Origin of the sequence: Salinisphaera sp., from assembly GCF_002729955.1 — a bacterium.
Classification (GTDB): domain Bacteria; phylum Pseudomonadota; class Gammaproteobacteria; order Nevskiales; family Salinisphaeraceae; genus Salinisphaera.
This window is the reverse complement of sequence record NZ_PBYA01000054.1, coordinates 1-115,343: the sequence shown is the minus strand read 5'-3', so window position 1 is coordinate 115,343 and position 115,343 is coordinate 1. Positions and strand designations below refer to the sequence as shown.

The window sequence follows — 115,343 nt, the reverse complement described above, 5'->3', positions numbered from 1 at the left end:
ATGCAGGCGCAGGCTCAGCCCGCCCTCGAACAGGATGACCGCAACCGCCAGCCCGACCATGGGCGAGAGCACCTCGCCGATATCCTCGGTGGGGTTGACCACGCCGAACACCGGCCCGGCCAGTACGCCGCTGACCAGAAACAGCACGATCGCCGGCATGCGCAGCCACCAGGCAATCCACTGCGAGAATACGCCCAGCGCGACGATCGAAATCAGAATCAGAGAAAGATGATGTTCCATTAGCCTTCGCTAGGCGACACGGGCTCGCTCACAAATCGAGTGGAATAACCATAGCCGGCAACCCGGGCTGATGGTTAGTGGATACGATTGCAGGTCGCGATCGCGATGCTCAGAGCGAATCCCAGCTGCTGCCTTTTTTCCGACGCCGGAACAGCGGCAGCACCAGGCCGATGATCACGCCGCCAATGAGAATGAGCGCGCCGATCTTCATGCCGTCCCGGCGACTCTGCAGCGCGGCGTTCTCATGCCGCAGGCGCTCGTTGTCGCTGCGCATGGACAGCAGCTCTTCGCGATACTTCTCGTTTTCGTTGCTGATACGCACGGCGTCGGCCGAGGTTTCACGCAGCTGTTGAAGGCGTTGCGAGAGCTCCTGGTTTTCGTTTTCCAGCGTGCTCTTGGTTTCGGTCAACTCCTCGGAACCGCTGCGCACTTCCGCGAGCTGCTCCTTGAGCTGTTCATTCTCCTGCTTGAACTTCTCGGTCTGTGCCTGCATCGCAGCGATACGCGTGCGTGCGGCCGGCTCGTCGGAAAGGAAGCGGGTCAGTACATAGCCGGTGGTCCCGTCGCTGGTGCGTACCTGGGTCCAGCCATTGGCCTCAGACAGGGTGGTCAAGCGATCACCGGCCTTGACCAGTTCGCTGATGCGATAGCCCGTGCCCGGGCCACGACGCATGTTGATCGACAATTCATCGCTGACATAGCGCGTCGCGGCCGTTGCAACACTGCTGAACAGCATGATGCCGACGAGGCCGGCGAGCAGCCCGGATTGATAACGCATGAGAGGCCTTTCTTCGATTCTGGTGACAGTCGTTCAAGCTCCGGCACGCAATTACCGCGCACCGCTTGTCTTGCCGTGGCGGGCGGCCAGCGCCCGAGTGTAGCAAACCCGCCGCCGGCTTCTACGCTCTTTTTAAAATGGGCGTTTTCGCTTTCTCTCGCCGTGTCCGACGAACTGCATTGTGCGCGAGCGATCGCTAGGAAGCTGTGCATAAGCTCTCGCGGTTCGCGTTCGCCCTGAAAAGACTTTCAAGGTCACAGACGGTGCGACAAGGCGTCCGAGCGCAGCGCTTGCCTTATTGGCAGGTCAAGCTCGGCAACGCCGTCGCGGCGTCTGTGAGGCCGAACCCCGCAGGGGCCGCCGGCGCGACCGTGACAGGTTATGCAGCGCTTCCCTAGACTACGCGCCATTGATTTCACGCCTCAACCCCATGGAACTGACCGATATCGGCGCGAATCTCGCGCATGAAAGCTTCGCCGAAGATCTCGATGCGGTCCTCACACGCGCATACGATGCAGGCGTGACCCGACTGGTGGTCACCGGCAGCGATCTGTTCAGCAATCGGCATGCCATGTCCCTGGCCGAACGCTATTCCGGCCAGTGCTTCGCCACCGCCGGCCTGCACCCCCACCACGCCGAAGACTGGAACGACGAACTCGACGAGCTCATACGCGCAGGCGCCGCAGCGGGCCGTCTGGCCGCGGTCGGCGAAACCGGGCTCGACTTCTTTCGCGATATCGCGCCCCGCGCCGCCCAGGAAAAAACCTTTGCCGCCCAGCTCGCCATCGCCTGCGAGCACGATATGCCGGTCTTCCTGCATCAGCGCGAGGCGCATGCGCGCTTCCTGCCGATACTGCGTGAATACCTGCCCAACCTGCCGCGGGCCGTGGTGCACTGCTTCACCGACAGCCGCGAGGCGCTCGACGCCTATCTCGATGCCGGCTGTCATATCGGCATTACCGGCTGGGTTTGCGATGAACGCCGCGGGCGCGATCTGTATGAAAACGTCGCCCGTATCCCCGACGACCGCCTGATGATCGAAACCGACTGTCCTTATCTGATGCCGCGCACGATCCGGCCCAGGCCCAAGACCCGTCGCAACGAGCCGGCGAACCTGCCCTGGGTGGCAGAAACGATCGCGGCCGCACGTGGGCAGTCGGTGGCCGAGGTGGCAGCATTGACGCACGCCAATGCAGGCCGGTTTTTCGGCCTGGACGCCGTGCGATGATCAAGCAGTAGTACGGATGGTCGCAGCCCCATGAAAGCCGTTATGCTGTCGAATCCATTCCGAATCCAGAGATTCTCATGAGCCAGACCGCCGAAACCGAAACCCTCAAGAAAGACATCGAACAGCTGCGTAACGATCTGGCCGCCCTGGCCAAAAGCTACAAGGCCACCGGCGAGAACCAGGCCCAGGCCGGGCTCGACGCCGCCCGTGGCAAATACGACGAGCTTCGCCGCGAAGCCGGCCGCCATGCTCAGGACGTCGGCAGCGAGATCGAGGCCCGCCCCTTTACCAGCGTACTCGCGGCCTTCGGTATCGGCCTCGTTCTGGGCAAGCTGATCGGCCGCTAGGCCATGGGAAGCATCAAGGAAAAGATCATTCGGGTGCTGAGCCTGAATGTCGTGCTCTGGCTGCTCATGCTGCTGGTATTCAGTGGTCTGCTGATGTGTACCGCGGGTACCTATCTGTGGCTCGCCCAGCATTACACCCAGGTCGAGGCGTTGCTGCTCTCCGGCGGGGGCTTGATCGGCGTGGTCGCGGTGCTGTTGATCTGCGTGCTGCTGTCATCGCGGCGCAAGCCGGCACCCGCGCCGGCCCGAGCGAGCGAGAACAAACCCGTGAACTCGGCGCCGGACAACGCGATCGAGCATCAGCTGCGTCCGATTCTGGGCAACCAGGCGACCGACTGGGCCAAGCGCAACAGCGGCCTCGCCATCGCCGGTGCGCTCACTGCAGGCGTCGTCATCGCGGCCAGCCCGCGTACGCGGGCGTTGATCGCCGGTGCCGCCGGCCCGATCTTCACCCGCAAGGCCATGCAGATGTTCGAGCGCATGACCGACAACTAGACCGTGCAAACGGGCATGCCGCGGCGCGGCGTGCCCGTTCTCGATACCGCCAGAATTACTGGCAGGCCCCGGCCCGTCGGGGTACCCCGCGAATTCCGCGTCTTGGCGAACTGCGCGCTTGGAATAGGAATGATTATCAGTTAGTTTCTATGCCAGCATTCAAACCCGCCAACACCCGTCATGAAGTCGTCCCTGTCCTTCACCAAGTCACTGCTCTTGGGAGCGGTATTGCTCTGCGGGCAAGCCGCCTCGGCCCACAGCGGCGACGCGCCCAGCGTTGCGGAAGTCAAGGAACATCTTGGCGACTATGAAAGCGAAATCGCGGATATGCGCGACACCGCGGCCAAGATCGTTGCCGACTACGACAAGGGCGAGAAGGTAGGCAAGCGAGTCGACGCCCTGGTCGAAACCTGGGAAGAAGTCGAGTTCCACGAAGCGGTGGAAACCCATGCCATGGTTCTCTACCCGCCGATCTGGACCGCGCTTGGTGGCCTGCGCGAGGCGGTGGACGAAGACAACGCCGGTGAGGCCGTCGCCGAATGGCAGATGCGCCTCAATAACGCCCTGCACGAAGGCGTGGGCGCACTCAAGCTGGTCGCCTCCCAACCCGCGCCCGCGACGCATGGCAAAGACGAGGCCACGACCTCGGCCGCCGGCGACGAGCCGACCATCCAGATCATCAAGGACAATCTCGCCCAGGTGGTGGAACGCTACCGCTCGGGCGACAGCGAAGGCGCCAGCGCGCTGATTCATCAGACCTACATGCAGCGTTTCGAAGGCATCGAAGGCACGCTGATCGAAAGCGACGCCGATCTGGTCACCGACCTGGAAAAAGACTTCAACGCAACGCTGCCCCTGCTGATCGAGCGCTCTGCATCCGCCGACAAGCTCGCCGCCGCGGTGAAATCGATGAACGCCAAACTCGACCGTGCCCAGAAGATTCTGGATGAAGCGGCCGCGAACAAGCCGTCGGTATTCTGATGCTCGATCGTCGCAGCCTGCTCAAGAGCGCGCTGGCGCTCGGACTCATCGGCCCGGGCGCGTTGTGGGCCGCTGACGATACCCCGACGGCCGCCGCCGAGTCTGCAGACGATCTGCCGCCGCTCGCCGGCACGCTGACGGTCTATCTCGGTCGTGGCGAAGGCGGGCTCTACGACGATATCGTTGCTGCCATACGTAAACGCAATCCCGATCTGGACCTCCAGATTCGGCGCGGACCATCGGCGGCGCTTGCAAACACGCTCATCGCCGAATCCCGGGCCGGCGTGAAGCGCGCCGATCTGTTCTGGTCGATCGACGCGAGCTCGCTGGGCGTCGTCGCCGACCAGGGCAAGAGCCAGCCGATCCCGGCCTCGATACAGCGCCATATCAAACCGGCCTTTCGCTATAGCCAATGGGCGGCCATCTCCGGGCGCCTGCGGACCGTGCCCTACAACCCCACCCGCATCGAACCGGCTCAACTACCCTCGCGGATCATAGACTTCGCCGATACCGACCTCAGAATCGGCTGGGCACCGGCGTACGGCGCATTTCAGTCGTTCGTGACTGCCATGCGCGTGCTCGAAGGCGAAGACCGCACGCGCCAGTGGCTGCAAGGCGTCAAGCGCCAGGCCAAGAGCTATGCCGGCGAGCTGGGCGTGGTCATGGCGGTCGCCCGCGGTGAAGTGGACGTCGGCTTTGCCAACCACTACTACACCCTGCGCCTCAAGAAAGGCCAGCCGGATGCCAACGTCGCACTCGCATTGACCGAAAACGACGCGGGTAGCCTGGTGAATTCCTCCGGCGTGCTGCTGCTCGACGATAATCCCCTGGCCCGCAACTTCGTGCGTTATCTGCTCAGTCAGGAAGTGCAGTCTTTCCTCGCCAGCCAGGCCTACGAAATACCCATGGCCGCAGGCGTTGCCTTGCCCGACGGGCTGCCCGGCAAGATTCACCCGCCGAAGATCGATCTGACCCAGCTCAGCGATCTGCAACCCACCCTTGAGTTGCTGCGCGAAACGCGCGTGCTATGAAGCGCCTGCCGTTGCTGTGGCTGCCGGCCGCTGCGATTGCGGTGGCCGCGCTGGCCCCGGTCGGGGTGCTGATCGTCATGAGCCTGGGCGCGGAGGCGGCTTTCGACGCCCGCAGCGCCGAAATACTGTTCAACACCGTGCTGCTGACGCTGCTCACGGTTGCCGGTGCGATCATCGTCGGCGTGCCGCTGGCCGTCGTCACCACCTATACCGCGTTGCCCTTTCGTCGGCTCTGGATCGCTCTGCTCGCCGCCCCGCTGGCCATCCCGAGCTATCTGGGCGCGTTCGCCTTCTTCGCAGCCTTTGGGCCGGGCGGCGAAATCGAGGCGCTGACCGGCATTGTGACCCCACGCGCCGAAGGCCTTCTCGGCGCCTGTGCGGTGATGACGCTCTATACCTATCCTTTCGTATTTATCGCCACCCGCGCGGCATTGCAGACGCTGGATGCGAACGTGGTGGATGCCGCGCGCACCCTCGGACTGCCCCTCTCGGCGGCGCTGCTGCGCATCGTGCTGCCCCGCGCGGCCAATGGCATCGCCGCCGGCGCTCTGCTCGTGGCGCTGTACACGCTCTCGGACTTCGCCACGCCGGAGATCATGCATCTGGATACCTTCACCCGCATGATCTATGTGGAATACAACGCCTTCGGCCTGGATCGCGCAGCGCTGATGTCGCTGCAGTTGCTCGCGCTCGTGATTGTGGTACTCGTGCTCGAAGCCCGTATTCGCGTACGGCGGGAGCGCCCCGGGCGGATACTCAGCCTGTCGCTGGGCTGGCCGCTGCGCCTGCTTGCCATCGCCCTGGCCGTGCTCGTGCTCGCCGCCGCACTCGTGCTGCCCATCGGGGTGTTCACGGCCTGGCTGCTGCGCGAAGGCGGGGCCGGCTTCGAACTGCGCTATGCGCTCAATTCGGCCTATGCCGCGGCGCTGGTTGCAGCGGCCGCGGTCGCGGTCGCGCTACCACTGGCCTATGCCGCGAGCACCGGCTGGTTCGGCAAGATATGCGAACGGGCGAGTTATCTGGGTTTCGGTATCCCGGGCATCGTCATGGGCACGGCCCTGGTTTACCTCGGCCTGCGGTTGCCGTTGCTCTATCAAACGCTCGCGCTGATGGTCGCCGGCCTGACGCTGCGCTTTCTGCCGTTGGCGGTGGGCAGCGTGCGCTCGAGTACCGAGCGGGTGGAGTCCAGCCTGATCGGGGCCGCGCGCAGCCTCGGGGCGAGCCCGGCCGAGGCGTTTCGGCGCGTGAGCCTGCCGCTTATCCTGCCGGGCATCATCGCCGCCGCCGCACTGGTGTTTCTGGAAGCCATGCGGGAACTGCCGGCCACCCTGCTGCTGCGGCCGAACGAATTCGATACCCTTGCGACCTACTTATGGCGGGTATACGAAGCCGGTTACCTCGGTCGCGGCGCCCTGCCCGCACTGGCGCTGATCGGCGTATCCGCGATCGCGCTGGTGCTCATGCTATCGGGCGAAGCACGCCGTCGGCGTACGCTCGGGGTATAGACAGGAACAGGCCATGCTAGAAATCGACAAGCTGTCGATCCGTTATGAAAACACCGCCGCAGTCGAAGACTTCAGCCTGACGCTGGGCGCCGACGAGATCGTGACCCTGGTCGGGCCCACCGGCTGCGGCAAGACCAGCGTGCTGCGCGCGGTGGCCGGTCTGGTCGCGCCCTCGGCCGGCGAAATTCGTATCGGCGAGCATCGCATCAATGCCAGGCGCCAGGTCGCGCCGGAAAAACGCGGGGTCGGGCTCGTGTTTCAGGACTTTGCGCTGTTTCCGCACCTCAACGTGGAAGACAACGTCGCCTTTCGCTTAAAGGATCGCGCGCCGGCCGAGCGCTGGCTGCATACGCTGGGTATGGAAAAGCATCGTCATGCCATGCCCGACACCCTCTCCGGCGGGCAGAAGCAGCGGGTCGCACTCGCCCGTGCCCTGGCCCATGCGCCCTCGGTGCTGCTGCTCGACGAACCGCTGGCCAGCCTCGATGCCGCTCTCAAGGCCGAGCTGCGCTGGCAGATCCGCCAGGCGCTCAAAGCCGCGCGCGTACCCGCGATCTGGGTCACCCACGACCAGACGGAGGCGCTGTCCGTGGGCGATCGCATGGGGGTGATGCGCGCCGGCAGGCTCGAACAGCTCGGCAGCGCCGATATCTGTTTTCGCAAACCCCGCACCCGCTTCGTTGCCGGCTTTCTGGGCGACGCAGCCTTCCTGCCTGGGCGCGTCGGCGTGCGGGAAGTGCATACCGAACTGGGCGATGCACCGCTCGAAGACGCCGCACAGCGCGAGGGCGATCAGGTGGATGTACTGGTACGCCCCGACGATCTGTCGCTACGACGGGCCGCCGATGGCAACAGCCGTATCGAATGGAGTCGCTACGAGGGCGAAACGCGCCTGCACGGCGTACGCCTGAACCAGGGCGCCCAGCTTTTGGTACGCACCAATCACGAAGACCGCTTCGAAGAAGGCGAAACCGTCGATACCCGCATCTGTGCCGGCCACGCCCTGGCCGTGTTCGAAAGCGCGCACGCTCGATAACCGCCAAGTGGAACAGGCGCACCCGGGATGAGCTCAACCCGTTTTCGAGATGCGCGTGAGCTGCATACTCAGCAGCACGCCGATCAGTAGCAGGGCGGTACTCACCCCGAAGGTCAGGCGAAACGCCTCGGTATCACCGATCAGCCAACCGGCCACGGCCGGCCCCACGAGCTGGCCCGTGGCGAAGAACAGAGTCACATAACTGACCGCCAGCGGGGCCTGGTCGATGTTCACCCACTCGGTGGAGGCCGCCAGCGACGAAGTGAACATGCCGGTCACCGCCACGCCCAGAATCACGTAGTGGGCGGCGAAGCCGAACAGCGTGGGCGAGAGTACCGGCAACAGGGTGCTGACGAACGCCATGGCCATCGACAGCGTCAAACTCTGGCCACGCCCGAGCCGATCCGACAGGCCGCCCCACAGCGGACCGAACACGATGCCGAGCATGCCCATGAACGCTGCCAGGGCGCCAGCGACCTGGGCGTCGATATCCGCGGCGAGCGCATAGCTGTACATGAAGATCGCCTGCACGATATAGGTCAGACCGACGATGCCGTAGACCAGTCCCACGAGCACCACACGGGGGTTGCAGAATACGGCCCAGCGCGCCGCACGGCGTTCGGCCGCGCCGGGCGCCCGGCCGCCCTCTGCGGGCCGCGGCGGGTTGTGCACGAACGCCAGCGTAGCCATAAGCGCAACGACGGCCACCGCCGCGAACAACGCCCACACCCAGCGCCAGCCGATATCCGTATCGAGCTGCGTGATGTAGGGCACGATCCAGCCGGCCGACATCATGCCGGTGCCCACCCCGCTGTTGAGCAGGCCGATTACCAGCCCGCGCCGGGCCGGAAACCAGGTGCCGATCAGCGATATCAGCGGCGTATAGGCAAAGGCGGTGCCGATACCCAGCAGGGTCATGAGCCCGAGCAGCGGTACATAGTCGCTGGCCATGCTCAGACCGGCGAAGCCCAGGATCACGCATACCAGCCCCAGCAGGATCGACACCCGCGCGCCGCGACGCGCCGCGAGTGCACCGGCCACCATCACCAGCGCCAGATAACCCAGCGCCGTAGCCGTGCCCAGATGCCCGGCCTCTGCATAGCTCAAGGCCAGCGAGTCGCGCATGGCGGGCAGGATCAGCCCGAACGACAGTCGTGCCAGCGCAACGGTCACCAGCGTGATCAGTGCGCCGCTGGCGATCATGCGTAGCGAGCGCGCGGTCATCGGGGCGTAAGCGCGGCGGCGGGCACGCTCGCCGCCGTCGAATCGAGTAATGAATGCATGTGCTGTCCGTCTGTAAACTCGGCCAAGAATACGCAGCCTCGGCTGCGCCGCCCACTTTGATACCGTGCCACCATCGTCGGCGATGACATTCGAATGGCAAGCGTCGATACTCAAGCTCAGCCTTTTCCAAACCATCACGGGATATATTCGATGAAGAAAACGACCCTGGCGCTGGCCCTGCTGGCTTCGACCGTCACCCTGGCTGCCTGCGGCGGTTCCGATCATCCTCATCACGGCGGCAAGGCCGATGTGATCATGCCGCCGGCTTCGCCCTCCATTCACTTCAAGGTCAACGACGCCAACGGCAATACGCTCGATCTGATGATTGAATGCGGCGAGAAGGCCTCGCTCAAGCAGTGCGCCGACGTGAACAAGGACGTACTGGACAAGGTCGCCAAGATGCGTGAAAACGCCGGCCGCTGATTCATGCGCGCACCGGCCACCTGCCTGGGTGGCCGGCTGCCGGCGCTGCCTGCTTGCGCCGCGTCGCCCCCCCCCGACCCGGCGTCGCGCGACAGACGCTCCTGCATGCCTGCCTGCTTGAACAGCCAGCACCGCGCGGTCTGTGCCGCGACGCCCCACCCGGCATACCGCAAGTTCGCCAGCAGCTCGGAAACTTTTGATCGACCAAGTGCTCGGCCGGGTCTGTTCCGTACTGTTATCGACAGCCTTACTTAAGCCGGGCATCGCCCAGGTGCCGACAGGCAGCCTGTTCTTTCTGCCTCGCGCCCGGCGAGGTACCGTGCCCGTCGACCACCGCAATAGGCCCGCACGGCTTTTGGCACTCTGACCGAAGCATGGCCCGATAGCTATCGCGATGGCCCCTCATGCGGGCTGCCGCTTCCAGGAGCCCAAAAAAGCATTACCCCGCGTCATCCACCTGGTCAACTTCAGATCGCCTACGCACGCCGGCTTTCAGGGTTGGCAAAAGTGTGTCGTCTGGCAGTCGCCGCCTCACTGACGCACGACGGCAGCCTGTACAACACACTAAACCACCCGTAGTTTCGGCCGATAACGGAAGCGACACCGATCGATCGACGGCAAACGCTATCGCCTTGCTCTAGCGGGGACGGCCCTTGAGCCCGATTACTTACAACTCGCCTCTAATCGCGCTCGCCGTTCTGATCTGCAGCGTTACCTGCTACGCCGCGATGGACATGCTCGGCCGTGTGCGGCGTAGCCGTACGCGGGCGAAATCCTCCTGGCTGCTCGCCGGTGCATGCGTATTGGCAACGGGCATCTGGGCGACCCATTTCGTGAGCATGATGGCGCTCGAACTGCCGTTCGTGCTGGGCCACGAGATCGATCTCACCCTTGCGTCCTGGCTGGCAGGCCTGGTTGCAACCCTTATCGTCTTCTACGTCTCCAGCCGGTCTGCGCTATCCGCATGGGCCATTCTTGCGGCCGCCATACCCGTAGCGACCAGCACCTGCGCGTTGTTCTACCTGGGGAACCTGTCGCTGCAACTCACCCCGGCGATCGTGTATTTGCCGCTGCCGACAGCGACAACCGCGCTGGCGTTCTACCTGGTGGTAGCAGCCAGCATGTGGATTGCCCACCGCTTGACCACGGTTGATCGTCCGATGTCGCCAGCGGCCACCGCGTTGGTTTCTGTGTGCATCGGGGCCGGTCTCGCCCTATGCCACCACTTCGCGGTGTTGTCGCTGGTTATTTCGGATCGTGCGACAAGCACAGCCAGCGTATCGGTCGACCCGTTCTGGCTTTCGTTGCTGGTGTCTTCCTGCACGCTTTTTATTATCAGCCTCGGGGTATTCGCGGCGCTACTCGACCGCCAACTCGACAAGCAGACGGCCGATCTGGTCGAGTCCCTGCGTAGCGCCAACGCCCAGCTGCGTTACCGCAGCCGCTACGATGCGCTCACGGAATTACCCAACCGTACGACCGTCTACGAGCGTATCCGTGCTGCGACCGCCGAAGTGAAACCGGGCGAAGGCTGTGCCCTGCTCTATATCGACCTCGACGGTTTCAAACTCATCAACGACAGCCTCGGCCACGGCCTGGGCGATCGCCTGCTGCAACGCACGAGCGCAGTACTGCGCGAACTCGCCGACGAGCAGCACACGCTCGGCCGTATCGGCGGCGACGAGTTTCTGTTGCTCATGGAGCATGCCACCGACGCCGACCTTGTCGAAGCATTCGCCGAACACGCGATCGCGGAACTGGCACGTATTCGCGAACATGGTGCCACGCTGTCGGCGAGCATCGGTATCGCGCTGTACCCGAACGACGCGAGTGACGCCGCCACGCTGGTCACGGCGGCGGACCTGGCGATGTATACGGCCAAACGCGCGGGCAAGAATCGCGTGCAGCGCTACCTGCCCAGCATGGGCATCAAGCAGGCCGACGCCTTCCAAATTCAGGACGAACTGCGCGCCGGTATCGATAACGACGAACTGGTCGTCTATTACCAGCCCAAATATCGCGCTCGCGACGGCGGGCTGGCCGGGGCCGAAGCGCTGGTTCGCTGGCAACACCCACGGCGCGGACTGGTCAGCCCCGGCCTGTTCATCGAGGTCGCTGAACGCAGCGGGCTGATAAACGATCTCGAACTGAACGTCATTGACCAGGTTTGCCGCCATATCCGCGACTGGCGGGCAGCCGGCTTACGCGTGCCCGCCGTTTCCATCAACCTATCGGTCGCCCGCCTGCTCGATGACCGCCTGATCGCGCAAATCGCGGGCGCGCTGGCACGGCACTCGCTCACGGCCGACAGCCTGATCCTCGAGATCACCGAAACCCTGGCCATGGAAGAGTTCGAAACCGCCACCCGTGTGCTCGGTCAGCTCAGCGAGCTCGGTATCCGTATTGCTCTGGACGATTTCGGGACGGGCTATTCGAGTCTGTCCTATCTCCAGAAGCTGCCGATCCATCAGCTAAAGGTCGACCGTTCGTTTACCGCCAACCTCGATGAAGGCGCCGCCAGCGCGCACAGTGAGATCGTGAAGCTGATCATCGATCTCTCCCACGTGCTGGGTATCACCGTGGTGGCAGAAGGCGTCGAAACCGCCGCACAACAACGCTATCTCACCCAGGCCGGCTGCGACGAGCTGCAGGGCTATCTGCTCGATAAACCGATGCCGGCCAGCGATTACGAACTGCGTCTGGTTCGCGAAACCGAGTCCATCGAACACGCCTTTTCCGCCTAGAACGAGGACGTATCGACCACGCCGACCGTGTATACGTCTGCCCCCTGCAGATATCAGAACGGCTTCGGGCGGTGCATCTGTCCGGCCCAGTACTTCACGCACCGAAACCGATTTGCACACATAAAAAAACGGCTGATCGCCCCCGCGATCAACCGTTCTTTCGTTCGCTGCATTTCTGCCCGGCTACATCACGCCGAGGAAAGACAGAATAGCCACGACGATGACCACGAGGCCAACGAGATAAATAATATTGCGCATGGGTTCTCCGAAAAATGCGTTCAACGATCACGGTGTCTGCGATCGCCTTGGATGGTATCAGTTCGGAGCACTGAACCGCAGATATTCGGCCATGGCGACTAATTGCGCGTTACAGGTGTCGCGCCGCAACACGGCGCCCGCCAGGCCCGGCTCATTCGGACGACGTTACTCCCAGGGGTAAGCCGCGACAGGCAGGTCGCGCGCTTTCAACTCGTGGACCACACGCCGGCGCGCCTTGACGACATCCGGAACCGATCGCTTTCTCAATTGCGCCACCTCCGCCGCAGTGAACAACGGAACCGGATCACTCGCCGGCGCGTCGGCCCAGCGCTCGAATATATAGTTCATGACCGCAGCAATATCGGCGTTATCAAGCCCCGAGCCGACCACGCCCGGCACATGCATCAGATACGTTCGGCCATTGTCCACGCGCCCGAAGGAGCCCACATAGCCGCGCAGGTCGGGTATGCCGCCACGCAGGCTGCCCGAGCCGTCCGCGCGGTGGCAGCCGCTGCAGTGGATCAGGTACTGCGTTGCCGGTGGCACACCCGCCTGGATGGCCGTAGAAAACGTTACGGCCATCCCGACAATGCAGGCTGCCACGCAACGTAACGCTATCGTCGCGTTGCCGGATAGTACCGGTATCGCCGCACCGGCCTCAGCCGGCCGGCGCATCGTCCACCTGGCCCACCAGTACGGCCACCGTGCAGTGGTAGCCCATCGACTTGTTGGCCATGCACCAGTTGATGTCGTTGTGCAGGCTCATCTGGTATCCGGGGCGTTCACGCGCGCTGTTCACACATTCCGTGCCGGTACAGGCGGCCTTGCCACAGCAGTCGTTATACGACACCACGTAGTCGCGGCCGTCGGTCGGGTTGCGACAGGTCCCCACCCACGACACCTTCGACGCCTCGGCGCCCGGCGGGCAGCTGGTGAGCGTGCCGCCGCAATCGTTGCAGAGGTTGCCGTCGATCGCGCAATAGCGCCAGTAATCGCAGGCCAGTGGATCGTCGTCCTGCAGCTTGCCGCCGTTCGGGGTCGCCGCGATCGCGCGCCCGCCCTGGTCGAACGGCAACACCGGCAGCAAGGCCGTGCCGGCCATGAACAGCGCCGCACGGCCAATAAAGCTGCGCCGACTGTAGCGCTGGGCGGTGCGCCGCATCATGCGTTCGGCGCCGGCATCCGTGCGGGCCGTCAATGCATCGAGTAGTCGTTTCATGATCTGTCCTTGTGGAGGGTCATTACCCGGTTAGGAACGGGCCGGCTCGCCGTCTTGTGCCTCGCCGATATAGTTCTGGATGGAGGCCACGCCCATGTCGTGGGCGTTGAACAGGCTTTCGAGCTGCTCGCGCGTATTCACCAGCCCTTTCGCGCGTACCGCCCCGCTGCGGTCGAGCACCACGGCATAGGGCAGGCGTGCTACCCGAAAGCCAAGACCCAGCTCGGTGGAGAGCACATAGTCGAAGTCGTCGAGCCGCGCGTTGTCGATGAAGCGACGCTGCTTGTCTTCATCACCGTCGCTGGCCAGCACCACCGTCAGCCAGTCACCTTCGCTCGAGCGGATCGAGCGCAGAATGGGTATGAGCTTCTTGCAGATCGGACAGGTCGGCGACACGAAGAAAACCAGCGTGGCTGTTTCCTTGACCGTGCCGATCGAAACCACGCCGCCGTTGAGGCTTTCCAGCGTGAACTTCGGCGACTGCTCACCGACTTGCGGGCCGGAGTCGTTCATGAGCGCGCCCATCGGCGCGATGCGTTCGTAGAGCACGCCGATCTGGCGCGCGAGCACCAGAAAACCGAAGCACAGAGCCAGAAAGGCCAGGCCGAGGAACACCACGGCAAAAGTCAGAGCGGTCATAGCGATCCTCGTTTTTTCAGGTACATGCGGTTGGCGTTGAGCTGTTCGAACAGTAGATAGAGCGCGAGCGCGAACACGCCGGCGCCGATCACGGCGAGGCTCTCGGGCAAGGCCAGCGCGCCGGGCACGGTCCAGGCAGCAAAAACCGCCAGAAGCGCGAGCACGCCGTTACGCACCAGCAGGGATGTACTCAGCATCTGCGGCGCCCCACCACATCCGCATTCGATACGGGTATGCCCTCGCGACAGGTTGATGGCGATGGCGATGGCATAGCCTGCGAACAGTACGGCACAGCCCACCAGGCCAGCGCCGCGGGTGACGGGCAGCGCGACCAGCGCGGCGAGCACGAATTCGAGACCCATCAATACGCCGGCGGCGGGGGCGACCCAGGCCTGTGGTAACAGACGGTAGTCGGCGACAAAGCCCTGAAGCTCAACGAAGTCCATGGCCTTGTGCAGCGCGGCGCGCAGCACCACGAGCAGAATGAATACGCCGGCTGCAGCGCTTGCGAGTGCGAGCATGGCGATCATTGCGCGCCTGCACTCACGCGATCCGGGGCCGTCATCAGCGATGTGCTCCAGCCGACCCGGTCGTCCGTGGCACTTTTTTTGAACTCGAAGCCACCCTGCGCAGTCGGCGTATAGACGTCAACGCTCGACTCTTCCTCGTTGGCGCCGTAGAGCGTCGGGCGCTCACCCTGACTGGTGGCCAGCGACACCAGATGCGGCGCCTTGGACCGGGCCACGAGCTTCTCGTCGGCCAGGCTGTAGGCCCAGATCTGCTCGGACATATCCTTGTGGCTGCCTTCATAGGCATTCGAGTGCACGATCATGAACAGCATGTCGTTGGCCTCGTTGTAAGCGGTAATGCCGTAACCACCGGGCGCCCAGTCGCCGTCGACGCCTTCTGCGACCGCCAGTTTCTTGACCAATCGGGCCTTGGCGGCGCTGTCGTCCACGACATAGAGATTGCCGTTGAAGGAGGTGAACACGAGCTGGCCCGCCTGCGTACGGACCGAATGCAGATATAGGGCGTCCGCTTCGACGTCGAAGATCACCTCCGAGGGGGTGGCACCGGGGTCGTCCTCGTCCACGTCGTAGCTGTTGAGCGTGCCCGGGCCGCACAGCGTCGAAAAGCGATGGCCTTCGACGCTCGGGTAGATGCCATAACAACCCGGCGTAGGCACTTCCTTGACCACACGCATGTCGTCGAGGGCGACCACCGTAACCGAGGTGCCGGGGGTGGCGTTCTGTACGTACAGATATTTGTCGTCGGCACTGAGTTCGATCAGGTGCTCCATACCGATGGCCTTTGCCGCCTTGTTGGGAACCTCGACCTCGGCGACCGGCTTCAGACTGTTCAGGTCGAAAGCCTGCACCACGCTATGAATCGGCCCGTAGGTATAGCGCTCCATGTAATCCGAGAGCGTATAGACCTTGCTGTGGTCGTGGCTGACGATGAACTGCGACGTCAGGCCCATCGACAACAGGCCCTGATAGGCGAGCCCGTCCTGTGAATAGACGTGAATCCGGCTGGCACCGTCCCAGCTGGCCTGATTCACCAGTACCAACGGGCCATCGGCGATGGCCTCCTTCACCGTGAACGCTTCCGGGTGAAAGCCGGGATCGTCCTGCTTGGCCGCCTCCTCGGCGCCGATCGCCGCGCCGGCAAACGCCAACACGCAGAGCGCCGCGCTGATCGCCGTATGGCGTGCAAGTCTTTGAAATTTCGTCGCTGTCATCGCGGGGCCCTTTTAGAACGGCAGTCATGCAGTCGTTGCAAGAGCCGGGCCAGGTTTCGCGGGCGCCAAAAGGCCCGCGGATACGCCTGATCCAGAGGGAAGCTCTGCACAACCTCTAGCGGATCGCGTTCGAGTCCTCGCAGACGGTGCGACAAGGGGTCCGAGCGCAGCGCCTGCCTCATTGGCAGGTCAAGCTCGGCAACGCCGTCGCGGCGTCTGTGAGGCCGAACCGCTGAGCGGCCGGGGCTTTGCGCGCGCTTGATCGGCGTCAGTGTTCGCTTCCGTGCGGCAGGCACGCTACGCTCTCACTTCCTTGTCAATCGCGCGCAAAGCACGCCGGCGCGACCGCGACAGGTTGTGCAGAGCTTCCCTAGACAACGCACAGATGTCGCACAGCATTGCCTCGCTCTGGAGCAGACGCCCGCACAGTAGCTGTGCAGTGCACATGCCCACGACCGCGTACGAGCCTGCCCGTGGAGAGTCGCACGCGCAGGCGCCGACGAGGCGGGTCGTGTTGTCACCGCGTGCCCGGTCGAACACCGCACCGCCACGCGCTCCCAGGTTCGGGCTACAGGTCGGCTGTCGCGTACTTGCGAGCAGCCTGTACCATGCAATCAATAACGCCCTGCCCGGGGCGCCGTTCATCCCAAGGAGCCCTCATGGCCAGCAACGTCGCCGAAATCATCGTCGAGACACTCACCCAGGCCGGCGCAAAGCGCTGCTACGGCGTGGTGGGCGATACCATCAACCACTTCACCGACGCCATTCGGCGTTCGGAAATGGACTGGGTGCATGTGCGCCACGAAGAGGTCGGCGGCTTCGCGGCCGGCGGCGAAGCATTCATTACCGACGAACTGGCCTGCTGTGCGGGCACCTGCGGGCCCGGCAGCACCCATTTCGTGAACGGCTTGATCGAGTCCCATCGCAACGGCGCGCCGGTGGTGTTCATTGCCTCGCAGGTCGCCACCGCGGAAATGGGCGTGGGCTTTCCGCAGGACGTCGACCAGCGTCCGATCTACGCCCAGTACAGCGTGTTCTGCGAATACGTATCCAGCCCGGAGAACGCGCGTCGGTTGACGGCGATCGCAGCCCAGAAGGCGCTCAACGAAGGCGGCGTGGCCGTGCTCATCGTGCCCGGCGATCTGTTCACCCAGAAGCCGAACGACAGCCTGCCCTACCGCACCCAGCGCTTCGACCCCGTGCTGCGTCCGAACGACGCCGACCTCGACGCCATCGCGACCAAGCTCAACGCCGGCAAGAAGGTTTCCATCTATGCCGGCTACGGCTGTCGCCACGCCCACGACGAGCTGATCGCGCTGGCCGACAAGCTCGGCGCGCCCATCGCCTGGACCTCCCGTGCCAAGGACTTCGTCGAATACGGCAACGAACTGGAAGTGGGCATGACCGGCGTTTTCGGTCTGGAAGGCGGCTATCGGGCGGTGTCCGAATGCGACACGCTGCTGCTGCTCGGCTGCAACTTTGCCTGGGCCCAGTTCTATCCGGACAGCGCCACGATCATTCAGGTGGATACCAACCCCGGCCAGATCGGCCTGCGCCACCCGGTGGATATCGGCGTGGTCGGCAGCACGCGTGATACCTGCGCGGCGCTGCTCGACCGGGTCGAAAAGAACACCGATCGCGAGTGGGTCAACGATTGTCGGAAAACCTATCTCGAATCGCTCGACAACGCCGCTGCCCAGTCCGACTACGACGACCTGATCCACCCGCAGGAACTCACCCTGCTACTCGATGCCCACGCCGACGAGGATGCCGTGTTCACCGCGGACGGCGGCAGCCCCATGGTGTGGTGCCTGCGTCATATCAAGGCCAACGGCAAGCGCCGCACCCTGCCCAGTCTCGTGCACGGCACCATGGCCAACGCCTACCCGCAGGCGCTGGGGATCGCCAAGGCGTTTCCCGAGCGCCAGGTCATCGCCATGTGTGGCGACGGCGGCCTGAGCATGCTCATGGGTGACCTGCTCACGCTCGTGCAGGAACAGATTCCGGTCAAGCTGGTGGTGTTCAACAACAGCTCGCTCGGCTTCGTGGAGATCGAACAGAAAGTGGAAGGCCTGCTCGATTCGTTCACCGAACTCAAGAACCCGGATTTCGGCCGTCTGGCCGAGGCGATCGGCCTGTGGGGCCGCAAGATCGAGAAGAAGCACGACCTCGAGGATGGTGTACGCGATCTGCTGGCCCACAATGGCCCCGGCATTCTCGACGTGAAGGTCAATCGTATGGAACTGGTGATGCCGCCGACCGTCGAACCCGGCCAGGTGGCCTCGACCGCTCTCTACTCGACCAAGGCCATCTTCTCCGGCCGCATGGATGAAGTGGTCGATCTGGTACGCAACAACTTCGGTCGCCGTTAGCAAACCCGTAAGCCGCGGTGGATTGATCGGCGGGCGCCACGCCCGTGGCGCTTTTCCGGCGCCCGTCGAAACAGGCAAGCGCAAAAAACGTAACGCGCCGGTCGGCGCGTTACGTCGTGTCATCGAAGCGCTGGCCTAGAAGGTCGCCCAGTCGCCGTCATCTTCCTCGGCAATCACCGGTGCAGCCGTGGGCCGCTTGTCCGCTTTCGGCGCGCTCGGCTGGGGCTTTGCGGGCGCCGTTTTCCGCGCACTTTCGGGTTCGGCCCGGGCAACCGGCCGGGCGGGCGCTGCCGCCTCGGTCGTATCGTGCGCTGACAGACCGGCGACCTTGAAGTACGCCATCTGCTGTCTGAGCTGACTGGCCTGCTCCTCGAGCGACATACTCGCGGCCGAGGACTGCTCCACCAGCGCGGCGTTCTGTTGTGTGACGCTGTCGATTTCATTGATGGCGGTATTGACCTGGTCGATACCCGTGGCCTGTTCCTTGCTCGCCGACGCCACTTCGGACACCAGATCGCTGACCTTGGTCACGGAATTGACGATTTCCTTGAGCACTTCACCGGCCGCGGTGACTTCGCTCGAACCGTAAGCGACCTTCTTTTCGCTGTCCTCGACCAGTTCCTTGATGTCCTTGGCCGCCGCTGCACTGCGGCTGGCGAGGTTACGCACTTCGGTGGCGACCACGGCAAAGCCCCGGCCCTGCTCACCCGCACGCGCGGCTTCTACCGAGGCGTTCAAGGCCAGCAGATTGGTCTGGAAAGCAATCTCGTCGATCATGCCGATGATGTTGCTGATCTTGTCGCTGGCCGCAGTAATTTCGCCCATGGCCGCCGTGGCACGATCGACCACTTGGCCGCCTTCGTCGGCCCGGTTGCGCACCTGATGGACCAGCTGGTCCGCCTGGGCGGCGTTATCCGCGTTCTGGCGCACCGTCGACGTCATTTCCTCCATGGAGGCCGCGGTTTCCTCCAGGCTCGACGCCTGCTGCTCGGTCCGGCCACTGAGTTCCTGATTGCCGCTGGCGATCTCGCGCGCACCGACGCTCACCGCCTCCGAGCTGCTGCGCACACTCACCACCAGTTCCGCGAGACGGGCCTGCATTTTCTCCAGCCCGCCGAGCATGGTTCCGAATTCGTCGCGGTACGGATTGTCGATGCGATTGTCCAACCGGCCCTGGCCGATCGCCTCGACCAGGGAACCGGCCTGGCTGAGCGGCCGGGTGATCATGCGAACCAGCCAATAGGTGATCGCGCACACCAGGGCCAGAGCGATCGCGATCAGCGCGAAGATGCCGACTTTCGCCTGCAGATTCGCTGCCTGCGACGCTTCAAATGCGGTGCGCCCCTGCGCCATCTGAAGATCCACGAGATCGCGCAGCTGCGAACGCAGCGCTTCGAACGGCGCCGAAATTTCGGTTTCATACAGACGCTCGGCAGCGGCGATATCGCCCGCCTGGGCGAGCTGCAGATAATTCGCGAGTTTTGTCGAAATCAGCTCGTAGTTCGACAACATCGCCTGTGCGGCCGTCTTTTCGGCAGCATCGGTCACCTTGCCCGGATAGTAGCGAGCCAGACGATCGTCGACTTCGGGTTTTGCCCGGGCAAAGAAAGACGCAAATTCCTCGACGGCCGTGGGCGAGCGTTGTGCATGAATCTGCAGCAAACGGGCATAGCCACGCCCCAGCGTGATGTTGACCTGCGACAGGTGACGCAGACCACGCATGTTCTTGTTGTAAATATCTTCCTTGCTCTCGTCTGCCTGGTTCAACGCCAGCACGGCCGTCGTACCCAGAACACAGATCAGTACGAAGACCAATCCGAACGCAAGCCCGAGCTTGCTTTTTACGCTTTGAAGACCGCGCAGCATTCCTACTCTCCTGTAATCGCCTAATACCGACTGGTTTGACGCGTTATGTGCTCGTACCAACGTGATTTTTTATCGGGCTGCCTTGTTCAATGTTTAAGGCAACCTATCGGCGCGCTCGCTTAGATCGCTCGCCCGGTGTCATATCGGCGGTATATACACACGCTTTAGCGCACCCAGGCCGAAAAATGCGGTTATCAGGAAGAGTATTCACGAGGCGGGAAACGGCGCCTGCACCCTGGTGGCAGGCGCCACATTTAACGAGACGAAGCGCCATCGAGAACGAGCGTCACGCGCATTCGTCCAAACCAGCGATTGGCCGCCGCGATACTTCAACCACGCAGAGCGCCGGATCGTTGCCGCTCCGGCGCTGCCCCTGCCAAACGCATCGGCTGTGCGAAGTCGTTACGCGCGTACGACCTCGAATCGCGACGCCGCCGCCTGGAGTCGTCCCGCGTCGGACTCCAGCACACGCGAGGAGGCCGCGGCCTCTTCGACCAGGGCAGCATTCTGCTGGGTGACCTGGTCGATCTGGCTCACCGCCTCGCTGATCTGGCTGATGCCGTCGCTCTGCTCGCTCGACGCCGAGGCAATTTCGGCGATCAGCGTATTCACGCGACGTGCGTCTTCCTCGATGGACTGCATGGTTTCGTTGGCCTTGCCGACGAGCGTGGTGCCCTCGCCCACCTGCGAAACCGAGTTTTCCACCAGCTTGGCGATATCCTGCGAGGCATCCGCCGAGCGCTTGGCCAGCTGGCGCACCTCGCTGGCCACCACGGCGAAGCCGCGGCCGTGCTCACCCGCCCGTGCGGCCTCCACCGCGGCGTTCAATGCCAGCAGATTGGTCTGGAATGCGATGCCGTCGATCATTTCGATGATTTCGGCCATGCGGTCCGAACTCTCGCGTACGCCGTTCATGGCGGTCACGACCTCGCCCATCACCCGACGCCCTTCGGTGAGCGAGCTATCGGTACGTTCGGACAGGGTCTTCACTTCGCGGGCGTTGTCGGCGTTCTGTTTGATGGTGGCCGAGAGCTGCTCCATGCTGGCCGCGGTCTGCTCGAGCGAGGCCGCCTGCTGCTCGGTGCGCGACGACAGCTGGGCATTGCCCGCCGCGATCTCGCGCGAACCGCTGTCCACCGAGGCCGCCGCTTCGCGGATGGTGGTGATCGTGGCCGCGATATCGACACGCATGCGCTCGATCGCCTGCAACAGACTGTTCTCCGCTGCCGATTCGCAGCCATCGACCGGGGTAAAGTCGCCCGACGCCATGGCCCGTACCTGACGTTTCGCCTGTTCAGGATCGCCGCCGATATCGCGGTAGATGCCGCGACCCACGCGCCAGAACACGACGGTCACGATGGCCCCGATCACGGTCAGCAGGAGAAAATTGATCAGCAGTGATCGACGCAGCACGGCCGCCAGATCCTCGACGTAGACACCGGCACCAACGACCACATCCCACGGCGCGAACGCCGAGACGTAGCTCATTTTCGTGAGCGTCGGGGCCTCGTCGCTGGCCTGCCAGTCATAGTTCACGAAGCCGCCGCCGTCACGGCCGATCTCGATGAGCTTCTGGAAAATCTTTTCACCGTCGGCGGCCTGGGTGTCGATAACCGACACGGTCGGCGGCACCGTCGGATGGCTGGCGAGAAAACCATCCGGCGTCAGCACGAAGGCGTAGTTGTCGCCATCGAAACGCAGATTGCTCAGTTGCGCGAAAGCGGCTTTACGGGCCTCCTCACGGGACATTTCGCCGCGCGAAACCCGTGCCTCATAGCCGGCCAGCAGGCTGGTGGCGTAGTCGACCAGCTGTTTGAGCCCAGCCTGGCGTTCGTGGGTGAGCGTGGAACGCTCGAACGCGGTAATGACCACCACACTGGTCATCATGCCAACCCACATGATCACCAGGATCATGCCCAGCTTCTGGCGCAGCGACCATCGCGGCCCGGATCGCTTCGGTTTCGAGGCCGTCCGGCCTGCGGTTTCTGAATGGGCCGAAGCCGCCGGTAGATCGAGCTGTTCTGCAGTGACGGCCATGGGCGATACCGTTGTGGGAATGGATTGCCCTGATATTTTCGGCCGAGCTCGGCAAATCTTGATTGCTTAACGCGGGCCTGTCCTTCAGACCGATCGCGCGACTGCGGCGAACGGATGTATTCGCCATGACAAAGACCGTGAAAGACAGCCCGAACCGCCCCGCGCCACATAAAAAAGGCCGGCAAATGCCGGCCTTCTGTGCTTGCCAAGAGCAAGGCGACCGGCTTTCGCCGGCCGCCTGCGGTGCGCGGCCTAGAGGGCCGCGCTGTTTCGGTCGGCCACGTCGAAACGGTCGTGCATCATCACCTTGTTCCAGGCAGCAACGAAGTCGCGAACCAGTTTCTCGTGCCCCCCGGTCTGGGCATAGAACTCGGCCAGCTGACGCAGCTGCGAGTTGGAACCGAAGATCAGGTCACAGCGGGTGGCCTTGAACTTCGTCTGGCCACTGCTGCGATCGTCCAGCGTGAATTCCATGCCCGCCTCGTCGACCTTCTTCCACTCGAACTCGGGTGAGGTGAGATTCACGAAGAAGTCGTTGCTGAGCACGCCCGGCTTGTCGGTGAACACGCCGTGCTGCTTGTAGACACCGTCGGTGTTGATATCCAGCACACGCAGACCACCGGTCAACGCCGTCCACTCGGGCGCGGTCAGCCCCAATAGCGCGGCCCGGTCCAGAAAGATCTGCTCGGGCGAGACGTTGTAGTTGATATCGTCGCGGTGGAAGTTGCGGAAACCGTCGGACACCGGCTCGAGCCAGCGAAAGCTCTGCTCGTCGGTCTGTTCTTCGGTGGCGTCGTTACGGCCCGGCGTGAACGGCACCTTGATATCGATGCCGGCATCCTTGGCCGATTTTTCAACGGCCGCACAGCCGCCGAGCACGATCAGATCGGCCAGCGAGATCTTCTTGTTGCCCGACTGGGCCGAATCGAAGTCGCGCTTGATGCCTTCGAGGGTGGATACGACCTTGCCGACCTCGGCCGGGTTGTTCACCGGCCAGTCCTTCTGCGGTGCCAGACGAATACGCGCGCCGTCCGCGCCGCCGCGCTTGTCCGAGGTACGGAACGTCGACGCCGCACCCCAGGCCACGCCGGCGAGCTCGGCCACCGTCAGGCCCGAATCCAGAATGCGGCTCTTGAGATCGGCCACATCGGCCGCGTCCACGAGCTCGAAGTCCACCGCCGGGATCGGGTCCTGCCAGATCAGATCCTCAGCCGGCACTTCCGGGCCGAGATAGCGGGCCTTGGGGCCCATATCGCGATGGGTGAGCTTGTACCAGGCCTTCGAGAAGGCTTCGGTGAAGTAGTCGAAGTCCTCGAGGAACTTCTCGCAGATCTTGCGATAGGACGGATCCACCTTCAGCGCGATATCCGAGGTCATCATCATGAGCGGATGATCGACGCCTTCAAGATGGGCATCCGGCGTGCGCGGGGCGTCCTTGTCTACCGGCGTCCACTGCAGGGCACCCGCCGGGCTGCGGGTCTGCTCCCATTCGAACTTGAACAGGTTTTCCAGATAGCTGTTGTCCCAGGCGATCGGGTTCTGGGTCCAGGAGCCTTCGATACCGTTGGTCATCGTATCTTCGGCGTTGCCCTTGCCGCGCGGATTGTTCCAACCCAGGCCGGCGGCTTCCATGGGCGCGCCTTCCGGCGCATAGCCAATCTGATCCGGCGGGGTCATGCCATGCGACTTGCCGAAGGCGTGGCCGCCAGCGATCAGGGCCACGGTTTCCTCGTCGTTCATGGCCATACGGCCGAAGGTGATACGGATATCGACTGCCGAATCCTCGGGGATACCCTTTTTGGCCGAGCCTTCCGGATCCACGTAAATGAGGTTCGAGTTGGACGCCGCCAGCGGCGCTTCCAGATCGTAGTCGGGGTCGCCGGCTTCGCCGGTCCAGCGCAGGCCGCGGTTGACCATCTGGTCGGGCTGACCTTCCATCGGCCCGTGCGGCGCGTCCTCCGGCTTCTTGCCGGTCCAGCCTTCCGGGCCCCAATAGGTGAGGTTGTCCGGCTCCCAGGCATCGATACGACCGCCGGCGAAACCGTAGGTCGGAAAGCCCATGATCTCCAGCGAGCAGTTGCCGGTGAGCACGATCAGATCGGCCCAGGAAATCGACGCGCCATACTTCTGCTTGATGGGCCAGAGCAGACGCCGCGACTTGTCGATGTTGCCGTTGTCCCACCAGCTGTTGATCGGCGCGAAGCGCTGCATGGCCTCTCCGGCCCCGCCGCGGCCGTCGGCAATACGATAGGTGCCGGCCGAATGCCAGGCCATGCGGATCATCTGCGGGCCGTAGTTGCCATAGTCGGACGGCCACCAGTCCACCGAAGATTTCAGCAACGCCTTGATATCGTTCTTGAGCGCTTCGAGATCCAGCTGCTTGAACGCTTCGGCATAGTTGAATTCCGGATCTTCCGGATTGGCCTCACGCGGGTTCTGATGCAGCAGCTCGACCTGGAGCCGATTAGGCCACCAGTGCTGCAACGTAGGCTCGGAGCCGGCCGCACCGCCCACCGTATTGCCGGCGAACGGGCATTTGCCGCCAATCTTGACTTCTTCACTCATAATCACGGTTCCTGTTGACGATTGCTTTGAACCTTTCGGTGGTTGAATCCGGCGCCGCGGACGCCGGGAAAGCCGCTATCGCTATCCCTTGTCATGGTGACTTTCGGTTTGCGAACGACAGTGGCTACACACACCCCAGAACATGATCTCGGCTTCATGGATCACGAAGCCCTGCGGATCGGCCGGGGCGAGGCACGGCGCATGGCCGTGCTTGCAGTCCGTGTCGGCGACACGGCCGCAATGCGTGCAAACGAGGTGATGATGGTTGTCGCCGATGCGCCTCTCGAAGCGGGCGGGATGGCCGATCGGCTTGATCTGGCGCACGAGTTCAGCCTCGACGCTTGCCGAGAGCACGTCGTACACCGCCTGTCTCGAAAGCGTACCCAGCTGTTCGAGCACCCCCTGATGCACTTCGTCGGCGCTGGCATGGGGGTGGCTGGATAACCACTTCAGAATGGCGTGCCTTGCCGCGGTGACCCGCAGACCCCGGCTTCGCAGCGCCTCGCTGATCGACGTATCGCTATCCAACGCAGTGTCGTAATCCGTAACCATTCAGTACCTACCTTCGCGGCGCACCTGTGGTTGAGCGCGCCGCACTTGTCGCGCGGATCACGGTTACCTGTCGTTCCGCCGATGCCGACTTGCTCCGGCAAGCCAGGTATCGAAAAAAAGACAACGCCCGCAACACGGCGCTCGAAAAGTTTTCTTTCCGGTTTTGTACGCAGTATTACTGATTACGGTTTCAGTGTTTTTACGGATGCGTTCGAACGATCAATTCAATTGAGGCGGCCGGCTCGTCCACCGCATTACACCGTGGCTCACGGCCCCTCGTTTGGCCCGTCGTCACGAATTTGAGGAGGGGGCTCTACCGGCGTTCACGCGAAAGACGTCATGTGCCGGCAAGTCCCGGGGCGATCATGTCCAGCGCGCAGCGCGATGGCCGGCCGGCCTCGCCATGCATCACTTCACGCGGTTTATAAAAACGAACGTTCGATCTCCGTCTATAATTCAACGACATACGGTATACTTCCTAGATTCGAAGTTAACTAAGCCTGTGTTCCGGCACGTTGTATACGTGCTCGGGCCGGTGGCCAATATCGCGTGGAGAGATCAAATTGGGGGATGGAATGAGTAACAACTGGCGCCTGACCACGGTCGTCGTTCTGGGTAGCACGGCTTCCCTGGCCAGCGCGGGCGGGCTTGAGCGCGGCTCGCAGTCGGTCGACGTGATATTCGAACAGGGCAACTACGTCGAAGTATCCGCCGGCTTCATCGCGCCGGATATCGACGGCCGCAATAGTGCGACCGGTGCCGCGGTCAACGATGTCGTGGACGACCAGTGGGTTCTCGCCGGCGCGTTCAAGTTCGATATCTCGCCCAACATGGCGGCCGCGCTCATCGTCAACGAACCCTATGGGGCGGATCTGGCCTATCCGGCCAGCGATCCCGCGCTGGGCGGCACCGAAGTCGAGGCCGATTCGCTTGGCCTGACCGGCGTACTGAAATACCAGCTACCCCGCGGCGTAAGCGTCTACGGCGGTTTACGGCGTACGCGGATCGGCGGCGATGTCGCGCTGGCCGGCGCGGGTTATGGCCCGGCCAACGGCTATGAACTGCATCTGTCCGACGAATGGGGCACGGGCTATCTGGCGGGCGTAGCCTACGAAAAACCCGAGATCGCCCTGCGCGTGGCGCTGACCTACCACTCGTCAATCGATTTCACCGCGAACGCTCAGGAAAGCGGCCCGCTCGTCCCGGTCGCACCCGGTGTGGCGCTGCCGGTATTCGACGGCAGCTCGCGTGAGAGTTTCGAGGTGCCCGAACGCATCGAGCTTCAGGCACAGACCGGGATCGCAAAAGACACCCTGTTGTCTGCCGAAGTACGCTACGTTCCGCATTCCGATCTGGATATCAGCCCCGAGCGGTTTTCGGCCGCGACCGGCCGTTCGCTGACCGACTTTGGCGACGCCATCTACTACGAACTTGGTATCGGCCGGCAGTTGACCGACCGCTTTGCCGCGTCGTTCGACGTGTTTCACGAAAACACCGACGACAGCAGCTTCACCCCGCTTCAGCCGACCGGCGACTACACCGGCATCGGCATCGGCGGCGCCTACGACGTGACCGACAACGTGACCGTGAGCGCCGGCCTGCGTCATATCTGGTTCGACGACGTCGACGTATCCCTTCAGGGCAATGATCTGGTGGGCTTCGACAATGCGACCGCCCTGGCCGGCGGCGTGAAACTCGGGGTCCACTTCTAGAAGTCCCACTCGAGTCCGCCCGCGACATGGCGCGTGGGGTGGCCGAACCCGGCCACCGCACCGCGCCCGGCCTATCCTGCGTCCGGGGGCGGCTGCCCGCCCTCGGGCGCCTGTGCCGAGGAAGCGCAGCGGGCTTTTTGATCCTACATGGCCACTACTTGGCCCTGCATGCCGGCGATAGGCAGCATGACCGCCGGCATGCAAATCGATCGCCAGGCTAGAACGTTGCGCGCAAACCGACCGTCGCAGTTCGCGGCGTGCCCGGCTGCACCCAGAGCTGCGAATAGCTGCTGGCATACCAGTGCGTGTTGAACACGTTGTCGATGTTCGCGAACACGGCCAGATTGTCGGTGAGCTGTACGTCGCCGAACAAACGGAACAACGTGTAGTCGGGCAGCGTGAAGTCCGTCCCGGTGGCGCCCAGTCTTTCGCTGACGTAGCGCAGGCCGGCGCCGGCCATGGTTTGCTTGTCGGCGACGGTGAACCGCTTCTGGGCCTGGGCGTTGAACTGGTGATCCGGGATATTGGCCAACGGATCGCCCGGCTTGATTTCGAAAGAGAAGTTCGGGTCGAGCACGCTCGATCGCGCTTCGGCATCGGTGTACGCATAGCTCAGTCGGAATTCCACCTCCGCGGGCAGTTCGCCGCTCACGTCGAGCTCCACCCCGCGGCTGCGCGCCTTGCCGATCGCGGCCGAAAAGCCGGGGTTATTGATATCGCTGGCGAGTACGTTTTTCTTTTCCTGGCTGAATACGGCCACCGTCGCATCGATCGCGCCATCGAACAGCGCCAGTTTCGCCCCGGCTTCGACGGCACGCGTTTCCTCGGGATCGAAGATGTTGCCGTTCACATCGGTGCCGATATTGGCGCGAAAGCCTTCGCCGTAGTTGGCGTAGAGCACCACCGGCTCGCTGAGTTCGTAAACCACGCCGAGCTGCGGGCTCAGGCGCCCTTCCTGTCGTTCGCTGTCGATATCGGTGATGTAGTTTTCCGTACGCAGCTCGTAGTCGTCATAACGAGCGCCCAGGCGCAGCTGCAGGCGCTCGGTGAGTTCCACCTGATCCTGTAGGAACACGCCGATCGACTCTTGTATGTCCAACCGGTCGTTGTTCGGCAGTGGCGTGGGTAGCGGGAAACGACCGTAGACCGGATTATCGATATCGACGGCGTACGACTGTTCGTCGCTGGGGTTGCTGGCCAGCCCGGCCGGGCGCACACGCCGAAAGTCCTGATAATTCTTGAAGCGATCGTAATCCGCGCCGATCAACAGCCGATGCCAGAACGAGCCGAGCTGGAACTCGCCGTCGAGCTCGCCGCGAAATGCCAGCTGTTCGGAGTCGTACACGCGGGAACGACGCTGGCGGGCCAGCGTCTGGCCGTCCTCGAACACCGGCTGGCGCGATACCGCCAGTTCCGGGTCGGAAGACGTGCCGGTCAGAAGCGTATCCCGCTTGATCGCCCCGAGCAGCATGCGCCAGGCGGGGCTGAAATCATGTGACAGGCGCAGCTGATGTCCTTCGGCTTCGGCGACATGATCGCCATCGCCGGGCTCGCCCAGAAAGCGGTCGCGGGGCACCGTCTTGAAGTTATCGTCGAGTACGACGATGCCGCGATCGAACGGTACCGACACGCGGGTCTTCTCCAGGTCGTAGGTCAGGCGCGTGGCGTCGTTGATCGCCCAGCCCAGCGACGGCAGAAAGCCCCAGCGATCCTCGGCCACGAAGTCACGAAACCCATCCGACTGTTCGCCGTAGCCGATCAGCCGCACAGCAAGCGCTTCCCCCAGCGGGAGGTTGATGTCGGCCTCGGCGCGCTGGGTATCGAAACTGCCGGTCTGTGCCTGCACGGTGCCGAATGTTTCACCCAGGCGGGCCTGCTTCGTCACCAGATTGACCGTGCCGCCCGGTTCGCCCCGGCCGTAGAGCGCCGCCGCCGGGCCCTTCAGGATCTCGACGCGTTCGATGCCGGCCAGATCACGCTGACCGCCGAAGCCGCGGCCGGCGTTGAAGCCGTTCACGAGATAACCGCTGGGCAGGTTCTCGTCGCCGGCAAAACCGCGTATCGCGAACGAATCCCACAGCCCGCCGAGCGTGTTCTGTCGCGCGACCGACGCATCCAGATCGAGCGCTTCGGTCAGCCCGGTAATGGCATTTTCTTCAAGCGTTTCGGCATCGACGGTATTGATGGAACGCGGTATTTCGCGCAGCTCGAAATTGCCGCGATAGGCCTGGCGTACGCCGCCGACCACGATATCGTCGAGGGCGATACTCTCCGCCTGGACGAGTTCCACGCTCGCGCCCTGCGTGGCATTCGCCCTGTGCTCCGGTTCGTTCGCTCGGCTTGCCGCCTCAACGATCGGCGCGAACAAGGCCACGACAAGCGACACCACACCGGCGCGCACACAGAATTTCATCATTGTTTGTCTTTGCCGTCGTCGAAGCAGGAAGGATGGGGTGTACGAAGCGGACGACGTGCCTTGCAGTAGCAAGGCCTGTGTAAGCGCATCGAACCCGCGCTTTCCAGGCGCTGGCGGCTCACGCGCCGCCGCTGGCCGGCGTGGTCGAAACCGTTTCTGCGACGTATTTTATGTTGTTCCGTAACGCATTCCGCCGCTTTTCGCTGCGGCAAATTGCCGCAGGCCGCACGGCACGAGCCCTTTTCGAATCAGCCGCGAGCGGCTTATGCCTATTTCACTGCGCCCGACGGCCCGGTTGGCGTTCGGGTTGCCGCCAACCCGCGGGCCCACCGGCCGGTGGGCCGGTATCGAAACGCACATCCATGCGCGCTGGCGGAACACCGCTTAAGGGACAATCCCGCGTCGGCGACCACGCGACGCCGTCGCCAAAAGCCATCGCCAAGAACCGAATCAGCCCGTTCTCCCGCGCGGCAACCGGGAGGCTGCCGGTCCCGCCAGACCGACTTCGCTATGCGCGGTCGAGCACCGAACGCACCTTCGTGGCCAGTTCCTGTCGGGTATAGGGTTTGCCCAGCAGCTCTACACCCGGGTCCAGCCGTCCCTGGTGCACGATCGCGTTCTCGGTATAGCCGGAGGTGAACAGGATCTTCAGCGCCGGGTAGCGCGCGGCCGCCTGGTCGGCCAGCTGGCGGCCATTCATGCCGCCCGGCATGATGATATCGGTGAGCAGCAGGTCGATATCCGGGTGTTTTTCCAAAGCGCTCAGCGCCGCCGGGCCCGAGATGGTGGACGTGACCCGGTAGCCCAGTGAGCGTAGCTGTCCTTCCAGATGCGCCAGCACCAGATCGTCGTCTTCGGCAATCAGGATATGCTCGCTTCCGCCCTGTGCCGGCGGCTTGGCCGCTGGCTGTCGATCCAGGCGCTGCGTATCCAGCGAACGGGGGAAATAGAGTTTTACGCAGGTGCCTTCGCCCGGCTCGGAGTAGATCTTTATATGCCCGCCGGATTGCTTGGTGAAGCCGAACACCATACTCAGCCCCAGGCCGCTGCCCTTGCCCACCGCCTTGGTTGTAAAAAAGGGCTCGAAGACACGGCGCAGGGTCTCGGTGTCCATGCCGCTGCCCGTGTCGGTGACGCCAATCATCACGTAGTCGCCGGCTTCGACCTCCGGATGCCGCTCCGCGTAGTGATCGTCGAGCATGCTGTTGGCGGTCTCGATGGTGAGCTTGCCCCCTTCCGGTATGGCGTCGCGGGCATTGACCGCGAGGTTCAGTAGCGCGGTGTCCAGTTCGCTGGCATCGATTTCGGTCAAACCCAGCTGCGGATCGAGCACGGTTTCGAGCTCGATATCCGCCGGCAGCGTACGCTCCACGAGCGGCTGGATCGCCTGTATCAGCCCATTCACATTCGTGAGCTCGGGATTCAGAGGCTGGCGACGGGCAAACGCGAGCAGTCGGCTCGTCAACTCGGCCCCGCGCTGGGCGGCGGCGACCGTCATCTGCGCCATCTGGCTCAACATGGCGTTGTCAGCCTGTTCGGCCATGACTTCCGCATTACCCAGGATCACGGTCAGCAGGTTGTTGAAATCGTGGGCCACGCCGCCGGTGAGATGGCCGACCGCCTCAAGCTTCTGTGCCTCGCGCAGACGGCTTTCCATATCGATACGCTCGCTGACGTCGAGCATGCTGCCGACCATGCGAATCGCCCGGCCAGCCTCGTCCCGGATCACAAAGCCCCGATCCACGACGCTGGCCACCTGGCCGTCCTTTTTAATGAAGCGATACTCACCGCGCCAGAGCACCGACTCGCTGGCAATGACTTCGGCCACGCTTTGGGCCACCTGCGCACGATCCTCGGGGTGAAGACATTGCTGCCAGGACTGACGGCCGCCATCCAGCTCCTGCCTGGCATAGCCGAATACCGCGGTGACCGCGTCGTTCCACCAGACGTTCCCGGTGGCGAGATCCCAGTCCCAGATCACGTCATTGACTGCGCGGGAAATGAGTTCGAAGCGCTCTCGGGCCTGGCGAAGCTCGGCCTCCTGCGCTTTGCGACGCGATATATCGCGTTGGACGGCCACGTAATGCGTGCACTCGCCGTCGGCATCGAACAGCGGCGTAACCTCCAGTTCCAGCCAGTAGGCCGCGCCGGATTGCTTTTGATCGCGCAGCTCGCATCGAATGGGGGCGTGTCGATACAACGCGGCGCGAATACGCGCCAGCTGTTTCGGGTCGGCGCCGGTACGCTGTAAAAACCATGGCCGTTGCCCCAGTGCCTCGTCTTTAGGCCGGCCCGTTAAACGCTCGTAGGCATCGTTTACATAGACCACTCGCGGGTCGGCCGACACGTTGGCGCCCGCTGCTTCGGTGATGATCACCGTATCATTCTGGCGCGCCAGCGCGGCCTCGATCATGCGCAGCTGTTGCTGATATTCGCGCTGTTGCGTCACGTCGCGCAGATAGACGGCCAAGCCTTCGGGTATCGGGTAAGCACTGATTTCCAGCCATTTCCCCCGGGGCGCGTAGTAGCTCTGGAAACGTTTTGTCCGCTGCCCGGCGACCGCGCCGCGGTATTGGCGTTCAATGGCCTTGCCGAGCGTCTCGGGAAACTCCGCCCACAGGTTATGGCCGAGCAGCTCCCCGGCCGAGCGCCCCAGCAGCGCACAGGCCTTGCGGTTGAGGTAGGTGAAGTTCCATTCGTGGTCGAGCGCATAGAAGGCATCGCCAATGCTCTCGAGAATATCGATGCGTGCCCTGTCGGCCTTGGCGGCCCGCTCTCGGGCCTCCTGCAGGCTGGTTATATCCTGGAACGCCCCCTGTACCGCGATCACCCGACCGTAATCGTTGTACTGGGCCACGCCGAGGCTGCGTACCCAGGGCCGTCTTCCGTCGGCGGTATGCAGTCGACAGACCACATCGAAGCTCTTGCCTTCCTCGACACAGCGCTTGAAAACGCCTTGAATCACGTCCTGGTCGGCCGGGGCATAGAAACCGATTGCTTCTTCGACGCTGCCCGGCGAGTACTCCGGCGGCATGCCGTGAATGGCGGCCGTCTCCGAGGTCCAGACCACGATCTGGCTATCCACCGTAACCCGCCAGCCGCCCAGCTTCGCCTTTTCGCCTGCCAGGCGCAGCAGCTGTTCGGCCTGGGTGAGTTTCTCGCGGGTGCGCACCAGCGATGTTACGTCCTGCACATAGCCGACCACGATCTCGTCATCGCCACGACGATGGCGTTCGCCCACCGCCTTGATATAGCGTACTTCGCCTGTGTCCGTGCGAATCCGATGATCGAGTTCGATCTGAGGCGTCTCGCGGTTGAGAAACTGCTGATACGCCGCCCGTGCCTGTGCCTGATCGCCCGGGTGTACCAGAGCAAAATAGCCATTGAGGTCCGGCGCACCCTGGCTGGCCGGCAAGTCGTGGATATCGAACACCTGGCTCGACCAGTTCAAGTCACCGGTTTGTGGGTGGTATTCCCAAGTGCCCAGATTGAGCATGCGCTCGGCGGCGCGCATGCGCGCCTCGTACTCCTGAAGCTTGGACAGCGCCTGGCGAAGTTCCTGCGACCGCAGAACGATATCTTGTACGGCGGCTGCGTCCTGGCCGGCCATTTCATCAGCGCGTTCCACCTTCCCGCGTTCGCGCACGATCCCGGTGATATCTTCCGTGCGGTGAAGGATGAACTCGATTTCGCCGCGATCATCGAGCACGGGCGTATTCATCGAGCTCCAGAAGCGCTCTTCGAAGCGTCCGTCCGGTGACCGCAGCGGGTAGCGCTGGATGCCCATCGTGTCCGGTGCCTTGAGCGACTCGACCCGCGCCAGCGACGTGCGCAGGTTGCGCTCGCCGTCGGCCGCGGGTTCCGCGGGATCATCCGGGAAAACTTCGAATACGCTCTTGCCGACGATATCCTCTTCTCGTTTTGCCGTGGCGGCGAGGTATTCGTCGGTGGCGGTCACGATCTCGAAGCTGCCCGGCAACAGCACCAGAATCTTGCCCGGCGTGGCCTTGAACAGCCGTTTGTAGGTCTCGTCGGCCGGACCGCTCATCCGTCCTGCCACCCACAGGAGGCCTGCCAGAGGGCCGCAGCCCGGTGGCTCATTGGCTTGGCGATGAAGTAGCCCTGGGCCTGGTTGCAGCCCGCTCGGGCCAACAGCTCCAGAGCTGTTCTGTCTTCGACCCCTTCAGCGACCACGTTCAGGCCAAGCGAATGGCCGAGGCCGATGACCGCAGTCACGATCTTCATCGATTCCTCCGAGGTCGCCAGGCCCTTGACGAACATGCGGTCGATCTTGAGCTCGGAAAACGGCAGCCGTGCGAGCTGCACCATCGAGGAATAACCCACGCCGAAATCATCGATCGACAATTCGAACCCGCGAATACGAAACTGCGTCAGGTTTTCCAGCAGCACCAGCGGGTTGTTCAGGCTGGCGGTTTCCGTGATTTCCAGGATCACCTGCGACGGCGCGATGCCTTGAGCCTCGCATTCGTCGACCAGCCAGCGTGGAAAGCTTTCGTCGGCCAGATTGAGCGGCGAAAGATTCAGCGCGTATTTCAAGGGCTTGCCCCTGGCACACGGCGGGCGCCAGGCCAGCGCCGAGCGATAAACCTGACGCGTCAGCTCATGAATCTGGCCGGTCTGCTCGGCGCAGCGGATGAATACATCCGGCGCTACCGCGCCAGGTTCGTCTGCCGGCCAGCGGGCCAGACATTCGAAGCCGACCAACTCGCCCGTGGCAAGCGATATCTTGGGCTGATAGTGGGCAACGAATGCCTCGGCGGCGAGCGCCTCGCCAAGCTCGGCCTCGGACACGCTTCGAACGGAACGATCGGCAGGCAAACCGCTGTTCTCGGGGGCTTGCGACTCCGCCGCGATCAGCAGGGATTTCAGCTCGGCATACGAGAACGGCTTCGCGAGCGTCCCGGTGAGACGCAGCCCATTCTCGACCGCCGCCCGGGCCGCGGATTCCAGAATACGCCCGCCCAGCCGGGACACGATGATCAAACCGGCACGGCAGCCCAACCCGGCCAAGCGGTGGATAACGTCGATGCCGTCGCCGTCTCCCAGCTGCAGGTCGATGGCCACATGGGTCGGTGGGACGGTCTCCAACCGCTCCATGAACACGTCAATGCGATCGGTATAGTCCGTCTCATAGCCTGCGTTACGGGCCATCATGCAGATGGTGGCCCCTACGTCACGCTCGTCGTCCAGTACCAATAGACGTCTCGATGTCCCCCGTTGTTCAACCATGACACTCCGCGTACTCGCACATACCGGCACGTGACTGCTGGGCAGCACACTCGCCAGGGGCCGGCGCCCCTTCGCTTATATTTATAGTTGCTCTTATGAGCTTACTTGTATCCGAAGTTTCACGTAAAGAGCAGTGTTCTTTGGTCTAAATGGGCAATATTGAATATCACGCCGGGTAATATTGATATTTGTTGTAAAACATATAATCGACAATGCCCCCGTTCGACTCCTTATGCAGCTCTCAAGGCCCGGCAACGCGCGTTCGACGAACCCACTGCCAGGAACCTGGCCTATTCGGCAGAGCGTTTCCACGCGTAACCAAAAAGCACATCTCGAACATATCACGCCCGCTTCGTTTGGCCGTCGCGCCAGTCGGGCGAGGCAGTCAGCCACTCGCGCCATACCGGACGCGTAGTCTTCCTGTCACCTGCCGCGGCTAATGTGTAGTGCACCAATCTCGGTTCGCGCTTGGGGGCTGCCATGGATCGTCGTCGTTTTCTTTCGACCCTATCGGCCGCGGGCGCGGTCGGCTGGAGTCTGACCGCGACCCAGGGCTGGGCCCGCGCTCTGGGCGGCGTATTCGAAAGCCCGGTGCCGTTCATCGATTCGGCCGATGTCGGCCCGCAGGCACAGGCCTTCGCCGTCGACGACGCCGCTACCGCACAGCACCAGGCGGCATGGTTCCCCCAGAGCGTCGCCTCAGGCGACCCGAAGGAACAGGGCATCGTGCTGTGGACCCGGCTCGCCCCGGAGAGCGAGCCCGCAGCCGGCGGTGCGGTCGTGAACTGGCAGATCGCAACGGACGACGCATTCAGCAATGTCGTACTCGCCGGCGCCGCCCGGGCGGAGGCGGCGGGCGACTTCACCGTGAAGCTTGCCATCGCCCATTCGGCGCTCACCGGCTTTAGAACCTATTACTACCGTTTCATCGCGCAGGGCGTGGCCAGCCGCACCGGGCGCTTCAAGACGCTGCCGGCCGCCGAAGCCAACCCCGAGCGGCTGCGCCTGGGCTATATCACCTGCCAGGACTACGGCTTCGGCTTCTACAATGCGCTTGCCCGGCTGGCAGAAGAAGACGTGGACTACGTCATTCACCTGGGTGACTACATCTACGAAACCGTGGATGCCAGCTTCCAGGAAGGCAGCGCGCGCCAGCTCGAGCCCCTGCCCTCCGGCCAGACCGTGCCGGCCGGGCTCGACGACTATCGCTATCTGTATCGCAGCTATCGGAGCGATACCGATCTACAGCGCCTGCACGAACGCTTCGCCATGATCGCCATCTGGGACGATCACGAGTTCGGCAACGACTGCCACGGCAATATCCACCCGGACAACAATACCGGCGCCACGACGGCCACTACGCCGCAGCCCGATCTGCGCCAGGCCGCCAATCGGGCCTGGAGCGAATACATCCCGGCGGATACCGCCTTCGACCCGGCCCGCCCCTGGGACGAGTCGATCCAGATCTATCGCAGCTTTCGCTTCGGCCAGCTCGCCGAACTCATCGCCACGGACGAGCGCCTGTACCGCGACGGCCCGCCCTGCGGCACCGATACCGTGGGCGAGCGCTATGCCACCCTCGGCTGTGCCGCTCGCGAAGATGCCGACCGCACCATGCTCGGCCGTGCCCAGCGCGACTGGTTCATCGATGCCGTGACCGGCTCCCCGGCACGCTGGAAGCTCTGGGCCAACGAAGTCATGCTCATGCAGCTCAAGGTAGGCGAGCTGTTCGTCAACCTCGACCAGTGGGACGGCTACCCCGCCGAGCGCCGACATATCCTGTCCACCCTGCGCGATGCCGGCACCACCAACCTCGTCGCCCTCACCGGCGATCTGCACACGTTTACCGCCGGCTATCTCAAGACCGACTTCGACAACTTCTTCGAATACCCGGTGGGCGTAGAGCTGATGGTGGGCTCGGTCACCTCCGCCAATCTGGAAGACCAGATTCGCGCCGGCCTTAACCTGCCCAGCGCACCCATGCCCGCCGACCGCCTCGGCCTGCGCGCCAACAAACTCGAACCCGCCGTGCGCCTGGCCAACCCGCATATCCGCTACTGGAACTCTGCCGCCCACGGCTACGCCGTGCTCGAGCTAACCGAAGCTGCCCTCACCTGTCGCTATATGGCCGTGGATACGATTTCCACCCCCGACCCCGGCGTACGCGAGCTGACGACTTTCCGCGTCTACAACAACCTCCCCTGGCTCAGGGAAATCTGAAGCGAGGCCGCTTTACGCCGGCACCTACGATGATGGCGGAAGAGCAATCGATAACGTGCCCGTCCAAAACATCGCCAGCCGTTGCGGGCCAAAGGCCTTGCCAAGCATCGGCACCATATCGAAACAACAGCGCCCGGCCACGACCGCCCCCGCATTTGCTCGCTACAGGTCGTAGTGCGCAAACGCCCTCGCGACCTTGCCCGATGGCGAGAAATGAAACACCTCGGCAGATAACCCAAGCACGCCCTCATAGATAAGCGTCACGCTGTCGGCGCCCCACAGCACGTGCAGCAGCTCGAAGTGAAGATCCGGAAACTTCTCGAGCGCGCCCGCCCAGTATTCGCCGACCGCGGCCTTGCCCTTCAGCCGGCCCGAGGCTTCGCCGGTCAACCGGCTGATCGCGGGCGACGACATTTCGAAATCGTCTTCGTAATGGGCAAGAATCCCGTCCAGGTCATGGGCATTCCATGCCGCCAACCACGCCTGCGCGAATGCCTGTGCCTTGTCCTTATCCACGTCTCTACTCCAGAACTCTTACGACGAATACGGGCGACATCCTATAGCCAGCGGCAGATTATCGGTTGCGATATATCATCGCCCCGGGCTCGCACCACGCGCGGCAAACGGGCGAGCAAACACACAACAAAGCACGCGGCCGACTCAGCGGCCGTATCGGCAGGCCCGGTGCACGCCGACATACGAGCGTTATCCGGCTCGTTTCGCCCGCTGGCTGCCGACCAGTTCCGAACGCAACGCGGGCTGGAGTACGATCGCCCCATGCAAAACCCTGCCGCTCTTCGCCCGCACCCAAGCGCTGCCCATGTGCATGTCCTGCATCGCTCGACACGCGACAGGCACGAGCCGCCGCACCGCAGGCGCTTCACGGCTGCAATACGCGCCGTTCTTGTGCTCCTTCTGCTATCGCTCACCCTCATGTCGAGCGCTGGCGCCACCGAGCCGAACGGCTGCCATCGCGAATCGTTCGAGCACAACGCGTATATCGTCTGCGATTTCGATCCCGCGACCGGCGATCTACGCCTGTTCTGGCGCGACGCGCACGGCGAACCGTACCGCCAATTCGACCGCCTCGCCGACGAAATACAGGCCCGCGGCGATACGCTGCAATTCGCCCTGAATGCCGGGATGTACACCACCGACTTCGTGCCCGTCGGGCTGTATATCGAGAACGGCGAAACCCTGCGCCGGTTGAACACCCGCACCATCGATGCCGCGCCGGCCCGCGTGCCCAATTTCTACAAGCAACCCAACGGCGTGTTCTATCTCGAACACGACCATGCGGGCATCCTCACGACCGCCGCCTATGCCGAGGCCGGTCGATCGCCGCGTTTCGCCACCCAGTCCGGGCCGATGCTCGTCATCGACAACACGCTACACCCGGCGCTCATCGAGGGCTCGACCTCGGTCACCCGCCGTAGCGGCGTCGGCGTGTGCAGAAACGGCGAAGTCCAATTCGCCATCAGCGAAAGCCTCGTCAACTTCCACGACTTCGCCCGCCTGTTCCGGGATCAGCTCAAATGCCCCAACGCCCTGTTCCTCGACGGCGGCCGCGGTGCCGGCATATACAGCCCCGCCCTCAACCGATACGACGCCTCCTGGCACGGGGGCTACGGGCCGATGTTTGGTGTTGTCGCCTCAGGCAGCGCGGAACCATCTTTGACGGAAAAACCGTAAATGATTTCGATGTCAAAGGAGAGTGGTGATAGACTCGCCTGGCTACTCGTTCACACTCACCTTTCGGGATCAAAGCGCGCTTGACGAATGCCCCGGCCGAGAAGCCCGCTGAGGCACGTGAAACTCGCACGATCGATTGAGGGTTTTGCCGCGAAGCCATAGGCCAAACGCGCGGTCAGATCTCGTAGCGCATGAAAAAGCGATGACGATCTTCAGAGACTACCTCAAACCCTAGCCGCCGGTAAAAGGCGGCGGCCGGGTTGGATTTGATCACACGAAGCTGGATCGACTTCGACTCTGCCCCCGCCTGCGCGATGAGGTCATTGACCAGCCGCCTACCAATGCCTCGATATTGAAACCGCGGCTCCAGAAAAAGCTGCGCGAGCTCAATATACGTTTCATGTATCGAAACGCTAATAGCGCCCGCCCGAGCGTCACGGACGTTGATGATAGAAAAATCGCCCGATGCAGACGCGGAATTTGCGAAACCACGGGCTCCATCGGCATTCCAGTGCCCATAGGTCGCTTCAATGTACGGGCGCATCGTCTCCTCGATGAGCGCATACAGATAGTCCGCGTCCGAGTCTGTCGAGACTCTGAACTTCAGTTCCGGCGAGTTCGCATCCATCTTGCGTTAAAGCCTATGACCAGCTCCAGGCGTGCTATCCGCGTCTAATACCGAATCGCGTTGCTTGGCTCGACCAGCGCTAGAACGCGCTCGGGGTCGCGGTACGTCACCATTTCATCATCGGCACTGGATTGAAGGGGTGTTTAACAAACCACTTCCCGGCAGCCTTGACGAGCATCCGGTGAAATCCTGCGTTCGGGTAAGTCTGCATGACGTCTCGGACCACCTGTCTCGGAAGGCCAAACCGCACCAGCCCTTTCGAGAAATCCACGAGATCGCCTTTCCTGAACACTTCAACCAGCGGCGTTAACCCGTCCGTGATCTCGCGAACGCGATGGTGCTCGAGAATCATTTCGGTGATCTCCGGCCCCCAATCAGATAGCCCTTGCGCATCGAGGTAGCTCAGCGCCGGCGGTACGGACGGCTGCAGGTAGTCGAGCGTGTCGGCGGTCCAAATGCCGATATCGTGAAAACAAGCCGCTATCTCGATCCGCCATTGCTCCTGCGGGCTGCACGGCTTGAGCATGAGGCAGAACGTGGCCATCCGAACCACGTGATTCCGATAGCCGTCGTAGTCTCGCCCGATAGTCGCCTGCCAGGGTTCGAGAATGCTGTCGATGTGCTGCGTATCAGCCTGTGCTTTCATGAGCACGATCCCACGGTGATGACCGACGTCCAAACCGCGTTTGGTGGTCGGGCTACGGACATGCTTCGGGTAGTCTACTACGGTGTTTGGTGAGTCTACCTTTTCATCGGCGTGACGACCGCAGGCGGCGATTAAATCATTTCGCCCTCGGCGCCAGTCTTTTATCAGCCGAGCGCCTTGACCTTCTTCCGCCTTTGCCCCGCGCCGACCTCGGGATCATAGAAAACGACGCGGTTTCGACCGGATCGCTTGGCATCGTAGAGTGCGGCGTCGGCCTCCTTGAGCAGGTCGTTAAGTTCTTCGAGTTGGGCATATCGTTGAGAGGCGACACCGAAGCTTGCGGTATAGCGGATGGGGCGGTCGCCGTAATGGACCTCCGATGCTTCGATCGCATGCCGCAATCGCTCGGCGATGGCGCGCGCCTTTGCCGGGCCGGTGGCCGGCAACATTACCGAAAACTCCTCACCGCCGTAGCGGCCTACCTCGTCGTAGTCGCGAACGTTGTTCTTCAGGATCCGGGATACGTCGACGAGCGTGGCATCGCCGGCCGCATGACCGAGGGTGTCGTTGATCTCTTTGAAATGATCCAGGTCGATCATCACGCAGCTTATCCACGGGCGGGACTCGTCTACAAAACGCTTGCCGCGGGCGAGCTCCTTGCTTGCCTGATCGATGAACGTGCTGCGGTTGGTCAACTGGGTCAGCCCATCCGTCTTGGACATGTTCTTGAATAATTCCTCACGGACCACCCAACGCTTGATCGCCGAAGTGACCAGGTAGACCAGTGCGCCGACGATGGTGGCGAGAAGAGTTTCGGCGAAGAACCAGCCCATGAATGGCACGCCAGCCGGGCTGTATACGGACTGGCTGAAAAGCGGGGCATACGCCGTCCAGCCGAGCAGGTTCACGCCGGTCATGAAAATTAGCACCGCACCGACTTGCCAGTACGCAACGCGGATTTTGTCGACGTCGGAAAGCGCGCTGGTGATATTAACCCCGAGAAGCAGCAGTAGCAGTGCGTGCGATAGATAGGTCCCGGTTAGATAACCGGTGACCAGCACGACCACGATAAAGCCGTAGATGACGACGTATTCAAAGCTGCGCCATTCGTCGACCTGGCGGCGCAGAAAGAACGCGCTGGTGATAAGGCTGCCAAACACCACGCTGAACACGGCATAGAAAGCCAGGAGCGCGATCGCCACATCGATGTGCAGGAATTCCGGCGCTATCGCAAGTGTTCCCAGCAGATAGCCCCCCAAGCATAGCGGGGCGAGCATCACGAGCATCGCCAGCAATATGTGCCGATCGATCGCACGCCAGTCCATCGGGTTGGTCAGCGTCAACCCGTACCGATCGAGATTACGCCAGGGCCACTCCTGATGACGCGCCATACTTGTCCTTTGTCTTGTTTCCCGTTGCAGCGCGAGTTGTTGGCGGGCTCTAAGCGCCGCCTATGTATCGCAGCCGCGCCTTGATACACGCCACATCCCACGGGCCGGGCTGTAACGCACGCCGCCAAAGTCGGCAACCGCAGTGAAGTTATCGGCAGCGCAAACGCATTTATTAGAGGAGATAGCCCGCGCAGACCGCGTGTCTACCCCGCCCGTTCGTCAGTGCAGGCTATGGAACGAAGCGGCGCTCTTGATAGCTAATCAACAATCAGCGCGTGGGCACGCAAACGGGCACAGACCAGGGTTTCGATCAAGGCCCTAGCTTTGATTCCGCCTTCTTGGTAAGGCCTGGCTTTCAAGCCATGACGCCGCAGCTCCGCTGCCGCTCGACCTGCGCCTAGAATCGCTCGGCCCGAGTAAGTAACTGTCGGTCGCCGCGCGATCTAATCTCATCGACCCACCGGGCGCGAGTCCGCCACGGCTCGGTTCTGATTCGGCGATCCCCTTTGCCGGCCTAGCTATTACCGAGTTCCGTATACTGTCCCCGGATACCCAAAGGGTACCGCTCCGCTGGTATGTACGGTTAATGTACTGCACGTAGCGCTGACCCAGACGCTTCATGAGCCGACCCGGCCCGACGACGCTTTCCGAAGTAAGTAACAGATGCACGTGGCTGGGCATCAGAACGAAAGCGTATATCCGGCACGCTTCCTTCGACGCATACTCGTGCAGCCATTCCAGACAAAATCGGTGGTCGTCGTCCGCGAAAAAGCAGGCCTGGCGGTTATTGCCACGCTGAATTACATGAATAGGCGCACCCGGTAACAAAACGCGCGCTCGACGCGGGCCTCGCCTCTCCTAACCAATTGCCTTGCTAGAGGCTAACGAGAAAACGGGGTCTGTCCCCTATTACGCTACTGCCGGCCTAACCATTACTGAGTTCGGTGTACTGCCCCCGGATTCCCGGAGTGCCGCCCGAATCGGGCATTGCGTTGGAAATACCGCTTAAGACCAAGAGGCTGGCAATAACAGCAGGTCGTAGAAAATTCATGCTCTCCCCCGATAGGTGCACATCGAACCCGGCAAAACCAAGTCAGATGTTTATTATGACCATCCGACGTGTCAGACGCATTAATCGGCGTAGTACTCAAGTCGCGGCGATGCGGTCGATTGTGGCGAAATAACCTATACAAGCTCGGAAATCCACACCGCCGGCCTAGTCATTACTGAGTTCGGTATACTCTCCCCAGATACACGAAATAGCCGAAATATCTCAGCCTGCCCCCTTTTATGCAACGGTCTATCATTCATGCGACGTTTTCCAGTTAAACAACCGAACACCTCAGGCTTACCAAGCTCACGCGGGCTTATCTTAGAATATCGAGAAGATGAAGCTGATGATAGCAGCGAGCCGAAAACCCTTCTCCTCTCGGATATTTTTTTTAAACCGCTCTCATACGAGTGTTTGAGAACGCTCCCCAAAAAGCCTCCAGTGGAGATAGACCTAGAGATAACGCAAGCAAAGCGCTTAGATTCGAGTTTCGAAATGCCTGAAGGAAATATTCGGAGTAAATTTACGCTCAAGAATCAGGCAACCACTGGTTATTTCGGACTTGTCCAGGGCGGGTGGCTGCCAATGCTTTACGGTTGCGCAACGCCAAATATGATATGCCTTCTCGACACCAACGTATTCGACGGCCTAACTGGCGCCTTCCGAAATAAGAAAAATGGCAATAAGAAAGCTATTCGCAACGACTTGGTCGAGCACCTGTATGGTTCGCACATAATTATTAACCCAATGCTTTACGCGATGGAATCGCCGTACGATGGCCCTCCACCTCTTGAAGATTTCGCAAGCAGGTTTCGAGAAGGCGTTCAAAAACTGAAAGCGAGCCTCCCAAAAGCGACAGTCCTCGATGACCTGCCTCGGCTTCTTGGGGCATATGGTCTAACCAACGATGCAAGTGAAAATTTTTCCCGTACAACGCGCTTTCTTAAAGCTATTTCTGGCTTTCTAAAATCGCCAGTTCCGCACAGCAACAAAGCAGCCTGTTGGGACGAGATACTTGACGTAGCGAACGAACACAACATAAGCGCAAGCTCGATAACACTCACTGCTTCGCTCATTGCGGTAGCAAGCGCGAATCAAAAAAACGCAGCAAGGAACGTGCTAAAATTTCGCGGAGGATATAACGATAAGAACGCGTATAACGCCGCGTTCGACCTATTCGCACTCGAGATACTACTGCTGATGATCGCAACGGATGAGTCGCGTCCCATTCAGCTTTGCACGCGGGATAGAAACTTGGCGTTGTTATGGGCAGGACTTCAACCGAACAATATCCATTTCAGCGACGATAATAGCTTGCAATACAACTTCACACCGGCAGAAGACTTTCTTCCCAGTGAATTTCGCGCAAAATGGAAATCACTTGTCGAATCCACTTAGGGGCGACGAAACTACACGAATGACGGGGACGCGTCATACGTCCTCCGGATTACCCTACCCTTTTTATGTGTTTACAATAGCTGGCAAAGCACTGTCGCGACTTGTGAGATAAGCAACCAGCTCCTCTACCGAACCTTCCTTTACGACGTCCGTACTCCCCGCCATCTTTTGGCTGGCAACGAGAAATGCAAGCACAAACATCTTTCGCGCGGGCTCGTAGTTTAGCTGACTTTCGGCAAACTGAGCCGTGGGGAGAAGATGTTCAGAAATGTATGGAACGTCTTTTAGCCACGATTGATTGATAAAAATAAACTCGTTTGGCTCCAAACCATAATCGACCTCGTCATTTCCGACGGAGCGTAAGTAGAACTTCGCGATGCCGGAAAAGCTGCCAACGAATGTCTTGGCTGGACTGGTTTTCTTTGAGTGGGTCTGATAAGCTTCCATTACCTCTTGTGGATGAATGCTCTCAATCATTGTCTTCCACTCTGGCCCCGGCATCATGGCCGAAAAAAAGTGCTCGGGCCTGGTTACTTCCCCACCGCTCTCGGACAGACGAGACAACGCATCACGAAGCATAGACCGCACTTGGTCAAGTGCCGAGTAGCGTGACATCCTTTCTAGCTCTTGAACTTGAGACTCCAACGCCCGTCTCTGCAGTTTGAGTTCGTCACGTTGCATCGCTAGTTCGTCCTTCTGCATCACAATTGTGATGATCAGCCCTACAAACGCCAAACCCGAAAACAAAGAGCTCAGAAACCCGAAGCTATCGCCGAATACGGCAAAATTTGCGATCGAAAGTTCTTTTAACGGCCAAGCCAGAACGACGATAGTAGCCGCGTAGAGGAAAACTACCAGTATTACCCCGCCGATAAGCAAGAAGCTCAACTTTTTCACTGACATTCCTATTATCCCCTCCGAGATAACGCCTAGCCTTCGTTGCCGCCCGAAGCGCGGCAGCGGGTAGCGCGCTTTGGGCGGTCAACTGCGAGCGGCGGTCTTGCATTGTGCGCACAACGGAAGACGTGACGCTATGCCGCATCCTGCCAACGGATCATCCACCGCGTATTATTTCTCAGGGCGCCAACCAAGACGATCGACCTCGGTGACAAACTGGTTTTTTGATCTGAACTTTGCAGTGTTGCGTAGTGCACTATGAAGGACGCAATGGGTGTAAGCAGAAAACTCTGCAATCAGCTCCTGGTGTCGGCGTCTTTGAATCAGGGACTCAGGCTGGTCTTTGAGCCAGTAAATCGCACGAACAACTCGAGCTGCATTTCCTTCAACAGAACTATCCCTCACCAGTAAAACGCTAATGCGATTGGAGATATTATGAACCCTAGGCTCCATCTCGTGTTTTAATAATATCGACTCTAGCGCCGAAATATAATTTCGTAACTTATCTATCGGTTTCCCGAGCGTCGATCCTTCGCTGTATATCAAGAGACTCGCGCGAACCGATAAGGCGAACTCACTCAACCCCTCCGGTGATACGAGCGAACCAGCCAAACTAAAGTCATCTGAACGAATATTTGACACTTCATTATTAGAACAACGCCAGAATCCGATATTTTTAGGCAGAAGCCCTTCGATCAAACGAAAAAAGCCCTCTCCCCGGACAATAAGTTTCGATCTTGGAATATTTTCTGTTCCCATAAGCGCTACAGGATTGAATACGAACGGCGTAGAGGCACCTGGAGAGAAAAAACGCAGTAATCCGAGAGCGTCTTGAGCAATTTGCAAGCCCCGCTCCTGCGCATACCCTGGCTCAGCATCTACCGATAGGAACACGGCAGCCAAGCCTTGAATCTCTTGCGTAAGCCGTTCAAACAGTCGCTGGACACCCTGTTTTTGCTCTGGCTCACTTGGCCACGTAGTGCTAAAAAACGCCTCCAGCACTGCCGCGGTGATCGGCTCAATTCTAACTGGCCCAAATTCAAACGCTTTTTCAACTTCCATGTTTGCTATCGGAACCCATATTTCGGCCAGTACGACGCTTTCGCGCGCAGCAACCTTCAAGGCCTCGGCAAATGCCGACCTTCCCGACTCGAATCTTTCACGCGCCCAGCCAAAAAAGGTGTTCTCAATAAACTCCCGACTCAAGCTTGAATTGGCCCAAACGGGCTTTAAAGAAACTTCGACTAGATCGTCCAGCTCCTCGAAATCGCTTTCCATCAGACCGTACGACTTACCGCGAGATTGGATAAATTCAAAAACTTGATTACCTTGTAAGTCTTGGCCCCAGCGAGTCACAGGGCCGCTTATCTCTCCGCGATTGACGGTTACCGATGGCCGCTCACTAGGAAATTGTTCTCTATATTTAGAGAATTGAAGTTCCCTAATTTTCTCAAAAAGAGAATCGGCAGACCGTTCTATTTCTACAGAATTCTCGCCGGAATATTCAAAGCGCCCAGTATTCAAACACCATTGAGACTCTTGCGCTCCAAACTCATCGTCTGAATTTGCGCGGCTACTATCCCGCTCCCTTTGTTGTAATTCGCCGAGTTCTTTTAAATCGGACTCGTGATAGGCATCGAGCGCGGAATCTAGCCAGTCTTGAAATTGGTTAACCAGCGTTACATATTCTTCCGTGAAGGCTTGCGGGTCTACGCTCTTACCAGCTTGCTCTAGGTAAGTTATAGCCTGTGGCCTCCAGTCGCTCCAGTCCAAAAGCGAAGAAGTGTCATACGTCACGCCAGTTTCCATGGTGCCCATACCGTTCTCGCCGGAGGGGTCTGCTATAAAAGTCATGAACATGCGCGAGTTCGGTAAGCCCCTGTGCAACATATAATTGCGAAGCCCCTGAATAAACTGCGCGACAGGAGATTGTGCGAAAGTCTGTACGACTTGCTTTTCGTAATCCGCCAACATATTTGTGTCGGCGTAATTTTTCCTCATGAAATTTCGCGTATGTTCGATAAGAGTCAAAGCCGATGAAACAAAGTTGTGGACGTGACGATTGAGCTCGCGATGGGCCTGTTGTCCCGGATCGCGGTCCTCTTGCATCATTAAATTGGTGCCCTGCTCTGGATCTTTTACTCTTTGCGCAGCCTCAAGCACTTCTAAGGCATTAATTCGAAATATATTGAGAGAGAAGCTGCGCTGGTGGGTGCGATTAATATGCGCAAGACCTGCTGAATCCCTAATCTGCCGATGAAGATCGGCCGTGGTGCCAGGTTTTTCCATTGCAGCATCTTCCGTTCAATAAAAGCTTTGGGCCAGATCTCGCGTCGTCCATTCAAACGCGTATTAACGTTCGCGCGTCATTTTCAATATGCCTTCTTCAAAGCCCGCCCCATCCCTTAACTACACGACCAAAAAAAGCCCGCACAAGGCGGGCTCTCTATAATCACCTCCGAGAAAGCGATCAGTCCGGCATCTGATCCGTAACCGCCCCCTTCGAAGCCGTCCCGACCAACCGAGCATACTTGGCCAACACCCCACGCGTCGCATTCGGCGGCTTGGGCTGCCAGGCGTTGCGGCGGTCGGCGAGTTCTTCGTCGCTGACGTGCAGGTGCAGTTTGCGTTCGTGGGCGTCGATGGTGATGGTGTCGCCTTCCTGGACCAGGGCGATGTTACCGCCGACGGCGGCTTCCGGGGCGACGTGGCCCACGACCATGCCGTAGGTGCCGCCGGAGAAACGCCCGTCGGTGATCAGGCCGACTTCTTCGCCGAGGCCACGGCCGACGATCGCGGAAGTCGGCGAGAGCATTTCGCGCATGCCGGGGCCGCCTTTGGGGCCTTCGTAGCGGATGACGACGACATCGCCGGAGACGATCTTTTCGTCGACGATCGCCTGCATGGCTTCTTCTTCGGAGTCGAACACGCGGGCGGGGCCGGTGATCGCCGGGTTCTTGAGGCCGGTGATCTTGGCGACACCGCCTTCTTCGGCCAGGTTACCTTTCAGAATCGCCAGATGGCCGGACTTATACAGCGCCTCTTCCATCGGCAGGATGACTTTCTGGCTCTTCGGCGGTTCGTCCGGGACGTCGGCCAGGGTTTCAGCTAGCGTTTCGCCGGTGATGGTGAGGCAATCGCCGTGCAGCAGGCCGGCGTTGAGCAGCATCTTGAGCACCTGCGGGATACCACCGGCGGCGTGTAGCTGGGTGACCACGAAACGTCCGGACGGCTTGAGGTCGCAGAACACCGGCACCTTGGCACGGATACGCTCGAAGTCGTCGATGGTGAGGTTCACGTCCGCGGCCTGGGCAATCGCCAGCAGATGCAGCACGGCGTTGGTGGAGCCGCCCACGGCCATGATCAGGCTGATGGCGTTCTCGAAGGCTTCGAACGTGAGCAGGTCACGCGGCTTGATGTCTTTCTCGATGGCCTGGATCAGTACTTCCGCCGAGCGGGCGGCGCTGTCGGCCTTTTCCTCATCCTCCGCGGCCATGGTCGAGGAATACGGCAGGCTCATACCCATGGCTTCGAAAGCGCTGGACATGGTGTTGGCGGTGAACATGCCACCACAGGAACCCGCGCCCGGGCAGGCGTTGCATTCGACGGTCTTGACGCGTTCATCGTCGATCGTGCCGGCGATACGCTGGCCGACGGCTTCGAACACGGAGACCACGGTGAGGTCTTCACCGTAGGCATGGCCGGGCTTGATGGTGCCGCCGTAGACGAAGATGGCCGGCACGTTCATGCGGGCGATGCCTATCATCGCGCCCGGCATGTTCTTGTCGCAGCCGCCGAGGGCCATGACGCCGTCCATGGACTCGCCCTGCACGGCGGTTTCGATGACGTCGGCGATGACTTCGCGGGAGACCAGCGAATACTTCATGCCCGGCGTGCCCATGGAGATGCCGTCGGACACGGTCACGGTGCCGAACATCTGCGACTTGGCGCCGCCGGCTTCCAGCGCGGCTTCGGCCCGCTTGGCGAGATCGTTCAGGCCCATATTGCAGGGCGTGATGGTCGAGTAGCCGTTGGCGATGCCTACGATAGGCTTGTTGAAGTCCTCGTCGGTATAACCCATGGCGCGCAGCATAGCGCGATTGGGCGCACGCGAGGTGCCCTGGGTGACGACGTGACTGCGGCGCTGTTTCGGCGTGTCCTCGGCCATGATGTGTTCTCGTGGTGGGTCTGAAAAGTCGTGTGTTGGTTCATCTCGGGCGTGGCTTGCGCACCGCCCTGGCTTGCGGCCCGGCGGCCCATGCATCGGCCCTGCCCGTGATCGAGCCGGCTAGTATGCCGCGACCCGTGCAGTACACACAAAAAAAGGCGCGGCCTGAAAAGACCGCGCCTTCGTTTGCCTGCCGAAAAAGCAGCTTACTTGTTCGGCTGCTTGGTCATGCGCAGGTAGGGCTTGAGCTCGTTCCAACCGGCGGGGAAGAGCTTCTCGGCTTCCTCGTTGGACAGCGCGGGGGAGACGATCACGTCGTCGCCGTCCTGCCAGTTCGCGGGCGTGGTGACCTTGTAGTTGTCGGTCAGCTGTAGCGAATCGATCACGCGCAGGATTTCGTCGAAGTTACGGCCGGCGCTCTTCGGGTAGGTGAGCGTCATCCGGATCTTCTTGTTCGGGTCGATGATGAACACCGAACGCACCGTCGACGTATCGCCTTCGCCGGGGTGGATCATGTCGTAGAGCTGAGCCACCTTGCGGTCGGTATCGCCGATGATCGGGAAGTTGACCGCATTACCCTGGGTTTCCTGGATGTCGTTGGACCAGGCCTTGTGGTCCTCGACCGAGTCCACGGATACCACGATCGCTTTCACGTTGCGCTTGGCAAAGCGTTCCGTCAGGCCGCCCACGGCGCCCAGCTCGGTGGTGCAGACCGGGGTGAAGTCGGCGGGATGCGACATGAGCATGCCCCAGCCGTCGCCCAGCCATTCGTGGAAGTTGATTTCGCCTTCGGTCGTGTCGGCGTTGAAATCGGGTGCGGTATCGCCCAGTCGCAAACTCATGTCGAATACTCCGTTCGTTGTTGTGGCGCGACTATAACAGTGCCATTCGCGGCCACTAAATAACTTTCACTTAGGTTTTTATTCTGGGGCCGGCTTCGCCGCGGACAAGGCCGCCGTGTTATCGCGCATCGGGCCGCAAGCTTCTAGAATGCGGGCCATGAACGAAACCCGACATTCCGCCGAGGCCCGCATGGTCTACGTGACCTGCCCGGATATCGACACCGCCCGCCGTATCGCCAGCGCCGTGGTCGAACACTTCGAAGCGGCCTGCGTGAATATCCTGCCGGGGCTGGAATCGGTCTATCGCTGGCAGGGCCAGATCGAGATCGATAGCGAACTGCTGTTGCTCATCAAGACCCGCGCCGAACAGTTGCCGGCAATCCAGGCGCGCGTGGCCGCCCTGCACCCGGACGACGTGCCGGAGATGGTTGCCGTACCCCTGGTCGAGGGCTCGGCCGCCTATCTCGACTGGCTCGACGAGCAGACGCGGCCGCAGTGAACGCCGCGTTGGATATAGCCCGGCCAGCACGTGGGCGATGGCTTTGGCAGGCGCTGGCGTTATGCCTGCTCGCCCTGGCCAGCCTCGCCAGCGTGAGCGCCTCGGCCGCGAACGACTTCCTGCCCGTGGACGAGGCCTTTGCGCCCACGGCGACGCGCACCGCCGAGGGCGACGTGGCCGTAACCTGGCAGATCGCCGACGCCTATTACCTGTATCGCCACGCCTTCGATTTCGAGTTGGTCGACGCCGGGCCGTCGACGCTGGGCGAGGCCCGGATTCCGGACGGCGAGAAACATACCGACGAGTTCTTCGGTCCGGTCGAAACCTATCGCGACCGTATACGAGTGGTGTTGCCGGTGACCGGCGATACGGCGCTGGCCGACGACGCCCGTATTCGCGTGACCTATCAGGGCTGTGCGGACGCCGGGCTGTGTTATCCGCCGCAGACGAAAACGCTGACGATTGGCGCGGCGCCGGCCGGCGACAAGGCAGACGCGAACGAAACCGGAACGGCCGAAAGCAATAGCGGCTTTCTCACCCAGCAGGACGATCTGGCCGGCCGGCTCGCCCGTGCCGGCACGCTGCCTACGCTGGGGCTGTTCTTCCTGTTCGGCCTGCTGCTGGCGTTCACGCCCTGCATTCTGCCGATGGTCCCGATCCTGTCGGGGCTGATCGTCGGCGCCCAGGCGACGCCGGCCCGGGCGTTCACGCTGTCGCTGGCCTATGTACTGGCCATGGCCGCGGCCTATACCGTATTCGGCGTAATCGCCGGCTATTTCGGCGCCAACCTGCAGGCCGCGCTGCAGATACCGGCGGTACTCATTCCTTTCGCCGTGGTGTTCGTGCTGCTTGCCCTGGCAGCCTTCGGCCTGTTCCAGCTGCAAATGCCGGCGCCGATCCGCCAGCGTGCCAGCGCCATCGGTGCGCGCCGTGGTGGCATCGCCGGCGCGTCGCTGATGGGCTTTTTCTCGGCCCTGATCGCCGGGCCCTGTCTGGCGCCGCCGCTGGTGGGAGCGCTGCTTTATATCTCCAGCAGTGGCGACATGCTGCTGGGCGGTGCCGCACTGTTCATGCTCGGCCTGGGCATGGGCGTGCCGCTGATCGCGATCGGCGTGTTCGGTGCCCGGCTCATGCCCCATGCCGGCGCCTGGATGAAGGAAGTCCAGATTTTGTCCGGCGTGATCCTGCTGGCCGTCGCCCTCTGGCTGCTCACCCGTATTCTGCCCAACGCGGTCAGCCAGGCCGGCTGGGGTTTGCTGGCCCTGGCCTATGGCAGCTATCTGTCCACGCTGGACCCGGCCGCGCGTGCCGGGCGTGCCGTTCTGCGCGGCGTGGTCTTCCTGCTGTTCATTTATGCCGGGGCGGCCACGGTGGGCGTACTGGCCGGCGCGAAAAACGCGACCGCCGTGCACCCCCTCGCGCCGCTGACTACGGGCCCAGCCGCTGCCGGCAGCCCAACGCAAGACGATACGAGCTCCCCCTTCACCCGCGTGGCCGATCTCGACCAGCTTCAGGCCGCGCTCGCCAACGCCCGTGAAAACGGCCGAGCCGCGGTGGTGGATTTCTATGCCGACTGGTGCGTGGAGTGCGTACAGATGGAACACGGCCTGTTCGCGGAGCCCGAGGTACGCGAAGCGCTATCGAACGTGGTCGCCCTGCAGGTGGACGTGACCGATTACGACGGCGCCGACCGGGCGCTCATGCGCGAGCTGGACGTATTCGGCCCGCCCACCGTGCTGTTCTATCGCCCCGACGGCAGCGAAGCCGACGACCAGCGCCTTATCGGCACCATTGACCCGGCCGGCTTCATCGATCGTCTGAACCGCCTGGAGCGCTCGCTATGACTCGTCCCACCGCCAATATTCTGGGCGTGGTCGTGCTGGTCGCCGTGGCAGCCGCGGCCGTGCTGCTCTACGGGTACAGCGCCGAGGACACGCCGCACCGTGCCGACTTCAGCCTCACCGATCTGCAAGGCCAGCCGCATGCCATGGCCGACTATGACGGCCAGGTGGTGGTGCTCAACTTCTGGGCCAGCTGGTGCAAACCCTGTCGCGAAGAAGTGCCCATGCTTATCGACGCCCAGCGCGAATACGGCGAGCGGGGCCTTCAGATTCTGGGTATTGCCGTCGATACAGCGGACGCCGCGGGCGAATTCGCCGAGCGCTACGACATCAACTATCCGGTGCTGGCGGATGCCACCGAAGGCGCCCGCATCCAGGATCGCTATACCGCCGCCGATGCGCCGGCCGGGGTGCTGCCGTTCACGGCCATCGTCGATCGGGATGGCAAAGTCGTTGCCCGTATTGCCGGTGCGCTGGATCATGCGCGATTGTCCGATATCGTGCAGCCATTGCTCGAAAAAAGGGCATCTGCCACCAAAGACTGAGCCAGTGCCCCGAATGGCGCGAAACAGCCGCAACGATGCGGCCCGGCTGGGGTGAACGTCGCCGAATTACCGACAATACGGCAGCGAACGGTCGCGAAAACACTTTCTTTTCGGTTGTAACGCCAATTTCCTTGGGGCAGACTCCAGCCATCGCCAGACACGGACGGCCTGCGTGGCTCATTTTCTGCTGCTCAATGGACCCAACCTGAACCTGCTCGGCACCCGCGAGCCGGCGGTCTACGGCCACGACACGCTCGCCGATATCGAGCAGCGCCTGGCAGCACGCGCCAGCGAGCACGGCCATAGCCTGGCCAGTTTTCAGTCCAACAGCGAAGGCGACCTGATTGATCGCCTCCATGCCGCCCGCGATGAAAACGTCGCCTGCGTGCTGTTCAACCCCGGTGCGTTCACGCATACGAGCATTGCTCTGCGCGACGCGCTGCTGGGCACCCAGCTGGCCTGTATCGAAATCCATCTATCCAATACCGCGCAACGCGAAGCGTTTCGCCACCATTCCTATATCGCCGATATCGCGATCGGCACCATCACCGGTTTTGGCGCGCAGGGCTACAGTCTGGCCCTGGATGCTGCGATGGCGCGCGCCGCCGAGGCCACCGAGGAGAAATAGCACCCCAATGGATATCCGCAAACTGAAAAAGCTCATCGAGCTGGTCGAGGATTCGGGCATCGCCGAACTCGAGATCACCGAAGGCGAAGAATCCGTTCGTATCGGCCGCTATCCGGCCCCGGGCAGCGTGCCGGCCGCCCCGCCGCAGCCAGCGGCACCGGCTGCCCCTGCGCCGATCGCGGCAAGCGCTGGCAGCGAAGCCGGCAGCGCCGAGGAAGAAGACGATACGCCGGAAGGCCATATCGTGCGCTCGCCCATGGTGGGCACCTTCTATCGCGCACCGGCGCCGGACGCCAAGCCGTTCGTGGACGTGGGCGACAAGATCGGGCCCACCGATACGCTGTGCATCATCGAAGCCATGAAGATGCTCAACCAGATCGAGGCAGAAGTTTCGGGTGAAGTCAGCGCCGTGCTCGTCGAAAACGGCCAGCCGGTCGAGTTCGATCAGCCGCTGTTCGTCGTCAAGTAAGGGGGCGCCCATGTTAGGCAAAGTCCTCATCGCCAATCGCGGCGAGATCGCGCTGCGTATTCTGCGCGCCTGCCGCGAACTCGACGTGCCCGTGGTCGCGGCCTATTCCACCGCCGACCGCGAACAAAAGCATGTGCTGCTCGCCGAAGAGGCCGTGTGTATCGGCCCGGCAGAAAGTGCCAAGAGCTATCTGAACATGGCCGCGCTCATGAGCACGGCCGAAGTGGCCGGCGCGAGTGCGATTCATCCCGGCTACGGCTTTCTCTCGGAAAACGCGGATTTCGCGGAAAGCGTGGAGCAGTCCGGCTTCACCTTCATCGGCCCGCGGGCGGAAACCATCCGCCTGATGGGCGACAAGACCTCGGCCATTCAGGAAATGCAGGCCGCGGGCGTGCCCTGTGTGCCCGGCTCCGGCGCGCCGCTCACCGCCGACGACGCCGCCAACCGCAAGCTGGCCCAGAAGATCGGCTTTCCGGTGATCATCAAGGCGGCCGGCGGCGGCGGCGGGCGGGGCATGCATGTGGTCTACGAGGCCAAGGCCCTGGCCGGCGCCATCGACATGGCCCGCCGCGAAGCCGCGAGCTTTTTCGGCAACCCGGCCGTCTACATGGAGAAATACCTCGAACTGCCCCGGCATATCGAGGTTCAGGTGCTGGCCGACAACCACGGCAACGCCATCCACCTGGGGGAGCGAGACTGCTCACCCCAGCGCCGCCACCAGAAAGTGGTGGAAGAAGCGCCGGCGCCGGGCATCACCCCCGAAGAGCGAGCCCATATCGGCAAGCTGTGCGTGGATGCCTGCAAGCGCATCGGCTATCGCGGCGCCGGCACGTTCGAATTCCTTTACGAGAACGGCGAGTTCCATTTCATCGAAATGAACACCCGTATTCAGGTCGAGCATCCGGTGACCGAGATGATCACCGGCGTCGACCTGGTCGCCGAGCAGCTGCGTATCGCCGCCGGCCACGAACTGCGTTACAAGCAGGAAGATATCCAGCTTCGCGGGCATGCCATCGAATGTCGTATCAACGCCGAGCATGCCGAAACCTTCGTGCCATCGCCGGGCAAGATCCAGGCCTACCACGCGCCGGGCGGCCCGGGCATTCGCATGGATTCACATATCTATGCCGGCTACAGCATTCCGCCCTATTACGATTCGCTCATCGGCAAGCTCATCGCCCATGGCGATACCCGCGAAGCCGCGGCCGCGCGTCTGGATATGGCGCTCTCAGAGATGGTCGTGGAGGGCATCAACACCAACATCGCCCTGCACAAGCGCATCATCCACGATCCGGCCCATATCGCCGGCGGCGTATCGATCCACTGGCTGGAAAAGAAGCTCAAGGAAGAAAGCGGCCGTGGCTGACGCCCCCGTCGCATGGCTGCAGATCACGGTGGAAACGCCGCGGGCGTCGCTGGCCGAGGCGGTGTTCGAAAGCTTCGATGCCGAGGCGGTGACCGTGCTCGATGCCGGCGACGACATCACCGTGGAAAACACGCCCAACGAACAGCCGGCCTTTGTGGATTCGCGCATTACCGGCCTGTTCACCGACGGCACCCGTGCCGAGCCCATCGAAGCCGCTCTGCGCGAAGCGCTGGGCAACGAGGCAACCATTCGCACGGATCGCCTGGAAAACCAGGACTGGGCCAGCGCCTGGCTGGCCCAGCATCCGCCGATCCGCTTTGGCGAACGGCTGTGGATCGCGCCCCACAACGCCCCGGTCGAGGCCGATGATGAAGCCATCGTCGTGCGCCTGGACCCCGGCCTGGCTTTTGGGACCGGCACCCACCCGACCACGGCCCTGTGCCTGGCGTGGCTGGCCGAGGCCGATCTCGCCGGCAAGCATGTGCTCGACTACGGCTGCGGCTCGGGCATTCTTGCGGTGGCCGCAGCGCGCCTCGGTGCGGCGTCGGTCACGGCCGTGGATATCGACGACCAGGCCGTCCGGGCGACCCAGGAAAACGCCGAACGCAACGGCGTGCTCGAGCGTATCCATACCCCGGCGCTCGATGGCATCGGCGAACGCTGCTTCGATATCGTGCTGGCGAACATTCTGGCCAAGCCCCTGATCGCCCTCGCCCCCACGCTGACCGCCCATGCCGCACCCGGTGCGCCGCTGGTGCTGTCGGGACTGCTCACGCGCCAGATCGAGGATGTGAAGAACGCTTACGATCGCGCATTCGAGTTCGCCGAGCCGGCCGTGGAAGAGGACTGGGTGCGCCTGAACGGCTGGCGCCACGGGGCTGGATAACGAATAGCCGAAAGTCGTCTTTCTCTGGGCGGGAAATGCCGTTATAGTTTTGCGCCTTGTCCCGCCAGTGCGCCCGTTTCGAATGCCGAAGACCGACTCCGACGCTGCCAAGCCGCTCAGTCATTATGTCGGCGCCAGTCTCGATCGTTATTTCGAATCGCTCAACGGCTGCGCACCGCCGCGCGACCTGTACCAGATGGTGCTCGAACAGGTCGAAAAGCCGCTGCTCGAGCGCGTGCTCGACTACAGCCAGGGCAACCAGTCGCGGGCCGCGGAAATGCTGGGCATCAACCGCGGCACCCTGCGCAAGAAGCTGCGCAACTACGCCCTCGACCGCTAGACCGTCGCATCACGGCAAGAACGCTACCACCCGCATTGCGGGTGTTTTTATTTGAACCCAATACAAACCGTCTCACGGACAAAGGCTATCGTGACCGCAACCGAACACGCCCCCATCCGCCGCGCCCTGATCAGCGTTTCCGACAAGACCGGCGTGGCCGCCTTTGCCAAGGCGCTGGCCGATGAGCACGGTGTCGAAATCCTTTCGACCGGCGGTACCGCCCGCGTGCTGCGCGAAGCCGGCGTTGAGGTGGTCGATGTAGCCGCCCACACCGGCGCGCCGGAGATCATGGACGGGCGCGTGAAGACGCTGCACCCCAAGATCCATGGCGGCATTCTCGGCCGGCGCGGTCAGGACGACGAGGTGATGGCCGAACAGGGCATCGCGCCCATCGACCTGGTGGTGGTCAATCTCTACCCCTTCGAACAGACCGTGGCCGACCCGAACTGCCCGCGCGATCAGGCCATCGAGACGATCGATATCGGCGGCCCGGCCATGCTGCGTGCCGCGGCCAAGAACCACGCCTTCGTGACCCTGGTCGTGGATGCTGCGGACTACGACGCCGTACTGGATGATCTGAGTGCCCATGGCGGCACCCGGACCGCCACCCGCCGTCGTCTGGCTGCCAAGGGCTTCAACCATACCGCCGGCTACGACCGAGCCATCGCCGACTATCTGCAGGGCGACGAGAGCACGCCCGACAGCGAAGCCGAAGACGTGCTGCCGGCCCGCTTCGCGGCGACCTATACCAAGCGCCAGGATCTGCGCTACGGCGAGAACCCGCACCAGCGGGCGGCCCTCTACGCCGCCTCCAACCCGGTGGCCGCGAGCCTGGTGGATGCCCGCGTGTGCCAGGGCAAGGCGCTGTCCTACAACAACCTGGCTGATTCCGACGCGGCTCTGGCCTGCGTACGCGCCTTCGACCAGGCCCCGGCCTGCGTGATCGTCAAGCACGCCAACCCCTGTGGTGTAGCCGTCGGTCCCGACCTGAAGACCGCCTACGAGCGCGCCTTCGCCACCGACCCCACCTCGGCCTTTGGCGGCATCATCGCCTTCAACGAGGCCCTGGATGTAGACACGGCGAACCAGATTCTGGCCAACCAGTTCGCGGAAGTGATCATCGCCCCGCGTATCGACGACGCCGCGCTGGAGGCCTTCTCCAAGAAGAAGAATCTGCGCGTGATCGCCACCGGCGACTTCAAGGCCGGCGACACGCCGAAGCTGGCCATGCGCCAGATCGCCGGCGGGCTGCTGGTACAGGACGCCGATGCCCTGCTGTTCGACCGCGACAAGCTCGATGTGGTCACAAAGGCCCAGCCCGACGGCACCCAGCTACAGGACTTGCTGTTTGCCTGGCGAGTGGCCAAGTACGTGAAATCCAACGCCATCGTCTACGCCCGCGACGGGCGCACGATCGGCGTGGGCGCGGGGCAGATGAGCCGTGTGGATTCAGCCCGTATCGCCGGCATCAAGGCCCGCGATGCGGGGCTGGAAGTGGCCGGGTCGGTGATGGCATCGGATGCCTTCTTCCCCTTCCGCGACGGCCTGGACGCCGCCGCCGAAGCCGGCGTGAAGGCCGTGATCCAGCCCGGCGGCTCGATTCGCGACGACGAAGTGATCGCCGCCGCCGATGAAGCCGGCATTGCCATGGTCTTTACCGGCATTCGCCACTTTCATCACTAGGGCCGCTGCGGGCCGGGCGCAACCCCCGGCCCGACTGCGCTGGATCGAGCCGATCGGGCGCTAGAAACGTCTCTGGGTAATTTTTCCCAAAAATTTGACGACTGGCTAACCCCCTGTAGTCAAAGCCTTGTGCCGCGACAGACGGCTTTCCGACGCGAATTTCGTGTTTGCGCCAATTAATTGGCGCGTGCTAACGGTTGCTTCCGACCGATCACAAATAAAACGACTCGGGCAAAACGACAAAAATGCCTCGAAGTTGTCGGAGGAGAACCCGATGCGCACGACCCTGTCTGCGGCGACGACGGCCGCCCTGGCTTTCTGTTTGTCATCCAGCCCGGCGCTGGCTGCCCTCGACGACGGCGTATTGGGCAAACTGCTCAATGCCGGTAAGCCGGATACGCCCGCACAGAGCGACTCCACCGATACGGCTTCGGCATCCGCGGACACTGCGTCTACGGCCAGACCCGCCGCCGCGCCACGCGGCGCCGAGGCGAACAACCTGCCGCCGCAGATCGGCGGTCGTTTCAGCGAACCCTTTGCCGAACCCACCCTCGTGGTCGACGGTAAAACGGTGGAAACCGACGAACGCTGCCTGACGCGCGAGGACGGCACGCTGAGCTGCAAGCCGGCGGCCGGCACGGTGGCCAATCTCGGCGACGGCCGCTTCGTCTATCTCAATGCCCTGGAAGGCACCGAGAACGTGGAGCTGTCGATCGTGGCCGAGTTCGGCGAGGTCACCGTCAACGATCAGTCGCGGGTACTCAGCCTGGGCGAAGGCGACACGCCGTCGTGGAAAAAACCCTCCCCGATCGACGGCGGCGCCAACCCGAAGGGCAACGACAGCGAAACCATCGCGCGCGGCCTGCCGGGTGTGCCCGACGGCATTCTGTCCACCGCCGACAACACCGCCAAGAACGACGGCGCCCTGTTCTGCGCGGACGTGGTATTCCTTGCCGATGGCAGCATGATGGCGGTAGGCGGGACCGACTACTACACCGAGCCCGGCGTGGACGGCCTGCCGGTGGGCGTGGTCGAACTCGAAGGGCTCAAGTCCTCGCGTATCTTCGACCCGCAAAGCAATACGTGGACGCAAAGCGGCGACATGACGTTCGGGCGCTGGTACCCCACCCTCGTGACCCTCGCCGACGGTGACGTGTTCGTGGCCAGCGGTGTCACCAAGCTGCTCAAGCCGGTGTACCCGGAACAGCCGTTGAACTCGGGGCGCAACGTCACGCAAACCGAAACCTACGACCTGGATACCGGGCGCTGGAGCGAGAACGGCGACGCCGCACAGCGCTCGCTGCCGCTGTTCCCGCGCCTGCACCTGCTGCCGAACGGCCAGGTCTATTACAACGCCGGCGGCCAGGCATTCAATCCGTTCGGCCAGGCCTACGATCAGGCACTTTGGAATATCGTGGCCGCCTACGATCCGGACACCCAGCAATGGACCGATCTGGGCTATGCCGGGCTGCCGCTCAAGTTCAATGAGATCGGACTCAAGGAACTGACCAGCACCCTCAACCCGACCAATCTGAACGGCAAACAGGTCACCAGCCTGCTTGGCGATCTGGTGGGCACGACCGTCAGCAATCCCGCGGCCGCAATCGAGCAACTGGCCGATACGCCGGTCGACGCCCGCACGCTGGAACGTACGATCGGCTCCGGCATGCGCGGTTCGACCTTCTCGGCCATGCTCCCGCTGCGCCCGGACGAAAACGGCGGCTACCACGAAGCCGAGTTCCTGACCGCCGGCGGTGTACCCACCTATGTCACCGTGGGCAGCCCCGGCGGCTACCTGCCGGTGTCGTCCTCGCGTATCGATACGGTCGAGGTCAACGGCGACGACATGCGCTATTCCTCGCGACTGACCGGACCGCTGAGCCGGCCGCGCTGGTACAGCTATTCCGTGATCATGCCTGACGACAGCGTCATGATCTTCTCCGGCGGCGATCGGGACGGCGTGGTGGTCCCCGGGGCGGAAGGCGCGATCCGCGAAGCCGAACGCTTCGATCCGCAGACCGAAACCTGGCAGGTGATGACGCGAGCGCATCGCAAGCGTACCTACCACAACACGGCGTTGCTGATGCCCGACGGGCGCGTGCTCGTCGGCGGCCATTCGCCGATCAACACGGCCTACGCATCGAACATCAACCTCGACAGTATCGGCCTGGCCAACTACGAAAGCCGCGACCCCTCCTTCGAGATCTATACCCCGCCCTACGCCATGCGCAGCGACCGGCCCGTGATCGAGAACGCGCCCGCCGACCTCGAAACCAACGGCGACACCTTCACCATGACGGTGAGCAACCTGGCCGTGGATCAGGTCATGCTCATTCGCCGTACGGCCACCACGCACCTGGTCGACGGCGATCAACGCGCGGTGGTGCTGCCGATCGTTTCGCGTAGTGGCAACGCGCTCACCGTACAGATGACGGCCAATCCGGCGGTACTGCCCGCGGGCCAGTACATGCTGTTCGCCAGCTTCGAAGCCGCCGACGGCAAACGCGTACCGTCGGTGTCGACGCCGGTGGGCGTGGCCCCGAACCCGGCCGGTCAGGGTGAGATCAATCAGCCCGAACCGGCGACCCCGGTTGCCGACGGCGATGACAGCGAAGGGCTGGTCGGCGGCCTGTTAGCCGGCGACGGCCTGCTGGGCAGCGGCCAGGCCGCAGACGACGTCTCGCCGATCATGCCGATCACCGATCTGCTGTCGGGCGTGACCAGCATCATTCCGGCACCGGGCGAGTTGATCGAGGGCGCGCCCGCGGTGGGAGAGGAACTCACCCAGGCCGGCAAGCGCGCCGCGGGTGTGGGCGTCGATACCGCCACGAGCCTGCCCGAAGCCGGAAAGGGCCTTGCCGAGGATCTCGGCGAAAGCGCCGGCAACAACGAGGCAGACGGCGAATGATGCGCCGTCTATCCATACGCCGGCTCGTTGCCACGAGCCGGCACTTTACCCTCCTGATACTTCTGGGCGCGAGCGCGCTGGCCCACGGCCATGCCGGGCATTCCGGCAACGAAGACGACGCCACCGTGCGTGCCGTGCTCGACCCGCTGCCGGCCGAGCTCGAGGGCGTACGGGTACAGCTGCGTCGTACCCTCGCCCCGCAGCTGCTCGTGGCCAATCCGGGTGAGCGGCCGCTGACGATATTGGATGACAACGGGCGTGCGTTTCTGCGCATCGGCGGCGGCGTTGTCGAAGCCGACCTGGGCGCCGCGGCGTTTCACCGCAGCAATACGCTCATGGCGCCGGGCACCTTCTCTGCCGATGCCTCCCGGGCACCGAACTGGCAGGAGGTCGAACCGGCCGCGAACTGGGGCTGGTTCGATCTGCGTCTGCGCACCGACACCGTCGCCGTAGCGGACACCGTTCGCCGGGAAGGCAAGAGCGCCGACGTCGGCGAATGGCGCATCCCCGTGCAATATGGCGATACACGCAGCGCCATCAGCGGCCGTTTTCAGTTCGTGCCCGAACCCACCGGCATTCCGGAGGCCCGTGTGACGAACGCATTGGCCTCGAACGTTGTGGTGCGCGCCATGAACGGCAGCGCGCGTGCCGGGCTGTTCCTGTCCTATGCCGGCGACGCGGCGCTGGTGGTGCACGGCGCCGACGCCGAGCCCATGCTGCGCTTCGACGAGCGCGGCGTGGCGGTGAACCGGCATAGCACGACCTGGCAGCAGGCCGCGCCTGCCGGCGCGCCCGGCTACGAGGCGGGCAATGGCGTGAGTTGGGCCGAGGTTTCGAGCCAGCCACGCTATGGCTGGGTCGATCCTCGTATCGGCCACCTCGGTGAGGTCGAGTCCGATGACAATGACAACGTGATCAAGCGCTGGTCGATCCCGGTGACGATAGGCGAACGCGAGGATGCGATCGAAGGCGTCACCGAATGGAAGCCGGTGGCGCCGATCGCCCGAGCGCCGTGAACGCCGGGCGCCTCGCCATCGCGGCATCACTGGCACTGACAATGAGCGCGGTCGCAGATGCCGGCGCCAAGACAGTCGAAGTGCATCGCCTCAGCCACGATGGGCCGAGCGCATTCGTCGGCGTCGTAACGTTCTCCGACACTGAACACGGGCTGCTGGTAACGCCCGATCTTCACGATCTCGAAGCGGCCAGCTTGCACGGCGCCCATATTCATACCCATGCCGACTGCGGCCCCGCATCGAAACGCGGGGACATGACGATGGGGGCGGCTGCAGGCGGCCATTACGACCCATACGATACCGGCCGGCATGGCGGCCCCTACGGTCAGGGTCATCTCGGCGATCTGCCCAATCTCGCGGTCGAGCCCGGCGGTTCGGCGACCATTCCGGTTCTGGCGCCACGCCTGCGCGTCGCCGATCTCGCCGGGCGCTCGATCATGATCCACGCCGGCGCCGACCGCTACCAGCACCACGCGGCGTCGAACCACGCCCACGGCAAGGGCGGCGCACGCATGTACTGTGGCGTGATCGAATAGACGCGGGGCCGTTGCGTTACTGCCTGAGCTGGGGAACCGCTCGCGGGCGCAGCGACCTACAAGTCGAAGATAGTCAGGCCGGTAAGTGGTTCTCGCGGCGAGCCGTAGCCGACACGGCCGGCTGCTTGCGCCTGGCGCTCGCGCTCTACCCTGCCGCCGGCAGCAGCGTCACCACCACCTCGCGGTTATGCGGCGCGCTGCGGTGCTCGTAGAGATAAATGCCCTGCCAGGTGCCCAGGTTGAGCGCGCCGTCGGTGATCGGCACGGTCAGATCCATGCCGGTCAGAATGCTGCGAATATGGCCGGGCATGTCGTCGGGGCCTTCCATGTCGTGCACGAACATGGGGTCGCCATCGGTCACGGCCTTGGCCATCCAGCGTTCCACGTCTTCGCGCACATCCGGATCGGCGTTTTCGCAGATCATCAGTGACGCCGACGTGTGCCGAATGAATACATGGCATACGCCGGTCGCCACGCCCGCCTCGCGTACCACCGCGTTGACGTCTTCGGTGATATCCCGTGTCGAACGGCCGGGCGTCTGGAATGAAAGCGTGCGTTGCATGCGTTTAATCGTGGCGCCTTTCACCGGGATTACAAGGGCGTTGCACATGGGGCATCTTTTGTCCGCAGATCGACGAGACAACCACGTTCCGCAGCAATACGAGCAACGCAGGAAATCTACGGCCGCGGAATATTGTCCGCAGATCTACACAGATCTACATAGATAAAGACGGTTTATCGCGCGAAAAGTGATCGCGCCTTCTGTCATACGGAAGAATAGCGCCCGCTTCATGAAACAAACCGCAGACTTCGCGAATTACGCGGATTCCCTCAAGTGCGCCAAGCTAACGGTCCAAACACGCCAAAAGCATGTGATTACTTGTATCTGCGTTGCTCTGCGGACAAACAACCCAGGCGACCGACGAGACAAACACTTCCCGCAGCAATGCAAGCAACGCACGACAACTGCTGCCGCGGAATACTGTCCGCAGATCGACGCAGATCTACACAGATGAAGACGGTTGATCACGCGCGACAGGCTATCGCGCCTTCAGGCACCGGACAGAACGGCGTCGGTGTTCCCCGAAGACAATCCGCAGACTAAGCGAATTACGCAGATTGAAAGACAAGGCCATCGAGTGGTCGGGTGTACCTGGCAATCCGATCCAACCTTTGATTTTTTCTGCGTCGATCTGCGTTGATCTGCGGACAAACAAGCAAACCGACCGTAGTGCGAACCCACAGACGAACATAGCCGGTGGTTCCTCGCGCCCCGCAAGACGACCCTCTTCCCGACAAGCGGGAAAGCCAGCCTGCGAAATCTGCGGCCGACAAACCGGCCGGCCGCGCTATTCGGCGAGCTTCGCCGCCATCATCTGATTGACTTCTTTCGGGTTCGCCTTGCCTTTCGAGGCTTTCATGACCTGGCCGACGAGAAAGCCGATGACCTTGGTCTTGCCTTCGCGGTACTGTTCGACCTGATCCGGGTTGTCGGCGATGACTTGATCCACGAACCCTTCGATTTCGCCGCTGTCGGTGATCTGTTTCAGGCCCTTGGCTTCGATGATCGCGTCGGCGGACTCGCCTTCGCCCTTGAACAGGGCTTCGAACACGTCCTTGCCGATCTTGCCGGAGATGGTGTTATCCGCCACGCGGGCAATCAGGCCGCCAAGCTGCTCGGCGCTGACCGGCGACTGGGCGATCGTCAGCCCTTCGCGATTCAACGCGCCGGAGAGATCACCCATGATCCAGTTCGCGGCCGGCTTGCCATGGGTGGCGGCGTCGCCACCGACCGCGGCCACCGTGGCCTCGAAATAGTTCGCCAGGGCGCGCGAATTGGTCAGTGCCGCGGCGTCTTCGCGACCCAGGGCGTATTCGGCCATGAAACGCTCGCGCTTGGCGTCCGGCAACTCCGGCAGATCGGCGCGCGCGGCTGCGACGAACTCTTCGTCGATGACCACGGGCAGCAGATCCGGGTCCGGGAAGTAGCGATAATCGTGGGCTTCTTCCTTGCTGCGCATGGAGCGGGTTTCGTCGGCGTCCGGATCGTAGAGCCGGGTTTCCTGCACGATGGTGCCGCCCGATTCGAGCACGTCGATCTGGCGCTCGACCTCGAACTCGATCGCCTTTTCCAGAAAACGGAAGGAGTTCACGTTCTTGGTTTCGGTACGGGTACCGAACTCCGTCGAGCCGCCCGGGCGTACCGAGACGTTGGCGTCCACGCGGAAGGAGCCTTCCTGCATGTTGCCGTCGCAGATACCCAGATACTGAACCAGCGCATGCAGTTTGCGGGCATAGGCCACCGCCTCGGCCGCGCTGCGCATATCCGGCTCGGAGACACATTCGACCAGCGGCGTGCCGGCCCGGTTGAGATCGATGCCGGTATCGCGATCAAACGCTTCGTGCAGTGACTTGCCGGCGTCTTCCTCAAGATGCGCCCGGGTGATGCCCACCCGTTTTTCGGTGCCATCCGGCAACACGATATCCAGGTGACCATCGGCCACGATCGGCAGCTCGAACTGGCTGATCTGATAGCCCTTGGGTAGATCCGGATAGAAATAATGCTTGCGCGCGAACACCGATTTCGGCGCGATATCCGCATCGATGGCCAGGCCGAACAGCGTGGCCATACGAATGACCTGGCCGTTGATCACCGGCAGCACCCCGGGCAGCGCGATATCCACCGCACTGGCCTGGGTGTTCGGCTCGGCCCCGTAGGCGGTCGGCGCCGTGGAGAAGATCTTGCTCTGCGTTGCGAGCTGGATATGCACTTCCAGCCCGATGACGGTTTCCCAGGCCATTATTCGAACCCTGCCGGACGCTTGCTGTGCCAATCGGTGGACTGCTGATAGGCATGCGCGGCCCCCAGCAGACGGCTTTCCTCGAACCACGGTGCGAGCAGCTGCAGGCCGACGGGCAGACCGTCGACAAAGCCGGCCGGCACCGACATGCCCGGCAGGCCGGCCAGACTCGCCGGCAGCGTGTAGACGTCGTTGAGATACATCGATACCGGGTCGTCGAGCTTTTCGCCCAGTTTGAAGGCCGGCGCCTGGGTGACCGGCGCAGCAATCAGATCCACCTTGTCGAAGGCATCGCTGAAGTCGCGGGCGATCAGGCGGCGGGTCTTCTGCGCCTTGAGATAGTAGGCATCGTAATAGCCGGCCGACAGCACATAGGCGCCCACCATGATGCGCCGCTGCACTTCGCGGCCGAAGCCCTCGCCGCGCGAGCGGGTATACAGGTCTTCCAGGTCCACCGGGTTGTCGCAGCGATAGCCATAGCGCACGCCGTCGAACCGAGCCAGGTTGGAGGAGGCCTCGGCCGGTGCCAGCACGTAATAGGTCGATACCGCCAGATCGGTATGCGGCAGCGTGATCTCGACGATCTCGGCACCGCGCGCCTCGAATTCGGCGATCGCGGCGTTAATGACCTGGCGGCTGGCGTCGTCCAGCCCTTCGGCGAAGTATTCCTTCGGCAGGCCGACCTTCATGCCCTTCAGGAAATCATCGCCCTGGGCGTCAAGCGCCGCGCTGTAGTCGGGCACCGCGCGTTCGACGCTGGTGGAATCGCGCTCGTCGAAGCCGGCCATGGCCTGTAGAACCGCGGCACAGTCCTCGGCCGAGCGGGCAAAACAGCCGCCCTGGTCCAGGCTCGATGCAAAGGCGATCATGCCGTAGCGCGATACACGCCCGTAGGTCGGTTTGATACCGGTCACGCCGCAGAAGGCGGCCGGCTGGCGGATCGAGCCGCCGGTATCGCTGCCCGTGGCCGCGGGAACCAGGCCGGCGGCCACCGCCGCGGCCGAGCCGCCCGAGGAGCCGCCCGGCACGTAGTCGGTGTGCCAGGGGTTGCGTACCGCGCCGTAGAAGCTCGTTTCGTTGGACGAACCCATGGCGAATTCGTCCATGTTCGTCTTGCCGAGCGACACCGTACCCGCCGCCGCCAGGCGCTCGACCACGGTCGCATCATAAGGTGCAACGAAGTTGTCGAGCATGCGCGAGCCACAGCTGGTGCGTACGCCGCGGGTGCAGAAGATATCCTTGTGCGCGATGGGCACCCCGGCCAGCGGCGTGCCGGCGTCGGTGCCGGCATCGATGGCCGCGGCGCGTTCGCGCGCGGTCGACTCGCTGTGGCTGATCAACGTATTGAGCCGCTCGTCATGGGCGGCAATGCGCTTGAGAAAGTGGTCGGTCAATTCGACGGCGCTGAGCTTTTTCGCCGCCAGATCGCCCGCCAGCTGGCGGATACTGCGCTCGTCGCTCATTCGATCACCTTCGGCACGAGATAGACGCCTTCGGCCACCGCGGGCGCAATGGCCTGAAAATCCTCGCGCGATTGCACCGCCACCGCCTCGTCGGCGCGCAGCCGCGCGGCCAGATCCAGCGGATGGGCCATGGGCTCCACATCGGTGGTATCGGCCTGTTCCAGGCTTGCCACGACGTCGAGGATGTTCGACAACTCGCCGGCATATTCGGCGATCTGGTCGTCATCGAGGCCCAGGCGGGCCAGACGCGCCACATTCCGAACCTGCTCTTCGCTCAGACTCACAGTAATTCTTCCAACCAGTACAGGGGGCGTAAAAACACAGCGCAGCGCCGCCGCGCGCGGCTAAAACTAGCATAAGTGCCATGGCGGCCGTCGTCAGCGTTGCCGTTACGCAAGCCCGTTGCTAGCATTGCGCTCCTGAAGAACCTCTGACCTATTCACGGGTTCGCTTGTGCGCCGCCATGCAACTTCGCGGCGCCCGCCGCGCGTGCCGATCACGCGCTTTTTTGTACTTGCCCTCGGGTGTGCTCTACATGTTCGACAATTTTCGCGGCCTGTTCCTCAACGATCTCTCGATTGATCTGGGTACAGCCAACACGCTGATTTATGCGCGCGATCAGGGCATCGTGCTCAACGAGCCGTCGGTTGTCGCGGTGCGCATGGACGCGCGCGGCGGCAAGCGTATCGAGGCGGTCGGCCACGACGCCAAGCGCATGCTCGGGCGCACACCCAACCACATCACCACCATCCGTCCGCTCAAGGACGGGGTGATCGCCGACTTCACCGTCACGGAGAAGATGCTCCAGCACTTCATCCGCAAGGTGCACAAGAAGCGCATGCTGCGTCCGATGACGCGCGTTCTGGTCTGTGTGCCCTATGGCTCGACCCAGGTGGAACGCCGTGCGATCCGCGAATCGGCCTCCAACGCCGGCGCGCGCCGCGTGTATCTGGTGGAAGAGCCCGTGGCAGCGGCCATCGGCGCCGGTATCCCCATCGGCGAGGCACGCGGCTCGATGGTTCTGGATATCGGCGGCGGTACCTCGGAAGTCGCGGTGATTTCGCTCAACGGCATCGTCTATGCCGAGTCGGTACGCACCGGCGGCGACAAGTTCGACGAAGCGATCGTCAACTACGTGCGGCGCCAGTACAACATGCTCATCGGCGAATCCACCGCCGAATCGATCAAGCAGCAGATCGGCACCGCCTTCCCCGGCCACGAGGTCAAGGAAATCGAGGTCGTGGGCCGGCATCTGTCGGCGGGTGTGCCGCGTGCCTTCACCCTCAATTCCAACGAAGTGCTGGATGCGCTGCAGGAACCGCTGTCCAACATCACCAGCGCCGTGAAGCTGGCGCTGGAGTCCACCCCGCCGGAGCTGGGCTCGGACGTGGCCGAGCGCGGAATCGTGCTTACCGGCGGCGGCGCGCTGCTGGCCGACCTGGACAAACTGATCTCCGAAGAAACCGGCCTGCCGGTGATCGTGGCCGACGATCCGCTGACCTGCGTAGCCCGTGGTGGCGGCATTCTCCTGGAAATGATCGACCGCAAGACCGGCCAGCTGCTCGCGCTGGAGTAAGACCGCGGTCTGTCGCCTTCGCAACTGCATGAAAGTTGCGAAGGTCCGTGCGCCGGCCTAATCTGGCGCGATAATTACGGTTTATTCCACGGTTTCAGGGGCGTTGAGTGCGCGGACTCGCCGAGGACGACAAATCATCGCTGCTGGGACGACGCATCACGCCGGGCCTTCGGATCGTCGCGATCGTGGTTATATCGATTATCCTGATGATGGTCGATCACGCGAGCACTTCGCTCAAGCCGATCCGCAGCACGCTGGCGGTCGCGACCCAGCCCATTCAGATGATCGCCGAACTGCCGGGCGAGATGGCCCACTACATGGGCCGCTATTTCGATCGCGGCCAGCTCATTGCCGACAACGAAGCGCTTGAACAGAAAGTGCTTTTGCTTCAGGCACGCCTGCAGCGCCTGGCATCCCTGCAGGCAGAAAACGAGCGTATTCGTGCCCTGCTCGCCTCGGCCAGTTCGCTCGACCAGAACGTGCTGATCGCGCGCATCCTGTCGGTGAGCCCCGACCCGTATCGCCACTACATCAAGCTCAACAAGGGTTCCACCGACGGCGTGTTCGTTGGCCAGGCACTGGTCGACGCCAACGGCATCATGGGCCAGGTCACCGACGTCACGCCCATGGGTTCGCGCGCGATCCTGATTACCGATGCCAATCACGGCATTCCGGTCGAGATCAACCGTACCGGCCTGCAGACGATTGCCCAGGGCAGCGGAAAGTCGAACGAGCTGCGGCTGCCTTTTCTGGCCAACAATTCCGATATTCAGGTGGGCGATCTGCTGGTGACGTCGGGCCTGGGCGGGCGCTATCCCGCCGGCTACCCGGTGGCCGAGGTCACCAGCGTGGTCCACCAGCCGGGCGACGAGTTTCTGGAAGTGGTGGCCAGCCCCACGGCCCACCTCAATCGCGGCCGGGAAGTGCTGCTGGTGTGGACCGATAACACGAGCGACCCGGTTGCCGAGGCTCAGGCCGAGAGTGCCGGCCCGGCCAATGGCGATGCGAACGGCAATGCGAACGGCGACACCCCGGCTCCATGATTACCGAGCGCCGCGTCAGCGGCCTGCTTATTCTGGCTACGCTGGGCGGCGCGCTGTTTCTGGCGATTCTGCCGCTGCCCGACGCGCTGTCGGCGATCCGCCCGGCCATGTACCCGGCGACCGTGCTGTTCTGGGTCTTGATGCAGCCGGGGCGGTTTGGCCTGCTCGCAGCCTGGGCCTGTGGCGTTCTGATCGACGTGATCTACGGCACGCCGCTGGGCGAACACGGGCTTGCGCTCGCCGTGGCAGGCTATGCCGTCATCCGCATGCGCGAGCTGCTGTGGAGTTTTCCGATCTGGCAGCAGAGCGTGCTGTTGTTGCCGGTGTTCTTACTCTATGAGTTCGTGCTGTTCTGGATCGATGGCGTGACCGGGGCCGAAGTCAATCAGTGGTGGCGCTGGCTGCCGGTGGCAACGACCACGCTCGTCTGGCCGGTGTGGGCATCGCTGCTGGAACGCATCGCCGAATTAGAGGTCGGATAGGCGAGGGAATTCAAAAAGGTTCGTGATCGCTGCCGGGGTCCACGGTCGAATCCGCTGGGCGCGATCCTGCGCTGCGTCGCGGCGCTGCATCCGTTCGCACGCAATGCGACGATTCAGGTCATACTTCAATAGATTAATGCAGGCCCTTGGGGCACGGGAGTTTTCAACGCCGCATGGTCTCCGATAACGCGATCAAAAACCATGCGGCCGAGCGGCGCATGTTTTTGCTGCGCACCGCGGTGGCGGGCGCGGTGATCATGGTGCTCGTGGGCGTGCTGCTCTTTCGCGTGGGTTTTCTGCAGGTGCTGCGCTACGGCTATTACGAAACCCGTTCGCAGGACAACCGCATGCGGGTACAGGTCATGCCGCCGGTACGCGGGCTGATCTACGACCGCAACGGCGTGGTGCTGGCCGACAATCTGCCCGCCTACCGTCTCGAGATCGTGCCCGAGCAGGTCGAGAACGTGGACGCCACCCTGGATCGTCTGTCGCGCATCGTGGAAATACGCGATGCCGACCGACAGCGCTTTCGCGATCGCATGGCCAAGACACCGCGCTTTCGCGGCGTGCCCATACGGCTGAACCTCAGCCAGCGCGAGGTAGCCCGCTTTGAAGTCAACCGCGGCAGCTTCCCCGGTGTGGAGGTGCGCGCCGGCCTGACCCGCCACTATCCGCTGGGCGATGTCTCGGCCCATCTCGTGGGTTATGTCGGCGGCATCACCGTGGAAGACCTGCGGCGCGTGGATGAAAAGCGCTATCGCGGTTCGAACCACATCGGCAAGTCGGGCGTCGAGTACAGCTACGAATCGCGCCTGCACGGCGAGCCGGGCTCGCGGGTGGTCGAAACCAACGCCAGCGGTCGTGCGCTGCGCGAACTGGAAATGAATCGCCCGGTGGCCGGCGAAAGCCTGTTCCTGACCATCGACGCGCGCCTGCAGCGGGCCGCATACGACGCCCTCGGCGATCAGGACGGCGCGGTGGTGGCCATGAACCCGAAAACGGGCGGGCTGCTGGCCCTGGTGTCCAAGCCCAGCTACGACCCGGACCTGTTCGTGGACGGGATCAGCCATGTGAACTACCAGCAGCTGATATCCGACCCGCACAAACCGCTGTTCAACCGCGCGCTGCAGGGCCAGTACCCGCCGGGTTCGACGGTCAAGCCGGTGATGGCGCTGGCCGGGCTCGAAACCGACCAGATCGCCGCCGACAAGCAGGTGTGGTGCCCCGGCTTCATCACCCTGCCGGGCAGCAATCATCGCTATCGCGACTGGAAACGCTCAGGCCACGGCTGGGTGGACATGCCCGAGGCGATCTATCGCTCCTCGGACGTGTATTTCTACAAGCTCGGGCTCAAGCTGGGCATCGACAATATTCATCGCTACGGCGCCATGTTCGGCCTCGGATCGCGCACCGGGATCGACCTGCCCCGGGAGAATTCCGGCATCATGCCGTCTCGCGCCTGGAAGAACGGCACCCGCAATCAGCCGTGGTTCCCCGGCGAAACGCTCAATACGATCATCGGCCAGGGCTTCATGACGACGACGCCGCTGCAGCTCGCACAGATGACCAGCCGTATCGCCGAACGCGGCGAAGGCTACAAACCGCACGTGCTCGGCGGCTGGCGCGATCCGCTCGACGGCACCATGCACCAGACCAAGCCCACGGCCCTGCGGCCGATCCAGCTGGAAGACGCCTCGCACTGGGGCGTGATCATCAGCGGCATGGAACAGGTCATCACCAACCCCCGCGGTACCGCGCACTACTACGTGGGCCAGAACCTGGACTATACGATCGCCGGCAAGTCCGGTTCCGCCCAGGTGACCAAGCTGACCCAGAACCAGGCCGCGCCCGATATCGAGGACGTCGAACACCAGTTTCGTGACCACGCGCTGTTCATTGCCTTTGCCCCCATCGACGATCCCGAAATCGCGGTGGCGGTACTCGTCGAACACGGCGGCGGCGGCTCCAGCGTCGCCGGGCCGGTGGCCCGCAAGGTGATCGACGCATTCCGCAGTCAGCCGCCGGTACTGCAGGCATCGGCCGGAGCGGGCCGATGAGCGCCAACGCCACCAATGCGCCGTCGACGCTGTCGGAATGGCTGGTCTACTGGCGCATCGACCTGCAGCTGCTCGTAGCGCTGGCCTGCTGTGCCGCGCTGGGGCTGTTCGTTCTCTACAGCGCCTCGGGCCAGTCCACCGCCGTGGTCATCAACCAGGCGATCCGTCTGGGCATCGGCCTGCTCGGCATGCTGGTGGTCGCCCAGATACCGCCCGAGTGGTTTCGGGTTGCCGCGCCCTGGGTGTTCGGCTTCGGCGTCTTTCTACTCGTACTCGTGGTGCTGCTGGGCGATACCGCCATGGGCGCACGCCGCTGGCTGGACCTGGGCGTGGTGCGCTTTCAGCCCTCCGAGCTGATGAAGCTGGCCGCGCCCTTGACCGTGGCCGCCTATTTTCGTGACCGCAGCCTGCCCCCCAACCTGAAGGACGTCGGCGTGGCCGCGCTGCTGGTAGCGGTTCCGGTGCTGCTCGTGGCCGACCAGCCGGATCTGGGTACGGCGTTGCTCATCGCCGCGGCGGGCAGCTTTGCGCTGTACTTTGCCGGGCTGCGCTGGCGCATCATCCTGCTGCTGGTGCTGGTGGCCGCCGCGACCGCGCCGCTGCTCTGGTACAACATGCACGACTACCAGCAGGAACGCGTGCTCACGTTTTTAAACCCGGCACGCGACCCCACGGGCGCCGGCTATCATATCTCGCAGTCCAAGATCGCCATCGGCTCGGGCGGGCTGTTCGGCAAGGGTTGGCTCAACGGCAGCCAGGCCCACCTGAACTTCCTGCCGGAGTCGGATACCGACTTCGTGTTCGCGGTATTCGCCGAGGAAACGGGTCTGTTCGGGGTGATGGCGCTGCTGGGGCTGTACTGCTTCATCGTCGCCCGCGGGCTGTATATCGCGCTCAAGAGCCAGGACACCTTCCAGCGTCTGGCGGCGGGCAGCCTGAGCCTGACGTTTTTCATCTACGTCTTCGTCAACATCGGCATGGTCGCCGGGCTGCTGCCCGTCGTCGGCGTGCCGTTACCGCTGATCAGCTATGGCGGCACCTCCATGGTGATCCTGCTGGCCTCGTTCGGCATTCTCATGTCCATTCATACCCATCGGAAACTGCTCGCCACATGACACGATCCCTTCTACTGCTCGTGCTGGCGCTGGCCAGCGCGCCCGTGATCGCCACGGCCGCGACCGGCAACTATGCCGAACGCCCGGAAGGCAAGGCGCTGCTCGAACGCCTGGAAAAAGCCGACGGTGTGGATATCGACGCGGCTCGCGCCCTGCTCGAAGACGCCAAGTACCAGCCCAAGATCGTGGCCACCATGCGCAAACCCGCCGAGCGCACGCTGACCTGGGCGGATTATCGGCCGATCTTTCTGCAGCCCGAACGGGCGCGCAAGGGCGCGGCCTATATCGAAGAGCACCGCGAACTGTTCGGCCGCGCGGTCGCCAAGTACGGCGTGCCAGCCAATATCATCGCCGCGATCATTGGCGTGGAAACAAAGTACGGCGCCTTTCTCGGCCGTGATCGCGTGCTCGACGCCCTGGCCACGCTCGGCTTCGATTACCCGGAACGTGCCGACTATTTCATCAAGGAGCTGGAAAACTTCGTGGTGCTCTGCGTGGAGGAAGACCTCGCCTGTGACCGCGAGATCGGCTCCTATGCCGGCGCCATGGGCCTGCCCCAGTTCATGCCCTCGAGCTATCGCGCCTATGCCGTGGACGGCAACGACAACGGCAAGCGCGATCTGTGGGAAGAGCCGGCCGATATCATCTACTCGGTGGCCAACTACCTCGCCGAACACGGCTGGGCGCGCGACGAATCGGTGGCCTTGCCCGCCTGGATCGGCAGCGACAAGAACCTCGATAAGATCGAACGCAGCAAGCGCAAACCCGCCTATCGCTGGGACGCGCTCGACCAGCTGGGCGTGCGGGTGGATGATCCGCCGGCCGATGATGCCCAGGTCGGCCTGCTGCAGTTCGAAGGCGCACAGGGCACCGAGTACTGGCTGGGGCTGAACAACTTCTTCGTGATCACCACCTACAACCACAGCCCGCTGTATGCCATGGCCGTCTACCAGCTCGGCCAGGAAATCGCCTTCGCCCGTCAGAACGCCGCCCTTGGCGGCGACACGGACCGATGATCAGCACAGGCCGAACGCTGGGACTGGCCTTTCTGGCCCTGGTCGTGGCCGGCTGCGCGAGCCAGCCGCGCGGCGGCTCGAGCGCCGGTTCGCCCTCGCCACAGGCGAGCAAGGGCGGCGGCTACTACCAGAACGATGGCCCGCCGGACGACGAGAATATCGATATCGACGCGATACCGGACGCCGTGCCCCGCGACGAGCCACCTTCACGCTATGGCAACCCGGCCAGCTATGAAGCTCTCGGCAAGACCTATTACGTACTGCCCAGCGCGGCCGGCTTTACCCAGACCGGACGCGCCAGCTGGTATGGCAAGCAGTTTCATGGGCGGCGCACCTCCAGCGGCGAGCCCTACAACATGTTCAAGATGACCGCGGCGCACAAACGCCTGCCGGTACCCAGCTATGTGCGGGTGACCAATCTGGACAACGGCAAGCAGGTGATCGTGCGCGTCAACGATCGTGGCCCGTTCCACGATGGCCGCATCATCGATCTGTCCTATGTGGCCGCTCGCCGGCTCGACGTGGTCGCCCATGGCAGCGTGCCGGTGCGTATCGAAACGGTTACGCCCGCCACCCTGAAGGCAGAGCAGCGCGAGGCCCAGAGCGACCGGCAGGTCGCCGCCGCCACGCCGCCGTATCGCAATCAGCCGCCCGCCTCGTCGAGTGCGCGCGCGCCGGCCTCGGCGCCCGCCCGCGCAACGCCGGCCGCGAATACGCCCGGCCGGGCCGTCCAGGTCGCCAATCGTACGAATGCCTCCGCGGCCGGCGCCTCGACGGCGAATCGCAGCGAGGGCACGCTCTATCTGCAGACCGGCGCCTTCGGCAACCCGACCAATGCACAGCGTCTGAACCGGCGCCTGCAGAATGCAGGTTTTGCGCAGGTGCGCGTGGTTGAGTCCGGCGGCGCCACACCGATCTATCGCGTTCAACTCGGGCCTTATCCGGATGAACGCAGCCGTGCCCTGAACCGCCAGATTCTGCGCGAGCAGGGATTTTCCGCCCAGGAAGTCGATCGTTAGCCCGAATGGCCTCGAAGCGCTAAACTGCCGCGCTTCGGAACCGTCCTTGTTTGTCCGTCAAAGAGCCGAAGTCGATGAGCCACGCGAAACGCCTGCTTTATCTCGTTTTTCTTCTCCTGGTCACGGCCAGCGCGCTGGCCAAGCCGCTGCCGATCCCCGAACCGCCGACGCTCGATGCGCGCAGCTACATCCTGGTCGACTTCAACTCGGGGCAGGTGCTGGCGGCCAAGAACGCCGAAAAGCGCATCGAGCCCGCGAGCATCACCAAGCTGATGACGGCCTATGTCGTCTTCGACGAGATCAAGAAAGGCAACATCTCGCTGGAGGACAAGGTCACGGTCAGCGAAAAAGCCTGGCGCATGGGCGGCTCGAAGATGTTCATCGAGGTGGGCACCCAGGTCTCGGTCGATGACCTGCTCCACGGCATGATCACCGCATCGGGCAACGATGCCACCGTCGCGCTGGCCGAGTATGTCGGCGGTACGGAGGCGACGTTCGCCGATTACATGAACCAGTACGGGCGCGAGATGGGGCTGGAAAACAGCCATTTCGTGGACGCCAGCGGCTGGCCGCACGAAAACCATTACATGTCGGCGCACGATATCGCGCGTCTGCTGAGCGCGGTCATCCGCGACTTCCCGGAACTTTACAAGAAGTATTACAGCGAGAAGAAGTTCACCTATAACGGTATCGAGCAGTACAACCGCAACTCGCTGCTGTGGTCCGACGAAAGCGTGGACGGCGGCAAGACCGGCCATACCGAATCGGCCGGCTATTGCCTGTCGGCCTCGGCCAAGCGGGACGGCATGCGCACGGTCGCGGTGGTAACCGGCACCAATTCGAACAATGCGCGCAAGTCGCAGACCGCGGCCCTGCTCAACTACGGCTTTCGCTTCTATGAAAGCGGCCATCTGTTCGACGCCGGCAAGCAGATCGCCGAAGTACGCGTCTGGAAAGGCGATGACACCATGCTGCCCGTGGTCGCCAAGGGCGCGGTGGACGTGGCCTTCCCGCGTGGCCAGCGCGATGCGCTGACCACCAACGCCGAGCTGCCCTCCACCCTGCTCGCGCCGATCAAGAAAGGTGAGCGTCTGGGCACGCTGGAAATCAAATACGACACGAAGACGCTGGCCCAGGTGCCGCTGTTCGCCGGCAAGGACATCGAAAAAGGCGGGATCTTCCGCCAGCTCACCGACGAAGTGATGATGATGTTCGAATGATCGGCAACGCCGGCTCGCGCTTGTTTCCATGCGCGCGAGCCGGCGTGCGGTCGTATCGAATGGCCTGAGCGGTCGGGAGCGCATTGATGAACACGGCATACGTGAACGGCGAATTCCTGCCCTTGGACGAGGCCCGCGTATCGGTGCTCGACCGCGGCTTTCTGTTTGCCGACAGCGTCTATGAAGTGGTGCCCTTCTATGCCGGGCGCGGCTTTCGCCTGGAGGCCCATCTGGATCGGCTCGCGCGCAGCCTCGAGCTGTTGCGTATCGCCGACCCGTATGATCGCGGCCGTTGGCACGACATCATCACCACCTTGATCGAGGCCAACGGCGGGGGCGATCTTTCTCTTTATATCCAGGTCACCCGCGGCGCGCCGGCACGGCGCGATCATCGTATCCCCGACGATGTCGAACCGACCGTGGTGGCGTTCTGCCAGAGTCGTATGCCGGTGGATGCGTCGGTACTGGAAAACGGCATCGCCGCGGTCACGCATGAAGACACGCGCTGGCGCTACTGCACGATCAAATCGACCTCGTTGCTGGCCAACGTACTGGCCGCCGACGAGGCCCGCGCACAGGGCGCCAGCGAAGCGCTGCTCGTGCGCGACGGCTGCGTACAGGAAGGCACATCCTCCAACATGTTCGCAGTGGTCGACGACCGGCTGGTCACGCCCACCCTGCGCGATACCATTCTGCCCGGCATCACGCGGGCGGTGGTGCTTGAACTTGCCGCCCGCGAACATATCGAGCACGCCGAAGTCGAAACGCTGTCGCCCGCCGAGCTGAAGCGCGCCAGCGAGATATGGATCACCTCCTCGGTGCGCGAAATCTTTCCGGTCACCCGACTCGACGGCCAGCCCGTGGGTACCGGCGAACCGGGCCCGCTCTGGACGCGCATGCGGGCCGCGCTGCAAGCTATGACCCATGACTGAGCAAGAAACCCTACTCGAATTCCCCTGCGAATTTCCGATCAAGGCATTCGGCAAGCATGCCGGCGATTTCGAAGAACATATCTATGCGCTGATCAAACAGCATGCGCCCGAGCTCGAGCGCAGCGCGGTGAGCGCGCGCGATAGCCGTGGCGGCAAGTACCTCGCCGTCACCGCCAATATCACCGCCCGTAGCCAGGCCCAGCTGGACGCAATCTACGGCGACCTGAGCGATGACAGCGCTGTGCTGATGGCGCTCTAGCATGTCCGCCCCGTTGATCGAGATCACCCGTTTCGGCTGGGCACCCCAGCCCTACGAGCCCGTATGGCGGGCGATGCAGGATTTCGCCGAAACACGGGACGACGACACCCATGACGCCCTGTGGCTGCTCAATCATGCCCCGGTATTCACCCAGGGCAAGAACGGTCGCGCCGAGCACGTGCTCGCACCGCGCGACATACCCGTGGTGCCGATCGATCGCGGCGGCCAGGTCACTTATCACGGCCCCGGCCAGATCATGGCCTATGTGATGGTGGATCTGCGCCGGCTGGGCATCGGCATCCGCAGCCTCGTCACCGCGCTTGAACAGGCCATGGTCGCCACCCTGGCCGGCTACGATATCGACGCGTTCGCCAAAGCCGACGCGCCCGGCGTCTATGTGGGCGACGCCAAGATCGGCTCGATCGGCCTGCGCGTACGCCAGGGCACGAGCTATCACGGCCTGGCGTTGAACGTCGACATGGATCTCGAACCCTTCTCGCGGATCGATCCCTGCGGCTATCACGGCCTGGCCATGACCCAGGTGTCCGACCTGGGCGGGCCGACCTCGCTCGACGTCGTGGCGGATGACCTGAGCACACAGCTATGCCGCACGTTAAATGTTCGTGCCGCGGAACATCTCGGGGCCGTGCCGATCTGATAGGCTGCGCGCAAGTTAAGTGTGTAAAGCTCAATGAATCCAGAAACCCATATGGCTGACGATCGGGACGACGTACCCGACAATCTGGTCGAAGTGCGCGGCGTGCACTTCACCATCGGCCGACGCGTGATCTACGAATCCGTGGATCTGGATATTGCGCGCGGCCGCATTACCGCGATCATGGGCCCCAGCGGCACCGGCAAGACGACGCTGCTGCGCTTGATCAGCGGCCAGTGGCGGCCGGCCTCCGGCAAGGTCTATTTCGACGGCCGCCACGTGGCGAATCTGTCGCAGAACGAACTTTTCGATCAGCGCAAGCGCATGGGCATGCTGTTTCAGTCCGGCGCACTGCTCACCGACCTGTCGGTATTCGATAACGTCGCCTTTCCGCTGCGCGAGCACACCAAGCTGCCCGAACGACTGATTCGCGACATCGTGCTCATGAAGCTCGAAGCCGTCGGGCTGCGGGGCGCGCGCGCGCTCTACCCGGCCCAGCTTTCCGGTGGCATGGCACGGCGCGTGGCCCTGGCCCGCGCGATCGCCCTGGATCCGGAAATGATCATGTACGACGAGCCCTTCGCCGGACAGGATCCGATCTCGATGGGTGTACTGCTGCGCCTGATCCGGCGGCTCAACGATGTGCTGGGCCTGACCTCCATCGTGGTCAGCCACGACGTGAAGGAAACGCTCGGCATCGCCGACTATGTGTACGTGATCTCCGATGGCACGGTCATCGACCACGGTACGCCGCAGCAGATTCGTGATTCCCGCTCCAAGTGGGTCCAGCAATTCATTCATGCCGAGGCGGATGGCCCGGTGCCCTTCCATTATCAGGCCAGCGAGCCGTACGCCAACGACCTGCTCGAGGTCAACCGCTGATGACTACGCTGCAACGCGGTTTCAACACGGCCACGTCGTGGCTTGCCGATATGGGGCGCAGCGCGCTGTTTCTGCTGCGTATTCTCATGAGCCTGCCGTCGCTGGTGCTCAAGCCACGCCTGCTCATCGAACAGATCTATTCGGTGGGCGTGCTGTCGCTGGTGATCGTGGTCGTGGCCGGTATTTTCGTGGGCATGGTGCTGGCACTATCCGGTTACCGCCTGCTGGTGGGTTTCGGCGCCACCGAGGCGCTGGGCACGTCGGTTGCGCTGGTGGTCGTACGCGAACTCGGGCCGGTGGTCACCGGGCTGTTGTTCGCCGGGCGTGCCGGCAGTGCGCTCGCCGCCGAAATCGGCCTGATGAAGGCGACCGATCAGCTATCCGGCATGGAGATGATGGCGGTTGACCCGATCAAGCGTATCGTCGCGCCGCGTTTCCTGGCCGGCGTGATCGCCCTGCCGCTGCTGACCTCGATATTCTGCGTGATGGCCATCGGCGCGGGCGGCGGCTATTTCGTCGGCGTGGACATGCTTGGCGTCGATGCCGGTTCCTATTGGTCGGGCATTCAGAGCAACGTCGACTTCGGCCAGGACATCGTCAACATCTTCCTGAAAAGCGGCGTATTCGGTGCCATCATCACCTGGGTCGCCGTTTATCAGGGCTATCATGCGCCGCCGACATCCGAGGGCGTATCGCGCGCGACCACGAACACGGTCGTACTCGCATCCCTGGCGATCCTCGGCGCCAATCTCATGCTGACTGCCGTGCTTTTCGGCAGTAACTAGGGTTCGTCTATGCAGTCTCGTGCAGTAGAGCTTTTGGTCGGTTTCTTCGTCTGCCTCGGTATCGCGGCGATCTTCATTCTCACCATGCGGGTGAGCAACCTCGCCGATACCAGCGACGTGGACGGCGGCTATACCGTGGTTGCCGCCTTCGACAATATTGGCGGCCTCAAGGTCGGCGCGCCGGTCAACCTGGCCGGGGTACGCGTGGGCCGCGTCGCCGATATCAGCCTCAATCAGAATACCTATCGCGCCGAAGCGCGCCTGCGTATCGGCAGCAAGTACAAGCTGCCGAAAGACTCGGACGCATCGGTACTGACCTCCGGCCTGCTCGGCGAACAGTATGTGGGCATCGGCCCCGGTGGTTCGCTGGACAACATGCAGGACGGCGACGAATTCATCATCACCCAGGGCGCGGTGGTGCTGGAGAACCTCATCGGCCAGTTCATGACCAGCATGGGGTCGGGCGACAGCAGTTCCGGCAACGGCGGCGGCTCAAGCGGCGGCGGTGGCGGCGATAACGCACTGCCCGCGCCGTAGCGGGCAGGCGGGCCATATCGCTTGCCCACAATCAATTCAGATTCGATTCATCGCCGTCGGCGATACTCGACGCCATTCGCACACTCTTGTCGAACAACCCTGCGAGGATTCGCGATGTTACGCATGAAGCGCTCTTTGATTACTGCTTTCGCCCTGGCCCTGCTCCTGCCGGCGCTGGCTCTTGCTGCCCCCACGCCGCCCGACCAGCTCGCCCGTGAAACGGTGCAGTCGGTGCTTTCCAAGATGGAAGGCCGGCGCGACGAACTGCGCAAGAACCCGCAGGAACTCTACCAGCTCATCGATCAGGAACTCGTACCCCTGGTCGATCTGCCCTATATGTCGCAGCTGGTGCTCGGCCGCGCCTGGCGCACCGCCACGCCCGAGCAGCGCGATCGCTTCCAGACCGCGTTCAAGAACATGCTGATTCGTACCTACGGCAACGGTCTGCTGAGCTTCGACGACAGCCAGGAAATCGAATACCAGCCGGTGCGTGCCGCCGAAGGCGCGGATGACGTCACCTTCCGTGCGATCGTGACCACCGACGACGGCCAGAAGACGCCGGTGACCTTCCAGCTGCATACGGTCGATGGCGAATGGAAGATCTACGACGGCAGCGTCGGCAATCTGTCGTTCGTGACCAACTACCGTGGCCAGTTCAATTCCCAGATTCGCAACGGCGGTCTCGAACAGCTCATCGAGCGCATGGAATCGCGCTACAACACCGGCAGCTAGTCCCGGACGGCGCGCTCGACATGACCGATCAGGATACTCACACCGACCATGTCCAGCTCACCGGTGAGCTGGACGCGGAAACCGTACCCCGGCGTCTGCGCGAATCGGAAAACTGGTTCGTGCATGGCGAAGAAACGGTGATCGATCTGTCCGGTGTCGAGCGCGTCGACAGCGCCGGCGTGGCCCTGCTGCTGGAATGGGTACGCGACGCCCATGCCAACCACGCCTCGCTGAGCTTCATCAATGCGCCGGCTCAAATGCGGGCAATCATCGATTTCTGTGCCCTCAACGACGTAATTCGCCTGCGCCGACCGGCCAAGGCGTAGCAACGAGCCAGCAAACGCTGTAAGAAAAGGCCGCCCTGCGCGGCCTTTTCTTTTTAACAGGAACGGGCCCGCTCGTGGTCATTGTCAACGCGAACGCGCCGGCGTCATACGCCCGCCACGGGTCGCGCAACCCGGCAGGACCTCAGCCCGCTGAAGCCTCTTTTCGCTGCGCATACGCGAGCCCATGTTCTGCTTCACCACGTTCGACGGATCGCGCGGGCTGGCGCGGCAAAGCCAAAGGTCATGCCTTCGCGCCCCATCCGGGGTCGCCCTATGCCCGGTCCGTGAAAATCGGACGCACCACGCAAAGACGAAACACCGTTTCACCTTCATTGCGGTCGCTTGGCCAGCGTGCAAGACTGGCTCGGGAATCTCTGCCTGACCTCTTACCGGCCGCGTTCGAGTCCTCAAATCCGTTGGGACACGGCCTGCGAACGCAGCGCCTGCTCCACGGGCAGGTCAACTCGGCAACACAGTCGCGAAGTATTTGAGGCCGAACCCCCTAGGCGCCGGCGCGACCACGGCCGGCGGTGCAGCAATTCCCTGACAGAACAAATGAATCCGCCGGCGCTCAGCGACCGGTCTTGCAGGAGGAGCTTCCATGGCCAGCTACGCGCCAGCCGCCACCATCGCCGAATTCGGCACTCTGCCCGGACGCGTGCATGAACACGCCGTAAGCCGGCCCGACGCCACGGCACTCATCGACGCCGATAGCGCCGTGACCTACCAGGCGCTGGATCGCCGTATCGACCGCGCCGTCGCCGCCCTTCAACGCGACGGTTTCAGCCCGGGCGATGTCGTCGCGATCTGTGCTGCCAACTCGATCGACTACGTGGTGGCCATGCTTGCCGCGCTGCGTGCCGGCGGCTCTTTCGCGCCGCTGGCGCCCTCGAGCACCGCCGAGGCCCTGGGGCTGATGCTCGACAACAGCGGCGCGACCTTCGCCTTTGTCGACGCCTACGGCCGCAACGCGCAGGAGGCGCTCGCCGCGCGTTCGGCGATTCGCCCGGTCGGCATCAATGACGATGGGCCCTATACCCCGATCGACGACTGGCTCGCCGATACGAACACGACACCCGAGCCGGTCGAGCCCGACCCGGACACGATCTTCAACATCATCTATTCCTCCGGCACCACCGGCGCGCCCAAGGGCATCGTACATACCAACCGCCTGCGCTGGCCGCAGATCGCGGGCGGCGTGGTCAAGCTCTACGACGAAAGCTCGGTCACGCTGGTCTCCACGCCGCTGTATTCGAATACGACGCTGGTGAGCTTCATGCCCGCACTGGCCGCCGGCGGCACGCTGGTGCTCATGCCCAAGTTCGATGCCGGGCGTTTTCTGGCGCTGGCCGAACAGCACCATGTCACCCATGCCATGCTCGTGCCCGTGCAGTACCGGCGCCTGCTCGATCATCCCGACTTCGACCATACCGATCTGTCGAGCTTTCAGATCAAATGCTGTACCAGCTCGCCGTTCGGCGCCGACGTGAAGGCCGAAGTGCTCGAGCGCTGGCCGGGCGGGCTGCTGGAGTTCTATGGCATGACCGAAGGCGGCGGCAGCTGCATGCTGGTCGCCCACGAGCATCCGGACAAGCTGCATACCGTAGGCCAGCCCATGCCGGGCCACGAGCTGCGCATCATTGACGAAGACGGCATCGAGATCGAGCGCAGCCGCGTGGGCGAAATCGTCGGCCATTCCGGCTTCATCATGCGCGGCTATCACGGCGACGCCGAGCGTACCCGGGCGACCGAATGGTACGAGCCCGATACCGGTGCTCGCTTCATTCGGACCGGCGATATCGGTTATTTCGACGAGGATGGGTTCCTGAATATCGTCGGCCGCGCCAAGGAAACCATCATCTCCGGCGGCTTCAATATCTTTCCCAGCGATATCGAGGCCGTGCTGCGCGAACACGAGGCCCTGGCCGACGTGGCCGTATTCGGCGTGGACAGCGCACAGTGGGGCGAAACGCCCGTGGCCTTTGTGACCCTCGCCCCGGGCGCGGATATCGACGCGGAAACGATCCAGGCCTGGGCCAACGCCCGGCTGGGCAAGTTCCAGCGTCTGAGCGATACCCGGGTGGTGGATGCGGTGCCGCGCAACGCGATCGGCAAGGTGTCGCGCAAGGACTTGCGGCGGATCTACAGCGAAAACGCCTAACCGTCGGCTTCGAGGCGTTTACCGAGCGCAGTCGCGGCATCTTCGACATAACCCAGGCGACGATAGAACGCCATCGCCTGGGTATTGCCGTCGCGGATCATGAGGTTGATTTTCGGGCAGCCGCGCTCGCGCAACGCCTCTTCGGCGTGCGCCATGAGCCGGCGCCCGATGCCCTGGCGCTGGCAGCCCGGCGCGACCGACAGATAGTTGATCCAGCCACGATGGCCTTCATAGCCGATCATGATGCTGGCCACGATTTCGTCGCCGCGCTCGCCGACAACGAGTAGCTCAGGATCGACGGCCAGTTTGCGCTCGATATCGCGATACGGGTCGTTCCAGGGCCGTGTCAGCCCGCACACCTGCCACAGGGCCACCAGCGCATCCGTGTCGCTGCGTCGAAAGGCACGCAACGACAGCTGCGCTTCGGGCGCCATGCCGCCTAGCCGACGAAACGCCGGGCGTTGCCGAACAGCCGTGCCCAGGGGCTGAGCTCGCCCCAGCCCTTCGGCGCCCAGGACAGGTTCACGCTGCGGGTCACGCGTTCGGGATGCGGCATGGTGATGAACACACGCCCGTCGGCATTGCACAGGCCGGTCACGCCGCCGGGCGAGCCGTTGGGGTTGGCCGGGTAGCGCGTTGCTGGCGCGCCGCGCCCGTCGACATAGCGCATGCCTACCTGACCGTTGGCCGCGAGCATGTCCAGATCGTTGGCATCGGCGAATTCGGCCCGGCCTTCGCCGTGGGCCACCGCGATCGGCACGCGCGTGCCGGCCATGCCGTCGAGCAGCACAGCCTTGGATTCGAGGATTTCCACGCTGCTGGTCCGCCCTTCGAACTGGCGCGAGGCGTTGGCCACGAAACGCGGCCAGTGATCGGTGCCGGGGATGATCTCGGCCAGTGCGGCCAGCATCTGGCAGCCGTTGCACACGCCGAGCGTGAAGGTTTCCTCCCGCTCGAAGAAATCGGCAAAGGCCGCACGCGCACCGGCATTGAACAGGATCGATTTCGCCCAGCCCTGACCGGCGCCGAGCACGTCGCCATAGGAGAAACCGCCACAGGCGGCCAGTCCCTGCATATCCGACAGATCGCGACCGGCCGCGATCTCGCTCATATGCACGTCGACGGCCTCGAAGCCGGCCCGCGAGAACGCCCAGGCCATTTCGTTATGGCCGTTCACGCCCTGCTCGCGCAGGATGGCGACCCGCGGACGCGTGGTATTCACGAACGGCGCGGCCACGTCGTCGCTCAAGTCGAACGCGGGCTCGGCGGCCAGGCCCGGATCGGCGTCGTCGAGCAGGGCCTCAAAGGCCTCGTCGGCGCTGGCCGGGTCGTCGCGCAGTCGGGCCATGGCATGACTGGTCGCGGCCCAGCTGCGTTCGAGCGCGGCGCGCGTGTTCTTGTAAATCGTCTGGCCTGCATGACGTACGACCAGGCCCGGCTCGGCGGTGACCGTGCCGATCGCATGCGCGGTCAAACCGGCAGCGCGCAGCTCGCCGACCACGACCGAGGCATCGTCCGCCCCCACCTGGAGCACGGCACCCAGTTCCTCGTTGAACAGAGCTGCCAGCGCATCGTCGCCGAGATCGTCGAGGGCGATATCCGCGCCGACGCGGCCGGCGAACACCATTTCGGCAACACAGGCCAGCAGCCCGCCGTCGCTGCGGTCGTGGTAGGCCTTGATGCGGTTCTCGCTCGCCAGGCGCTGGATGACGCCAAAGAACTGGCGCAGCTGCTTGGGCTGGTCCAGATCGGGGGCGATGTTGCCGAGCGCACCATACGCCTGGGCGAAGGCCGAGCCGCCGAGGCGGTTCTTACCGTTGCCCAGATCGGCGAGCACCAGCGCGGTCCTGGCTTCGCTCGGCGCCACGAGCTGCGGCGTGAGCGTCGCACGGGCCGCGCCCACCGGCGCGAAGGCCGATACGATCAGCGACAGCGGCGCGCTCATGCGGCGTTCGTTGCCGTCGTCGTCGCGCCAGACGCTGCGCATGGACAGCGAATCCTTACCCACCGGAATCGCCAGGCCCAGTTCGCTGCAGAGCTGTTCGCCGACCGCCTGCACGGTGTCGTATAGCCGGGCGTCTTCGCCCGGCTCGCCGCAGGCCGCCATCCAGTTGGCCGAGAGGCGGATATCGGTGAGCTTGTCGATACGCGCCGCGGCGATATTCGTCACCGCTTCGGCCACGGCCATACGACCCGAAGCCGGGGCATCGATCAGGGCCAGCGGCGTGCGCTCACCCATGGCCATGGCTTCGCCGGTGTCGCCGGTAAAGCCCGTGGTGGTCACGGCTACATCAGCGACCGGCACCTGCCAGGGCCCAACCATCTGGTCGCGGGCAGTCATGCCGCCCACGCTGCGATCGCCAATGGTGATCAGAAACGCCTTGCTGGCCACGCTCGGCACGCGCAGCACGCGCTCGACGGCCTCGGCAACATCAATCCCGCTATGATCCCAGGCCGCCAGATCGAGATTCTGGTGCGCAACGTCGCGCTGCATCTGCGGCGTGCGCCCGAGCAGCACGCCCATGGGCATGTCCACCGGATAGCGCGCATCATCGCGGTCGGCTTCTTCGTCTTCGACGGTCAGCTGGGGCTCGGCGGTGGCGGTGCCGACCACGGCATAGGGGCAACGCTCGCGGGCACAGAGCGCTTCGAACGCATCGAGCTGGTCGGCCGCGATCGCCAGCACGTAGCGCTCCTGCGATTCGTTGCACCAGATTTCCATCGGCGAAAGGCTCACGTCGGCCGCGTCCACGTCGCGCAGGCGAATACGCCCGCCGCGATCGTCGGCATCGATGATCTCGGGCAACGCATTGGACAGCCCGCCCGCGCCCACGTCGTGAATGGAGGCGATGGGGTTGGCTGCACCGAGTGCGATACAGCCTTCGACCACTTCCTGACAGCGGCGCTCCATTTCCGGATTGGCGCGCTGCACGGAGGCAAAATCCAGCTCGGCCGACGAGGTGCCGCTGGCCATGGATGAAGCCGCCCCGCCGCCCAGGCCGATAAGCATGGCCGGGCCGCCCAGCACGATCAGTGCGGCATCGACCGGTACGGCATGTTTTTCCACGTCGTCGGGGCGGACGTTGCCCATGCCGCCGGCGATCATGATGGGCTTGTGATAGCCGCGTACGCCCGTGGCGTCGGATTCGTACTGGAAGCTGCGGAAATAGCCGCCCAGCGCCGGCCGGCCGAATTCGTTGTTGTAGCGCGCCGCGCCGATCGGGGCGTCGCGCATGATCTCCAGGGGCGTGGCGATCGTGGCCGGGCGGGCGTCGTCGGTTTCCCAGGGCTGGATATCGCCCGGCAGACGCAGATCGGAGACCGAAAAACCGGTGAGCCCGGCCTTGGGCTTGCCGCCGCGCCCGGTCGCGGCTTCGTCGCGAATCTCGCCGCCCGCGCCCGTGGCTGCACCCGGGTTCGGGGCGATCGCGGTCGGGTGGTTATGCGTTTCCACCTTCATGAGCAGGTGCACGGGTTCTTCGTGCAGGCGATAGACGCGATCCGTGCCCACCAGCTGACGTGTGGCGACATGCCCTTCGACAACCGCCGCGTTGTCGCGATAGGCCGAGAGCACGCCCTGCGGGGCCGCGCGATGCGAATCGCGGATCATGTCGAACAGCGACTTGGCGCGGGTTTCGCCGTCGATGGTGAATTCGGCGTTGAATATCTTGTGTCGGCAGTGCTCGGAGTTGATCTGGCCGAACATCATCAGCTCGACGTCGGTGGGGTCGCGATCGAGCGCGCGATACTGTTGGGCGAGGTATTCGATTTCCTCGTCGGCCAGCGCCAGGCCCCAGTCGCGATTGGCGGTCTGCAGCGCGGTCACGCCCTGATCGGCCAGCGGCACGCGGCGCAGCCCGCGCCGGGCCAGCGTGTCGAACAGCCGCGGCAGACGTTCAGCGTTGGGGAGCAGCGATTGCGTCATCGGGTCGTGCAGCACGCCGCTCTGGGCCAGCGCTTCGAAATCGGGCGTGCTGCCGAAGGAGAACACCACGCCGCGTTCGAGGCGCGACAGCGCGTCGAGGCCGCTGTTGCGGGCGATGTCCTCGGCCTTGGTCGACCAGGGCGAAACCGTGCCCAGGCGCGGAATCGCGATGACACCCTCGGGCACGTCATCGTTGGCCTCGACGCCGAGCAATGCCTGCAGGCGCGCGCGATCGTCGTCGCTCGGCGCGCGGTTGCAGGCGGCAACGAAGACTTCGCGGGCCACGAGGCTGGCCACGTCGATGCCAGCGCCGGCCAGACCGCCGCGCAGGCGTTCGAGTTCGAATTCTGCCAGCGCCGGCGCGCCGACGATGACTTCAACGGCTGCGACTTCGTGTTCGCCTACCGATTGACCAGACTGCGCCACGACAGACCCTCGCTTTGATTGGCCACATGCACCCAGTCGGCCGTGGTCGACAGCGCTTGTGCAAGCGCGGCCTGGGCCAGCTCCGGGCGATTGTTGGATTCACTGATATGCGCCACCACCAGCTGCTGCAGGCTCGTGGCATCGATTTGCGTCAACAGCTCGGCGGCCTGTTGATTGCTCAGGTGGCCGAGCTTGCCGGCCACCCGTCGTTTGAGCGACGCCGGATACGGGCCCGTGGCCAGCATCTCGGGGTCGTGATTGCATTCGAGCACCAGCGCGTCGCAGGCATCGACCATCTCGCGCACGTGCGGGGTCGCATAGCCGCTGTCGGAAAGAATGCCCAGACGCTTGTCGCCGTTGCCCACGATCAGCTGCGCGGGTTCGCGCGCATCGTGGGGCACCGGATAGGGAAACAGCTCGAGATCGCCGATCGCGAACGGCTCGTGCGGGGAATACAGCTCGGTGGCGGCGAGCGCGTCGGTGGCCTTGGCGGCCTGAGTGCCGGGCGTGAGCCACACGGGAATCTCGTGTCGGCGCGAAAAACGCGACACGCCGCGCCAATGGTCGTCGTGCTCGTGGGTGATCACCAGCGCATCGATATCCGCCGGTGTGAGTTCCAGGCGGGCCAGGCGGCGCTCCATTTCGCGGGCGGAAAAGCCGCAGTCGACCAGCAAACGCGTGTCGGCATATTCGACCACCAGCGCATTGCCCTTGCTGCCGCTGCCCAGCAGCGCGAAACGCATGCTTCCCGCGGTCCGACTCATGCGCGCTCGAAGACCGCGCGCACTAGCTGCCGCCCCGGCTTCCACCGGGGCCGGGGTTGTTACCCGAGGGCGTCTGGCGCGTGTAGACCGGGAAGGGGCGCACCTTGGCATCGCTATCGGCCGGCGTGACCCGGGCGGTGCCGCGACGGGTCACTTCGTCGATACGAATCACCGAATGCATGGGAATATACGAGCGCTCGACATCGGCGAACTCGTTGGCGAGCTTTTCCTCGGCCGGGTCGATGACGACGGAGGAGCGCTCGCCGAAGACCAGTTTCTCTATTTCGACGAAACCGAACAGCGCGCCCTGGGATACGGAGCGCGCGAATACTTCGTAGACTTCACCCTGGTTGAAGAAGGCCACGCGGTAGAGACGCTGCTTGGAGTCTGCTGACGACATGGCAGGGCCGGGTCCAGGGGGTCAAAAAGATGGCGGAGAGGGTGGGATTCGAACCCACGTGGGGCGGTTAGCCCCCAACCGATTTCGAGTCGGTGCCGTTATGACCGCTTCGGTACCTCTCCTGTAAAACTCGTTCAGCCTGGCGGCGCTTTTGCGGGCTACGCTCGCTGCCGGCTTATTGCGAAGTCGCGTATGTTAAAGGATAACGACGGCTTTCCCAACACTTGCGTGCAAGATAGCCTGATGCCATGACCATGACACCCGTCCGAAGCGCGTTTCGACGCCGTTTGCCCTGCCCCGCGCAATGACCGGATTGCGCGAATTGCTGCGCATTCTGCAGCTGATTACCATCGCTGCGCTCACGCTGGCGCTGGCGACCTGCATCGAACGCCCGGGGCTACTCGAACAGATCGACACCCTCGGCACGCTGCGCGTGGCCACGGTCAATTCCGCGAGCACCTACTATCTGGATGCCGACGGGCCCACCGGCTTCGAATACGATCTGATCCGCGACTTCGCGCAATCGCTCGGCCTGCGCTTCGACATGGTGGTCATGCCCGATCAGCAGGCCGTTATCGATGCCGTGGCCTCGGGGCATGCGCATCTCGGCGTGGGCGTGGCCGTGAGCGAAGCGCGCCGTAAGCGCGTGCGCTTTACCCCACCTTACGACGAAGCCGCGCTGGAGGTCGTCTACCGCGTCTACAAGCACAAACCGACGAAACTGGCCGATCTGTCCGGCGATCTCGTACTGCCCGCGCATACCGCCTTTGCCGACTGGCTGCGCGCGAACCGCCCGGACATCGAATTCAGTGTCGACGACCAGGCCAATACCGAAGAGCTCATGGACCGCGTGGCCTCCGGCGATCTCACCGCCACGATCGCCAGCGAGGATATCGTCGACATGAACCAGCGCTACTACCCCAACCTGCGCGTCGCCTTCAGCCTCGATGACGTACGCCAGCACACCGCCTGGGCCATGCCCGATCAGGGCGACATGGCCGACGACGACACACTTTACAACGAGGCCATCGCCTTTCTCGAACAGGTCAAGGCCAACGGTCGGCTGCATATCCTGCGCGACCGCTACTTCGGTCACGTGAAGAGACTCGGTTTCGTGGGCGGGCACGAGTTCGCCCGCCAGGTCGATAACCGCCTGCACCTGTGGGAAGACTATTTCAAGCGCGCCGGCGAGGAATACGGCCTGGACTGGCGCCTGCTCGCCGCGATCGGCTATCAGGAATCACACTGGGACAAGAACGCGGTCAGCCCCACCACCGTACGCGGCATCATGATGCTCACCCAGGCCGCTGCCTCGGACATGAACGTGACCAATCGACGCGACCCCGCCCAGAGCATCGACGGCGGCGCGCGTTATTTCATTCGCATGCTCGAACGCATGCCCGATGAAATCCAGCAGCCGGATCGCACCTGGTTCGCCCTGGCTGCCTACAACATCGGCTACGGGCATGTCATGGATGCGCGCCGCCTGCTCGAGGATCGCGGTCGCGACCCGAATCTGTGGGTGAATTTGCGCGATGCACTGCCTTGGCTCACCCAGGAACGCTATATCTCGGATACGCGCTATGGATATGCGCGCGGGCATGAGGCGGCAACCTATGTGGGCAATATTCGCGCCTATTTCGACATCCTGACCTGGATGACCAACAACCGCACCGCCCAGGAGCCGCCGGCACTGGATGAAGGTAAGTCACCCACCGTGCCCAATAGCGAGGCGCAGGCCGAGAATACGCAAACGATCTCGATCGATTCGCCTGCGTTCTGATCGCTTGCAGACGACAGTCCGCAAATGGCCCAGGCTGTGTGAAAACGCTCCCACCGGCTAAACTTCTCTCAGGCTATTGGCGGAGTGCTTGATGAGTCGTTTCGTGACTGGTGATGACCGCGCGCAGAGCGCTCTGCTGCCGGCAAGCCTCGACGACTACGTTACCGAGGACAATCCAGTCCGAGTGATTGATGTCTTCGTTGATAACCTCGACCTCACCGATCTGGGCTTTGAAGGCGTTGTCGCCCAAGTCACCGGGCGGCCCGGCTATCACCCTGCCACGATGCTCAAGATCTATATCTACGGGTACCTAAACCGTGTGCAATCCAGCCGACGACTGGAACGCGAGGCTCAACGCAACATAGAGCTCATGTGGTTGACCGGTCGTCTGGCGCCCGACTTCAAGACAATCGCGGACTTCCGCCGTAACAATGGCCCATCGATCCAACGCGTATGCCGCGAGTTCGTGATGCTGTGCCGTCGTCTCGACCTGTTCTCGCAAGCGCTGGTGGCCATCGACGGCAGCAAGTTCAAAGCTGTTAATAGCCGCGATCGCAATTTCACCCGCGCCAAGGTCAAGCGACGCATCGAGCAGATCGAAGCCAGTGTCGCGCGCTACCTGTCAGAACTCGAAAGCGCCGACCGTCAGCGTCAGAGTGATACCACCGAAGCCCGGGCAACAAAACTTCGAGACAAGATCGACACGCTGCGATCGGAAATGCAGCGCATGCAGGCAATGGCGAAGGCCGTAGCAGCAGCGCCCGACCAACAGATCTCATTGACTGATCCAGACGCACGCTCCATAGCGACGGGCGGCAAGGGCTCGGGGATGGTGGGCTACAACGTCCAATCGACTGTCGATGCCGAACACCATCTGATCGTGGATCACGAGGTCACCAACGTCGGCCACGATCGCTCGCAGCTGCAGCCGATGGCGGATCGAGCCCGCTCAGTCATGCAGACCGATACCCTGGCCGCGGTCGCCGACCGCGGTTACTTCAACGGCGAACAGATCGTGGCCTGCGAGAGGGCCGGCATCCAGGTTCACGTGCCCAAGCCGCAGACCTCTAACAGCCAGGCCCAAGGCCGGTTCGGTAAGCGCGACTTCATCTACGAACCCGATAGCGACACCTATCGTTGCCCGGCCAATCAGACCTTGGTCTGGCGCTTTACCACGGTGGAGAAAGGCCAGACGCTCCATTGCTACTGGAGCTCAGCCTGCGAGACGTGTGCGATCAAGGCGCAGTGCACGTCGGCGGCGCAACGCCGCGTCAAGCGATGGGAGCACGAGTCAGTGCTCGAAACCATGCAGCAACGCCTGGATCAGGATCCGAATCTGATGCGGATACGGCGACAGACGGTCGAGCATCCCTTCGGCACGCTCAAGTACTGGATGGGCTCAACACACTTCCTGATGCGCACGCTCGCGCATGTGCGAACGGAAATGAGTCTGCATGTGCTGGCCTACAATCTGAAACGCGTGATGCGAATCGTCGGGATCGGGCCGTTGATGCGGGCAATGGCTGCCTGAGCGTGCTCGTTCCCTTTAAACGGCGCCTTCGAAGCGGCCTGAGGCGCCTCCGGGCATGATGAAGTCACAGGCCTGCGTTGCGATCACTCTGAACCGTGGCCGCCACGCGGAGCCCTTAGCGCCTGACATAGGCAGCTGATGGGGAAAAGTACGCTAACTCACGCGTTTTCACACAGCCTGGGACGCGACGAAACGCGTAGACGCACGAAAGACGGATTAGCTGACGGAATCGGCGCGTCAACACACGTGCCGGTTCGTATCCCTGATCGAGTGCGCACAAAAAAGGCCGCAGGCGAAACGCCTGCGACCTTTTTCGTTGTACGCCGCTAGTACAGCGGCGCTTTAAAGACCCGACTATGCCGTAAAGCGGTTATGCAGGCCGCATTCGCGGTTACCCAGCACCTTGGTCGGATCGTAGTAGTTGGTTTCGTTGGGCAGGCCGTGCTTCTCGCGATAGGCCGCCATGTCGTCGGCGGTCCATTCAAGCACCGGCGCGACCTTGACCACGCCGCCCGGCTTGTCCTGGGAGACGATATCCATGTTCTTGCGGAATTCCGTCTGGTCGCGACGTACGGCGGTCAGCCACACGTCCGGCGCCATCGCTTCCATGGCCCGACCGAACGGCTCCAGCTTGACCTGACGGGTGAACTCTTCGTGCTGCGGATCGTCCACGTCCGGAATGCCCATGAGCGCATCGCGACGGGCCGCCGAGGACAGCGGGTTGAACACGTGAATGTTCAGCTTGAGGTCTTCGATGAGCTTTTCGGCGAACAGGTAGGTCTTGCGCGTGGCATAGCCGGAATCGATCCAGACTACGTCCATATCCGGCTGGACCTGGGTCGCCAGATGCAGGATCACCGCCTCGTCCGGGCCGAAGTTGGTGGTGACGATGGTCTTGCCACCGAGGCCCACCGCCCATTCGACGATTTCCTTGGGATGCTTGCCGGCGAGTTCGGCATTGGCTTTGGCGACATCGACTTGCATGCTGCTACCTCGTTTGAATTGGTTCGCGCGACGCACGCCACGAGCGGCGCATCGCAGCGCGCGACGACGAATGGCGCTTATGATAAGCGTGATTGCGTTATTTTAAAGACGCTTTCTTAGACTGATCCGGAATAAGGATATTTGCCCGGATACATAATCCCCGCGCGATTGCGCTGATTCGGCATTCAGTCGCACCGCGTGTTGGCTTACACTGACGACCCTTTGACACAGGCCCGCGAAACCATGGCTCAGTACATCTACACGATGAACGGCGTCGGCAAGGTCGTGCCGCCGAAAAAACATATCCTTCGGGATATCTATCTGTCCTTCTACCCGGGCGCCAAGATCGGCGTGCTCGGCTACAACGGCGCCGGCAAGTCCACCCTGCTGCGCATCATGGCCGGTATCGATACCGAGATCGAAGGCGAGGCGCGGCCGATGCCCGGCATCAATATCGGCTATCTGCCGCAGGAGCCGCAGCTGGACGAATCCAAGGACGTACGCGGCAACGTCATGGAAGGCCTGGGCGATATCGCCGACAAGCTGGCCCGCTTCAACGAAATCAGCGAAGCCTTCGCCGATCCGGACGCCGACTTCGATGCCCTGCTCACCGAACAGGCCGAGCTGCAGGAAGCCATCGACGCGGCCGACGGCTGGGAAATCAACAACACGCTGGATCGCGCCGGCGAAGCGCTGAACCTGCCGCCCTGGGACGCCGACGTCTCCAAGCTCTCCGGCGGCGAGCGCCGTCGCGTGGCCCTGTGCCGGCTGTTGCTGTCCAAGCCGGACATGCTGTTGCTCGACGAGCCGACCAACCATCTGGACGCCGAATCCGTCGCCTGGCTGGAACGCTTTCTCAAGGATTTCTCCGGCACGGTCGTCGCGGTCACCCATGATCGCTACTTCCTCGACAACGTCGCCGGCTGGATTCTGGAACTCGACCGCGGCCACGGCATTCCCTACGAGGGCAACTATTCCTCCTGGCTGGAGCAGAAGGAAAAACGCCTCGAACAGGAACAGAAATCCGAGGACGCCCACCAGAAGGCCATCAAGGCCGAGCTGGAATGGGTACGCTCGAACGCCAAGGGCCGCCAGTCCAAGTCCAAGGCGCGCCTGAAGCAGTTCGAGGAATTGCAGTCCAAGGAATACCAGAAGCGCTCCGAGACCAACGAGATCTATATCCCGCCGGGCCCGCGCCTGGGCGATCTCGTGTTCGAAATGAACAACGTCACCAAATCTTATGGTGACCGCACGCTCTACGAAGACGTATCGCTCAAGGTGCCGCAGGGCGCGATCGTGGGCATCATCGGCCCCAACGGCGCCGGCAAGACCACGCTGTTTCGCATGCTCAACGGCGAGGAACAGCCGGACTCCGGCGAAATCCGCGTCGGCGATACCGTTGACCTGGCCTATGTGACCCAGTCGCGCGAAGAGCTGGATTCGTCCAAGACCGTGTGGGAAGAAGTCTCCAACGGTCAGGACATCCTGCAGATCGGCAACTACGAAATCCCGTCGCGTGCCTATATCGGGCGCTTCAACTTCAAGGGTTCCGATCAGCAGAAGCGTGTGTCGGAGCTCTCCGGCGGTGAACGCAATCGCCTGCAGCTGGCCAAGCTGTTGCAAAAAGGCGGCAACACCCTGCTGCTCGACGAACCCACCAACGATCTGGACGTGGAAACCCTGCGTGCGCTCGAAGAAGCGCTATTGCAGTTCCCGGGTGCTGTGCTGGTGATCTCGCATGATCGCTGGTTCCTCGACCGTATCGCCACGCATATTCTGGCGTTCGAGGACGACGACGTGGTGTTCCTGGAAGGCAACTATCAGGACTACGAAGCCGACCGCAAACGCCGTCTCGGCAATGCATCCGAAGGCTCGGCCAAGGCCAAGCACCGCAAGCTGGCCTGATTGCCCACTGCCTCAACGGCACGAAAAAGCCCCGGTCGATTATTCGGCCGGGGCTTTTTCGTTCTCGGCTTCAGCCGGACAGCACGAGCGGATCGCGTCAGTCAGTCGAACAGCGAGCGCAGCGAGGCGCGAACCCGGTCGAAAAGCGAGCGCCGTCTGCGCGGCGCCGGACCATAGTGCAGCAGCGCGCCGAGTACGACCGCCGTACCCACAACAGCCGCGCCGGTAATCACCGGATGCCGACAGACTTCATCCACGACACGCGATGCAGTCAGCGGCCGGCCGTTGCGGCGTTCGAGTCCCGTATCCATAACCTCTCCCAGAGCTCTACAGAGCCATTGCAAAATCGGCGGGCCCACCCGCCAGCCAGCGCCCGGCAAGCCGTGACCGCCCGTATTCGAGTGATTCGACCGACGCGTGAGCCAGTCGAACCCTAGCCGAGTGTAACCCCGGCCACGCCGAAATCATGTCAGGACTTCCACCGACGCGTTCTCACGCGCGGCGCGCTACATTGAGGCTCGCCAATCGCATGGAGCGCGCGCATGACCTCACACCGGCCGATCGACTATCGCGGCAACGACGATTCAGACCTGGACAGCGCTAGAGAGCGCGAAAAACAGCGCGCGCTAGCGCTGGCCGCAAGCGTGGGTTCGCTCATGGTGGGTATGCGTCGCGGCGGCCTCTCCGGCCTGGCGCTGGGCGCGTTCAGCGGCTATCTGGCCTATCGCGCCTCGACCGGGCGCGGGCTCAAGGGCACCGGACGCTCGCTCATGCAAGGCGCCGAACGCACGCTGACCGGCCATCGAGCCGGCCCGCTCGAACTCTCGGCGGCCGTCACCATCGCCCGCCCGAGCGAACAACTATACGACTTCTGGCGCGATTTCACGCGCCTGCCCGCGATCATGACCTCGATTACAGCGGTCGAGATACTTGCTGATGACCGCTCGCGCTGGCACGCCGAAACACCCCTGGGCGGCACCTACGAATGGGAGGCCGAAATCGTCGAGGACGTACCCGGCGAACGGATCGCCTGGCGCAGCATCGAAGGCTCGGACGTACCCCAGACCGGCGAGATCCGGTTCGTCCCGGCGCCCGGCGGGCGCGGCACCCAGGTCGAACTCAAGCTGCGCTACGAGCTGCCGCACGGCCTGCTGGCCGCCGCCCCGCTGGGTTTCGTCAACGCCCTGTCGCGCGAAGCGGTGCGCGAGGATCTGCGACATTTCAAACAGGTGATGGAGGCCGGCGAAGTACCGACCGCGGCCATTCACACCACGCCGCACGAAGGAGTCATCCGATGAAAGCCGTATGCTGGCATGGCGCGCAGGACATGCGCGTCGACAACGTGGCCGACCCGCAGATTCTCAATCCGCGCGACGCCATCATCAAGGTGACCTCGACCGCCATCTGCGGTTCCGATCTGCATCTCTACGGCGGCTTCATGCCCGGCATGCAGTCCGGCGATATCGTCGGCCACGAGTTCATGGGCGAAGTCGTCGAACTCGGCTCGGCGGTCACCAACCTGACCGTCGGCAATCGTGTGGTCGTGCCGTTCACGATCGCCTGCGGCCAGTGTTTCTTCTGCGACAGCGGCTATCACTCGCTGTGCGACAACTCCAACCCGAACGCCGGGGTGGCCGAAAAGATGTGGGGCCAGTCGCCTTCCGGGCTGTTCGGCTATACCCATATCCTCGGCGGCTATGCGGGCGGCCAGGCGGAGTATGTGCGCGTGCCCTATGCCGATGTCGGCCCGATGGTCGTGCCGGAATCGGTGTCCGACGAACAGGCGCTGTTTCTGACCGACATCTTCCCCACCGGCTATCAGGCCATCGCCCAGTGCGATATGCAGCCGGGCGACACGGTGGCCATCTGGGGCTGCGGGCCGGTCGGCCAGTTCGCGATCGCCAGCGCCAAAATGCTCGGTGCGGGCCGTGTGATCGCGATCGATACCGTCAACGAACGCCTCGACATGGCCGCCAGGCAACACGGCGCCGAAACCCTCAATCCGCGCGACGTCGGCAATACGCTGCAAATCGTCGAAGCCCTGCGGGACATGACCGCCGGGCGCGGACCCGACATCTGCGTGGACGCGGTCGGCCTGGAAGCCCATGGCGTGGGCCTCGAATACTGGTACGACAACGTCAAGCAGAGCCTGCAGATGGAGACCGCGCGCCCGATCGTGCTGCGCCAGGCGATCATGGCTTGTCGCAAGGCCGGTACGGTATCCATTCCCGGCGTTTATGGCGGCATTGCCGACAAGATCCCGGTGGGTGCGCTGATGAACAAGGCGCTCACCATCAAGACCGGCCAGACCCATGTGCAGCACTATCTGCAGCCGTTGATGGATCATGTCGAACGCGGCGATATCGACCCGAGCTTCGTGATCACCCACCGCATGCGCCTGGACGAGGCGCCCGAGGCCTACGACATGTTCCAGGCCCGGCGCGACAACTGCATCAAGGTGGTCATGCAGCCTTGAGCCCGATCAGCGGTCGCGGGCTCTGGTCGAGCGGCGACGCGGATTTTAATTTAGACGCTGCTTCGACAAAACCGGCCCGGCCACGTAATTTCACCCCATCAGTACGCGTTATGTTATCCGTTGCTAAGGCCTGTTGAGGTTTCATACGAGTCCGCGCCAAGCGCTGTTTTGCGCCAAGACGAGGCGTAGCGCGCGCCGCGCAGTGATTCTGCGCAAGCGTGCTAGAACGCTGGATTGCCGCAAAACAGCGCTTGTCCCGTAGGGTTGGGCCGCAAATCGCGCCCTGCGGCGTTGCGAGTCTTGATCGTGGCACGCCACGATGCTTCGACTCGCGCCTTGCAGGACACGATTTGTGGACACCAACGCGGCGCTCGTATGAAACCTCAACAGGCCCTAGGAGTTAAACTGCTCGTCGAGATTCAATACCGGAGTGTGCAATGGCCACCGCTAAAGAAGACCTAGAGCAATTCCTTGCAGCGCAACCGGCCGATACCTCTAAGGAAGAGCTGATACGCGAGCTTGCTTTCGAGTTGATGGTGCAGCGGGGAATAGCCGATTCCGATGACGGCAAAACGATATCGAACGATGAAATGCAGCATCGGATCAAGTTTTGGCAACAATAAACTGGACGCGCGAAGCCGGGCTTTGGCTACGTGATATCTACGACTACATATCGCAAGATAACCCATCGGCCGCAGCGTCGGTCGTCAATGGGATATATGAACGAGCGCAAGTGCTGATATCGCACCCAGAAATTGGGCATAGATACGAAAGAGTAGAAAACCGAGATATTCGGATTCTGCTGTACGGTCACTATCGAATCGTTTATTTGATCAAGCACAATGGCGATATCGACATATTAGGCGTCTTTCATGGCGCCATGCAGACCAGCCGGTATTTATTCGATGGGAATAGAGCATAACGAGGCGCTGCAGTTGACCGCCCAAAGCGCTGCCGCGCTTCGGGTTCTCTGCGCGGCCTTCGGCTGCTCCGGTGGCAACTGAGCGTTGGCGATAAGGGGGCTGGCGTGTTCTATGCGCATTCCACGGAGTGCAGCGATGCCCGCGACTGGCAGGGACTGGCGGACCATCTACAGGCCGTAGCCGATCTGGCAGCCAAGCGCGCAGCACGCTTTGGCTGGGAGAATGCCGGGCGCGCGGCAGGGCTTCTGCACGATCTGGGCAAATACAGCCCGGCTTTCCAGCGACGCCTGAGCGGCAGTGGCGAACGCGTCGACCATTCCACGGCCGGCGCACTCGAAGCAAAGACACGTTTCCCCGACGGCCTCGGTCATCTGCTGGCTTATGCGATTGCAGGCCATCATGCGGGCCTGGCCAACGGACGGGATGCGGGCACGCGCACCCCGCTGTCCGATCGCCTGGTCGCCGATCTACCCACCTTGAGTAGGCGTTGGCGCGAAGAACTCGTGCTACCAGACTCTTTACATCCAGACGGCGCATTTCATCAACGGCGTGACCGCGCCTTTTTCCAGATGGCGTTTCTCACGCGCATGCTTTTTTCATGCCTTGTGGACGCCGATTTCATCGAAACCGAGACGTTCTATACCGTCGTGGCGGGCGATGCACCGCCCGAGCGCGGCAACCCGACGTCCCTGTCCACGTTGCGCGACGCTCTGAATACCCATCTGGACGAACTAGCGGCCAAAGCACGTAAAAGCCCGGTCAACGAACGACGCGCCGACATTCTCCACCACGTACGGGCGGCGGCCCCGGAGCCGCCCGGCCACTTCAGCCTTACCGTACCCACGGGCGGTGGCAAAACGCTGGCATCACTGGCCTTCGCTCTCGACCATGCCATCGCCCACGGCATGGATCGCGTGATCTATGTGATTCCGTTCACCAGCATCGTCGAACAGAATGCAGCCGTTTTTCGCGACGCCCTCGGCGCGTTCGGCGAGGACGCCGTGCTCGAACACCATAGCGCCTTCGACGAAGACAGCCGCCGCGGCCGCCAAGATCGTCACAGCCGCGACAAGCTCAAGCGCGCCAGCGAAAACTGGGATATGCCGATCGTGGTCACCACGGCCGTGCAATTCTTCGAAAGCCTGTTCGCCGCGAAAACATCGAAAGCACGCAAATTGCACAACATCGCAAACAGCGTCGTGGTTCTTGACGAAGCACAGACGATGCCGCTTGCCGTGCTGCGGCCCAGCGTGGCCGCGCTCGACGAGCTGGCGCTCAACTACCGCACCAGCATCGTGCTGTGTACGGCCACCCAACCGGCGCTGGAAGAAACCGACAATCCCGCACACAGTTTTGCCGGCGGGCTCCGTGATGTGCGCGAGCTGGCACCCGATCCCAACAGCCTCGCCCAGCAGTTCGAGCGCGTGACGGTTCGCCATATCGGTACGCTCGACGATGATGGCTTGACCGAAGAATTGCTCGATTGCGAACAAGCACTGTGTATCGTCAATAACCGTCGGCACGCGCGTGCGCTGTACGAATCCATCGGCGACTCCCCTGGCGCCTATCACCTGACCACGGCGATGTGTGCCGTACATCGACGCCAGATCCTGGCCGAAATCCGCGAGGTGCTTGCCTCCGGCTCGCCCTGTCGCGTGGTATCGACCTCGCTCATCGAAGCCGGTGTCGACATCGATTTTCCGCGTGTGCTGCGTGCCGAGGCCGGTCTGGACTCGATCGCCCAGGCCGCCGGTCGTTGCAACCGCGAAGGCCGATACAAACGTGACATAAGCGAAGTCCGTATTTTTGCGACGTCCAACGAAGACTGGGCGCCGCCGCCGGAACTCAAACAGTTCGCCCAGGCCACGCGCGAAGTCCTACGCGCCCATGGCGAAGCCCCGCTCGCGCCGGCCGCTATCACTGCCTATTTCCGGCTGCTCTACTGGCAGAAAGGCCCACAAGAACTCGACAAGCACGACCTACTCGGCCAGATCGAAACCGCCCAGCTGGACGGTTTGCCGTTCGACATGCTGGAACAGAAATACCGACTGATCGAAAACACGCAACGGTCGGTGATCATCCCCTACGACGACCGGGCCCGCCGCGCAATCGCTGGTCTGTCGCACGCCGAGCGCGTTGGCGGCATTGCGCGCGCGCTACAGCCCTACACGGTGCAGGTGCCGATCAAGGGCTTTCACGCACTCGAACAGGCCGGCGTTATCGCAGCCATCGAGCCGGACCGGTTCGGCGATCAATTCGTCGTACTGATCGACGAGCACCCAGGCGAACTCAACACAAATAGCTACGACCCGAATATGGGGCTGAACTGGTCCGATCCGACCTATCGCTCGGCGGAGTCCAATCTCTGGTAGGGTCAATAAAAATGCTCGGGGGAGCACGATGAGCTTTGGCATACGGCTACATGTCTGGGGCGAGCGGGCCTGTTTTACCCGTCCGGAACTCAAGACCGAACGTTTTTCCTACGACGTGATCACGCCGTCTGCAGCGCGCGGCATTCTGGAGGCAATCCACTGGAAGCCTGCGATTCGCTGGTGCATCGACCGTATCCATGTGCTCAAGCCGATTCGCTTCGAGTCCATACGCCGCAACGAAGTCGCCGGCAAGACGCCAAAAGGCCATATCAGCAAGGCCATGAAGAATGGCCGCACCGACGAACTGCGCTACTACGTCGATACCAACCGGCAGCAGCGTGCCTCGACCATTCTGCGCGATGTCGGTTACGTCATTGAAGCACACTTCGAGTTCACGTCCAGGGCCGATAACAGCGATAGTGCCGGTAAGCATCTGGATATCTTCAATCGTCGCGCGCGGCAGGGCCAGTGCTTTCATATGCCGTGTCTCGGCACACGGGAATTTCCGGCCGCCTTCGAACTGATCGAATCGGACGACGCCATGCCCGAAGTCGATACCGCGCTGGCCGGCGAACGGCAATTCGGCCTCATGCTCCACGATATCGATTTTGCCAATGGCAAGACGCCGCGCTTCTTTCGCGCGAGCATGGTCGATGGGGTGATCGAGGTGCCGCCGTTCGCCGAGGCGCTCGCATGATCCTGACCGCCCTCAACGACTATTACCAACGGCTGGCTGCACAGCAGCAGGTGCCTCAGCCGGGTTTCTCGGCTGAAAACATCAGCTTCGCACTGGTCTTTTCGGCCGCAGGTGAACCACTGCAAATCGACGACCTGCGCATCCAGGACGACAAAGGCAAGTTCCGCCCACGCCCGCTATACGTGCCAGTCGATAAACGGCGCACCTCCGGCATACATGCCTATGTCGGATGGGACAAGACAGCCTATGCCCTCGGCGTCACCGCCGGCGACGGCAAACGTCTTGCGGACGAACACGAAGCCTTTAAACAACGTCAGCGCAATCTGTTTGCTGACAGCGACGATCCGGAGCTCCGCGCATTTCTTGCATTGCTCGAGGCCTGGCAACCGCCCCGGTTTCATACGTTACCCGGCTATCACGAGGAGCTGTTGGACAAGAACCTCGTTTTCAGACTCGACGGCCAACAGCACTTCGTACACGAGCATCCGCCCATGCGCACGTTATGGAATGAAACATTTACCGTGCAGGACAGCGACAGCGGGCCCTGCCTGGTCACCGGCGAACACGCACCGCTCGGCCTAGACCATCCGGCGATTCGCAACGTCAACGGCGCCCAGAGTTCGGGGGCTTCCCTTATCTCCTTCAACGCCGGCGCGTATGAGTCCTACGGCCACAAGGGTCAGGCAAACGCCTCCATCTCGAAGCAAGCCATATTCGGCTATAGCACCGCGCTCAACCATCTCCTACGCCGCGACAACGACAATCATCAGCGCCTGACCATCGGCGATGCGACGGTCGTATTCTGGGCCCAGGCCGCCGACACCACCCAGGCCGAGGCAGCCGAAATGTTTTTCAAGGCGCTCAACGAGCCGCCGACCGACGCACAGGAAGCCGCACGACTGGGTTCCGCGCTCGCGCAGGTTGCCAATGGGACGGCGCTGGCCGAAACCGATCTCGGCTTGGCCGGCGACACCCAGTTCTTTGTGCTCGGCCTGGCGCCCAATGCCGCGCGGTTGTCGGTGCGCTTCTGGTGCGTGAACACGCTGGAACAACTAACCCGTCACTTCGCTCGTCATCGCCAAGACCTCGCGTTGGATCCGCTGCCCTGGAAAGGCGCCCTACCGCCGATCTGGCGTCTGCTGTATGCGGTTGCCCCCAGCCGCGACGGGCGCGCCAAGGCCGAGGATATTCCATCGCATCTGGCTGGCGAGATCGCCCGGGCCATATTCACCGGGCAACGCTACCCGCAGTCGCTACTGTCTAATCTCGTCATGCGTTTTCGAAACGACGGCGATATCAGCGGCATTCGGATCGCACTATGCAAGGCCGTGCTCACACGAAACGCGCGCCTGGCGGCCGGACAACAATCACCAATCGAGGAGATGCCCGTGAGTCTCGACCCGCATTCCACTCACCCCGGCTATCTGCTGGGCCGGCTGTTCGCCGAACTGGAAAACGCCCAGGCCCGGGCGATCCCGAACACCAACGCCACGATTGCCGATCGTTACTACGGCGCGGCGTCGGCCACACCGGCCAGCGTATTCCCGCTGCTGTTGCGCAACGTCAAGAATCATCTGGCCAAGCTGCGCAAGGGCAATGAAAAAGACCAGGCAATCGCCGGCGCCATTTCGCGCAGTATCCGAGAGATCGTCGATGGCCTGGACGAGCGACTACCGAAGAGCCTGAAGATCGAGGATCAGGGCCGATTCGCGATCGGCTACTACCACCAGACCCAGGCGCGCTTTAACAAGAAAAAGCCCAGCGAAAATACCGAGACGCCAGAGGACCAGGGAGACGCGCAATGACCGCCATCGCCAACCGCTATGAATTCGTGCTGCTGTTCGACGTAACCAACGGCAACCCCAACGGCGACCCCGACGCCGGCAACATGCCGCGGCTGGATCCGGAAACCAATCAGGGGCTGGTCACCGACGTCTGCCTCAAGCGCAAGATCCGTAACTACGTGGAACTCGAACAGGAGGACACGCCCGGTTACGCGATCTACATGCAGGAAAAATCAGTCCTCAACGACCAGCACAAGAAGGCTTACAACGCACTCGATATCAAGCCAGAACCCAAGAAGCTCCCAAAGGACGTTGCCAAGGCACGCGAACTGACCGCCTGGATGTGTGGCAATTTCTTCGACGTGCGGACGTTCGGTGCCGTCATGACCACCGAGGTCAACTCGGGCCAGGTACGCGGGCCAGTTCAGATGGCCTTTGCCAATTCCATCGACCCGGTCGTGCCCATGGAGGTGTCGATCACCCGGATGGCCGTCACGAATGAAAAGGATCTAGAGAAAGAACGCACCATGGGCCGTAAACATATCGTGCCCTATGGCCTCTATCGCGCGCATGGCTATGTATCGGCCAAGCTGGCCGAGCGTACCGGGTTTTCCGACGACGACCTAAGCCTGCTCTGGCGTGCGCTAATCAACATGTTCGAGCATGATCGTTCGGCCGCGCGCGGCGAAATGTCGGCACGCAAACTCATTGTGTTCAAGCACGACAATGCCCTGGGCAACGCTCCGGCGCATACGCTATTCGACCGAGTTCACGTCGGTCGTGTCGAAGGCGAAGCCAATACGCCGGCTCGTCACTATGCCGATTACACCGTGACCATCGACCGCGATAATTTGCCCGACGGCGTTGCAGTCGAGGAAATGCTCTAGTTGAGCCATGAGCGAAACGGGCATCACGGTGCCGATCTCGGCGCTGCAGCACTATCTGTACTGTGACCGTCAGTGCGCGCTCATCCATATCGAGCGCATCTGGCAGGAAAACCGTCATACTGCCGAAGGTCGGCTATTACATGAGCGCGCGGATCGCTACGGCCACGAACAACGCCGCGGCGTGCATACCGCCATGGCGTTGCCGCTGGCGCACGAAACATTGGGCCTGATCGGCTATGCCGATGTCGTCGAGTTCGATGACACGAGCGAACAGCCTATCGTCCGACCGATCGAGTACAAACGCGGTCGGCCCAAGGCCCACCGCGCCGACGAAGTACAGTTGTGCGCCCAGGCACTCTGTCTGGAAGAAATGCTCGGTGTCACGATCGAAAACGGCGCGCTTTTCTATGGCCAGACCAAGCGCCGCAAGGACATCGTCTTCGACTCCACGCTACGCACGCTCACCGAAAACACCGCCCACGAAACGGCCCAATTGCTTGCCCAAGGCAAAACACCCCGCGCGATCTACGACGCAAAAAAATGCGATCGCTGCTCGCTGATCGACGATTGCCGGCCACGGGCCATGTCCGCGCATAAAAGCGTTGCACATTGGCTATCTGAGCAGCTAACGCCGCGCCCATGAGAAAGCTACTCAACACGCTTTACGTAACGAGCGAAGGTGCCTGGCTCAAGAAGGACGGCGCCAATATCGTCATGATGATCGAAGGCAAAGAGCGCGGCCGCCTGCCCGCCCATATGCTCGAATCCCTGGTCTGTTTTGGGCGCACGCTGGTCTCCCCGCCGCTCATGGCGTATTGCTGCGAACAAGGCATCGCGATCAGCTACTTCACGCCGAACGGCCGATTCCAGGCACGTGTCGAAGGTCCGGTCTCCGGTAACGTTCTGTTGCGCCGCGCCCAGTACCGCGCAACCGATGACCCGAGCACATGCGTGCCCGTCATCCGCAATCTGTTGATCGGCAAGATTCATAACCAGCGCGCGGTCGCGCACCGACAAAGACGCGATCGAGCCAAACAGCTAAGCGACAATCAGCGCAAGGCACTCGACACAACGATCCGCACGCTTGAGCGCATCAGAAACAAACTACTCGATGCTCAAGATGCGGATGTGTTGCGCGGGTTCGAAGGCGAAGCTGCCCAGCGCTACTTCGCCAGCTTTCCAGCGCTGATCAATCGTGACGACCCCGCGTTCGAATTTTCCGGGCGCAATCGGCGACCGCCGCGTGATCGAGTGAATGCCGCGCTCTCGTTTGTCTACACCCTACTCACACACGACTGTCGCTCCGCGCTTGAACAGACTGGCCTGGATACGGCGGTCGGCTTTCTGCACCGCGACCGGCCCGGCCGCCCCAGCCTGGCGCTCGATCTCGCCGAAGAGTTTCGTCCGCTGATTGCCGACCGTCTCGTGCTTACACTGATCAACCGGCGCCAGCTCAAGGCGCGCGACTTCTCCGTTGCGGAAAGCGGCGCAGTGCTGCTCACCGAAGACGGACGTAAAACCGTGCTCACGGCCTACCAGGAACGCAAACGCGAAGAGCTCGTCCATCCGTTTCTAGACGAGCGCGTACCGCTCGGACTCGTGCCCAGCATCCAGGCGCAGTTGCTCGCACGCCACCTACGCGGCGACCTCGACGCCTACCCTCCCTTCATCCGCGGGTAAAGGAGCAATCTTCAGATGATGGTACTCGTGAGCTACGACGTCGCCGTAACCAGCAGCGACGGCCCGCGGCGATTGCGCCGCGTCGGCAAAGCCTGCCTGGATTACGGCCAGCGCGTACAGTACTCAGTGTTCGAAATTGAAGTCGAACCCGATCAATGGGTCAAACTCAAAAGCCGTCTGTGCGATATCATCGACGAAGAGACAGACAGCCTGCGCTTCTACTTCCTGGGGCGCGAATGGCAGCGCCGTGTCGAACATGTCGGCGCCAAACCGGTACGCGATCTTAACGCGCCCCTCATCCTCTGATCCTGCACCTGAATCGTGCGCGCGAACCCCAAGCGTACCCAGTAACCCCGGCAGGTTCGCCGATCTTTAACAAGCTGGAAAACAATTCGTTATGCGACCAGCTGTCGCATAACCGGCGAAATTCGTTCAATATCGCCGCGGTTCGCACCAAGGCAGGTTCTAACGTATTAGAAACAGTCGATTGGACGGACCGAGTCGCGGCCCCGCGCGGGCCGCGCGGATAGAAACCAGTCCATGGCTATCGCTCCACCGCCCGCAGCAACGTCGCGGCCCCGCGCGGGCCGCGCGGATAGAAACATGCCCAGTGATGTGAGCAACCCGCGCGGTGTGGTCGCGGCCCCGCGCGGGCCGCGCGGATAGAAACGTTAAGAAAAGCCCGATTCCACTCGGCGCGTACCGTCGCGGCCCCGCGCGGGCCGCGCGGATAGAAACATGCCCAGTGATGTGAGCAACCCGCGCGGTGTGCTGTCGCGGCCCCGCGCGGGCCGCGCGGATAGAAACTTGCTCTATCGGCGGAATAGTCGACCAATCATAATCGTCGCGGCCCCGCGCGGGCCGCGCGGATAGAAACACATACGGCCGGTTATTGCTCTCGATTCGCGCCAGTCGCGGCCCCGCGCGGGCCGCGCGGATAGAAACGTTGATCGTCTCGTAATCCGGCACGGCGTTGGCCGTCGCGGCCCCGCGCGGGCCGCGCGGATAGAAACGTTAGAAATTGATCATATCGATGGCGATGGGCTGTCGCGGCCCCGCGCGGGCCGCGCGGATAGAAACGCCGGCGGCTGACCAGCACAGGCCATCAGGGCCAGTCGCGGCCCCGCGCGGGCCGCGCGGATAGAAACTTCGGCGTCCAGCTGCTCGTTATTCTTGACCATCAGGTCGCGGCCCCGCGCGGGCCGCGCGGATAGAAACGGCACGCCGGCGCACCAGGCGCATAACGTGCTCACGTCGCGGCCCCGCGCGGGCCGCGCGGATAGAAACCTTATCGGGGCAAGCCACGTCGAATCGCGGCCATGTCGCGGCCCCGCGCGGGCCGCGCGGATAGAAACTCACTGGTGGTGTCGGTCGATTCGCCGCGGAAACGTCGCGGCCCCGCGCGGGCCGCGCGGATAGAAACGGGTCGAAGGTGCCGCGATTGCCTGTGGCGGATTGTCGCGGCCCCGCCCGGGCCGCGCGGATAGAAACACGTAATCGGGAATCCGGTCATACCGGTTTTCGTGTCGCGGCCCCGCGCGGGCCGCGCGGATAGAAACAAAGAGCGCTGCTCTATGCGCGCCTGCTCTTTCAGCGTCGCGGCCCCGCGCGGGCCGCGCGGATAGAAACGGTGCCGAGCTGGCGACCGAAACTGCCACGCAAGGTCGCGGCCCCGCGCGGGCCGCGCGGATAGAAACAAACGGTGGTTTGGGCGGTCGAAAGTCGTTGATGGTCGCGGCCCCGCGCGGGCCGCGCGGATAGAAACAACAGCAATGACGACTGTCGGCGTGCCGTTATCGCGTCGCGGCCCCGCGCGGGCCGCGCGGATAGAAACCGAACCAAGACCGCGGCGCGGCGTTGGTCGGAAGTCGCGGCCCCGCGCGGGCCGCGCGGATAGAAACGCATCCAGATCACCACCGGCTACACGGCTGCATAGTCGCGGCCCCGCGCGGGCCGCGCGGATAGAAACAGCATCAGAAACTCGTTGCCATCATCGCCGCGTAGTCGCGGCCCCGCGCGGGCCGCGCGGATAGAAACGCAAGGCCAATTTCAACGGCCGCAAGGTCAAGATGGTCGCGGCCCCGCGCGGGCCGCGCGGATAGAAACACCCTTGTGCTTGCCGAAGTCGCAGATCATGCCGTGTCGCGGCCCCGCGCGGGCCGCGCGGATAGAAACCTGGCGTGACGCCACTGGCAGAAATCGTAATCGAGTCGCGGCCCCGCGCGGGCCGCGCGGATAGAAACGAACGACGGCCGATGTTCACACCCAGCACCGCACGTCGCGGCCCCGCGCGGGCCGCGCGGATAGAAACAATGCGAGCGCTGCCGCCGCCGGCCGCCGGCTCGGGTCGCGGCCCCGCGCGGGCCGCGCGGATAGAAACACGATGGAAAGTGGCATGTGGTGATCCCGACCCCCGTCGCGGCCCCGCGCGGGCCGCGCGGATAGAAACTGGGCGATGACGCCGCGCGAATGGTGGGCTGTGGTCGCGGCCCCGCGCGGGCCGCGCGGATAGAAACCAACGGTCAGTAAACTGCCGATCGATATTTTCCGTCGCGGCCCCGCGCGGGCCGCGCGGATAGAAACTTTTTGAAGCGGTAGTTGCCGAATACGTTGTCTCTCGTCGCGGCCCCGCGCGGGCCGCGCGGATAGAAACGCGTCCATGAGCTGCGGCGTCTTGCGCACTTCGGTCGCGGCCCCGCGCGGGCCGCGCGGATAGAAACTCGTTAAATAAGGGCAATACCGATGGCACAGAACGTCGCGGCCCCGCGCGGGCCGCGCGGATAGAAACGTTGTCGCAAATCTTGGAGGCTGGGCCGCTGCCGTCGCGGCCCCGCGCGGGCCGCGCGGATAGAAACTCGTCAGTGTCGGTACGCATGAGTCCGGCATCGCGTCGCGGCCCCGCGCGGGCCGCGCGGATAGAAACTCGGCCTTGGCCTTGAGGTCGTCGGGGATATGCGTCGCGGCCCCGCGCGGGCCGCGCGGATAGAAACACCGGTGGTGCCTGGGACTGCGGCCACTACCGGACGTCGCGGCCCCGCGCGGGCCGCGCGGATAGAAACTCGAGGCTGTCGACGTAGAGCTGTAGCGCCTGGGGTCGCGGCCCCGCGCGGGCCGCGCGGATAGAAACCCGGTCGATAATTTCGTGATCGAGGAAGCCGCGCCCGTCGCGGCCCCGCGCGGGCCGCGCGGATAGAAACGACTTCGAGGGCGACAACATGGATACCGAGGCGGTCGCGGCCCCGCGCGGGCCGCGCGGATAGAAACCTACTGCTGATCGCCGTGGCGGTGCTCATCGCCTGTCGCGGCCCCGCGCGGGCCGCGCGGATAGAAACGCCCTCGGCAGAGTTGAGGCGCCGAGCGCGGTCAGGTCGCGGCCCCGCGCGGGCCGCGCGGATAGAAACTCCAGCATCTTGCCCAGTTCCTGGGTAGTGACGCGTCGCGGCCCCGCGCGGGCCGCGCGGATAGAAACTGGTGATCCTGCGCGCCCAGGCCGAGGCCATGAAAGTCGCGGCCCCGCGCGGGCCGCGCGGATAGAAACGCGACATGTTGGTTGAGGCTCGAGAGGACGCGCAGGTCGCGGCCCCGCGCGGGCCGCGCGGATAGAAACAGCGTGCGCACGATGAACGCCGCCGCCGGCCCCCGTCGCGGCCCCGCGCGGGCCGCGCGGATAGAAACGGCACGATGCCGTCGCGCCGCCGGCGCAGCGTGCGGTCGCGGCCCCGCGCGGGCCGCGCGGATAGAAACCCATCCCGCCAATGAAACGCACCCTGTATTCATCGGGTCGCGGCCCCGCGCGGGCCGCGCGGATAGAAACCCGATTAGCGGCCGGTATTCGTCGTGATATTCGTGTCGCGGCCCCGCGCGGGCCGCGCGGATAGAAACTCCGCCAGGCCGATGTAGCGCGCGCCCTGCAGGCAGTCGCGGCCCCGCGCGGGCCGCGCGGATAGAAACTAGGCTCGAGCTGCTGCTACGCGGCATCAATCCGGTCGCGGCCCCGCGCGGGCCGCGCGGATAGAAACTGGAGATGGTGCAGAACAGCCAGCGGGCGGCGAAGGTCGCGGCCCCGCGCGGGCCGCGCGGATAGAAACGTGACCAGCTCGCCGCGGCGGTGTCGGCCCTGGCGTCGCGGCCCCGCGCGGGCCGCGCGGATAGAAACGTGCTCGCTGGTCGCGCGCATCGGGCCGACGGACAGTCGCGGCCCCGCGCGGGCCGCGCGGATAGAAACGCACGCGCACTAATTCGCGCCGCCGACGAGTCCGGTCGCGGCCCCGCGCGGGCCGCGCGGATAGAAACCAGCACGGATATCGGTAAGGCGCTGGGCTATACCAAGTCGCGGCCCCGCGCGGGCCGCGCGGATAGAAACACCGTCAAGCGCGACAAGCGCGACGAGCTACGCCGTCGCGGCCCCGCGCGGGCCGCGCGGATAGAAACTCTGGCCCTAATGGGTTGCTCGATCGCTGTGTTAAGGTCGCGGCCCCGCGCGGGCCGCGCGGATAGAAACACGACAGATCACCCAGGCCGAAGCCGAACAGATCGTCGCGGCCCCGCGCGGGCCGCGCGGATAGAAACCACTTCGAAGCGCGCTCGACCTCGATTGCGTGCGTGTCGCGGCCCCGCGCGGGCCGCGCGGATAGAAACGCCGTCGTCGATGAGCCATTGCAGCGACTCGCGGGTCGCGGCCCCGCGCGGGCCGCGCGGATAGAAACGCCTCGTCGCCCAGATCGAGCGCGCCGCGCACGCGTCGCGGCCCCGCGCGGGCCGCGCGGATAGAAACAGCGGCCGGCGCGGGCCTTTGTTCGGTCCGCCCCCGTCGCGGCCCCGCGCGGGCCGCGCGGATAGAAACGGCAGCAAGGCCGAACTCAATGCCGAGAACTTCGTCGCGGCCCCGCGCGGGCCGCGCGGATAGAAACAGGTTGCCCTCGAGGTCGATCTGGTAGCGGGTGCGTCGCGGCCCCGCGCGGGCCGCGCGGATAGAAACGAGATCCTGCAGTACGAAAGGCGATGCAACGGGGTCGCGGCCCCGCGCGGGCCGCGCGGATAGAAACACGACCTGTGCGCAGAGGATCCATCAGCATGACCAGTCGCGGCCCCGCGCGGGCCGCGCGGATAGAAACTTCTCGTCCGTCACAGGTCCGCTCAGGCTAGGCGGTCGCGGCCCCGCGCGGGCCGCGCGGATAGAAACGCCTCTGATGGCGCGATTGGCCTGGACGGCGTTACACGTCGCGGCCCCGCGCGGGCCGCGCGGATAGAAACGCCTGCGGCACTTGTCGCTTGCCGCCTTTCGGCGTCGCGGCCCCGCGCGGGCCGCGCGGATAGAAACGTTAGCGGTCGGTATCACAAATACTGGTTCGACGGTCGCGGCCCCGCGCGGGCCGCGCGGATAGAAACGGCTTTACGGGCAACGTCCGTACTGGCAGACGGGTCGCGGCCCCGCGCGGGCCGCGCGGATAGAAACTACAAATGGCTGATATCGAAATAATCGAATGTCGTCGCGGCCCCGCGCGGGCCGCGCGGATAGAAACGTTTACGACCATTTTTGAGTCCGAAGGCGGCACGTCGCGGCCCCGCGCGGGCCGCGCGGATAGAAACTGGTGCAGGCACGGCTGGCGCCACTGGCGTGTATTTGTCGCGGCCCCGCGCGGGCCGCGCGGATAGAAACCTCGCAGCCGACGTTCGCCTCCCACTGCAAACGCGTCGCGGCCCCGCGCGGGCCGCGCGGATAGAAACAACACCACGCAATAGGACAACATGCGACAGGATCAGTCGCGGCCCCGCGCGGGCCGCGCGGATAGAAACTCGTAAACTGGCGACCATTGCGTGTCGAACGACAGGTCGCGGCCCCGCGCGGGCCGCGCGGATAGAAACGTCGTCGTCTTCGTCAATGGGCGGCTCGACAGGCGTCGCGGCCCCGCGCGGGCCGCGCGGATAGAAACTCGGGCGAGGTGAAGCATTTGTACTCGCTGCCATGTCGCGGCCCCGCGCGGGCCGCGCGGATAGAAACCCGCGCAAGCTGTCGCAGGCCGAGATCAACGCATGGTCGCGGCCCCGCGCGGGCCGCGCGGATAGAAACGCTAGCAGGCTCGATAACGCGGTAGGCGATGATGGTCGCGGCCCCGCGCGGGCCGCGCGGATAGAAACGAACCTGCGACGCCTGGATTGTCCGGTCCTTGTCGTGTCGCGGCCCCGCGCGGGCCGCGCGGATAGAAACAATGCGGCACCAATCGCCGGGATTGCGAGCGAAGTCGCGGCCCCGCGCGGGCCGCGCGGATAGAAACTCCGCTTCGTCAACGAGCACCTTTGTACGAAACGTCGCGGCCCCGCGCGGGCCGCGCGGATAGAAACACCGTCCACCATAGCCGCGTCATTCACGTGGCTGAACTCGCGGCCCCGCGCGGGCCGCGCGGATAGAAACCAGTTCTGGCGCACGCTGCACCGGCTCGACCGGCGTCGCGGCCCCGCGCGGGCCGCGCGGATAGAAACAATCGGCTCGCCATCGGGGCCGCTGTGCTCGTGGTCGCGGCCCCGCGCGGGCCGCGCGGATAGAAACGCATGAAGCTCATAGAATTTCTTTACAGCATGCTCAGGTCGCGGCCCCGCGCGGGCCGCGCGGATAGAAACACGATGATCCGGTGGCAGCCGCCGGCAACGCCGAGTCGCGGCCCCGCGCGGGCCGCGCGGATAGAAACAAGTGACCACAAGCGACGGCACTCAGCAAACCGTAGTCGCGGCCCCGCGCGGGCCGCGCGGATAGAAACGCGAGTTGGGCGCGGCGTACCGCCAGCTGGCCCTGGGTCGCGGCCCCGCGCGGGCCGCGCGGATAGAAACCAGCTGTGACGCATCGACCGGGATCGTCTGCGGCGTCGCGGCCCCGCGCGGGCCGCGCGGATAGAAACATGGGCGAGCACGTCCAGCGGTCGCGCCTGCGTGGTCGCGGCCCCGCGCGGGCCGCGCGGATAGAAACATGCAGTGGCTGCGCCGGATGGAAGATGAGCAGAGTCGCGGCCCCGCGCGGGCCGCGCGGATAGAAACACCTGCTCCTGCGCCTTCGTGCAAACTTTGGTCAGGTCGCGGCCCCGCGCGGGCCGCGCGGATAGAAACGAGTATCTGATTGCCGACATGCTGAGAGCCACGAAGGTCGCGGCCCCGCGCGGGCCGCGCGGATAGAAACCATGATTGTCTTGCCCAGGCCGGTATCGGCGAAGGTCGCGGCCCCGCGCGGGCCGCGCGGATAGAAACGCGCTCATCCTGCGTTCACTGCTCCGGTCGATTTGTCGCGGCCCCGCGCGGGCCGCGCGGATAGAAACATCATCGCGCGGCCGTTGATGTTGCCGTCGACTTGTCGCGGGCCGCGCGGATAGAAACATCGGCGGGAAAATGATTCGCCCCGGCGAGACGCGTCGCGGCCCCGCGCGGGCCGCGCGGGCCGCGCGGATAGAAACTTGATCAGCGCCATCAGCAGCTCGGTGCCGGACAGGTCGCGGCCCCGCGCGGGCCGCGCGGATAGAAACCAGACTATCATCATGCCCTGGACCGATACGGCGAGTCGCGGCCCCGGGCGGGCCGCGCGGATAGAAACGGCAATCCCGGCCGGCGCCTCTGGCTGATGGCTCAAGTCGCGGCCCCGCGCGGATAGAAACATCGTCACGCCGAACTGCTCCTTTCGGCAACGTTGGTCGCGGCTCCACGCGGGCCGCGCGGATAGAAACGAATATCGGCCGGAGTCGGGCGAGCTGTGGCTGCGGAGTCGCATCCCCGCGCGGGGCGCGCGGATAGAAACAGCGAACACGCGAGCCACGGCAGCAGGCGTGCGAGTCGCGGCCCATGCGGGCCGCTGGGATAGAAACAATAATTTCGAGCGCGGAACGTTTGTGGTTGAGTTGTCGCGGCCCCGCTTGGGCCGCGCGGATAGAAATCAGATCGTGTCTGCCCGGGTCATATTAGACGCGGGGCCGCAGCCCGCGCGATAGAAGCACATTACCCCCTGCGAGCCAATGAACTTTGTCGCATCACTTTAATCTCCACGCTTCACGAAATCCTACGCCTGCCATAGACTGCAGCGCATGCCAGATACAGATACCCTCGGCCGAATCGCGGCCCAGCTCGAACGTATTGCCGATATTCAGGAAGCGCGGCTTGCCGATGCGCGCCGTGCTGTCGGTGCCGATATCGACTGGACGGCGAGCGCGTTTCGCTGGCGTGACGATGGTCGCCTGCAGGCTATCGACGCTCCGCAGGCCCTGCCGCTGGAGCGCCTGCACGGCATCGAAACCCAGAAACAGCGCCTGCTCGCCAACACCCGCCAGTTCGTGGCCGCGCTGCCGGCCAACAACGCCCTGCTCTGGGGCTCGCGCGGTTCGGGCAAGTCGTCGCTGGTCAAGGCATTGCTGCCCGCCTTCGTCGATGACGGGCTGCGTATCGTCGAGGTGCCGGCCCACCGTCTGGTCGACCTGCCCGATCTGGTGGCCACGCTGGCCGATCGGCCGGAGAAATTCATTGTCTTTTCCGATGATCTGTCGTTCGAGGCCGGCGATGGCAGCTACAAGGCGCTCAAGGCCGTGCTCGACGGTTCGCTCGCGGCCGCGCCGGATAACGTGCTGATCTATGCCACGTCGAACCGGCGTCATCTGCTGCCCGAGTTCCAGTCCGAGAATCAGGCCGCCCAGCACGTCGACGGCGAGATTCATCACGGCGAAGCGGTCGAAGAGAAAATTTCCCTGTCGGAACGCTTCGGCCTGTGGCTATCGTTCTATCCGTTCGATCAGGCGAATTATCTGGCGATCGCGGCCAAGCACCTGGCCGCGCACGGCATCGATGCCGAAATCGGTGTCGACGCGCCCTGGGAACGCGCGGCCCTGCAATGGGCCCTGGCGCGTGGCACCCGTAGCGGGCGTACCGCCGAGCAGTTCGCCCGCGATTGGGCGGGGCGACAGTCCTTGGCGCAGGCGGGCGATTAACCAAAGACGCGACCTTGAGCGAGCGTTAGCGAGCTTGGCTGTATTTGGGTCCCTTGGGCGTAGCGCCGAGCAGCACAATCGTGAGCGGCCTTGTTGATGGCCCAGGGACGGCCGGATGTTAGAGCGTTAGCGAGTTTCCGGCCGTCCCGCTCGCGGTTCGTGATGGCAGGGAACCGATGCGCAGCATCGGCGCAAGACAGGGTGTCTTTTCTCTTGGGTACTTCTCTTTGGACAAGCAAAGAGAAGTACCTCGCGCTGCAGCGCGAAACCCCAAGTAAAAATTCACCCGGGCAGTTGATTCAGACAGCGAACGATTCGGGCCGCACGTCGTTCATTCCCTCGGTTTCGCACTGCTGTGCGACTCCCTTTCGTTTGCTCGTCCAAACGAAAGGAAGCAAAGGAAAAGACGCCCGGGTTACGCG

At 63.3% G+C, this 115,343-nt stretch carries 92 protein-coding genes, 1 tRNA gene and 1 CRISPR repeat array (1 of these 94 running past the window's edge); of the genes, 58 read left to right on the top strand and 35 right to left on the bottom strand.

Going from position 1 to position 115,343, the window contains the following annotated elements:
- Both CMN27_RS15465 and CMN27_RS15460 read right to left on the bottom strand, forming a co-directional pair.
- On the bottom strand, positions 1–240 hold part of the coding region annotated (locus CMN27_RS15465) for a cation:proton antiporter (protein ID WP_293627878.1) (this coding region is incomplete at its 3' end). 668 nt of the annotated region lie to the left of the window's left edge; 240 of 908 annotated nt are visible.
- 109 nt (positions 241–349) lie between these two features.
- Positions 350–1,018, bottom strand: coding sequence for a TIGR04211 family SH3 domain-containing protein (locus CMN27_RS15460; protein ID WP_293627877.1), 669 nt, complete (start codon positions 1,016–1,018; stop codon positions 350–352).
- A 430-nt stretch (positions 1,019–1,448) separates the two neighbouring features.
- Between CMN27_RS15460 and CMN27_RS15455 the strand changes: the two genes are divergently transcribed.
- The 7 genes from CMN27_RS15455 (at position 1,449) to CMN27_RS15425 (ending at position 7,641) form a co-directional block, all read left to right on the top strand.
- Positions 1,449–2,246 (top strand): TatD family hydrolase, encoded by a 798-nt coding sequence (locus CMN27_RS15455; RefSeq protein WP_293627876.1) that lies wholly within the window; start codon positions 1,449–1,451, stop codon positions 2,244–2,246.
- Between the two features lie 77 nt (positions 2,247–2,323).
- Complete coding sequence (locus CMN27_RS15450) at positions 2,324–2,593, top strand: hypothetical protein (protein ID WP_293627875.1); 270 nt, start codon at positions 2,324–2,326, stop codon at positions 2,591–2,593.
- 3 nt (positions 2,594–2,596) lie between these two features.
- Positions 2,597–3,088: a hypothetical protein gene (locus CMN27_RS15445; protein ID WP_293627873.1), complete on the top strand. Its 492-nt coding sequence runs from the start codon at positions 2,597–2,599 to the stop codon at positions 3,086–3,088.
- A 180-nt stretch (positions 3,089–3,268) separates the two neighbouring features.
- Positions 3,269–4,069, top strand: a complete 801-nt coding sequence (locus tag CMN27_RS15440) for a hypothetical protein (RefSeq protein WP_293627872.1) — start codon at positions 3,269–3,271, stop codon at positions 4,067–4,069.
- Positions 4,069–5,100, top strand: a complete 1,032-nt coding sequence (locus tag CMN27_RS15435) for a substrate-binding domain-containing protein (protein ID WP_293627871.1) — start codon at positions 4,069–4,071, stop codon at positions 5,098–5,100. Before CMN27_RS15440 ends, CMN27_RS15435 begins: the two co-directional genes overlap by 1 nt.
- Complete coding sequence (locus CMN27_RS15430) at positions 5,097–6,605, top strand: iron ABC transporter permease (protein ID WP_293627870.1); 1,509 nt, start codon at positions 5,097–5,099, stop codon at positions 6,603–6,605. Before CMN27_RS15435 ends, CMN27_RS15430 begins: the two co-directional genes overlap by 4 nt.
- 13 nt (positions 6,606–6,618) lie before the next feature.
- Positions 6,619–7,641, top strand: a complete 1,023-nt coding sequence (locus CMN27_RS15425; protein ID WP_293627869.1) for an ABC transporter ATP-binding protein — start codon at positions 6,619–6,621, stop codon at positions 7,639–7,641.
- A gap of 33 nt (positions 7,642–7,674) precedes the next feature.
- On the opposite strand, the gene CMN27_RS15420 is transcribed toward CMN27_RS15425, so the two are convergent.
- The gene (locus CMN27_RS15420; protein WP_293627868.1) at positions 7,675–8,865 is read right to left on the bottom strand and encodes an MFS transporter; all 1,191 of its coding nucleotides are present in this window, start codon (positions 8,863–8,865) and stop codon (positions 7,675–7,677) included.
- Positions 8,866–9,075: 210 nt separating this feature from the next.
- On the opposite strand from CMN27_RS15420, the gene CMN27_RS15415 reads away from it, so the two are divergent.
- Together CMN27_RS15415 and CMN27_RS15410 are read left to right on the top strand one after the other, a co-directional pair.
- Positions 9,076–9,348: a hypothetical protein gene (locus tag CMN27_RS15415; protein ID WP_293627867.1), complete on the top strand. Its 273-nt coding sequence runs from the start codon at positions 9,076–9,078 to the stop codon at positions 9,346–9,348.
- A gap of 653 nt (positions 9,349–10,001) precedes the next feature.
- Positions 10,002–12,092: an EAL domain-containing protein gene (locus tag CMN27_RS15410; protein ID WP_293627866.1), complete on the top strand. Its 2,091-nt coding sequence runs from the start codon at positions 10,002–10,004 to the stop codon at positions 12,090–12,092.
- A 423-nt stretch (positions 12,093–12,515) separates the two neighbouring features.
- Here CMN27_RS15410 and CMN27_RS15405 read toward each other — a convergent pair whose 3' ends face one another.
- The 5 genes from CMN27_RS15405 to CMN27_RS15385 form a co-directional block, all read right to left on the bottom strand.
- A complete protein-coding gene (locus tag CMN27_RS15405) occupies positions 12,516–12,932 on the bottom strand; it encodes a hypothetical protein (RefSeq protein ID WP_293627865.1) in 417 nt (138 codons plus the stop codon).
- A gap of 76 nt (positions 12,933–13,008) precedes the next feature.
- A complete protein-coding gene (locus CMN27_RS15400; protein ID WP_293627864.1) occupies positions 13,009–13,569 on the bottom strand; it encodes a methylamine dehydrogenase light chain in 561 nt (186 codons plus the stop codon).
- Positions 13,570–13,599: 30 nt separating this feature from the next.
- Positions 13,600–14,208, bottom strand: a complete 609-nt coding sequence (gene mauD / locus CMN27_RS15395; protein ID WP_293627863.1) for a methylamine dehydrogenase accessory protein MauD — start codon at positions 14,206–14,208, stop codon at positions 13,600–13,602.
- A complete protein-coding gene (locus CMN27_RS15390) occupies positions 14,205–14,729 on the bottom strand; it encodes a MauE/DoxX family redox-associated membrane protein (RefSeq protein WP_293627862.1) in 525 nt (174 codons plus the stop codon). Before CMN27_RS15390 ends, mauD begins: the two co-directional genes overlap by 4 nt.
- A gap of 5 nt (positions 14,730–14,734) precedes the next feature.
- Entirely contained in the window at positions 14,735–15,949 is a 1,215-nt protein-coding gene (locus CMN27_RS15385; protein ID WP_293627861.1) for an amine dehydrogenase large subunit, read from the bottom strand.
- Between the two features lie 659 nt (positions 15,950–16,608).
- On the opposite strand from CMN27_RS15385, the gene CMN27_RS15380 reads away from it, so the two are divergent.
- The gene (locus CMN27_RS15380; protein ID WP_293627859.1) at positions 16,609–18,321 is read left to right on the top strand and encodes a thiamine pyrophosphate-dependent enzyme; all 1,713 of its coding nucleotides are present in this window, start codon (positions 16,609–16,611) and stop codon (positions 18,319–18,321) included.
- A gap of 135 nt (positions 18,322–18,456) precedes the next feature.
- Here CMN27_RS15380 and CMN27_RS15375 read toward each other — a convergent pair whose 3' ends face one another.
- The 4 genes from CMN27_RS15375 to CMN27_RS15360 all read right to left on the bottom strand — a co-directional run bounded on the left by CMN27_RS15375 (position 18,457) and on the right by CMN27_RS15360 (position 25,341).
- A complete protein-coding gene (locus CMN27_RS15375; protein WP_293627858.1) occupies positions 18,457–20,187 on the bottom strand; it encodes a methyl-accepting chemotaxis protein in 1,731 nt (576 codons plus the stop codon).
- Positions 20,188–20,589: 402 nt separating this feature from the next.
- On the bottom strand, positions 20,590–22,224 hold the full coding sequence (locus tag CMN27_RS15370; RefSeq protein WP_293627857.1) for a methyl-accepting chemotaxis protein: 1,635 nt from the start codon (positions 22,222–22,224) through the stop codon (positions 20,590–20,592).
- Positions 22,225–22,476: 252 nt separating this feature from the next.
- Positions 22,477–24,789: a catalase/peroxidase HPI gene (gene katG, locus CMN27_RS15365; RefSeq protein WP_293627856.1), complete on the bottom strand. Its 2,313-nt coding sequence runs from the start codon at positions 24,787–24,789 to the stop codon at positions 22,477–22,479.
- An 81-nt stretch (positions 24,790–24,870) separates the two neighbouring features.
- On the bottom strand, positions 24,871–25,341 hold the full coding sequence (locus CMN27_RS15360; RefSeq protein ID WP_293627855.1) for a Fur family transcriptional regulator: 471 nt from the start codon (positions 25,339–25,341) through the stop codon (positions 24,871–24,873).
- Between the two features lie 575 nt (positions 25,342–25,916).
- On the opposite strand from CMN27_RS15360, the gene CMN27_RS15355 reads away from it, so the two are divergent.
- Positions 25,917–27,053 carry an outer membrane protein transport protein gene (locus CMN27_RS15355; RefSeq protein WP_293627854.1) on the top strand — a complete coding sequence of 379 codons (1,137 nt, stop codon included), beginning with the start codon at positions 25,917–25,919 and terminating at the stop codon, positions 27,051–27,053.
- Positions 27,054–27,270: 217 nt separating this feature from the next.
- Here CMN27_RS15355 and CMN27_RS15350 read toward each other — a convergent pair whose 3' ends face one another.
- The 3 genes from CMN27_RS15350 to CMN27_RS15340 form a co-directional block, all read right to left on the bottom strand.
- A complete protein-coding gene (locus CMN27_RS15350; RefSeq protein WP_293627853.1) occupies positions 27,271–29,469 on the bottom strand; it encodes a TonB-dependent receptor in 2,199 nt (732 codons plus the stop codon).
- Between the two features lie 508 nt (positions 29,470–29,977).
- Positions 29,978–33,517 (bottom strand): PAS domain S-box protein, encoded by a 3,540-nt coding sequence (locus CMN27_RS15345; protein ID WP_293627852.1) that lies wholly within the window; start codon positions 33,515–33,517, stop codon positions 29,978–29,980.
- Positions 33,514–34,686: an EAL domain-containing response regulator gene (locus tag CMN27_RS15340; protein WP_293627851.1), complete on the bottom strand. Its 1,173-nt coding sequence runs from the start codon at positions 34,684–34,686 to the stop codon at positions 33,514–33,516. The genes CMN27_RS15345 and CMN27_RS15340 overlap by 4 nt, the downstream gene beginning before the upstream one ends.
- Positions 34,687–35,199: 513 nt before the next feature.
- Between CMN27_RS15340 and CMN27_RS15335 the strand changes: the two genes are divergently transcribed.
- Positions 35,200–36,939: an alkaline phosphatase D family protein gene (locus CMN27_RS15335; RefSeq protein WP_293627850.1), complete on the top strand. Its 1,740-nt coding sequence runs from the start codon at positions 35,200–35,202 to the stop codon at positions 36,937–36,939.
- A gap of 162 nt (positions 36,940–37,101) precedes the next feature.
- Here the strand turns inward: CMN27_RS15335 and CMN27_RS15330 are convergent, their stop codons facing one another.
- Positions 37,102–37,455, bottom strand: coding sequence for a nuclear transport factor 2 family protein (locus tag CMN27_RS15330; RefSeq protein WP_293627849.1), 354 nt, complete (start codon positions 37,453–37,455; stop codon positions 37,102–37,104).
- Between the two features lie 417 nt (positions 37,456–37,872).
- Here CMN27_RS15330 and CMN27_RS15325 point away from each other — a divergent pair, with 417 nt between their 5' ends.
- Positions 37,873–38,631 carry a phosphodiester glycosidase family protein gene (locus CMN27_RS15325; protein ID WP_366515470.1) on the top strand — a complete coding sequence of 253 codons (759 nt, stop codon included), beginning with the start codon at positions 37,873–37,875 and terminating at the stop codon, positions 38,629–38,631.
- A gap of 175 nt (positions 38,632–38,806) precedes the next feature.
- Here the strand turns inward: CMN27_RS15325 and CMN27_RS15320 are convergent, their stop codons facing one another.
- From CMN27_RS15320 to CMN27_RS15305, 4 genes are all read right to left on the bottom strand, one after another.
- Positions 38,807–39,259 (bottom strand): GNAT family N-acetyltransferase, encoded by a 453-nt coding sequence (locus CMN27_RS15320; RefSeq protein ID WP_293627847.1) that lies wholly within the window; start codon positions 39,257–39,259, stop codon positions 38,807–38,809.
- Positions 39,260–39,365: 106 nt separating this feature from the next.
- Positions 39,366–39,905, bottom strand: coding sequence for a hypothetical protein (locus tag CMN27_RS15315; RefSeq protein ID WP_293627846.1), 540 nt, complete (start codon positions 39,903–39,905; stop codon positions 39,366–39,368).
- A 164-nt stretch (positions 39,906–40,069) separates the two neighbouring features.
- On the bottom strand, positions 40,070–41,296 hold the full coding sequence (locus CMN27_RS15310; RefSeq protein ID WP_293627845.1) for a GGDEF domain-containing protein: 1,227 nt from the start codon (positions 41,294–41,296) through the stop codon (positions 40,070–40,072).
- A 318-nt stretch (positions 41,297–41,614) separates the two neighbouring features.
- The gene (locus CMN27_RS15305; protein WP_293627844.1) at positions 41,615–42,124 is read right to left on the bottom strand and encodes a transposase; all 510 of its coding nucleotides are present in this window, start codon (positions 42,122–42,124) and stop codon (positions 41,615–41,617) included.
- A 481-nt stretch (positions 42,125–42,605) separates the two neighbouring features.
- Between CMN27_RS15305 and CMN27_RS15300 the strand changes: the two genes are divergently transcribed.
- On the top strand, positions 42,606–43,745 hold the full coding sequence (locus CMN27_RS15300; RefSeq protein WP_293627843.1) for a hypothetical protein: 1,140 nt from the start codon (positions 42,606–42,608) through the stop codon (positions 43,743–43,745).
- A 63-nt stretch (positions 43,746–43,808) separates the two neighbouring features.
- Here CMN27_RS15300 and CMN27_RS15295 read toward each other — a convergent pair whose 3' ends face one another.
- The 4 genes from CMN27_RS15295 to CMN27_RS15280 form a co-directional block, all read right to left on the bottom strand.
- On the bottom strand, positions 43,809–44,642 hold the full coding sequence (locus CMN27_RS15295) for a hypothetical protein (protein ID WP_293627842.1): 834 nt from the start codon (positions 44,640–44,642) through the stop codon (positions 43,809–43,811).
- Positions 44,643–44,813: 171 nt separating this feature from the next.
- Complete coding sequence (locus CMN27_RS15290; RefSeq protein WP_293627841.1) at positions 44,814–46,931, bottom strand: hypothetical protein; 2,118 nt, start codon at positions 46,929–46,931, stop codon at positions 44,814–44,816.
- Between the two features lie 181 nt (positions 46,932–47,112).
- Positions 47,113–48,810: a dihydroxy-acid dehydratase gene (gene ilvD, locus CMN27_RS15285; protein ID WP_293627839.1), complete on the bottom strand. Its 1,698-nt coding sequence runs from the start codon at positions 48,808–48,810 to the stop codon at positions 47,113–47,115.
- A 206-nt stretch (positions 48,811–49,016) separates the two neighbouring features.
- Positions 49,017–49,652: a peroxiredoxin gene (locus CMN27_RS15280; RefSeq protein WP_293627838.1), complete on the bottom strand. Its 636-nt coding sequence runs from the start codon at positions 49,650–49,652 to the stop codon at positions 49,017–49,019.
- Between the two features lie 157 nt (positions 49,653–49,809).
- Here CMN27_RS15280 and cutA point away from each other — a divergent pair, with 157 nt between their 5' ends.
- The 12 genes from cutA to CMN27_RS15220 all read left to right on the top strand — a co-directional run bounded on the left by cutA (position 49,810) and on the right by CMN27_RS15220 (position 62,369).
- The gene (cutA, locus tag CMN27_RS15275) at positions 49,810–50,151 is read left to right on the top strand and encodes a divalent-cation tolerance protein CutA (protein ID WP_293627837.1); all 342 of its coding nucleotides are present in this window, start codon (positions 49,810–49,812) and stop codon (positions 50,149–50,151) included.
- Entirely contained in the window at positions 50,148–51,995 is a 1,848-nt protein-coding gene (dsbD, locus tag CMN27_RS15270) for a protein-disulfide reductase DsbD (RefSeq protein ID WP_293627836.1), read from the top strand. Before cutA ends, dsbD begins: the two co-directional genes overlap by 4 nt.
- On the top strand, positions 51,992–52,537 hold the full coding sequence (locus CMN27_RS15265) for a TlpA disulfide reductase family protein (protein ID WP_293627835.1): 546 nt from the start codon (positions 51,992–51,994) through the stop codon (positions 52,535–52,537). Before dsbD ends, CMN27_RS15265 begins: the two co-directional genes overlap by 4 nt.
- Positions 52,538–52,709: 172 nt before the next feature.
- Entirely contained in the window at positions 52,710–53,165 is a 456-nt protein-coding gene (gene aroQ, locus CMN27_RS15260; protein ID WP_293627834.1) for a type II 3-dehydroquinate dehydratase, read from the top strand.
- A gap of 7 nt (positions 53,166–53,172) precedes the next feature.
- Positions 53,173–53,634: an acetyl-CoA carboxylase biotin carboxyl carrier protein gene (accB, locus tag CMN27_RS15255; protein ID WP_293627833.1), complete on the top strand. Its 462-nt coding sequence runs from the start codon at positions 53,173–53,175 to the stop codon at positions 53,632–53,634.
- Positions 53,635–53,644: 10 nt separating this feature from the next.
- On the top strand, positions 53,645–55,000 hold the full coding sequence (gene accC / locus CMN27_RS15250; RefSeq protein ID WP_293627832.1) for an acetyl-CoA carboxylase biotin carboxylase subunit: 1,356 nt from the start codon (positions 53,645–53,647) through the stop codon (positions 54,998–55,000).
- Complete coding sequence (prmA, locus tag CMN27_RS15245) at positions 54,993–55,886, top strand: 50S ribosomal protein L11 methyltransferase (RefSeq protein ID WP_293627831.1); 894 nt, start codon at positions 54,993–54,995, stop codon at positions 55,884–55,886. Before accC ends, prmA begins: the two co-directional genes overlap by 8 nt.
- 82 nt (positions 55,887–55,968) lie before the next feature.
- The gene (gene fis / locus CMN27_RS15240; protein ID WP_293627830.1) at positions 55,969–56,226 is read left to right on the top strand and encodes a DNA-binding transcriptional regulator Fis; all 258 of its coding nucleotides are present in this window, start codon (positions 55,969–55,971) and stop codon (positions 56,224–56,226) included.
- Positions 56,227–56,316: 90 nt separating this feature from the next.
- Positions 56,317–57,909: a bifunctional phosphoribosylaminoimidazolecarboxamide formyltransferase/IMP cyclohydrolase gene (gene purH / locus CMN27_RS15235; protein WP_293627828.1), complete on the top strand. Its 1,593-nt coding sequence runs from the start codon at positions 56,317–56,319 to the stop codon at positions 57,907–57,909.
- Between the two features lie 274 nt (positions 57,910–58,183).
- On the top strand, positions 58,184–60,817 hold the full coding sequence (locus CMN27_RS15230; protein ID WP_293627826.1) for a galactose oxidase-like domain-containing protein: 2,634 nt from the start codon (positions 58,184–58,186) through the stop codon (positions 60,815–60,817).
- Entirely contained in the window at positions 60,814–61,833 is a 1,020-nt protein-coding gene (locus CMN27_RS15225) for a hypothetical protein (protein WP_293627824.1), read from the top strand. Before CMN27_RS15230 ends, CMN27_RS15225 begins: the two co-directional genes overlap by 4 nt.
- A 41-nt stretch (positions 61,834–61,874) precedes the next feature.
- Positions 61,875–62,369 carry a superoxide dismutase family protein gene (locus tag CMN27_RS15220; protein ID WP_293627822.1) on the top strand — a complete coding sequence of 165 codons (495 nt, stop codon included), beginning with the start codon at positions 61,875–61,877 and terminating at the stop codon, positions 62,367–62,369.
- Positions 62,370–62,514: 145 nt separating this feature from the next.
- On the opposite strand, the gene CMN27_RS15215 is transcribed toward CMN27_RS15220, so the two are convergent.
- The 4 genes from CMN27_RS15215 to gatC all read right to left on the bottom strand — a co-directional run bounded on the left by CMN27_RS15215 (position 62,515) and on the right by gatC (position 66,917).
- Complete coding sequence (locus CMN27_RS15215) at positions 62,515–62,931, bottom strand: secondary thiamine-phosphate synthase enzyme YjbQ (RefSeq protein ID WP_293627820.1); 417 nt, start codon at positions 62,929–62,931, stop codon at positions 62,515–62,517.
- Positions 62,932–63,718: 787 nt separating this feature from the next.
- Positions 63,719–65,170, bottom strand: coding sequence for an Asp-tRNA(Asn)/Glu-tRNA(Gln) amidotransferase subunit GatB (gatB, locus tag CMN27_RS15210; protein WP_293627818.1), 1,452 nt, complete (start codon positions 65,168–65,170; stop codon positions 63,719–63,721).
- A complete protein-coding gene (gatA, locus tag CMN27_RS15205) occupies positions 65,170–66,633 on the bottom strand; it encodes an Asp-tRNA(Asn)/Glu-tRNA(Gln) amidotransferase subunit GatA (RefSeq protein WP_293627816.1) in 1,464 nt (487 codons plus the stop codon). The genes gatB and gatA overlap by 1 nt, the downstream gene beginning before the upstream one ends.
- Positions 66,630–66,917 (bottom strand): Asp-tRNA(Asn)/Glu-tRNA(Gln) amidotransferase subunit GatC, encoded by a 288-nt coding sequence (gene gatC / locus CMN27_RS15200; RefSeq protein ID WP_293627814.1) that lies wholly within the window; start codon positions 66,915–66,917, stop codon positions 66,630–66,632. The genes gatA and gatC overlap by 4 nt, the downstream gene beginning before the upstream one ends.
- A gap of 251 nt (positions 66,918–67,168) precedes the next feature.
- Here gatC and CMN27_RS15195 point away from each other — a divergent pair, with 251 nt between their 5' ends.
- The 17 genes from CMN27_RS15195 (at position 67,169) to CMN27_RS15115 (ending at position 83,430) form a co-directional block, all read left to right on the top strand.
- Positions 67,169–68,209, top strand: coding sequence for a rod shape-determining protein (locus CMN27_RS15195; protein WP_006915356.1), 1,041 nt, complete (start codon positions 67,169–67,171; stop codon positions 68,207–68,209).
- A gap of 107 nt (positions 68,210–68,316) precedes the next feature.
- Complete coding sequence (mreC, locus tag CMN27_RS15190; RefSeq protein WP_293627811.1) at positions 68,317–69,252, top strand: rod shape-determining protein MreC; 936 nt, start codon at positions 68,317–68,319, stop codon at positions 69,250–69,252.
- Positions 69,249–69,734 (top strand): rod shape-determining protein MreD, encoded by a 486-nt coding sequence (mreD, locus tag CMN27_RS15185; RefSeq protein WP_293627809.1) that lies wholly within the window; start codon positions 69,249–69,251, stop codon positions 69,732–69,734. Before mreC ends, mreD begins: the two co-directional genes overlap by 4 nt.
- A 218-nt stretch (positions 69,735–69,952) precedes the next feature.
- On the top strand, positions 69,953–71,791 hold the full coding sequence (mrdA, locus tag CMN27_RS15180) for a penicillin-binding protein 2 (RefSeq protein WP_293627807.1): 1,839 nt from the start codon (positions 69,953–69,955) through the stop codon (positions 71,789–71,791).
- The gene (gene rodA / locus CMN27_RS15175) at positions 71,788–72,906 is read left to right on the top strand and encodes a rod shape-determining protein RodA (RefSeq protein ID WP_293627805.1); all 1,119 of its coding nucleotides are present in this window, start codon (positions 71,788–71,790) and stop codon (positions 72,904–72,906) included. Before mrdA ends, rodA begins: the two co-directional genes overlap by 4 nt.
- A complete protein-coding gene (mltB, locus tag CMN27_RS15170) occupies positions 72,903–73,922 on the top strand; it encodes a lytic murein transglycosylase B (RefSeq protein WP_293627803.1) in 1,020 nt (339 codons plus the stop codon). The genes rodA and mltB overlap by 4 nt, the downstream gene beginning before the upstream one ends.
- A complete protein-coding gene (locus tag CMN27_RS15165; protein ID WP_293627801.1) occupies positions 73,919–74,941 on the top strand; it encodes a septal ring lytic transglycosylase RlpA family protein in 1,023 nt (340 codons plus the stop codon). Before mltB ends, CMN27_RS15165 begins: the two co-directional genes overlap by 4 nt.
- A gap of 74 nt (positions 74,942–75,015) precedes the next feature.
- Complete coding sequence (locus CMN27_RS15160; protein WP_293627799.1) at positions 75,016–76,161, top strand: D-alanyl-D-alanine carboxypeptidase family protein; 1,146 nt, start codon at positions 75,016–75,018, stop codon at positions 76,159–76,161.
- Between the two features lie 86 nt (positions 76,162–76,247).
- Positions 76,248–77,093 (top strand): D-amino acid aminotransferase, encoded by an 846-nt coding sequence (locus CMN27_RS15155; protein WP_293627797.1) that lies wholly within the window; start codon positions 76,248–76,250, stop codon positions 77,091–77,093.
- Complete coding sequence (locus CMN27_RS15150; RefSeq protein WP_293627795.1) at positions 77,086–77,352, top strand: DUF493 domain-containing protein; 267 nt, start codon at positions 77,086–77,088, stop codon at positions 77,350–77,352. Before CMN27_RS15155 ends, CMN27_RS15150 begins: the two co-directional genes overlap by 8 nt.
- Position 77,353: 1 nt before the next feature.
- Entirely contained in the window at positions 77,354–78,010 is a 657-nt protein-coding gene (gene lipB, locus CMN27_RS15145) for a lipoyl(octanoyl) transferase LipB (protein ID WP_293627793.1), read from the top strand.
- 51 nt (positions 78,011–78,061) lie between these two features.
- Complete coding sequence (locus CMN27_RS15140) at positions 78,062–78,889, top strand: ABC transporter ATP-binding protein (RefSeq protein ID WP_293627792.1); 828 nt, start codon at positions 78,062–78,064, stop codon at positions 78,887–78,889.
- Positions 78,889–79,674 carry a lipid asymmetry maintenance ABC transporter permease subunit MlaE gene (gene mlaE, locus CMN27_RS15135; RefSeq protein ID WP_293627791.1) on the top strand — a complete coding sequence of 262 codons (786 nt, stop codon included), beginning with the start codon at positions 78,889–78,891 and terminating at the stop codon, positions 79,672–79,674. The genes CMN27_RS15140 and mlaE overlap by 1 nt, the downstream gene beginning before the upstream one ends.
- Positions 79,675–79,683: 9 nt before the next feature.
- Complete coding sequence (mlaD, locus tag CMN27_RS15130) at positions 79,684–80,211, top strand: outer membrane lipid asymmetry maintenance protein MlaD (RefSeq protein WP_293627790.1); 528 nt, start codon at positions 79,684–79,686, stop codon at positions 80,209–80,211.
- A 114-nt stretch (positions 80,212–80,325) separates the two neighbouring features.
- Positions 80,326–80,943 carry a phospholipid-binding protein MlaC gene (locus CMN27_RS15125; protein ID WP_293627788.1) on the top strand — a complete coding sequence of 206 codons (618 nt, stop codon included), beginning with the start codon at positions 80,326–80,328 and terminating at the stop codon, positions 80,941–80,943.
- Positions 80,944–80,963: 20 nt separating this feature from the next.
- Positions 80,964–81,269, top strand: a complete 306-nt coding sequence (locus CMN27_RS15120) for an STAS domain-containing protein (RefSeq protein WP_293627786.1) — start codon at positions 80,964–80,966, stop codon at positions 81,267–81,269.
- Positions 81,270–81,870: 601 nt separating this feature from the next.
- Positions 81,871–83,430 carry a class I adenylate-forming enzyme family protein gene (locus CMN27_RS15115; RefSeq protein ID WP_293627784.1) on the top strand — a complete coding sequence of 520 codons (1,560 nt, stop codon included), beginning with the start codon at positions 81,871–81,873 and terminating at the stop codon, positions 83,428–83,430.
- Here the strand turns inward: CMN27_RS15115 and CMN27_RS15110 are convergent.
- The 5 genes from CMN27_RS15110 to CMN27_RS15090 all read right to left on the bottom strand — a co-directional run bounded on the left by CMN27_RS15110 (position 83,427) and on the right by CMN27_RS15090 (position 89,067).
- Positions 83,427–83,846 carry a GNAT family acetyltransferase gene (locus tag CMN27_RS15110; RefSeq protein WP_366515469.1) on the bottom strand — a complete coding sequence of 140 codons (420 nt, stop codon included), beginning with the start codon at positions 83,844–83,846 and terminating at the stop codon, positions 83,427–83,429. The two genes, CMN27_RS15115 and CMN27_RS15110, sit on opposite strands and share 4 nt — an antisense overlap.
- A 23-nt stretch (positions 83,847–83,869) precedes the next feature.
- Positions 83,870–87,781: a phosphoribosylformylglycinamidine synthase gene (gene purL / locus CMN27_RS15105; RefSeq protein ID WP_293627780.1), complete on the bottom strand. Its 3,912-nt coding sequence runs from the start codon at positions 87,779–87,781 to the stop codon at positions 83,870–83,872.
- Entirely contained in the window at positions 87,757–88,545 is a 789-nt protein-coding gene (locus CMN27_RS15100; RefSeq protein ID WP_293627778.1) for an MBL fold metallo-hydrolase, read from the bottom strand. The genes purL and CMN27_RS15100 overlap by 25 nt, the downstream gene beginning before the upstream one ends.
- 22 nt (positions 88,546–88,567) lie before the next feature.
- Positions 88,568–88,945: a DUF1820 family protein gene (locus tag CMN27_RS15095; protein WP_293627776.1), complete on the bottom strand. Its 378-nt coding sequence runs from the start codon at positions 88,943–88,945 to the stop codon at positions 88,568–88,570.
- A gap of 30 nt (positions 88,946–88,975) precedes the next feature.
- Positions 88,976–89,067: transfer RNA gene (locus CMN27_RS15090), tRNA-Ser, on the bottom strand.
- A gap of 182 nt (positions 89,068–89,249) precedes the next feature.
- Here CMN27_RS15090 and mltF point away from each other — a divergent pair.
- Positions 89,250–90,728, top strand: coding sequence for a membrane-bound lytic murein transglycosylase MltF (mltF, locus tag CMN27_RS15085; RefSeq protein ID WP_293627774.1), 1,479 nt, complete (start codon positions 89,250–89,252; stop codon positions 90,726–90,728).
- A 91-nt stretch (positions 90,729–90,819) separates the two neighbouring features.
- Positions 90,820–92,259: an IS1182 family transposase gene (locus CMN27_RS15080; RefSeq protein ID WP_123589698.1), complete on the top strand. Its 1,440-nt coding sequence runs from the start codon at positions 90,820–90,822 to the stop codon at positions 92,257–92,259.
- A 354-nt stretch (positions 92,260–92,613) separates the two neighbouring features.
- Here the strand turns inward: CMN27_RS15080 and CMN27_RS15075 are convergent, their stop codons facing one another.
- A complete protein-coding gene (locus tag CMN27_RS15075) occupies positions 92,614–93,243 on the bottom strand; it encodes a phosphoadenosine phosphosulfate reductase family protein (protein ID WP_293627772.1) in 630 nt (209 codons plus the stop codon).
- Positions 93,244–93,486: 243 nt separating this feature from the next.
- Here CMN27_RS15075 and ettA point away from each other — a divergent pair, with 243 nt between their 5' ends.
- Positions 93,487–95,148 (top strand): energy-dependent translational throttle protein EttA, encoded by a 1,662-nt coding sequence (gene ettA / locus CMN27_RS15070; RefSeq protein ID WP_293627770.1) that lies wholly within the window; start codon positions 93,487–93,489, stop codon positions 95,146–95,148.
- 101 nt (positions 95,149–95,249) lie between these two features.
- Here ettA and CMN27_RS15065 read toward each other — a convergent pair whose 3' ends face one another.
- Complete coding sequence (locus CMN27_RS15065) at positions 95,250–95,459, bottom strand: hypothetical protein (protein ID WP_293627768.1); 210 nt, start codon at positions 95,457–95,459, stop codon at positions 95,250–95,252.
- A gap of 231 nt (positions 95,460–95,690) precedes the next feature.
- Between CMN27_RS15065 and CMN27_RS15060 the strand changes: the two genes are divergently transcribed.
- The 12 genes from CMN27_RS15060 (at position 95,691) to CMN27_RS15010 (ending at position 114,921) form a co-directional block, all read left to right on the top strand.
- Positions 95,691–96,446: an SRPBCC family protein gene (locus CMN27_RS15060; RefSeq protein WP_293627766.1), complete on the top strand. Its 756-nt coding sequence runs from the start codon at positions 95,691–95,693 to the stop codon at positions 96,444–96,446.
- Positions 96,443–97,624 carry a zinc-dependent alcohol dehydrogenase gene (locus tag CMN27_RS15055; RefSeq protein ID WP_293627764.1) on the top strand — a complete coding sequence of 394 codons (1,182 nt, stop codon included), beginning with the start codon at positions 96,443–96,445 and terminating at the stop codon, positions 97,622–97,624. The genes CMN27_RS15060 and CMN27_RS15055 overlap by 4 nt, the downstream gene beginning before the upstream one ends.
- Positions 97,625–98,061: 437 nt before the next feature.
- Entirely contained in the window at positions 98,062–98,247 is a 186-nt protein-coding gene (locus CMN27_RS15050; RefSeq protein ID WP_006915305.1) for a hypothetical protein, read from the top strand.
- Complete coding sequence (locus CMN27_RS17490) at positions 98,235–98,546, top strand: type II toxin-antitoxin system RelE/ParE family toxin (RefSeq protein ID WP_366515468.1); 312 nt, start codon at positions 98,235–98,237, stop codon at positions 98,544–98,546. The genes CMN27_RS15050 and CMN27_RS17490 overlap by 13 nt, the downstream gene beginning before the upstream one ends.
- A gap of 105 nt (positions 98,547–98,651) precedes the next feature.
- A complete protein-coding gene (locus CMN27_RS15045) occupies positions 98,652–100,919 on the top strand; it encodes a CRISPR-associated endonuclease Cas3'' (protein ID WP_293627760.1) in 2,268 nt (755 codons plus the stop codon).
- A 28-nt stretch (positions 100,920–100,947) separates the two neighbouring features.
- Positions 100,948–101,616, top strand: coding sequence for a type I-C CRISPR-associated protein Cas5c (gene cas5c / locus CMN27_RS15040; protein WP_293627758.1), 669 nt, complete (start codon positions 100,948–100,950; stop codon positions 101,614–101,616).
- On the top strand, positions 101,613–103,421 hold the full coding sequence (cas8c, locus tag CMN27_RS15035; RefSeq protein WP_293627756.1) for a type I-C CRISPR-associated protein Cas8c/Csd1: 1,809 nt from the start codon (positions 101,613–101,615) through the stop codon (positions 103,419–103,421). Before cas5c ends, cas8c begins: the two co-directional genes overlap by 4 nt.
- Positions 103,418–104,287, top strand: a complete 870-nt coding sequence (gene cas7c / locus CMN27_RS15030; RefSeq protein ID WP_293627754.1) for a type I-C CRISPR-associated protein Cas7/Csd2 — start codon at positions 103,418–103,420, stop codon at positions 104,285–104,287. The genes cas8c and cas7c overlap by 4 nt, the downstream gene beginning before the upstream one ends.
- 7 nt (positions 104,288–104,294) lie before the next feature.
- The gene (gene cas4, locus CMN27_RS15025; RefSeq protein ID WP_293627752.1) at positions 104,295–104,930 is read left to right on the top strand and encodes a CRISPR-associated protein Cas4; all 636 of its coding nucleotides are present in this window, start codon (positions 104,295–104,297) and stop codon (positions 104,928–104,930) included.
- Positions 104,927–105,967, top strand: coding sequence for a type I-C CRISPR-associated endonuclease Cas1c (gene cas1c / locus CMN27_RS15020; RefSeq protein WP_293627750.1), 1,041 nt, complete (start codon positions 104,927–104,929; stop codon positions 105,965–105,967). Before cas4 ends, cas1c begins: the two co-directional genes overlap by 4 nt.
- A 15-nt stretch (positions 105,968–105,982) precedes the next feature.
- Entirely contained in the window at positions 105,983–106,273 is a 291-nt protein-coding gene (cas2, locus tag CMN27_RS15015; protein ID WP_006915296.1) for a CRISPR-associated endonuclease Cas2, read from the top strand.
- A 194-nt stretch (positions 106,274–106,467) separates the two neighbouring features.
- Positions 106,468–113,880: a CRISPR direct-repeat array (repeat unit 34 nt; unit sequence GTCGCGGCCCCGCGCGGGCCGCGCGGATAGAAAC).
- A 147-nt stretch (positions 113,881–114,027) separates the two neighbouring features.
- On the top strand, positions 114,028–114,921 hold the full coding sequence (locus CMN27_RS15010) for an ATP-binding protein (RefSeq protein ID WP_293627743.1): 894 nt from the start codon (positions 114,028–114,030) through the stop codon (positions 114,919–114,921).
- Positions 114,922–115,343 lie beyond the last annotated feature (422 nt).

Coding starts and splice junctions, on each gene's coding strand:
- gatA (WP_293627816.1), bottom strand. CDS start 66,633: ATGAGCGACGAGCGCAGTATCCGCCAGCTGGCGGGCGATCTGGCGGCG.
- CMN27_RS15290 (WP_293627841.1), bottom strand. CDS start 46,931: ATGGAAAAACCTGGCACCACGGCCGATCTTCATCGGCAGATTAGGGAT.
- CMN27_RS15400 (WP_293627864.1), bottom strand. CDS start 13,569: ATGAAACGACTACTCGATGCATTGACGGCCCGCACGGATGCCGGCGCC.
- CMN27_RS15300 (WP_293627843.1), top strand. CDS start 42,606: ATGCGACGTTTTCCAGTTAAACAACCGAACACCTCAGGCTTACCAAGC.
- CMN27_RS15080 (WP_123589698.1), top strand. CDS start 90,820: ATGAGTCGTTTCGTGACTGGTGATGACCGCGCGCAGAGCGCTCTGCTG.
- CMN27_RS15380 (WP_293627859.1), top strand. CDS start 16,609: ATGGCCAGCAACGTCGCCGAAATCATCGTCGAGACACTCACCCAGGCC.
- CMN27_RS15280 (WP_293627838.1), bottom strand. CDS start 49,652: ATGAGTTTGCGACTGGGCGATACCGCACCCGATTTCAACGCCGACACG.
- cutA (WP_293627837.1), top strand. CDS start 49,810: ATGAACGAAACCCGACATTCCGCCGAGGCCCGCATGGTCTACGTGACC.
- CMN27_RS15440 (WP_293627872.1), top strand. CDS start 3,269: ATGAAGTCGTCCCTGTCCTTCACCAAGTCACTGCTCTTGGGAGCGGTA.
- CMN27_RS15060 (WP_293627766.1), top strand. CDS start 95,691: ATGACCTCACACCGGCCGATCGACTATCGCGGCAACGACGATTCAGAC.
- mreD (WP_293627809.1), top strand. CDS start 69,249: ATGATTACCGAGCGCCGCGTCAGCGGCCTGCTTATTCTGGCTACGCTG.
- CMN27_RS15220 (WP_293627822.1), top strand. CDS start 61,875: ATGAGCGCGGTCGCAGATGCCGGCGCCAAGACAGTCGAAGTGCATCGC.
- mauD (WP_293627863.1), bottom strand. CDS start 14,208: ATGACCGCTCTGACTTTTGCCGTGGTGTTCCTCGGCCTGGCCTTTCTG.
- cas5c (WP_293627758.1), top strand. CDS start 100,948: ATGAGCTTTGGCATACGGCTACATGTCTGGGGCGAGCGGGCCTGTTTT.
- cas1c (WP_293627750.1), top strand. CDS start 104,927: ATGAGAAAGCTACTCAACACGCTTTACGTAACGAGCGAAGGTGCCTGG.
- CMN27_RS15460 (WP_293627877.1), bottom strand. CDS start 1,018: ATGCGTTATCAATCCGGGCTGCTCGCCGGCCTCGTCGGCATCATGCTG.
- mlaD (WP_293627790.1), top strand. CDS start 79,684: ATGCAGTCTCGTGCAGTAGAGCTTTTGGTCGGTTTCTTCGTCTGCCTC.
- CMN27_RS15230 (WP_293627826.1), top strand. CDS start 58,184: ATGCGCACGACCCTGTCTGCGGCGACGACGGCCGCCCTGGCTTTCTGT.
- cas2 (WP_006915296.1), top strand. CDS start 105,983: ATGATGGTACTCGTGAGCTACGACGTCGCCGTAACCAGCAGCGACGGC.
- CMN27_RS15055 (WP_293627764.1), top strand. CDS start 96,443: ATGAAAGCCGTATGCTGGCATGGCGCGCAGGACATGCGCGTCGACAAC.
- CMN27_RS15165 (WP_293627801.1), top strand. CDS start 73,919: ATGATCAGCACAGGCCGAACGCTGGGACTGGCCTTTCTGGCCCTGGTC.
- CMN27_RS15310 (WP_293627845.1), bottom strand. CDS start 41,296: ATGGCGCGTCATCAGGAGTGGCCCTGGCGTAATCTCGATCGGTACGGG.
- CMN27_RS15345 (WP_293627852.1), bottom strand. CDS start 33,517: ATGAGCGGTCCGGCCGACGAGACCTACAAACGGCTGTTCAAGGCCACG.
- CMN27_RS15100 (WP_293627778.1), bottom strand. CDS start 88,545: ATGAGTCGGACCGCGGGAAGCATGCGTTTCGCGCTGCTGGGCAGCGGC.
- ilvD (WP_293627839.1), bottom strand. CDS start 48,810: ATGGCCGAGGACACGCCGAAACAGCGCCGCAGTCACGTCGTCACCCAG.
- CMN27_RS15360 (WP_293627855.1), bottom strand. CDS start 25,341: ATGGTTACGGATTACGACACTGCGTTGGATAGCGATACGTCGATCAGC.
- CMN27_RS15335 (WP_293627850.1), top strand. CDS start 35,200: ATGGATCGTCGTCGTTTTCTTTCGACCCTATCGGCCGCGGGCGCGGTC.
- CMN27_RS15265 (WP_293627835.1), top strand. CDS start 51,992: ATGACTCGTCCCACCGCCAATATTCTGGGCGTGGTCGTGCTGGTCGCC.
- mltB (WP_293627803.1), top strand. CDS start 72,903: ATGACACGATCCCTTCTACTGCTCGTGCTGGCGCTGGCCAGCGCGCCC.
- CMN27_RS15455 (WP_293627876.1), top strand. CDS start 1,449: ATGGAACTGACCGATATCGGCGCGAATCTCGCGCATGAAAGCTTCGCC.
- CMN27_RS15075 (WP_293627772.1), bottom strand. CDS start 93,243: ATGCAAGTCGATGTCGCCAAAGCCAATGCCGAACTCGCCGGCAAGCAT.
- CMN27_RS15095 (WP_293627776.1), bottom strand. CDS start 88,945: ATGTCGTCAGCAGACTCCAAGCAGCGTCTCTACCGCGTGGCCTTCTTC.
- ettA (WP_293627770.1), top strand. CDS start 93,487: ATGGCTCAGTACATCTACACGATGAACGGCGTCGGCAAGGTCGTGCCG.
- CMN27_RS15350 (WP_293627853.1), bottom strand. CDS start 29,469: ATGATGAAATTCTGTGTGCGCGCCGGTGTGGTGTCGCTTGTCGTGGCC.
- cas8c (WP_293627756.1), top strand. CDS start 101,613: ATGATCCTGACCGCCCTCAACGACTATTACCAACGGCTGGCTGCACAG.
- CMN27_RS15125 (WP_293627788.1), top strand. CDS start 80,326: ATGTTACGCATGAAGCGCTCTTTGATTACTGCTTTCGCCCTGGCCCTG.
- mrdA (WP_293627807.1), top strand. CDS start 69,953: ATGTTTTTGCTGCGCACCGCGGTGGCGGGCGCGGTGATCATGGTGCTC.
- CMN27_RS15195 (WP_006915356.1), top strand. CDS start 67,169: ATGTTCGACAATTTTCGCGGCCTGTTCCTCAACGATCTCTCGATTGAT.
- accB (WP_293627833.1), top strand. CDS start 53,173: ATGGATATCCGCAAACTGAAAAAGCTCATCGAGCTGGTCGAGGATTCG.
- gatB (WP_293627818.1), bottom strand. CDS start 65,170: ATGGCCTGGGAAACCGTCATCGGGCTGGAAGTGCATATCCAGCTCGCA.
- cas7c (WP_293627754.1), top strand. CDS start 103,418: ATGACCGCCATCGCCAACCGCTATGAATTCGTGCTGCTGTTCGACGTA.
- CMN27_RS15405 (WP_293627865.1), bottom strand. CDS start 12,932: ATGGCCGTAACGTTTTCTACGGCCATCCAGGCGGGTGTGCCACCGGCA.
- CMN27_RS15385 (WP_293627861.1), bottom strand. CDS start 15,949: ATGACAGCGACGAAATTTCAAAGACTTGCACGCCATACGGCGATCAGC.
- CMN27_RS15115 (WP_293627784.1), top strand. CDS start 81,871: ATGGCCAGCTACGCGCCAGCCGCCACCATCGCCGAATTCGGCACTCTG.
- CMN27_RS15435 (WP_293627871.1), top strand. CDS start 4,069: ATGCTCGATCGTCGCAGCCTGCTCAAGAGCGCGCTGGCGCTCGGACTC.
- CMN27_RS15415 (WP_293627867.1), top strand. CDS start 9,076: ATGAAGAAAACGACCCTGGCGCTGGCCCTGCTGGCTTCGACCGTCACC.
- rodA (WP_293627805.1), top strand. CDS start 71,788: ATGAGCGCCAACGCCACCAATGCGCCGTCGACGCTGTCGGAATGGCTG.
- lipB (WP_293627793.1), top strand. CDS start 77,354: ATGTCCGCCCCGTTGATCGAGATCACCCGTTTCGGCTGGGCACCCCAG.
- CMN27_RS15010 (WP_293627743.1), top strand. CDS start 114,028: ATGCCAGATACAGATACCCTCGGCCGAATCGCGGCCCAGCTCGAACGT.
- CMN27_RS15425 (WP_293627869.1), top strand. CDS start 6,619: ATGCTAGAAATCGACAAGCTGTCGATCCGTTATGAAAACACCGCCGCA.
- CMN27_RS15140 (WP_293627792.1), top strand. CDS start 78,062: ATGGCTGACGATCGGGACGACGTACCCGACAATCTGGTCGAAGTGCGC.
- CMN27_RS15320 (WP_293627847.1), bottom strand. CDS start 39,259: ATGGATGCGAACTCGCCGGAACTGAAGTTCAGAGTCTCGACAGACTCG.
- CMN27_RS15225 (WP_293627824.1), top strand. CDS start 60,814: ATGATGCGCCGTCTATCCATACGCCGGCTCGTTGCCACGAGCCGGCAC.
- CMN27_RS15150 (WP_293627795.1), top strand. CDS start 77,086: ATGACTGAGCAAGAAACCCTACTCGAATTCCCCTGCGAATTTCCGATC.
- CMN27_RS15390 (WP_293627862.1), bottom strand. CDS start 14,729: ATGCTCGCACTCGCAAGCGCTGCAGCCGGCGTATTCATTCTGCTCGTG.
- CMN27_RS15050 (WP_006915305.1), top strand. CDS start 98,062: ATGGCCACCGCTAAAGAAGACCTAGAGCAATTCCTTGCAGCGCAACCG.
- CMN27_RS15420 (WP_293627868.1), bottom strand. CDS start 8,865: ATGACCGCGCGCTCGCTACGCATGATCGCCAGCGGCGCACTGATCACG.
- CMN27_RS15450 (WP_293627875.1), top strand. CDS start 2,324: ATGAGCCAGACCGCCGAAACCGAAACCCTCAAGAAAGACATCGAACAG.
- fis (WP_293627830.1), top strand. CDS start 55,969: ATGCCGAAGACCGACTCCGACGCTGCCAAGCCGCTCAGTCATTATGTC.
- mlaE (WP_293627791.1), top strand. CDS start 78,889: ATGACTACGCTGCAACGCGGTTTCAACACGGCCACGTCGTGGCTTGCC.
- CMN27_RS15375 (WP_293627858.1), bottom strand. CDS start 20,187: ATGCTGCGCGGTCTTCAAAGCGTAAAAAGCAAGCTCGGGCTTGCGTTC.
- CMN27_RS15155 (WP_293627797.1), top strand. CDS start 76,248: ATGAACACGGCATACGTGAACGGCGAATTCCTGCCCTTGGACGAGGCC.
- CMN27_RS15355 (WP_293627854.1), top strand. CDS start 25,917: ATGAGTAACAACTGGCGCCTGACCACGGTCGTCGTTCTGGGTAGCACG.
- CMN27_RS15065 (WP_293627768.1), bottom strand. CDS start 95,459: ATGGATACGGGACTCGAACGCCGCAACGGCCGGCCGCTGACTGCATCG.
- CMN27_RS15315 (WP_293627846.1), bottom strand. CDS start 39,905: ATGAAAGCACAGGCTGATACGCAGCACATCGACAGCATTCTCGAACCC.
- cas4 (WP_293627752.1), top strand. CDS start 104,295: ATGAGCGAAACGGGCATCACGGTGCCGATCTCGGCGCTGCAGCACTAT.
- CMN27_RS15445 (WP_293627873.1), top strand. CDS start 2,597: ATGGGAAGCATCAAGGAAAAGATCATTCGGGTGCTGAGCCTGAATGTC.
- CMN27_RS15430 (WP_293627870.1), top strand. CDS start 5,097: ATGAAGCGCCTGCCGTTGCTGTGGCTGCCGGCCGCTGCGATTGCGGTG.
- katG (WP_293627856.1), bottom strand. CDS start 24,789: ATGAGTGAAGAAGTCAAGATTGGCGGCAAATGCCCGTTCGCCGGCAAT.
- CMN27_RS15120 (WP_293627786.1), top strand. CDS start 80,964: ATGACCGATCAGGATACTCACACCGACCATGTCCAGCTCACCGGTGAG.
- CMN27_RS15160 (WP_293627799.1), top strand. CDS start 75,016: ATGAGCCACGCGAAACGCCTGCTTTATCTCGTTTTTCTTCTCCTGGTC.
- CMN27_RS15325 (WP_366515470.1), top strand. CDS start 37,873: ATGTCGAGCGCTGGCGCCACCGAGCCGAACGGCTGCCATCGCGAATCG.
- accC (WP_293627832.1), top strand. CDS start 53,645: ATGTTAGGCAAAGTCCTCATCGCCAATCGCGGCGAGATCGCGCTGCGT.
- mltF (WP_293627774.1), top strand. CDS start 89,250: ATGACCGGATTGCGCGAATTGCTGCGCATTCTGCAGCTGATTACCATC.
- CMN27_RS15370 (WP_293627857.1), bottom strand. CDS start 22,224: ATGGCCGTCACTGCAGAACAGCTCGATCTACCGGCGGCTTCGGCCCAT.
- CMN27_RS15215 (WP_293627820.1), bottom strand. CDS start 62,931: ATGCAACGCACGCTTTCATTCCAGACGCCCGGCCGTTCGACACGGGAT.